The organism is Streptococcus timonensis (assembly GCF_047460355.1).
Lineage (GTDB): Bacteria > Bacillota > Bacilli > Lactobacillales > Streptococcaceae > Streptococcus > Streptococcus timonensis_A.
Window position 1 is genome coordinate 288,358 of record NZ_JASHGL010000001.1, and the last position, 115,343, is coordinate 403,700.

Sequence of the window (115,343 nt, forward strand, 5' to 3'; positions counted from 1 at the left end):
TAAATCAGTTGGAGATGCTGTTATTGGGTCAACTATCAATAATAGTGGTACGATCATCTTTAGAGCTGAAAAAGTGGGTTCTGAGACTATGTTGGCTCAGATTGTGGACTTTGTGAAGAAAGCGCAAACGAGTCGTGCTCCTATTCAAGATTTGACAGACAAGATTTCTGGGATTTTTGTACCAGCTGTTGTCATTTTAGGACTTCTTACTTTTTGGATCTGGTTTGTTTTCCTAGGAGAAAGCTTTGTGACTTCACTTCTCTACGGAGTTGCTGTTTTGATTATTGCTTGCCCTTGTGCACTAGGACTCGCGACGCCGACAGCACTCATGGTTGGAACAGGACGAAGTGCCAAGATGGGGATTCTTCTCAAAAATGGTACAGTTCTACAGGAAATCCAAAAAGTCCAAACGGTTGTTTTTGATAAGACAGGAACCTTGACCGAAGGGAAGCCAGTAGTGACAGATGTTATTGGTGATGAAAGAGAAGTGCTAAGTTTGGCTGCTTCATTGGAAGATGTATCTCAACACCCGCTAGCTCAAGCTATTGTTAATCGTGCATCTGAACTAGGAATTAGCCTTTACCCAGTGGAAAACTTCCAAGCCTTGCATGGAAAAGGTGTGACTGGGATTATTAATAGTAAACAAGTCTTGCTTGGGAATGCCAAACTCTTAGATGATCTTGCTATTCCACATGATTACCAAGAACGATTTGATTTACTTGAAAAAGAAGCAAAAACAGTAGTCTTCCTATCCGTGGATGGTGAGTTAAAAGGCTTAATTGCCTTGCAGGATGTCCCTAAGGAAAATGCCAAAGAAGCTATTGCCAAATTGAAAAAACGTGGCCTTAGAACTGTTATGCTTACCGGAGATAATGCTGGAGTAGCCCATGCGATTGCAGAGCAAATTGGGATAGAAGAAGTGATTGCAAATGTCTTGCCAGAGGAAAAGGCACATGAAATTCACAAGCTTCAAAAGAATGGCAAATTGGCCTTTGTTGGAGATGGTATCAATGATGCGCCGGCCCTCAGTGTAGCGGATGTCGGAATTGCCATGGGCTCTGGAACAGATATTGCTATTGAATCCGCAGACCTTGTCCTTACAACCAACAATTTACTAGGATTGGCACGTGCTTTTGATATGAGTAAGAAGACCTTTAATCGTATTCTACTCAATCTTTTCTGGGCTTCTATCTATAACCTCATTGGTATTCCGATTGCAGCAGGAGTGTTTTCTGGTCTTGGTTTGGTACTCAATCCAGAACTTGCAGGATTGGCCATGGCCTTTAGTTCAGTCTCTGTTTTGATTAGCTCTCTTATGCTTAATTTTACTAAAGTCGATTAATACTCTTCGAAAATCAAATTCAAACCACGTCAGCTTCACCTTGCCGTACTCAAGTACAGCCTGCGGCTAGCTTCCTAGTTTGCTCTTTGATTTTCATTGAGTATAAAAAGGCGGTATTAACCGCTTTTTTGCTATACTAATACAGATCACCTAAAACGTTTTCAGACTGTTCTGTAATAGAGAATGGGGTATTCTGAGCATATACTTAGAAATCTAAAATCAATTGTGTTAAATTAGGATTGTAAATTTACAGAATCGTTTTCAATTACTATATAAAAACGTTTTTCGTAAATATATGAAATTATTTTGAAGGAGAGTTATCATTATGACTCAAGGGAAAATTACTGCATCTGCAGCAATGCTCAACGTATTGAAAACATGGGGCGTAGACACTATCTACGGTATCCCATCAGGAACACTCAGCTCACTTATGGATGCTTTGGCTGAAGACAAAGATATCCGTTTCTTGCAAGTTCGCCACGAAGAAACAGGTGCTCTTGCAGCGGTTATGCAAGCTAAATTTGGCGGATCTATCGGTGTTGCAGTTGGTTCAGGTGGACCTGGTGCAACTCACTTGATCAACGGTGTTTACGATGCAGCTATGGATAACACTCCATTCCTTGCTATCCTTGGTTCACGTCCAGTTAACGAATTGAACATGGATGCCTTCCAAGAATTGAACCAAAACCCAATGTACAACGGTATCGCTGTATACAACAAACGTGTAGCTTACGCTGAGCAATTGCCAAAAGTTATTGACGAAGCTTGCCGTGCTGCAGTTTCTAAAAAAGGTCCAGCTGTTGTTGAAATCCCAGTAAACTTCGGTTTCCAAGAAATCGACGAAAACTCATACTACGGATCAGGTTCTTACGAGCGTTCATTCATCGCTCCTGCTTTGAACGAAGTTGAAATCGACAAAGCGGTTGAAATCTTGAACAATGCTGAACGTCCAGTTATCTACGCTGGTTACGGTGGTGTTAAAGCTGGTGAAGTAATCACTGAATTGTCACGTAAAATCAAAGCACCAATCATTACAACTGGTAAAAACTTCGAAGCTTTCGAATGGAACTACGAAGGTTTGACAGGTTCTGCTTACCGTGTTGGTTGGAAACCAGCTAACGAAGTTGTATTTGAAGCAGACACAGTTCTTTTCCTTGGTTCAAACTTCCCATTTGCTGAAGTATACGAAGCATTCAAAAACACTGAAAAATTCATCCAAGTGGATATTGACCCATACAAACTTGGTAAACGTCACGCCCTTGACGCTTCAATCCTTGGTGATGCAGGTCAAGCAGCTAAAGCTATCCTTGATAAAGTAAACCCAGTTGAGTCTACTCCATGGTGGCGTGCAAACGTGAAGAACAACCAAAACTGGCGCGATTACATGAACAAACTCGAAGGTAAAACTGAGGGTGAATTGCAATTGTATCAAGTTTACAATGCAATCAACAAACATGCTGATCAAGACGCTATCTACTCAATCGACGTAGGTGACACTACTCAAACATCTACTCGTCACCTTCACATGACACCTAAGAACATGTGGCGTACATCTCCACTCTTTGCGACAATGGGTATTGCCCTTCCTGGTGGTATCGCTGCTAAGAAAGACAATCCAGATCGCCAAGTATGGAACATCATGGGTGACGGTGCATTCAACATGTGCTACCCAGACGTTATCACCAACGTTCAATACAACCTTCCAGTTATTAACGTGGTCTTCTCAAATGGTAAATATGCCTTCATCAAGGACAAATACGAAGACACAAACAAACACTTGTTTGGTTGTGACTTCCCTAATGCTGACTATGCGAAAATCGCTGAAGCGCAAGGTGCTGTAGGGTTCACTGTAAACCGTATCGAAGACATCGATGCAGTTGTTGCAGAAGCTGTTAAATTGAACAAAGAAGGTAAAACTGTTGTTATCGATGCTCACATTACTCCACATCGTCCACTTCCAGTAGAAGTACTTGAGTTGGATCCAAAACAACACTCAGAAGAAGCAATCAAAGCATTTAAGGAAAAATACGAAGCAGAAGAACTCGTACCATTCCGCCTCTTCTTGGAAGAAGAAGGATTGCAATCACGCGCAATTAAATAATTCCTCTCGTCGAAAATCAAACGTAAATATTTTAGATTTTATGCTTTGATTTTCATAGAGTGAAACTTGAAAAGATCGGAGTAATCCGGTCTTTTTGTTTTAAAAGTTGCATATAAATATTTGACAGCGTTTTCTGAAAATCTTATAATAAAAATGTAATAATAGAAAGTGTGACAGATACGGAAAGAAGAATTATTTTTTAAATAGTTGTAGTAAGTGGGCTTTCTTATTTCATTAAAAATAAAGAATGATTATAACATTCAGTTCATTACTCTTCTTTATGGCTCTGAGAAACCTCATAATAGTCACATAATGGTCAATGAAACTTGAGATTAAATGTATCTCAATGAGTAGATATTAGGAGGAAAGATATGGAAAAAAAGGATATTTAGCTAATCTGTATTACCATGATTATCTGTTCAATTATTCTAGGATTGATTATAGGAAGTTTTATTTTTCATGGTCTTGAAGTTATTGCTCAAATAATTTCTAACGGCTTATTTACCATCAATCAATCGATTCATTGATAAGGAGTATTCGTTTTCTAATATTTTTACAGAGGAGAGTACATGGATTTAAATCAAATTGATATTATTGTTTCAAATGTTTCCCAAGTCTGTGCTGACTTGGAGCATCTTTTGGATAAGAAGGCTGATTATGCTGATGATGCTTTTGCTCAGTTTACGATTGGCAGTCACTGTCTTATGTTGTCTCAACATCATTTGATTCCTTTGGAAGATTTTCAGTCAGGAATCATTCTTCACATTGAGGTTGAGGATCTAAATCAGAATTACCAACGTTTAAAAGAGATTGATGTCGAGATTTTACACGGTCCTTGTGAAACGGATTGGGGAACAGAATCCTTATTAGTTAGAGGACCTGCTGGTTTAGTGATTGATTTTTATAAAATGAAATAAGTGCATAGTAGAGTTTGATCGCCAACAAAAGTTATATCATATTATGGGATTTATTCACTATTTTTATAAAATCTTCTCTCTACTTTATAAGATATGAAAAAGAGTTCAACTAGAACTCTTTTTTTGCTATAATGAAGGGAGAAAAATCAGACAGGAGATCAAGATGTCAGAACCGTTATTTTTAAATTCTGTAATGCAAGAAAAAATCTGGGGAGGGACTAAACTACGTGATGAGTTTGGCTACGACATTCCAAATGAAAAAATCGGAGAATACTGGGCAATCTCAGCTCACCCAAATGGAGTTTCTAAGGTAGCTAATGGTCGCTTTGAGGGAACAGACCTAGCTACTTTGTATGCGGAACACCGTGAATTATTTGGCAATCGTCCAGAACCTGTATTTCCACTCTTGACCAAAATTCTTGATGCCAATGACTGGCTCAGTGTTCAAGTTCACCCAGATGATGCTTATGGACTAGAGCATGAAGGCGAACTTGGAAAAACAGAGTGCTGGTACATCATCGCTGCAGATGAAGGCTCAGAGATTATCTATGGTCACAATGCCAAATCAAAAGAAGAACTTCGCCAGCAAATCGAAGATAAGAACTGGGATGCCTTGCTGACAAAAGTGCCTGTTAAGGCTGGAGATTTCTTCTATGTCCCAAGTGGGACCATGCACGCTATCGGTTCAGGTATCTTGATCCTTGAAACGCAACAGTCTAGTGATACAACTTATCGTGTCTATGACTTTGACCGCAAGGATGATAATGGCAACTTGCGAGAGCTTCATCTTGAAAAATCCATCGATGTTTTAAATATTGGTGAGCCTGCTAACAGCCGACCTGTGACTGTCAAAGCAGATAACCTGCGTTCAACTCTTCTTGTGTCTAATGATTTCTTCGCAGTTTACAAGTGGGAAATCACTGGGAAAGTGGACTTTGAAAAGACAGCTGACTACAGCTTGTTCAGTGTCTTGGCTGGTCAAGGTCAACTAACTGTTGATGGAAAGAACTATCCAATCCAAAAAGGTAGTCACTTTATCCTACCAAGCGATGTTGAAGCATGGACTTTGGAAGGTCAAGGTCTAGAATTGATTGTTAGTCATCCATAAAAAGAAAAGAGGCTGGGACAAAAGTCCTAGCCTCTCAATTGTCTTTGGATTGTCGAGCGAGACGCAGTGGTTGAGTGGGCTCTACTACGCTGATTTCATCAGCTTTTACAGCCCTACTCAACTGTGCGGAGGTGGGACGACGAAATCGAATTCTAACGAATTACCGATTTCTGTCCCACTCTCCTTTTTTGTATTTACATAAATTGGGCGATAAAGACCACGATGATGATAATTGGGATGATGTAACGAAGAAGGAAAAGCCAGACTTGGAAAAGTCCTTGTTTCCACGGTGTTTCATCAAGATGGAGTTCCTCCATTGCCAGTGTTTTCTTGAAAATATAGCCTGTAAAAAGAGACAAGCAGAGAGCACCGAAAGGCATGAGGAGGTTGGAAACCAAGAAATCCATGGCGTCAAAGAAGGTCTTTCCAAAGATATGGACATCAGCCATCACACCATAGGATAGGGCCGAAGGGATACCAAAGACAAAAGTCAAAATCCCTAAAATCTTACTCCACTTAGCACGCTTACGGTTGTCTTGGTTGGTGATGTTACCAACATTGATTTCAAGCATAACGACTGAGGAAGTTATCGTCGCAAAGAGGAAAAGCAAGAGAGAGAGAATATAGAAAATAGTACCAAAAGGCATCTTGTCAAAGAGTTGCGGCAAAACAATAAAGAGGAGACTTGGTCCACCTTCAGATTGGATATTAAAGGCTGACATAGCAGGGAAAATCGCAAGTCCCGCCATGATAGAAACTGAGATGTTCAAGGCTACGATGAACATTCCTGATTGGACCAGATTGCTTTTCTTATCTAGGTAAGAAGCGTAGGTCAGCATGGCTGTCACCCCTAGTGAGAGGGCAAAGAAAGATTGTCCCAGTGCATAGAGAAGTCCAGCACTTGTTAGTTTTGAAAAGTCATGTTTGAGGAAGTAAACGACGCCTTCCATGGCATTTTGCAAACTGAGAGAGCGCCCGATAATAACAACAAAGATAATAAAGAGCAGAGGCATCATAACCTTAGAAGCTCTTTCAATTCCTCTTTGAACACCGTGTGAAACAATGAAAATGTTCAAGAAGATAAAGGCTGCTTGGGCTCCTAAAGCAATAACTGGATTAGAAATGATGGAAGAGAATTGCTGGGCATAATCTCCATTTCCGATTAGGTGGAATAATCTTCCAATCTCGATACCAAGGTATACCAGAATCCAACCCCCAATGACACTATAAAATGAGAGAAGGATAAAAAGAGCAAAGGCACCTATCCAACCAATAAAGTTGTACTTTTGATTGTTTCCAAGTTTGCCAAAGGTTTTGATTGCTGACACGCCAGCGCTTCGACCAAGAGCAAACTCAGCCAAGAGGAGAGGAAAATCAATCAATAGTGTCGAGATAAGAAAGACCAGTAAGAAACCTCCCCCACCATTGGCAGCGGTCATATAAGGGAACTTCCAAACAGCCCCAAGACCAATAGCAGAACCAGCAGATGCAAGGATGAAGCCCAGTTTTGAGCCCCATTGCGATTTTTCAGACATCGTTAAAACTCCAATCTATTTTTAAAATAAGAAAAGGCTACTTGAGTTGTCAAATAGCCCTCTCTCAATTGCTCTTTAAGAGCCTTTCATTTGATTGATAGACTTGATTATCCTATCATGATTTTTCAAGTCTGTCAAGAAAGCGATTTTCATGTTTTCATAAAAAATATGATAAAATACTTGACTCTACCCTAAGGTAAGGGGATATACTATTCATGTGAGGAGGAAATCATGTACCATATCAAAGAAGCTGCGCAACTTTCAGGTGTCTCCGTCAAGACCCTCTACCATTATGATAAGATTGGACTCTTGGTTCCGTTAAAGTCAGAAAATGGCTATCGAACTTACAGTCAAGAGGATTTAGAACGACTTCAGGTTATCCTCTATTACAAGTATCTAGGCTTTTCTTTAGAAAAAATAGCAGAGCTATTGAAGGAAGAAAAGACGGACTTGTTACCACATTTGGCAAGACAGTTGGATTACCTAACTCGAGAAAGGCAACATCTAGACACCTTGATTTTAACCTTACAAAAAACCATTCAAGAACAAAAAGGAGAAATAAAAATGACCATTCAAGAAAAATTCACTGGATTTAGCTACCAAGATCATCAAAAATACCACCAAGAGGCGGTAGAGAGATATGGTCAAGAAGTCATGGGAGAAGCTCTCGAGCGCCAAAAAGGCCGCGAAGATGAGGCTACGGCTGCCTTTAACCAAGTTTTTCAAGCTTTGGCTCATAACCATAAAAATGGGCTAGCTGCAACAGCGGTCGAAAACCAAGAAGAAGCATCCAAACTCTTGCAAGCCATTCGAACTTATGGATTTGACTGCTCTATCGAGGTCTTTGGTCATATCGGAAAAGGCTATGTCTATAATCCAGAGTTTAAGGAAAACATTGACAAGTTTGGACCTGGAACAGCTCAATACACATCAGATGTCATTGCTGCTTACGTTCAGACAATGCAGAATAAATAGGCTAGGAATTTCCTAGCCTATTTTTTACTTCAAATCATAAAGCCAGTCGTCACCGTCTTTATAGTAGAAGAACTCACTGAGATCATCTTCCAAAAAAACACGAAGCATATCAGACATATCCTTAGTTGCGAGTTTTAGACGAGAAAGATTTTCAAAATCCTCCCACCATACCTTTCCTTCGTCTGAAGACTGGAGTTCACCAGTAAAGTGTTCTGTCTTGTAAAAAAGGACAACATAACGATAATCCTCATCATCATACCAGTCTTTAATACCGCAGAGTTGGGGTTTGGAAATAGTTAGTCCAGTTTCTTCTCTCACCTCACGAATGACAGCATCGACAAAGGATTCGCCACGTTCAATATGACCACCAGGAAAAGTAATGCCAGGCCAGTCAGGATTAACTCGATCTTGAACCAGAACCTTGTCTCCGTTTTGAATCATACACATATTGACAAATTCGACTGACTCTCTTTTATTCATTTTTTACAACCTTTAATCTTTAATCATAATGCAGACTTCCTGCCACCCAACCGGTGCAGAGGGCAGAAGTGATGTTAAAGCCACCCGTGTGGGCATTGATATCCAGTACCTCGCCAGCAAAGTGAAGTCCAGGAACCAGTTTGCTTTCCAGCGTTTTAGGATTGATTTCCTTGAGACTAACGCCACCTTTGGTAACAAAGGATTTAGCCAAGGACATTTTTCCTGTCACAGGAATCTTGAGGGACTTGATAGACTGGATAAGTTGGTCCCGTTCTTTTTCAGTTAGCTGTTTAACTTTTTCAGGGTATCCTTGGACAAAGAATTCTGCCAAGCGTTCTGGCAACAAAGATTTCAAGGTATTTTTTAAGGATTTTTCACGGTTTTCTTCTAGAAAATTTATTAAGTCGCCTTCAGAAAGTTGTGGCAAGACATCTAAAGATAGGATTTCGCCACCCTTGACAAAGCTTGACATACGCAGAGCAGCGGGACCAGATAAACCAAAGTGGGTAAAAAGCAGATCATGAGTAATGACGTGCTTGCCATAACTGAGAGTCACATCGTCTAGCGAAATTCCCTGCAAGGCCTTGTGCGGAAAATCTGTCAATAAGGGACTTTCAGCAGCCTCAAGTTCGGTAATGGTGTGTTTGAAATGACGGGCAATCTCGTGACCAAAACCAGTCGAACCAGTCGAAGGATAAGACTTACCACCTGTTGTGACGATGAGTTTATTACAAGTGAAGGTCTGGTCTGCGGACTTAAGGACAAACTGGTCGTCTATCTTTTTAACCGAAACAATCTCTGTTTGAGTGGCAATTTGCCCGCCTAGTTCCGTAATTTTCTTCTCCAGAGCCTCGATTATGGTTCGCGATTTATCGCTGACTGGGAAGACACGTCCGTGGTCTTCAACCTTGAGTTTAACACCATTTTCCGTGAAAAAATTAATGATATCATGGTTATCAAACTGTGAGAAGACACTGTATAGGAATCGCCCATTTCCAGGGATGCCAGCGAGTAGATCGTCTAGAGTTCCGTTGTTAGTCACGTTACAGCGACCACCGCCAGTTCCAGCTAATTTTTTCCCAAGTTTTCGATTTTTTTCGATGAGTAGAGTTTTCTGACCATAAAAACTACTGGAAATCGTAGCCATCATACCAGCAGGGCCACCCCCGATTACAATAGTATCAAAATGTTTCATATCTGTATTGTACCATAAAAAAGAGATGGCTAGCCATCTCTTGAATCTAATCAATTAGTTAATTTCATATCCCATGAGAAGTCCACCATCTTCAGCATAAAAGCTACACAAACCAGATGTTGGGACTATAGAAATAGCTGCTTGAGGGTATTTCTCACGTACAAGTTCTGAAAGTTGTTGACAGAATTTTTCATTGCTACGGTGTGCCATAACGATACGACCACCAGCATAACCACCTTTTAGTAATTCTTCAAAGGCTGCTTGAAGGGATTTTTTTGGTCCACGAGCTTTTTGAAGTAGTTCAAGCGTACCAGTTGCACTGGCTTCCCCAACCATACGAATATTGAGAAGTCCAACAACGGCTCCAATTAGCTTGCTTAAGCGACCATTTTTTACTAGGTTATCAACCTTGGCAAGAACGAAGAGAAGTTTTGTTTTTGTTTGGTAATCCGTAATGGCTTTAACAACTTCATCATATGAAAGGCCTTGGTCAATCAACTCATTGAGCTTTTCTACCAATAAATCAACTTCTCCACCAGCTGATAAACTGTCGATGACATGAATCTGAGTATCAGGGTGTTCTTCGAGATATATATTCTTAGCTAATTGAGCGCTATTGTGGCTACCAGAGAGAGTTCCAGTGATAGTCACTACAAAAATATGTTTTGCACCTTCGAATGCTCGTAAGTAATCATCAGGACTAGGGCAGGCTGATTTTGAAGCTTCAGAAGTCGCATACATAGTTTCCATCATCTTATCGATATCAAGATTAGCATCGTCAACAAAGACCTGATTTGCTACTTGAATCTTTAAGGGAACACTGACAAATTCAGTATCAAAAGCTGGGTTTTCCAGTTGGCGATAATCACAACCAGAGTCAGCTACAATCTTCCAAGTCATAGAAATTCTCCATCTTTATCACTTATACATTGACAAAGGTTCTGTCTTTTTTTACAATTATATCATGAAAGTTCTTGAAACAAAAGTAATACCACTCTGTTGTTACAAGTATAAAGGAAGTGTTATGGCTGAACGTAAAATATCTGAAAAATCGCTTGAAAACCTAAGAAAATCAAATCAAGAATCTAATTTGCTAACCAGAGAAGCAATTGAAACAGCCCTCCTGCAACTTTTAGAAAAAAAAGAGTTGGCAAAAATCAGTATTTCTGAGTTAGTCCAAAGAGCTGGCGTATCAAGAGCAGCCTTTTATAGAAATTATGAGTCCAAAGAAGCCATTCTTGAAAGTGTCTTTAAACGTAGTGTTCAGAATATTATGGAGCAGCTAGGCAACTATGATGTCAAAAATGACCTTCGTCTAATATGGGTACATCTCTTTCATGAAGCTAAAAAGGAAGCCAAAGTTATTCAATTGGCTTTGGACTACCATTTAGAAAAGATCTTGATTCAGGCTATGCAAGACTTTTTAGAAAAATATCACGGCAAAACTAAGGGAGTAAGCTCCTATCTACATTCATTTTGGAGCTCGGCCATTGTATCAGTTCTCTTGAAATGGATCAAGGAGGGAATGAAGGTGCCCGCCGAAAAAATTGCAGATTTACGCCTACCATTTTTTAAAAAATAGACGATTAGGAGAGAAATGATGTCAGATAAAAGACTTGCCTGGGACGAATATTTTGCAGCACAAGCCCTATTGATTGCCAATCGATCAACCTGTAAGCGAGCTAAAGTTGGAGTTGTTCTTGTTAAGGATAATAAAGTGATTTCAACTGGTTACAATGGATCTGTTTCAGGGACAGAACATTGTATCGACCACGAGTGTCTGGTTATCGAGGGCCACTGTGTTCGAACTCTTCATGCTGAGATCAATGCTATCTTGCAAGGAGCTGAACGAGGTGTGCCAAAGGGATTTACTGCCTATGTTACGCATTTTCCTTGTCTTAACTGTACAAAACAGCTGCTTCAAGTAGGTTGTCAACGTGTTGTTTATATCAACCAATACCGTATGGATGATTATGCCCAATACCTTTATCAAGAAAAAAAGACGGAATTAACCCATCTACCACTTGAAACAGTTCAGTCAGCCATTAGGGAAGTAAATTTGATTTAGAATCAAAAAAAAGAATGGTTTCAAAAGCTTTTTGAACCATTTTTTGATATAATTAGAAGAATAAATTGAAAGAAGGAACTCACAAATGGGAAAAATTGAAGTTATCAATCATCCACTGATTCAACACAAATTGTCAATCTTGCGTCGTACTGACACTTCTACAAAGGCTTTTCGTGAGCTCGTAGATGAGATTGCAATGTTGATGGGATATGAAGTACTTCGTGATCTTCCGCTTGAAGATGTGGAAATTGAAACACCAATTACTAAAACAGTTCAAAAACAATTGGCTGGTAAAAAATTGGCAATTGTGCCAATCTTGCGTGCAGGTATTGGTATGGTTGACGGACTATTGAGCCTAGTTCCTGCTGCAAAAGTTGGGCACATCGGTATGTACCGTGATGAAGAAACACTTCAACCAGTTGAATACTTGGTTAAATTACCTGAAGATATCGACCAACGCCAAATCTTCGTAGTCGACCCAATGTTGGCAACAGGTGGTTCAGCTATCTTGGCAGTGGATTCCCTTAAAAAACGTGGTGCTTCAAACATCAAGTTTGTCTGTCTTGTAGCTGCTCCAGAAGGAGTAAAAGCTCTTCAAGCAGCACACCCTGATGTAGAAATTTTTACTGCAGCTTTGGATGAACGTTTGAATGAACATGGTTACATTGTTCCTGGACTTGGTGACGCTGGAGACCGTTTGTTCGGAACTAAATAAAATCCCTTTCATCCTATCTAGGATGAAACAAATCAAAAAATTGACCTTTTTTGACCAACGAGGTATAATAACCTCATTGTCAGTAGACAACTACTAAATTTAAAAGATCAAAAGGAGAAATGAATGATTCCTGTAGTTATTGAACAAACAAGTCGTGGAGAACGTTCGTATGACATTTACTCACGTCTTCTTAAGGACCGCATTATCATGTTGACTGGACCAGTCGAAGACAATATGGCAAACTCAGTCATTGCTCAATTGCTCTTCTTGGATGCTCAAGATAGTACAAAAGATATTTACCTTTATGTGAACACTCCTGGAGGTTCTGTATCAGCTGGTTTGGCGATTGTTGACACGATGAACTTTATCAAGGCTGATGTCCAAACTATTGTCATGGGGATGGCAGCGTCAATGGGAACTATCATTGCATCTAGTGGTGCTAAAGGTAAACGTTTCATGCTTCCAAATGCAGAGTATATGATTCACCAGCCAATGGGTGGAACTGGTGGCGGTACTCAGCAGACTGATATGGCTATTGCTGCTGAGCACTTGCTTAAAACTCGTAAGACTTTAGAGCAAATTCTTGCAGACAATTCTGGTAAATCTGTTGAGCAAATTCATAGAGATGCTGAACGTGATTACTGGATGAGCGCTCAAGAAACACTGGAATATGGTTTCATTGATGAAATCATGGCCAACAATTCTTTAAGCTAACAAAGCTAAAAGCAAACTCGACTGAGTTTGCTTTTTTTGGTATAATAAAGGAAGATTTTTAAAAGGAAGCTATATTATGTTTGAAAAAGAAAATCGCAAAGGTCTGATTATCTATCTTTACTATAATCGTGATGCCAAAAAGCTCCAAAGTCTTGGAGATATCTGCTATCATTCGAAAAAGCATCGCTATTTGCAATTATATGTTCCAACAGCAGAAGTAGAAGATTTGGTTAGTCGCTTAGAGAAAGAGAAATTTATCAAGAAAATTAGACCTTGTCACATTCAAGAATTGGAAACTCCTTTCGTTGGAAACCTTTATCGAAAGGAAGAAAACGTTATCATTTAAAAAATATAAAAAAAGTATTGACAATTTTCTGATAATTCGGTATATTCTTAACATGTCATTTAAAATATGAATTTAAGAAGGAGACCATTATGAAGAAAAAATTCGCATTATCTCTTGTAGCCCTAGCTAGTACAGCACTTCTGGTTGCATGTGGAGAGGTTAAATCAGGACCAGCAAACGCAACTGGGAACCCAGTAGATGAAAAAGTAATCAAGATTGGTTTCAACTTTGAGGAAACTGGAGCAGTAGCTGCTTACGGTACATCTGAACAAAAGGGTGCTCAACTTGCAGTTGATCAAATCAATGCTGCTGGTGGTGTTGATGGAAAACAAATCGAAGTTGTAGATAAAGATAACAAATCTGAAACTGCTGAAGCGGCTTCTGTTTCTACGAACCTTGTTACTCAATCAAAAGTAGCAGCTATCGTAGGTCCTGCGACTTCTGGAGCAACTGCTGCTGCAGTGGCGAATGCTACTCAAGCTGGTGTACCATTGATCTCGCCAAGCGCTACTCAAGATGGTTTGACAAAAGGACAAGACTTCCTATTTATTGGAACATTCCAAGATAGCTACCAAGGAAAAATTATCTCAAACTATGTAGCTAATAAATTGAATGCTAAGAAAGTTGTTTTGTATACTGATAACTCAAGTGACTATGCTAAAGGTATCGCAAAAGCTTTCCGTGAATCATTTAAAGGTGAAATCGTAGCTGATGAAACATTTGTATCAGGAGATACAGACTTCCAAGCAGCTCTTACAAAAATCAAAGATAAAGAATTTGATGCAATCGTATTACCAGGTTACTACACTGAAGCAGGTAAAATTGTAAACCAAGCTCGTGGTATGGGTATTGACAAACCAATCATCGGTGGTGATGGATTTAATGGTGAAGAGTTTGTTCAACAAGCAACAGCAGAAAGAGCATCAAACATTTACTTCATCTCTGGTTTCTCATCAACAGTTGATGTTTCTGATAAGGCAAAAGCCTTCCTGGAAGCTTACCGTGCTAAATACAATGAAGAGCCTTCAACTTTTGCAGCTCTTGCATATGACTCAGTTTACCTTGTAGCAAATGCAGCAAAAGGTGCAAAAACTTCAGTTGATATCAAGAACAATCTTGCTAAAACACAAAACTTTGAAGGTGTTACAGGTCAAACAAGCTTCGATGCAGATCACAACACTGTTAAAACTGCATTCATGATGACTATGAATAATGGTAAAGTTGAAGCGGCAGAAGTCGTACAACCATAAATTAAAGATAACGAGAATGGGGAATGAGCTTTTTACTCACTCCCTGTTTCGGTATTTTAGAAGCAATGTATATCCAAAAAATTATTATTAGAAAGAGTGAACTACATGCTCCAACAACTTGTTAATGGTTTAATCTTGGGTAGTGTTTATGCATTATTAGCCCTTGGTTATACTATGGTTTATGGAATTATCAAGCTCATCAACTTCGCCCACGGCGATATTTATATGATGGGGGCTTTTATGGGCTATTTCTTGATTAATTCCTTACAATTAAATTTTTTTGTTGCCTTAATTTTATCGATGGCTGGTACTGCAATTCTGGGTGTTATCATTGAGTTTTTGGCTTATCGTCCTCTACGTAATTCAACACGTATCTCTGTCTTAATCACAGCAATTGGTGTATCCTTCTTACTCGAGTATGGAATGGTTTATTTAGTGGGTGCCAATACACGTGCCTTCCCGCAAGCCATTCAAACAGTTCGTTATGACTTGGGCCCAATCAGTCTAACTAACATTCAATTGTTGATTCTGGGTGTTTCTCTAATATTGATGGTTCTTTTGCAATTGATTGTCAAAAAAACTAAGATGGGGAAGGCTATGCGTGCAGTTTCTGTTGACAGTGATGCTGCTCAGTTGATGGGAATTAATGTCAATCGAACAATCAGCTTTACCTTTGCTTTAGGTTCTGCCTTGGCAGGTGCAGCAGGTGTCTTAATTGCTCTCTACTATAACTCTTTAGAGCCTTTGATGGGGGTAACTCCAGGTCTTAAATCTTTCGTAGCGGCTGTTCTAGGTGGTATCGGTATTATTCCGGGTGCAGCTCTGGGTGGATTTGTTATCGGTCTTCTGGAGACTTTTGCAACAGCCTTGGGAATGTCAGATTTTCGTGATGCTATTGTATATGGAATCTTGCTCTTAATCTTGATTGTTCGTCCAGCAGGTATTCTTGGTAAGAATTTGAAAGAGAAGGTGTAAACAATGAAAGAAAATTTAAAAGTTAATATTCTATGGTTATTCCTTCTGTTAGCAGGATACGGCTTGATTAGCGTATTGGTTTCTGCTGGTGTGTTGAATCTTTTCTATATTCAAATTCTCCAGCAAATCGGTATTAACATTATCCTAGCAGTGGGACTTAACCTGATTGTTGGTTTCTCTGGGCAATTTTCACTGGGACATGCTGGTTTCATGGCTATTGGGGCCTATGCAGCAGCTATTATCGGTTCTAAATCTCCAACCTATGGAGCCTTCTTTGGAGCGATGCTACTTGGAGCACTTATCTCAGGATTAGTGGCTTTAGTCGTTGGAATTCCAACTCTTCGCTTGAAGGGAGACTATCTAGCAGTTGCAACACTCGGTGTTGCTGAAATCATTCGTATCTTTATTGTTAATGGTGGTGACCTTACAAACGGTGCAGCAGGTATTCTAGGGATTCCAAACTTTACCAACTGGCAGATGGTATACTTCTTTGTAGTCGTGACGACCATCGCAACCTTAAACTTCCTACGTAGTCCTATTGGACGTTCAACCTTAGCAGTTCGGGAAGATGAAATTGCTGCCGAATCTGTCGGAGTTAATACCACTAAGATGAAAATCATTGCTTTTGTCTTTGGTGCCATGACTGCAAGTATTGCAGGATCACTTCAGGCAGGATTTATCGGTTCTGTAGTACCTAAAGATTACACATTCATCAATTCCATCAACGTGTTAATTATCGTTGTATTTGGTGGTTTGGGATCAATTACAGGTGCAATTGTTTCAGCTATCGTGTTGGGAATTTTAAACATGTTATTACAAGATGTGGCCAGCGTGCGTATGATTATTTACGCTTTAGCCCTCGTATTAGTCATGATTTTCAGACCAGGTGGTCTCTTAGGAACTTGGGAATTGAGTCTATCTCGTCTCTTTAAAAAAACTAAGAAGGAGGAGCAAAACTAATGGCATTACTTGAAGTAAAACAGTTAACCAAGCATTTTGGTGGTCTAACAGCTGTTGGAGATGTAACTCTTGAATTGAATGAAGGTGAACTTGTTGGATTAATCGGGCCAAATGGTGCAGGAAAAACAACACTCTTCAACCTCTTGACTGGTGTATATGAACCAAGTGAAGGAACAGTCACCTTGGATGGCCATTTGTTAAATGGAAAACAACCTTATAAAATCGCTTCTCTTGGTCTAGGTCGTACTTTCCAAAACATTCGTCTGTTTAAAGATTTAACCGTTTTAGATAATGTTCTTATCGCATTTGGTAATCATCATAAAAAGCATGTTTTTGCAAGTTTCTTACGCTTGCCAGCCTTTTATAAAAATGAAAAGGAATTAAAAGCTAAAGCTTTAGAATTGTTAAAAATCTTTGAATTAGATGGAGATGCGAATACTTTAGCAAAGAATCTAGCTTATGGTCAACAACGTCGCTTAGAAATTGTTCGTGCCCTTGCGACTGAACCTAAGATTCTGTTTTTGGATGAGCCTGCAGCGGGTATGAATCCTCAGGAAACAGCAGAGTTGACAGACCTTATTCGTCGTATCAAAGAAGAATTTAACATTACAATTATGCTGATTGAGCATGACATGAGTTTGGTCATGGAAGTTACTGAGCGTATCTATGTCCTTGAGTACGGTCGTTTGATTGCTCATGGGACACCAGATGAAATTAAGAATAATAAACGTGTTATCGAAGCTTATCTTGGAGGTGAAGCCTAATGTCTATGTTAAAAGTTGAAAACCTCTCAGTACACTATGGTATGATTCAAGCTGTACGTGATGTAAGCTTTGAAGTTAATGAAGGGGAAGTTGTTTCTCTTATCGGTGCCAACGGTGCTGGTAAAACTACTATTCTTCGAACATTATCAGGACTTGTTCGTCCGAGTTCAGGTAGAATTGAGTTTTTAGGTCAAGAGATTCAAAAAACACCTGCACAAAAGATTGTGGCAGCAGGGCTATCTCAAGTACCTGAAGGCCGTCATGTTTTTTCAGGTTTGACAGTTTTGGAAAACTTGGAGATGGGGGCTTTCTTAAAGAAAAATCGAGAAGAGAATCAAGCTAACCTGAAGAAGGTCTTCTCTCGTTTCCCTCGTCTTGAAGAACGTAAAAACCAAGATGCGGCAACACTATCTGGTGGTGAACAGCAGATGTTAGCCATGGGACGTGCACTCATGTCAACACCAAAACTCCTTCTTTTAGATGAACCATCAATGGGACTTGCACCTATCTTTATTCAAGAAATTTTTGATATCATACAAGATATCCAGAAGCAAGGAACAACAGTTCTCTTGATTGAGCAGAATGCTAATAAAGCACTTGCTATTGCAGATAGAGGATATGTACTGGAAACAGGTAAAATCGTTCTTTCAGGAACAGGTAAAGAACTCGCAGCATCAGACGAAGTCAGAAAAGCATATCTAGGTGGCTAAAACAATCCAGTGGATTGTTTTAGTCGGCAGATAAAGATTGCGCCAGCAATCCACATTAGTCCGGGGGACCTTTTTAGTCGGAAGATAAAGATTGCAAAGCAATCATCAAATCCAGTAGATTTTTTTAGTCGGCGGATAGAGATTGTGTAAGCAAATTACCTATAAAGAGTTCCTATATGGGCTCTTTTTTAATAAGCTAATCAGATTTTTCTGAATCTTGAAAAAGAATTGAAAGCGTTTGATTGCTTTCTTTAAAAGGTGTATAATAAAACTATAAATATAAAGGAGAAGTCCTATGGCAGTTAAAGATTTTATGACACGTAAGGTAGTCTATATCAGTCCAGATACAACGATTGCTCATGCTGCAGATTTGATGCGTGACCAAGGTTTGCACCGTCTACCAGTTATCGAGAATGATAAATTAGTGGGCTTGGTAACTGAAGGAACTATCGCAGAAGCAAGTCCCTCAAAAGCAACCAGTCTATCCATCTATGAAATGAATTACTTGCTAAATAAAACTAAGGTAAAAGATGTCATGATTCGTGACGTGGTTACTGTTTCTGGCTATGCAAGTTTAGAAGATGCTACCTATCTTATGTTGAAGAACAAGATTGGGATTTTACCCGTTATTGACAATGGCCAATTATATGGTGTCATAACTGATCGAGACGTATTTAGGGCCTTTCTTGAGGTGGCTGGTTATGGTGAAGAGGGAATTCGTATCCGTTTTGTAACAGAAAATGAAGTCGGTGTTCTTGGTAAAATTGTTTCGCTCATTGTTGATGAAAATCTAAATATTTCACACACCATCAACATCCCACGTAAGGATGGAAAGATTATCATTGAAGTGCAAATTGATGGTAAGATTGAGCTTGCATCTCTTAAGGAAAAATTTGAATCTGAGAATATTCAAGTCGAAGAGATTACTCGAACCACTGCTAAAAAGCTTTAAAAATATAAAATATAACTAGTTTTTCTCTTGCCAAAAAAAAGCTTTTCTAGTATAATAGTTTATTGTGAGCAAACCTCACTTACCCCTTGCAATGTCTTGGGGTCATTAGACCAAAAGGAGGAACATATCAATGGCTAAATACGAAATTCTTTATATCATTCGTCCAAACATTGAAGAAGAAGCGAAAAACGCTTTGGTAGCACGTTTTGACTCTATCTTGACTGACAACGGTGCAACTGTTGTTGAATCAAAATCATGGGAAAAACGTCGTCTTGCATACGAAATCCAAGATTTCCGTGAAGGACTTTACCACATCGTTAACGTTGAAGCAAATGACGACGCAGCTCTTAAAGAGTTTGACCGTCTTTCAAAAATCAACGCTGACATTCTTCGTCACATGATCGTCAAACTTGACGCGTAAGAAGGTAGAATATGATTAACAATGTTGTACTTGTAGGGCGTATGACACGTGACGCTGAGTTACGTTATACCCCATCAAATGTCGCAGTTGCGACTTTTACTCTTGCAGTAAACCGTACTTTCAAGAGTCAAAATGGCGAACGTGAGGCTGATTTTATTAATGTCGTTATGTGGCGCCAACAGGCTGAAAATCTTGTCAACTGGGCTAAAAAAGGCTCTCTTGTTGGAATCACAGGCCGTATTCAGACTCGTAGTTACGATAACCAGCAAGGACAACGTGTATACGTAACAGAGGTCGTAGCTGAGAATTTCCAAATGTTGGAAAGCCGTAGTGCTCGTGAAGGACAAACAGGTGGAGCTTATTCTGCACCAAGTGCTAGTCATGCAGCACCTACAAATTCAGTACCAGACTTTTCACGTAATGAGAATCCATTTGGAGCAACCAATCCTTTGGATATTTCAGATGATGATTTACCATTCTAATGGACAATTAATACTATAAAGGAGAAATAACATGGCTCAACAACGTCGTGGCGGATTTAAACGCCGTAAAAAAGTTGATTACATCGCAGCAAACAAAATTGAATATGTTGATTACAAAGATACTGAGCTTCTTAGCCGTTTCGTTTCAGAACGTGGGAAAATCCTTCCTCGTCGTGTAACAGGAACTTCAGCTAAAAACCAACGTAAAGTAACAACAGCTATCAAACGCGCTCGCGTAATGGCTTTGATGCCTTTCGTAAACGAAGATTAAAGAAAAGACCCTTACGGGTCTTTTTTTCATGAGCCTTGAAATGAGAGAGCGAGTTGGGGTCCGGGTGGACCTCTTTTTCATGAGATTGAAAACAAGAAAGCGAATTAAGACCCCAACGGGTCTTTTTTTCACGAGCATTGAAATGAAATAGCGAGTTGGGGTCCGGGTGGACCTCTTTTTCATGAGCTCGGAAATAAGAAAGCGAGTCAAGAGCCGGGTGGTTTTTTTTCTTTCTCTAAAACGTGCTATAATGATAGTAGTAATTTTAAAGGAGTATCTTATGGAGGGAAACGCTATTATTAGAAAAATGATTGAATCGGATATCAAACACCTATCCCAAGGTTTTATCAATCAGGGTTGGCCTGGTAGAGAGGAAATTTTGGCTAGATATTTTCTGGAACAGGAAAGTGGGGAGAGAGAAGTCTTAGTTGCAGAGATTGAAGGTGTTGTAGCGGGCTACGTTACCATTTTGCCCTCTGCTAAACATGGTCCTTTTGCAGAAGTCTATCCAGAATTATCAGATTTTAATGTGTTTGAGCCTTTTCGAAATCAAGGGATTGGGAATCAACTGCTAGAAGAAGCAGAAAAACGAGTCAAGTTTGTTTCGAGTAAGGTCACTCTTGGTGTAGGTTTGCACTTAGGCTATGGTCCTGCCCAGAGATTGTATATCAGACGGGGCTACATTCCGGATGGGACAGGTGTCTGGTATCGAAATCAACCCTTGGAAATGAATGCAACTAGCCAAAATAATGATGATTTGGTTTTGTATCTAGTAAAGGAATTCGGATAAGAGACAAGGATTTTATTGGGGATGTGGGATTTCTCTATTTTATGGTATAATGGAAAGAGTGAATTGAAGGAGGTATTGTAATGGATGCCAAGTTAAGATACAAGGCTAAGAAGATTAAAATTATCTTTTTTGATATAGATGATACTTTACGAAATTCAAAGACAGGTTTTGTTCCAAGTACTATTCCAACGATTTTTAAACAATTACGCGAAAAAGGAATCTTGACAGGAATTGCGACTGGTCGTGGGATTTTCGGTGTCGTGCCAGAGATTCGCGAACTTAAACCTGACTTTTTTGTTACTCTGAATGGTGCCTATATTGAGGATAAAAAAGGCAATGTGATTGATAGTAACAAAATTTCTAAAGACAAGGTTGAAAGCTATATTGCTTGGACCAAGGAAGTTGGGATTGACTATGGTTTAGTTGGTAGTCATGCTGCTAAACTCTCTACTAGAACTGAGTTGATTAGTGAGGCGATTGACCCGATTTATCCTGATTTAGATATCGATCCAGATTTCTATGAAAAAGAAGACATCTATCAGATGTGGACGTTTGAGGATCAGGGAGATGACCTGACTTTGCCTGAAAGTTTAGCATCGACTTTGCGTATGGTACGCTGGCATGAACATTCGTCAGATGTGGTACCAATTTCAGGTTCAAAAGCAGCTGGTGTAGCAAAAGTTGTAGAACATTTAAGTCTTAAACCTGAGAACGTGATGGTCTTTGGGGATGAACTCAATGACTTGGAACTTTTTGATTATGCAGAAATTAGTGTCGCTATGGCAATTTCTCACGATAAAATCAAAAAAAAAGCAGATTATATTACAAAAACATTAGAAGAAGATGGCATTTTTGATGCATTAGAAAGATTTGGTATGGTAGAAAAAGAATTACATTTGCCACAAGTAGACATTGAAACAACAGAAGGTCCGATTGCGACTATTAAAACAAATCATGGAGATTTGCGTATTAAGCTATTTCCAGAGCAGGCACCAAAAACAGTTGCCAACTTTATTGCTCTGTCAAAAGATGGATACTATGATGGTGTGATTTTCCACCGTATTATTAAAGATTTTATGATTCAAGGTGGAGACCCAACTGGTACTGGTATGGGTGGTGAATCTATCTATGGTGAGTCATTTGAGGATGAGTTTTCAGAAGAACTTTACAATGTCCGTGGAGCCCTTTCTATGGCTAATGCTGGGCCAAATACAAATGGTAGCCAGTTCTTTATCGTGCAGAATCAACACTTGCCATATTCTAAGAAAGAAATTGCTCGTGGTGGTTGGCCAGAGCCAATTGCGGAGATTTATGCAGAACAAGGTGGAACTCCTCACCTAGACCGTCGTCATACTGTATTCGGTCAACTTGCGGATGAAGCTTCTTATGAAGTTCTGGATGCAATTGCAGGTGTCGAAACAGGTGCCATGGACAAGCCAGTTGAAGACGTCGTAATTGAAACTATTGAAATTGAGGACTAAGATGAAAATAGGTGATAAGCTATCTGGGCGAATTACAGGGATTCAGTCTTATGGAGCTTTTGTAGAATTGGAAACAGGTGTTACAGGCTTAATCCACATTTCTGAGATAAGAACTGGATTTATTGAAAATATTTATGATGTCTTGAAGATTGGTGAAGAAGTTCAGGTACAGGTAGTTGATTTGGATGAGTATTCAGGTAAGGCTAGTCTTTCTATTCGGACCTTGGAAGAAGAAAAACACCAGCTACCAAGACGGAGACGCTTTTCAAGTGATCGTGTCAAATATGGCTTTGCTCCTTTGGCTCGCATGATGCCTATCTGGACCAAGGAAGCCATTTCCAATCTGAAAAAAAAGAACTCGTAAACTAATTCTCTCAGTTTTTTTGAAATGTTAATATGTTTTGCTATAATATAAAGTATGGAAGAAGAATTATTAAAATCAGGAGAGCGCATCAATCAGCTCTTTTCAACAGATATTAAAATTATTCAGAATAAAGAGGTTTTTAGCTATTCGGTCGATAGTGTCCTCTTGTCACGCTTTCCACGCTTTCCTAAAAGTGGTTTAATTGTGGATTTTTGTGCTGGGAATGGAGCTGTTGGACTGTTTGCCAGTAGTCGGACCAAGGCTAAAATTCTCTCTGTTGAAATCCAAGAACGCTTGGCAGATATGGCTGAAAGATCTGTTCGTTTAAATGGGCTGGACGGACAGATGCAGGTCATCTGTGATGATTTGAAGAATATGCCTACTTATATTCAGGGGAGCAAGGTTGATTTGATTTTATGCAATCCGCCTTATTTTAAAGTGGATCCAAATTCTAATCTGAACGAAAGTGAGCATTACCTTTTAGCTCGGCATGAAATTACAACCAATCTTAAGGAAATCTGTCGTAGTGCCCAGAGTATTCTCAAATCAAATGGGCGTTTGGCTATGGTTCATCGTCCTGATCGATTATTAGATATCTTAGCTACGCTCCAACAGCATAATCTGGCTCCAAAACGTCTGCAATTTGTTTATCCTAAACGGGAGAAGGAAGCTAATATGCTTTTGATTGAAGCTATCAAGGACGGCTCCACTAGTGGCTTTAAGGTTTTACCACCACTCATTGTTCATAATAGTGATGGTACTTATACACCAGAAATTCAAGAGATTTACTATGGATCATAAGGCTTATATGTATGTGGTTGAGTGTCGGGATAGTTCCTACTATACTGGCTATACAACGGATGTCAAAAAAAGAATCGCTGTTCACAATAGCGGTAAAGGAGCCAAATATACACGAACTCGCTTGCCAGTAAAACTCATCTTTGCGGAAGGTTTTGACAGCAAGGAAGAGGCCATGTCTGCTGAAGCTCTTTTCAAGCGCAAGACACGCATGCAAAAAGAACATTATCTCAAAGAGAGACAAAATAAGAATTTAGTCGATACTTTTGATATGTAACGAGGAGTCCTTTGACTCCTCTTACTTTTGTCAAAAATTGAAAAAAATGCTACAATAAAGAGAATAAAGAAACGAGGTATTATCATGTCTAAGATTCTAGTATTTGGTCACCAAAATCCAGATTCAGATGCCATTGGGTCATCTGTAGCTTTTGCTTATCTTGCAAAAGAAGCATACGGTTTGGACACAGAAGCGGTGGCTCTTGGAACTCCAAATGAAGAAACAGCTTTCGTCTTGAACTATTTTGGTGTAGACGCACCGCGCGTGATCACATCTGCTAAAGCAGAAGGTGCAGAACAAGTCATCTTAACGGACCACAATGAATTCCAACAATCAGTTTCAGATATTGCTGAAGTTGAAGTTTATGGTGTTGTGGACCACCACCGTGTGGCTAACTTTGAAACTGCCAGCCCACTTTACATGCGTTTGGAACCAGTTGGATCAGCATCATCTATCGTTTACCGCATGTTCAAAGAACATGGCGTAGTTGTGCCAAAAGAAATCGCAGGTTTGATGCTATCAGGTTTGATTTCAGATACTCTTCTTTTGAAATCTCCAACCACTCACCCATCAGATAAAGTCATTGCTCTTGAATTGGCTGAATTGGCTGGTGTGAACATGGAAGAATACGGTCTTGCCATGCTCAAGGCTGGTACAAACTTGGCAAACAAATCTGCTGAAGAATTGATTGATATCGATGCCAAGACATTTGAACTCAACGGAAACAATGTCCGTGTGGCTCAAGTGAATACAGTTGATATTGTTGAAGTATTGGAACGCCAAGCTGAAATCGAAGCAGCCATCCAAGCAGCAAATGCAGCTAACGGCTACTCTGACTTTGTCTTGATGATTACAGACATCGTCAACTCAAACTCAGAAATTTTAGCTCTTGGTGCTAATATGGACAAGGTAGAAGCAGCGTTCAACTTCAAACTTGAAAACAACCACGCTTTCCTTCCAGGTGCTGTTTCACGTAAGAAACAAGTTGTACCACAATTGACTGAAAGCTTTAATGCATAATCATAGATGGGAAAGCCCATTGTTAAAAAGGAGTTTCGGCTCCTTTTTTGCTAGGAGAGAAAGATGTTAGAAAATGGTGACTTGATTTTTGTGAAAGATGATTCGGATATAGGACAGGCCATCCAGGAATCTACTGGTAACTACAGTCACGTTGCTATCTTTTTGGACGGACAGGTCTATCATGCTACGGTGGAAGGTGGCGTCCTTGCCCAGGCTTCTGAGGACTTCTTTGAAGCTGAGAAAGTCTATGACCTTTATCACTGTGAGCAGATTGATTGTACAGAGGTCAAAAAGCGAGCAGAGAGTCTTTTAGGGGCTCCCTACAATGCTTCCTTTTATCCAGATGGAGATGGTTTCTATTGTTCCCAGTTTGTAGCAGAAATTCTCCCTATTTTTGAGACCATTCCCATGAAGTTTGGGGATGGGGAAGAGGAGATTAGTGATTTTTGGAGAAACTATTATAGAGAGTTAGGCCTTCCTGTACCACTGAATCAGCCGGGGACCAATCCCAGTCAATTAGCAGCCTCTCCACTCTTAGTATGTAAAGAAAGGAATCTTCATGATTCAGATTTTTAATCCATCTCGCTTGACGCGACAACCATTCTTTAGAGATTTGGTAGACTATCTTGATCAGCATGATGATGTTATCCTCCGTGAAATCAAGGCTCAGTTTCCAGAGATACCAGTTGATAAGTTTTTGGAGGAATACATTAAGGCGGGATTGATTTTGAGAGAAAATAAACGCTATTATCTCAATCTTCCCTTTCTAGAATCTACAGAATCTCTTGAACTGGACCAAGAAGTCTTTGTGAGAGATGATAGCCCCATCTATCAAGAAATCCTGGAGAAACATTTTCAGACCGAATTGCGCAATCAAACCAATGCAGCAATCTTAAAAGAATATACCGATTTTGCAAGAGAAAAGATGACACTGTCTAATTATTTTTATAAGGTCAAGCATCAGTATCCTTTGACGGAAGAACAGCAGGCGCTCTATGGAATTTTAGGAGATGTCAACCCTGAGTATGCCCTTAAGTATATGACTACTTTTTTGCTCAAGTTTCTTAAAAAAGATCAACTCATGCAGAAACGACCTGATATCTTTGTCGATAGTTTAGTATTATTAGGCTACATCGTTCAAAATGAAGATGGAAAATATGAGTTGACTGTAGAATTTGATAAAGAAAGACTCATCTTTATAAAATAATAGAAGAGAGAGTGGGACAGAAATCGGTAATTCGTTAGAATTCGATTTCGTCGTCCCACCTCCGCACAGTTGAGTAGGGCTGTAAAAGCTGATGAAATCAGCGTAGTAGAGCCCACTCAACCACTGCGTCTTGCTCGACAATCCAAATACAATTGAGAGGCTAGGACTTTTGTCCCAGCCTCTTTTTAAATATACTATAGATAACGTTCTGCAACAGCAGCATCACCTGGGTAGGTTTCTTTCTTACCTTGGATGATTTGGTAGCAATCAGCACCTTTACCAGCGATAATGACAGCATCCAGTTCTTGACTTGTAACAGACATAGCAGCCTTGATGGCTTGCTCACGGTCTGCAATCTTTTCAACAGGATGATGGATATAACTACTGATTTCATCTGCAATGGCCATTGGATCTTCATAGTTTGGATCGTCAGCCGTAAGGAATACTTGAATTTCAGGATGTTGATCGAGGAGAAGTCCAAAGTCCTTACGACGGCTTTCTCCCTTGTTTCCTGTTGATCCGAGCACTAAAGCAATCTTTCCAGTCTGATGTGTTTCAACGACTGAGATCAATTTCTTCAAGCTATCACCATTATGGGCGTAGTCGATGAAAACTTTTGCGCCATTTTTCTGAGTGAGGACTTCCATGCGGCCAGGGACACGAGTAGTAGCAATCCCTTTTTTAATGTCATCCAGACTAGCACCTAAACGAAGGCAGGAAAGTCCAGCTGCGACAGCATTTTCTTGGTTAAAATGTCCAATCAACTGGATATCATAATCGCCAGCTAATTTACCAGTAGCTGAGAAACTAAAGGCTTTGGAATTTTCGATTTGGTTAACAGATTGGCTACCGTAGAAGTCATGTTCTTGATGTTCTACTTGTTCTTTCAAGATTGAAAAATGGTCCATATCACTATTAATGACAACTGCTCGGCTATTTTTCATCAAGAGGCGCTTGTGGTAGAAGTAGTCTTCAAAGGTTGGATGCTCGATAGGTCCGATATGGTCTGGGGTGATGTTTAGAAAAACTCCCACGTCGAAAGTTAAACCATACACTCGATTTACCAGATAGGCTTGGCTGGAAACTTCCATTACCAGATGGGTTCTACCATTCTTAACCGCTTGAGCCATCATATCAAAGAGATCAATATTTTCAGGTGTTGAGAAGGAAGATTTAAAGAAAGTCTTGCCGTCTAAAGTTGTATTCATTGTCGACAAGAGGGCTGTTGGGTAGCGTTGAGACAAGATATGATAGGCAAAGTAAGCCGCTGTTGTTTTTCCCTTGGTTCCTGTAAAGGCTAGAATTTTAAGTTTATCCTGCGGATTACCATAAAATTCCATGGCAAGCAAACTCATGGCCTTTTTGATATTGTTAACAACAATAACAGGAATACCAACTTCATAATCCTGCTCAGCCACGTACCAACCAAGCCCTTGTGCGATAGCTGAAAATAGATATTCTTTTTTAAAGGCAACTCCTTTTGCAAAAAATAGAGTATTTTCTTTGGTTGTTCGGCTATCGTAACTGATGTTGTCAAAAATAACATCGTTGTAGTTGTAGTGGTAATGTCCTTGGTTGATAATCTCACGGAAGAGACCATCTTTCTTTAAAATATCTAATATAGTTTCAATCTTTATCATACTTTCTATTGTAAACCGAAAGTCTGAATTTTACAAGTAACAAGGAAAAGTTTATAATGGAAGTTAAGGAACTTTTTCTACTTGTTAAGAATGAATGAGGAATCTATGTCTAATGAAAATAATCACCAGCAGGCCCAGATGTTACGAGGGACTGCTTGGTTAACAGCTAGTAATTTTATCAGCCGCCTGCTCGGGGCTATTTACATCATCCCTTGGTATATTTGGATGGGAACTTATGCAGCCAAGGCAAATGGACTTTTCACCATGGGTTATAATATCTATGCTTGGTTCTTGCTGATTTCAACAGCAGGGATACCTGTGGCTGTGGCCAAGCAAGTTGCTAAATATAATACCATGCATGAGGAAGAACATAGTTTTGCCCTGATTCGGAGTTTCCTAGGCTTTATGACAGGGCTTGGTGTGGTCTTTGCTTTAATCTTGTATCTCTTTGCTCCTTGGTTGGCAGATTTATCGGGTGTAGGAAGTGAACTTATCCCAATCATGCAAAGTTTGGCTTGGGCAGTATTGATTTTCCCATCCATGAGTGTAATTCGTGGATTTTTCCAAGGGATGAATAATCTCAAACCTTATGCCATGAGTCAAATTGCTGAGCAGGTTATCCGTGTGATTTGGATGCTCTTAGCAACCTTTATCATCATGAAGCTCGGTTCAAAAGATTACCTAGCAGCAGTTACCCAGTCTACCTTTGCAGCTTTTGTGGGAATGGTTGCTAGTTTTGCAGTCTTGATTTATTTCCTTTACAAAGAAGGCTTGCTTCAAAAAGTTTTTGAAACACGAGATAAGATTGATAGTAAGAGTCTTTTGGTTGATACCATTAAGGAAGCTATTCCTTTTATCTTGACTGGTTCGGCTATTCAACTTTTCCAAATCTTGGACCAAAATACCTTTATCAATAGCATGAAGTGGTTTACCAATTATAGTAATGAAGACTTAATTGTCATGTTTTCTTATTTCTCTGCCAATCCTAATAAGATCACCATGATTCTCATATCGGTTGGGGTTTCGATTGGTAGTGTGGGCTTACCACTTCTGACAGAAAACTATGTCAAGGGTGATTTGCAGGCAGCTGCTCGTTTGGTGCAAGATAGTATCACCATGCTTTTCCTATTCTTATTTCCTGCAACAGTTGGAGTGGTGATGGTAGGAGAGCCCCTTTATACAGTTTTTTATGGTAAACCAGATAGTTTAGCAATGGGCTTGTTTGTCTTCGCTGTCTTACAGTCGACTATTCTTGGTTTGTATATGGTCTTGTCACCAATGCTACAGGCAATGTTCCGTAACCGCAAGGCAGTCTTGTATTTTGTTTATGGCTCAATTGCTAAGATTGTTTTACAATTACCATCGATAGCTATTTTCCATAGTTATGGTCCTTTAATTTCAACGACTATTGGTCTTATAATTCCAAATATCTTGATGTATCGAGACATTTGTCAAGTTACCGGACTTCAACGTAAATTAGTTCTGAAACGAACAGTCTTAATATCTATTTTGACAGTAGTTATGTTTGTTGTAGTTGCTCTGGTACAGTGGGGAATTGGCTTTTTCTTCCAGCCAAGTGGGCGTTTATGGAGTTTCCTCTATGTGTTGTTAATCGGTGCTTTGGGTGGAGGACTTTATATGGTAATGAGTCTTTGTACCCGACTCCTTGATAAGGTTATCGGAAAAGCAAAAGCAGATCAACTACGTGCTCGTTTAAAATTAACCTAATATTTTATAAATAAAATGAATGATTTGAATTTTTATCTATAAAAATGTTCAAATCGTTCATTTTTTATTAAAAAAATAGGATAAAATATAAAATTTGTTGAAAAAAATCTATAATTTGGTAAAAATTAGATAAAATTGCTTGACTAAAAAAAACATTAGCTGTATAATGATACAAATATTTAAATTTGGAGGTTCTGTTTATGAAAAAGTCTAAGGCAAAATACCTGACGTTAGCAGGCGTCGTCTTAAGTGCTGGTTTGCTTCTGGGAGCTTGTGGTAATTCGACTAGCTCTTCTAAAGTATACAACTATGTATACGCAAGCGATCCTTCTAGTTTGAACTATCTCATAGAAAACCGTGCAACTACTGGTGATGTTGCTACAAACTTAGTGGATGGTTTGATGGAAAATGACCAGTATGGAAATTATATTCCTTCATTGGCAGAAGATTGGACTGTATCCCAAGACGGTTTGACATATACTTATAAACTTCGTAAGGATGCTAAATGGTATACCTCTGAAGGTGAAGAGTATGCTCCTGTTACTGCACAAGATTTTGTGACAGGATTGAAATATGCTGCGGATAAAAAATCTGAAGCTTTGTACCTCGTACAAGATTCTGTTGCTGGTTTAGATGATTATATCAACGGAAAAACAACAGACTTTTCAACAGTTGGAGTTAAGGCTATTGATGACCAAACAGTTCAATATACCTTGACAAAACCAGAACCTTATTGGAACTCAAAAACAACTGCGACCATTCTATTCCCAGTTAATGCTGATTTCTTGAATTCCAAAGGGGATGATTTTGGTAAAGTGGATCCAGCAAATCTTTTGTACAACGGTCCATTTATTCTCAAATCATTCACCTCTAAATCTGTCATGGAATACAAGAAAAATCCAAATTACTGGGATGCAAAAAATGTATTTGTAGATGAAGTTAAATTGACCTACTATGATGGTAGTGATCAAGATGCCTTGGCACGTAACTTCATGGAAGGGGTTTACAGTTACGCTCGACTCTATCCGAATAGTTCGAGCTTCGAAGGGATTAAGGAAAAGAACAAAGATAATATTATCTACAGCATGCAAAATGCCACTTCTTTCTACTTTAACTTTAACCTAGATAGACAATCTTATAACCATACTTCAAAAACAAGTGATGCGGAAAAGACAGCTCAACAGGAAGCAGTCTTGAATAAATCTTTCCGTCAAGCCATTAACTTTGCCTATGACCGTACTGCTTATGGTGCCCAATCTCAAGGGGAAGATGGAGCAACTAAGATTGTCAGAAACTTGCTCGTTCCACCAACATTTGTAACTCTTGAAGGAAAAGACTTTGGTGATGTGGTTGCTTCTAAGATGGTTAACTACGGTCAAGTATGGGAAAATATGAATTTTGATGATGCCCAAGATGCTTACTACAATGCCGATAAGGCCAAAGAAGTCTTTGCTCAAGCCAAGAAAGAATTGGAAGCCAAAGGTGTTCAATTCCCAATTCACCTGGATTTACCGGTTGACCAAACCTTTAAGAAGGGTGTGTTAGAGGCAAGTTCTTTCAAACAATCGATTGAATCTGTCCTAGGTGCAGAAAATGTGGTCATTGATATTCAAATGTTGACTACTGATGAAATGGATAGTATTGGTTATCTAGCCAATACAGCTGCTCAAAAGGACTATGACCTCTACAACGGTGGTTGGGGACCTGACTATCAAGATCCATCAACATACCTTGATACCCTTAGCTTAACAAGTGGTGGCTCACTACAAAACCTCGGTTTGGAACCAGGAGAAACCAATGCCAAAGCAACTGCTGTTGGTTTGGATGTCTACACTAAGATGTTAGCAGAAGCCAATGCTGAACAAGATTTGACAAAACGTTATGACAAATATGCAGAAGCTCAAGCTTGGTTGGTGGATAGCTCTCTTGCAATTCCAAATGTATCTCAAGGTGGAACACCTACATTGAGAAGAACTGTACCATTCTCATCTGCTTTCTCTCAAGCAGGAAACAAGGGTGTTGAATCATACAAATACGTTAAATTGCAAGATAAGGTTGTCACAACGGCTGAGTATGAAGAAGCTAGACAAAAATGGCTGAAAGAAAAAGAAGAATCTAATAAAAAAGCCCAAGAAGAATTAGCTAAACACGTTAAATAATCAGTCTATTCAACAGGAAAAACGATAGTTTCTCAGGAAGCTATCGTTTTTATATAGTTTGAAACTATAACTAGCTCTTGAAAACAAGAAAACGAAGGATCCAAAATAAGTGGTACAATAGTTACTATAGATTTGGAGGTAAAGTATGAGCAAATCATTTCACATCAACACAATTTTAGCACAAGCAGGTATTAAGTCTGATAAGGCAACAGGTGCTTTGGTTACACCTATTCACTTTTCAACGACCTATCAACATCCAGAATTTGGTCAATCAACTGGATTTGACTATACACGCACCAAAAACCCAACTCGTAGCAAGGCAGAGGAAGTTTTGGCAGCTATTGAATCAGCCAAGTATGCTTTGGCGACTAGTTCAGGTATGGCAGCTATTGTCTTGGCCTTTAGTATCTTTCCAGTAGGAAGTAAAGTTTTGGCAGTCCGTGACCTTTATGGTGGTTCTTTCCGCTGGTTCAATCAAGTGGAGCAAGAAGGACGTTTCCACTTTACCTTTGCCAATACAGAAGAAGAGTTGATTGCTGAGCTAGAAAAGGATGTAGATGTACTCTATATCGAAACGCCAACCAACCCTTTGATGTTAGAATTTGATATTAAAAAATTGGCTCAATTGGCTCATGCTAAAGGGGCGATAGTTGTGGTGGATAATACTTTCTACACTCCGATTTATCAACGTCCGATAGAAGAAGGAGCTGATATTGTCCTTCATTCAGCTACCAAATACCTTGCAGGACATAATGATGTCTTGGCAGGTGTAGTTGTGACTAATAGTTTAGAACTATATGAGAAACTTTTCTACAATCTCAATACGACAGGGGCTGTCTTGTCACCATTTGATAGTTATCAATTGATTCGTGGTCTAAAAACCTTGTCGCTTCGCATGGAACGTTCTACCGCTAATGCGCGTGAAATTGTATCCTACCTAAAGCAATCACCTGCAGTCAAAGAAGTCTTGTATACAGGTCGCGGGGGAATGATTTCCTTTAAAGTAGCAGATGAGAAGCGTATCCCTCATATCTTAAACACTTTGAAAGTATTCTCTTTTGCTGAAAGTCTGGGTGGTGTTGAAAGTCTGATTACCTACCCAACCACTCAAACCCATGCAGACATTCCTGCAGAGGTTCGTCATTCTTATGGATTAACAGATGACCTTTTGCGCTTGTCTATTGGTATTGAGGATGCAAGGGACTTGATTGAAGATTTGCATCAAGCTTTGGAAGGATAAGACTATGGGAAAATATGATTTTACGACTTTGCCCAATCGTTTTGGACATCATACCTATAAATGGAAAGAAGCAGAGAGTGACCGTCAAGTATTGCCGGCCTGGATTGCTGATATGGACTTTGAAGTCTTACCTGAGATTCGTCAGACTGTACATGACTATGCTGAGCAATTAGTCTATGGCTATACCTATGCTAGTGATGGCTTGATTGAAGCAGTTCAAAACTGGGAGGAAAAACACCATGGTTATCGCTTTGATAAGGATGCCCTAGTCTTTATCGAGGGAGTGGTACCAGCCATTTCAACAGCTATACAAGCTTTTACCAAAGAAGGGGATGCAGTTTTGATTAATACACCTGTTTACCCACCTTTTGCTCGTAGTATCAAACTCAATCATCGCAAATTAGTTAATAACTCTTTGGTGGAGAAGGATGGTCTTTTCGAGATTGACTTTGACCAACTGGAGAAAGACTTTGTAGAAGAAGATGTGAAACTCTACATTCTCTGTAATCCTCATAATCCTGGTGGACGGGTTTGGGAGAAAGAAGTTTTGGAAAAGATTGGACAACTGTGTCAAAAACATGGTGTCTTGCTAATATCTGATGAGATTCACCAAGATTTAGCCTTATTTGGAAATAAGCACCAGTCATTCAATACTGTAAATGAAGATTTTAAAGAATTTTCACTGATTTTAAGCAGTGCTACCAAGACCTTTAACATTGCTGGGACCAAAAATTCTTATGCCATCATTGAAAACCCAAAATTGAGAGCAACATTCCAAAAACGTCAGCTTGCTAATAACCAACATGAAATCTCTGGTTTGGGTTATTTGGCCACAGAAGCAGCTTACCGTTATGGTCAGGACTGGTTGATTGAACTGAGAGAAGTGCTTGAAGACCATATCAATTATGTAGTGGATTTGTTTGCTAAAGAAACCAAGATCAAGGTTATGAAACCGCAAGGAACTTATCTGATTTGGCTCGATTTTTCAGCTTATGATCTAACTGATAAGGGCTTGCAGGAGCTTCTAAAAGAGGAAGCCAAAGTTATCCTCAACAGAGGCTTGGACTTTGGTGAAGAAGGAGCCCACCATGCCCGTTTAAATGTTGCTATGCCTAAGTCAGTATTAGCAGAAGTCTGTCAACGAATAGTTACATGCTTCTCAAAACTTTAAGAAAAAGCCTTCTAGTAGAAAAGTCTTCCTAGAAGGCTATTTTGATGGGGAGAAATGTGGTATAATTAAGGGATAAAGTAAAGGGGAAACTATGGCAAAATTGATTCCAGGAAAGATTCGTATTGAGGGAGTTGAACTCTATGAATCTGGCAAAATTGAAATCATTAAAGAAAAAAACAATCGCCTCTATGCGCGTGTGGCAGAAGAAGAAATTCGTTATAGTCTAAATGATGAGCTAGTCTTTTGCGCTTGTGATTTTTTCCAGGAACGAAACTACTGTGTTCATTTGGCGGCCCTAGAACATTATCTAAAAAATGATAGTAAAGGCAAAGAAATTTTAAGAAGTTTGGAATCTGGGCAGGAGGAGTTAGAAGAAGTTGAAACTCAGGTGAGTTTAGGAGGTCAGTTCTTAAAAGCTATACAAAGTCCTAACTTTTTAAAGACCTATCAACTCTCTGCTCAAGGTCAGGTTGAGATTGGAACAAATCGGATTATCTGGACTCTAAAAATTGCAGAAGCTCCCTTTGATAAATTTTACGTCATTCGCGATATTCCTCTTTTCTTGAAGATTGTGGTCAAAAGTAAGCCTTATACAATTGGGAAACATTATGAATCGTCTCTAAATTTTTCTCAGTTTGATAAAAGTAGTCAAAGTCTTTTGCATTTCTTACTAGGAACTCTTGAGGAACAGACAGAAAATAGTCTCTTTTTCCCAAATCAGGGGCGACACCTCTACTTTCCATTGTCATTTGTTGAACAAGGCCTATCCTTGTTGATGGACTTGGATGAATTTGAATTTGAACATCAGATAAGGACTTACCGCCATCTTATCTTTCAGGATTTCACTGCTGAAGCAGGTCTCTTTTCTTTTTCTATTCAAGAGAAAACTACTTACTATGAGATGGAAATTCTTGAACAAGAGCGGATTAATTTCTTCTATCAAGGCCAGGTTTTGTTTTCAAAAGGGACTTTTTATCTCTTAACAAAAAACCAAGCAGCTTTATTGGCGAAACTTAAGAAACTGCCTTTAGATACAAAAGGTAGAAAGATCCTACAGTTCGATACCAGTGATCGGGATCTATTAGCTTCTTGTCTGGGACAGTTTAAAGATCTAGGGGAAGTTCTAGCTCCAGAAAGTCTGCAGATTAAAACTTTCCGCCCTTCCTTTCGTTTTACTAGAGAAGAAGATGGTACACTCTGTTTAGAGATGGAGTTTGATTACGACTCTTGTCTAGTAACTAATCGTAAGGAATTGGAGAACTTGCCCTTTGCAAGCGACATCCAACTTGAAAAGAAAATTTTCCAACTAGCCTTGTCTGCTGGATTTGAGGCAGATTTTAAATCTTGGCGTCAAAATCTCAAGGTGGAAGCAGTTTATTCATTCTTTCATAGGATTCTTCCAGCGTTTGAAGCACTTGGAGACGTAGAGATTTCTGAAAGTCTTCAAGACATCTATCAAGTCCAAAGGCCCCAGATTCAGATTTCTTCCATAGGTAACCTTCTCGACATCCGCTTTGATTTTCAAGATATTTCGCAAGAAGATATTGATCTGGCTATGAAAGCTCTGGCTTCTCATCAAGATTTTTATATCAGTTCATCTGAACAGATATACTTTTTTGACGAGGAGACCAAAAAGATTCGTCGAGATTTAGAAGACTTGGGAATCGAAGAAAGTGGGAGTGGTTCTTTTCGAGCTCGTAAATCTCTGGCCTATACATTAGCTCAGCTGTTTGACAATCAAGATCAGATATCTCTGACCGAGGAATTTGTACACTTGGCGCGTAATTTGACTCATCCAGAGGAATTTCCTTTGCAACAGGTCCATATTCAAGCAGATTTGAGGGATTATCAGAAAAAAGGAATCCAGTGGTTGCAAATGCTTCATCACTACGGTTTCGGAGGGGTCTTAGCAGATGATATGGGGCTAGGAAAAACCTTACAAAGTATTGCCTTTTTAAGTAGTCAACTTACGGAGGATAGTAGGGTCCTCATTCTTGCTCCGTCTGGTTTGATTTATAACTGGGCTGAAGAATTTAAAAAATTTGCTCCTCAGCTAGATGTTGTTGTCGTTCACGGCTTAAAAACTCATCGAGAATCAATCCTATCTGAAGAACATCAGATTTATGTCACCAGTTATGCCACTTTTCGCCAAGATAGCGAAATTTACCAGCAAATGACTTTTAGTTTTCTCTTTTTAGATGAAGCACAAGTCATGAAAAATGCTCAAACCAAGATTGCTCAGACCTTGAGACAGTTCGTTGTTCCATCAGTTTTTGCCCTCTCAGGAACTCCTATTGAAAATCATCTAGGAGAGCTATGGTCGATTTTTCAGATTGTGTTGCCAGGGCTCTTACCATCCAAGAAAGAATTTATGAAACTGTCCGCCGAACAAGTGGCGCAATTTATCAAGCCTTTTGTCATGAGACGAAAGAAAGAAGAGGTTCTGACAGAGTTACCTGACTTAATTGAGGTTGTATACAAAAATGAACTAGAGGACCAACAAAAAGCAATCTACCTCGGTCAGTTGCAACAGATGCAACAACGCTTGTCGCAAGTTACATATTCTGAATTTCAGGGAAATCGAGTGGAGATTTTAACAGGCCTCATGCGCTTGCGTCAGATTTGCGATACACCGGCCTTGTTTATGGAAAATTATGAGGGCACTAGCGGGAAACTGGATAGTTTGCGTGACCTGCTGACTCAGATTGCAGAAAGTGGTCATCGTGTTTTGATCTTTTCTCAGTTTCGAGGCATGTTGGATCTCATCGAAGAAGAATTGCCAAAACTGGGCCTCAGTTCTTTTAAGATTACAGGTTCGACACCTTCAAAAGAAAGACAGGAGATGACTAAATCATTTAACGACGGTTTGCGACATGTCTTTTTAATCTCTCTGAAAGCAGGAGGAGTTGGTCTCAATCTTACGGGTGCAGACACGGTTATTCTAGTTGACTTATGGTGGAATCCAGCAGTAGAATCTCAAGCAATTGGCCGTGCTCATAGAATGGGTCAAGAACAAAAGGTTGAAGTTTATCGACTTGTAACTCGGGGAACCATTGAGGAGAAAATTCAGGAATTACAGGAACAGAAAAAAAATCTGGTTACAGAAGTTTTAGATGGAACAGAGTCTCGTGCCAGTCTAAGCTTGGATGAAATTCGAGAAATTTTAGGAATTTCATGAGCCAAGACTTGAAAAATCAAGACATTACGCTATAATGGAGTATTGAAAGGGAATAAAAATGATGCAAAAGAGATTTCCAATAGTGTCAGATGACGAAATCATGCTGACAGAAATGCCAGTTATGGATTTATATGATGAGTCAGATTTTATCAGCAATATCAAAGGTGATTATCAAGATAAAAATTACATGGAATGGTCACCTATTGCTGTAGAAAAGAAGTCTTCTTCTCAAGTGGGGGGAGTAGTAACTGAAGCAAAAGAAAAGTCTTATGCTGAACTCGCTCGCGAGCAAGCTCGTGCTGATTTGAAAAGAAAACGCTCAGCAACTTACTTGACTCAGGATATCAGCCATAACAGACGTCATAAAACTTCTACTGTGGCGAAATCAGCAACTAATCCTACAGCTCCTTTCCAAAAGGAAAATCCTGGAGAGTTTACTAAGTTCAGTAAAAAACTAACTCAAAACCACTATATCTTAGCTGAAACGACAAGTCAGAAACAAACAATTATGGAAACAGAAAATCCTGTTCCAAAGAAAAATAATTATGATTTTTTGAAGAAAAGTCAAATTTACAATAAAAACGAGAAGCAAACAGAAAAAGAACGCAAAGTTGCTCAAGAACTTAACTTGACAAAAATGACTGAATAAAGGGGAATAAGATGGCAAAAACCTATCATTTTATCGGAATCAAAGGATCAGGTATGAGTGCCTTGGCCTTAATGTTGCACCAAATGGGACATAAGGTCCAAGGATCTGACGTAGAAAAATACTACTTTACACAACGTGGACTTGAACAAGCAGGAATTCCTATTCTTCCTTTTGATGAAAAGAATTTGCAAGGTGAATTAGAAATTATCGCTGGTAATGCCTTTCGTCCCGATAATAACGTTGAAATTGCTTATGCAGACCAGAACTCTATAAGTTATAAACGTTACCATGAATTCCTTGGTAGCTTTATGCGTGACTTTGTTAGTATGGGTGTGGCCGGTGCCCATGGTAAGACTTCTACAACTGGAATCTTGTCACATGTGTTATCCCATATCACTGATACTAGTTTCTTGATTGGTGATGGAACTGGTCGTGGATCTGAAAATGCCAAGTATTTTGTCTTTGAATCAGACGAATACGAACGCCATTTTATGCCATATCATCCAGAGTATTCTATCATTACTAACATTGACTTTGATCACCCGGACTACTTTACCAGTCTAGAGGATGTCTTTAACGCCTTCAATGATTATGCCAAACAAATTACAAAAGGATTATTCGTTTATGGTGAAGATAAGGAGTTGCGTAAAATTACTGCAAAAGCTCCGATTTACTATTATGGTTTTGAAGAGAAGAATAATGACTTTGTAGCTAGCGACCTACTTCGCTCTACAACTGGTTCAACCTTCACAGTTTCTTTCCGTGGAGAGAACTTGGGACAATTCCATATTCCAACCTTTGGTCGTCATAATATCATGAATGCGACAGCGGTAATTGGTTTGCTTTATACAGCTGGATTTGACTTGGACTTGATCCGTGAACACTTGAAGACATTCTCAGGAGTAAAACGTCGTTTTACTGAGAAGGTTGTTAACGACACGGTTATTATTGATGATTTTGCTCACCATCCAACTGAAATCATAGCAACTTTGGATGCTGCTCGCCAGAAATATCCAAGTAAGGAAATCGTAGCTATTTTCCAACCGCATACCTTCACTCGTACAATTGCCTTGTTAGACGATTTTGCTCAAGCCTTAAACCAGGCTGACGCAGTTTACCTAGCGAAAATCTATGGGTCAGCTCGTGAAGTAGATCATGGTGATGTTAAGGTTGAAGATTTAGCTAATAAAATCAATAAGAAAAACCAAGTCATTACTGTAGAAAATGTATCTCCACTTCTGGACCACGACAATGCTGTCTATGTCTTTATGGGAGCTGGTGATATCCAAACTTATGAATACTCATTTGAGCGTCTCTTGTCTAATTTAACAAGCAATGTTCAATAATGAATAAGATGGAATTTCCAATATCAATTCGGGAGGTTGAAAAGACAGATTTAAACCAAATCTGTTTGATACGAGAAAGTAATTCACTTCCCAACGAAAAAAATCATCTAGAAATTGTAGAAGAACGTATCCGTAATTATATGGATACGTTTCTCTTAGTTTGTCTTGATGAGCAGGTAATTGGTTACCTCTGTGGCGCAGTAGCAACAGAGGTAACCAATCAGGAAGAACAGAGCAAAACCAAAGCAAACTCACCCTTAACAATTTTAGAGCTGGCAATTTTAGCAGACTATCATTGTCAAGGTTTTGGTACTCTTTTACTAGCTGCTTTCAAAGAAAAGAGTTACGAGCAAAATCGACCTGGGATTTCAAGCCTTTGTCCAGATAAATTGATTTCTTATTTTGAAATGAATGGATTTATTGAGGAAGGAATGGAAGAAGATGAAACCTCAAGTCAAATGAGCTTTCGAATGTTTTGGTCAAATCCCTACTACCAGGAGGAAGTATGATTATTAGACAAGCAAGGGTTAGTGATCTGGACCGGATTTTAGAGATTGAGTTGGAAAATTTTTCCATCGAAGAAGCCATTACTCGTTCTGTATTTGAAGCTCACCTGAGAGAAATCAAGACCAGTTTTTTAGTGGCTGAAAAAGAGGGGAAAATCTTAGGCTATATTGAAGGACCAGTGGTACCCCATCGTTATTTACAAGACTTATCATTTACAGAAGAAATCAAAGACCACAGTCATCGAGAAGGGGGCTATATTTCTGTAACCTGCCTTTCTATAGCTAAGGAAGCCCAAGCTTTAGGCTTGGGACGTAAATTGCTGACCGCATTAAAAGAGGTAGCCCTAGAACATGAACGAGAAGGGATCAATCTAACTTGTCATGATTATCTGGTTCAATACTACGAAAAGCATGGATTTATTAATGAAGGGGTATCCAAATCTCAGTTTGCTGGTGAAATATGGTTTGATATGGTTTGGGAAAATAAGAAAAAAGCATAAGAATGGCTTCTAAGGTTGCTTTTCTTTGATTTTTAAGATATAATATTATGGATTATCAAGAAGGAGGTAAAACCTTTGAGCGACAAATCAAGAGAAGAAGAAAAGCTAAGTTTTAAAGAGCAAATATTGCGAGATTTAGAACAAGCAAAAACCGATGAAAAAACCGATGAAAAAACATCTGGAGAAATTAACGAACTTTTTTCAACATTAATGAATCCTTCTGATTTAGATTCAGAGAAAAAACAATTTGAAAATTCTGCACAGGAGTTGATTGCGGACTCAGTTTCAACAGTTGACCAATTAATTGCTAATGCACCTACAGTACCACCGCGTCCTTCTAATTTAAAAGAAGATATTGAAGAATCTAATAAAGTTTCTGAGACAAATAATACTTCTAAAATGATAAAGCCAAATGATGGAGAATCCACTTCTAGTCCTACGAAAGTTCAAGTATCGTATCGTACGCAAGGTGGAAAATCAAGTGTTCCAAAACCTAAAAAAGAAGTAAAGATTGAAACTAAAAGTCAAGAAGTTCCTGTTAAAGTTAATTTTAAACCTACAACAAAAGCAACAGAAATAACAGGCACCACAGAGACAACAGAATTACCTAAAAGAAGACGTAGAGAGTCGGAAAAACCAGCTAAGAAAAAGAAAAAATCACATGTAAAAGGCTTTTTCGTGACATTATTAGTTTTAATCGTTCTACTTGGAGCGGGGGGGTACTTTGGTCTTCAATATGCTGAATCAGCATTGCAACCTGTAGATCCAAACTCTAAGCAGTATGTGAGTGTTCAGATTCCTGATGGTGCTAATATACAAGAAATTGCCTCAACTCTAGAGAATTCTGGTTTGATAAAAAATAGTTTGGTATTTACTCTCTATGTTAAGTATAAAAACTACTCAGAATTTAAATCAGGTCACTATAACTTGCAAAAGAGCATGAGCACAGATGATTTGATTAAAGAATTGCAAAAAGGTGGAACACCTGAACCTCAAGAGGTTACACATGCAAGCTTAACCATTCCAGAAGGATATACACTTGAACAAATTGCTCAGACGGTAGGTCAATTACAAGGTGACTTTAAAGAAGCTCTGACAGCAGAAGCCTTTATGACAAAAGTTCAAGATGAAGCCTTTATTGCTCAAGCGGTAGCAAAATATCCAACTCTTCTTGAAAGCTTACCAGCTAAAGATAGTGGTGTTCGTTACCGTCTAGAGGGCTATCTATTCCCTGCAACTTATGCAATCAAAGAAAGTACAACTGTAGAGAGTTTAATTGATGAAATGTTAGCAGCGATGGATAAAAACTTATCCGCCTATTATGCTACTATCAAAGAAAAGAACTTGACAGTGAATGAGCTCTTAACCATTGCTTCTCTTGTAGAGAAGGAAGGTGCAAAAACAGAAGATCGTAAGTTGATTGCTGGGGTCTTCTATAACCGTTTGAATATTGGTATGCCACTTCAAAGTAATATTGCTATCCTTTATGCTGAAGGTAAACTTGGTCAAAACATCAGTTTGGCTGATGATGTTGCTATTGATACAGCTATTGATTCACCATATAATGTTTATACAAATCTTGGCCTTATGCCTGGACCAGTAGACAGCCCAAGTTTGGATGCAATCGAATCAAGTATCAATCAGACTAAGAGTGAAAATCTTTACTTTGTTGCTAATGTTCAAGATGGTAAAGTTTACTTTGCTGCAACGCAAGAAGAACATGATCGTAACGTTGAGGAACATATCAATAGTAAACTGAAACAATCAAATAACTCTAACTAAAATTATGTGGTTTTCCACATAATTTTGCTTTCAGGCAAATAATATTTTATAGAATTAAAAGAAAGTTGAGAAAAATGGTAGAAAAAACTTATCCAATGACCATTGAAGAAAAAGAAAAACTCGAAAAAGAATTAGAAGAGCTAAAACTAGTTCGTCGTCCAGAAGTTGTTGAACGTATCAAAATCGCGCGTTCATATGGTGACTTGTCAGAAAACAGTGAATACGAAGCAGCAAAAGATGAGCAAGCCTTCGTTGAAGGACAAATTTCAAGCTTGGAAACAAAAATTCGCTATGCTGAAATTGTCAACAGTGATGCCGTTGCTCGTAATGAGGTTGCTATCGGACGTACTGTAACTATCCAAGAAATTGGCGAAAAGGAAAAAGAAGTATACATCATCGTAGGTTCAGCTGGGGCAGATGCCTTTGCAGGTAAAGTTTCAAATGAAAGCCCAATTGGTCAGGCCTTAATTGGTAAGAAAAAAGGTGATATTGCTACTATTAACACACCAGCAGGTAGCTATGATGTAAAAATCTTAAAGGTTGAAAAAACAGTTTAAGTAGAAATTTATGAAATGAAGAAAAGCTCATCAATTACCTTGATGAGCTTTTCTAGTTTGACAGACTATCTAAATAAGGTTATAATCAAGCTATAGGTGTCTTTAGGAGGTTTGTATGCAGGTAAGATTGGAAAATACAGGGTCTCAGAAATCGCAAGTAATAGGAGACTTGATTCGCTCCTATAATCGTTCCAAAAGAGAAGTTGCTGAAAGCGAGCCACTTAATCTGTATATTGAAGATGAACATGGTGAGATCATGGCTGGATTAGTAGCAGAGACTTTCGGGAATTGGTTAGAAATTGAGTATTTGTTTGTGAAGGAGGACATACGAGGACAAGGAATCGGATCCCAACTATTGCACCAAGCAGAAAGTGAAGCTAAAAAGAGAAACTGTCGCTTTGCTTTTGTGAATACCTATCAGTTTCAAGCGCCAGCCTTTTATCAAAAGCAGGGCTACAAGGAAGTCTTTACCTTAAAAGACTATCCCTACACTGGACAAAGGCACTATTATCAAAAAGATTTGTAAACAGAGAACTCTCTATCATGTAAGTGGTAGAGAGTTTTTTTGTAAAAAAAATCTCACAAAATGATAGATATATATTGCATAATGTAAAATATATGATATAATAAAGTTGAAAAAAGAAGCGCGACTTTTAAAATTAAGGAGGAGGTAACAAGTGGCTAAGAATTTAAAATTAAAGTTAGCTCGAGTGGAGCTTGATATGACACAAGGTGATTTGGCAGAAGCTGTGGGTGTCACTAGGCAGACTATCGGTTTGATAGAAGCTGGAAAGTACAATCCTTCGCTTTCACTTTGTCAATCCATTTGTAGATGCTTAGGGAAAACGTTGGATCAATTATTTTGGGAGGAAGAAGATGAAAAATAGATTTTTTTATTATCAATTACTAGACGAAAGAGAAGAACAACTGATGAATAAAGCGGGGGCTGAAAGTTTCTATATCTCTATAGCTTTCTTGCTTTTATCTTATATGATTGCAGTATTAGCACCAAGTCTTTTTAATCCGAGAATGATTCTCATCATTATCATTATTGGAACTTTTTACTTTTTCAACCGTGCTCGAAGTCTAGGTGTAACCTATTATAGTCGTTTCCATTTTACAATTTTAGGATGCCTATTATTAACTCTAGTGATTACAGCTAGCTTGATGCTACAAAACTATCAGTTCAATATCGAAATTTACCAGCACAACCCTTTACATTTTAAATACATTTATGCTTGGGTATTTACTTATGTCTTTTATCTCCCTTGGGTATTTATTGGCAACTTAGGTTTGAAAAGTTATGGTGAATGGGCCCAGAAAAAGTTTGAGCAGGATATGGATGAACTTGAGAGTATGGAATAGCTTGTTAGCTTTTTCTCCATCTTGGTAAAATGTGTTATAATAGTACTAATTTATGAGAAAAGAAGAAATATTTTCTTCTTTTTACAAATAAGGAAGAAGGACAGTATATGTACCCAGATGACAGTTTAACATTGCACACAGATTTGTATCAGATTAACATGATGCAGGTCTACTTTGACCAAGGTATTCATAATAAGAAAGCTGTTTTTGAGGTTTATTTCCGCCAACAACCGTTTAATAACGGCTATGCTGTTTTTGCAGGGTTAGAGAGGATAGTAAAATACCTAGAAAACTTACGCTTCTCAGACAGTGATATTGATTATCTAGAATCACTTGGTTACCATGGTGCATTTTTAGACCATCTCCGTAATCTCAAATTGGAGTTGACGGTTCGTTCTGCTCGGGAAGGTGATTTGGTTTTTGCTAATGAACCAATCGTTCAGGTAGAAGGTCCTCTGGCTCAGTGTCAATTGGTTGAAACAGCCCTTTTGAATATCGTTAACTTTCAAACTTTGATAGCAACTAAGGCAGCACGCATTCGTTCTGTCATTGATGATGAACCTTTGATGGAGTTCGGAACACGTCGTGCGCAAGAAATGGATGCGGCTATCTGGGGAACACGTGCGGCTGTAATTGGTGGTGCTAATGGAACTAGTAATGTCCGTGCAGGGAAACTCTTTGGCATCCCTGTTTTAGGAACACATGCTCATTCCTTGGTACAGGTCTATGGGAATGACTATCAGGCTTTCAAAGCTTATGCCTCGACCCATCGTGACTGTGTCTTTCTAGTAGATACTTATGATACCCTTCGTATCGGTGTACCTGCAGCTATTCAGGTTGCTCGTGAACTTGGAGATAAGATTAACTTTAAAGGTGTTCGTATCGATTCAGGAGATATTGCTTACATTTCTAAGAAAGTTCGACATCAGTTGGATGAAGCTGGTTTCCCAGATGCCAAAATTTATGCATCCAATGATCTAGATGAAAATACTATCCTTAACCTCAAGATGCAAAAGGCTAAGATTGACGTATGGGGTGTGGGTACTAAACTTATCACTGCCTATGACCAACCTGCTCTTGGTGCAGTTTATAAAATTGTGGCTATTGAAGATGAAAATGGTCAGATGCGCAACACCATCAAACTCTCTAGCAATGCTGAAAAAGTTTCAACTCCAGGTAAGAAACAAGTTTGGCGCATTACTAGTCGTGAAAAAGGAAAATCTGAAGGTGATTATATTACCTATGATGGCGTTGATGTGTCAAATATGACTGAACTCAAGATGTTCCACCCAACCTATACTTACATCAAGAAAACTGTCCGCAATTTTGATGCAGTTCCTCTCTTGGTGGATATTTTCAAGGATGGAAAACTAATCTATGATTTACCGAGTCTTCCTGAAATTCAAGCTTATGCTCGCAAGGAATTTGATAAGCTTTGGGATGAATACAAACGTGTTCTGAATCCACAACATTATCCAGTAGACTTAGCGCATGATATTTGGCAAGATAAGATGGACTTGATTGACAAGATGCGCAAGGCAGCTCTAGGTGAAGGAGAATAAGAATGAGTTTACAAGAGACCATTATCCAGCAATTAGGGGTTAAACCTGCCATCGATCCTCAAGAAGAAATCCGTCGTTCTATTGACTTTCTAAAAAGATATTTGAAGAAACATCCCTTCCTTAAAAGTTTTGTATTAGGAATTTCTGGTGGTCAAGACTCGACTTTAGCTGGTCGCCTTGCCCAATTAGCTATGGAAGAAATGCGAGCTGAAACCGGTGATGATTCTTATAAATTTATAGCGGTTCGCCTGCCTTATGGCATTCAAGCTGATGAGGATGATGCCCAAAAAGCCCTAGCTTTTATCCAGCCAGATGTGAGTTTGGTGGTCAATATCAAGGATTCTGTAGATGCAATGGCAGTGGCAGTAGAGGCTACTGGTAGTCCAATGTCAGACTTTAATAAAGGGAATATCAAGGCTAGAAACCGGATGATTGCCCAATATGCACTCGCAGGAGCTCAGAGTGGAGCAGTTATTGGTACTGACCATGCTGCAGAAAATGTCACAGGTTTCTTTACCAAGTTCGGTGACGGCGGTGCAGATATTCTACCTCTCTATCGTCTCAACAAACGTCAAGGAAAACAACTATTGAAGGTGCTTGGAGCTGATTCTGCTCTCTATGAAAAAGTACCGATTGCCGATCTAGAAGAAGAGAAACCAGGCTTGGCAGATGAAGTTGCACTCGGTGTAACTTATGCAGAGATTGATGACTACCTGGAAGGTAAACAAATCAGCCAAGAAGCACAAGCAACCATTGAAAAATGGTGGCACAAAGGCCAACACAAACGCCACCTACCAATCACAGTGTTTGATACGTTTTGGGAGTGAGACAGAAATCGGTAACTCGAAGAGTTCGATTTCGTAGTCTCACCCCCGCAAGGATGACTAGGCTTGAAAAAGCTTGATAAAGCGTATTTCAAGCCAGACAGCTACTGCGTCATGAAATTAGAGGAAATTGTTGTTTTCTCAATGTTCATGAGTATAGTGTTTTTACCCCGAGCCTGAAAATAGAAAAGCGAGGTAGAATTATGAAATCCATAGGTACAAAGACATTACATACTGAACGGTTGCTATTGCGACGCTTTTGTGAAACTGATGCTCAAGCCATGTTTGAAAATTGGGCTTCTAGTCTAGATAATCTAACCTATGTTACTTGGGATCCTCATCCAAATGTTGATTTTACAAAGAACTCAATAAGAACTTGGGTAGCATCCTATGACAATCCAAATTACTACAAATGGGCCATTAGTCTCAAAGAAAACCCAGAATATGTCATTGGAGATATTAGTCTGGTCAGTGTGGATGAAGAAAACTCTAGCTGTGAAGTCGGATATATCTTAGGGATGGACTACTGGGGACGAGGACTCATGACAGAAGCCTTGAAGGCTGTTTTATCATACTGTCTAGATGAGATTGGATTTGAAGAGGTTGATGCTTGCTATGCAAGTTTAAATCCCGCCTCTGGTCGTGTGATGGAAAAGGCGGGTATGACTTTTTGGAAGACAATTCCAAATGCAGTTGAACGAAAAGGTTATATAGCTGATAAAATTTATTATCAAATCAAAAAGGCGGTGAGACAGAAATCGGTAGACGAAGTTACGATTTCGTAGTCTCACCCCCGCAAGGCTGACTAGGCTTGAAAAAGCTTGATAAAGCGTATTTCAAGCCAGACAGCTACTGCGTCAAAGTGTTATACTCAATGAAAATCAAAGAGCAAACTAGGAAGCGAGTCGTAGACTGTACTTGAGTACGGCAAGGTGAAGCTGACGTGGTTTGAATTTGATTTTCGAAGAGTATTAATGTCAGAAAAGGACGAGATTTTACATCCCGTCCTTTTTTATATTTGATATAATTCAGCTTAATCAAAATAAAGCAAGTCTTTGCTGGTACTTGTAAAGAGGTCGAAGCCATCCTTCGTAACAACACCGCAGTCCTCGATACGAACACCGACTTTACCAGGGATATAGATACCAGGTTCAACAGAGAAGCACATGCCTTCTTCGATAACCATGTCGTTTCCTTCCATGATAGATGGGAATTCGTGGACATCCATACCGATACCATGACCGAGACGGTGATTGAAGTACTCACCATAGCCAGCTTTTTCGATCACTTCACGAGCTGCACGGTCAACCTCATGAGCTGTTACACCAGGTTTGATAAAGTCAAGGGCAGCCTGTTGAGCTTCTAGAGTCAAGTTGTAAATATCTTTCTTGAACTGGTCAGGTTTACCAACAGCGACTGTACGAGTCATATCTGATGCATAACCATTGACCATCACACCGAGGTCAAAGAGGAGAAGGGCATTGTTTTCAACCTTGTTAGCTCCAGGAATACCATGTGGATTCGCAGCATTATCACCAGTCAAGACCATGGTATCAAAGCTCATTTCATAGCCTTCACGTTTCATAGCAAAGTCAATCTGAGCAATGATATCAGTTTCCGTATTATCAAGAGAGATATTATCAAAACCAACTTTAACAGACTTGTCGGCGTAAATACCCGATACCATCATCTTTTGCACTTCGTCTGCAGATTTGATTAAGCGCATGCGTTGGATCAATGGAGTTAAGTTGTCAAACTCAGCACTTTCAAAGACTGTTTTCAAGCCATGATATTTGGTCAAGATGAGATTATCAAACTCAACTGCTACACGTTTGAAATCAAGCTGTGGCAAGGCATTTTGGATTTTCTTCCATGGGTTTTCAGAGTCCACGTAGCCAACTACCAGGAAAGAGACAGTGCTAGTCGCACGTTCAACCTCAAGGGCTGGAACGAAGAGAAGCGGTTCCTGATCTGCAAGGACAAAAAGGAACATTTGGCGTTCGTGTGGATCACTGTAAAAGCCAGTTAGGTAATTAATTGTGACGGGGTCAGATACGACAGCGACGTCTAGCTTTTCTGATTCAAGATAAGTTAAGATTTGTTGTAATTTAGACATATGCTACCTTCTTTCTACCCCTCTATTTTGGCAAAAAATAGGAGAAAAAGCAAGGGAGAAGGAGAAAAGGATACAAAAAAATTCCAACAGCTAATAGCATGTTGGAATCTAAGTATTAATTGAAGTCTGCCTTGCTTTTAACATCGCTGTATTCTTCAGCAACTTCTTGGCTAAGAATATCCTCGTAAGTTGGTAAAACAATGTCCTGACCGTATTTTTTCTTGAGGGCAGTAGTGACCAAACGATAGGCTAGATTGGCATTACGAGAAAGGATTGGACCGTGGAAATATGAACCAAAAACGTTTTTATAGTGAACACCTTCACCGATTTTTTCTTCATTATTTCCATTTCCATAAACAACCTGACCGAGTGGTTTTTGGTCATCTGAGAGGAAGGTGCGGCCTTGGTGATTTTCAAATCCATAGTAGGTTTCATCGAATTCTTCATTGTGAATCTTAATATCACCGATGAAGCGGTTATTGGTTTGGTTGAGTGTGTAGTGTCCCATAACACCCAATCCTTCAATACGCTTGCCAGAAGCTTCAATATAGTATTGGCCTAATAGCTGGAAGCCACCACAGATAGCAAGGACAACACCGTCATTTTGGATAAAGTTGTCGATACTTTCTTTTTTAGCAGGTAAGTCACCAGCAATGATGCTTTGTTCAAAGTCTTGACCACCACCAAAGAAGGCAATATCATAGTAGTTCTCATCAAAATCATCATGGAGAGAAACGATGTCAACTGTAACATGGGCACCAAGCTTTTCAGCTACATACTTGAGCATGAGGATATTTCCATTATCTCCGTATGTATTCATAAGGTTTCCATAGAGATGGGCTATATTTAGCTGGTATGGATAGTTGCCGTCTGTTGATGAAAGTGAAGTATAAACCATTAGTTCATCTCCTTTCTAACAATCTGACGATTAGCTAGTAATTCTCGGAATTCTAGCATAGCCGTATAAGTCGCAAGGATATAGGCATGCTTGCAGTCTTGAGCTTCGATTGTTTTGAGAACTTGTTCCAGGCTACTTGTTTCAGTGATTTTATCAGCTGGATAGCCAGTAACACGTAGACGACGAGCAATTTCAGAATGACGAACGCCACCCGCATTGATCTCAGGAATGTCCATACCAGTAATTTGCTCAAAGTCAGCATCCCAAATCCAGCTGGTATCAATCCCGTCTGCATAATTTGCATTGAGGAGAACAGATAGACTAAATGGGTAAGGAGCTAGTTTGATCATTTCGATGGCCTGGGTAGCACCAACAGGATTTTTAATAAGAACCAGTGTGCATTCCTTGTCACCGATATGGAAAGTTTCTTGGCGACCGAAAACAGCTCGACTCTTGTCAAATCCTTGTTTAATCAGTTGAGAATCAGCGCCTAGGTAACGAGCGATAGCAACTGCAGCCAGAGCATTGTAGATATTGTAGAGGCCACCGATTTGAATACCGTATTCTTGGCCGTCGATAACAAATCGAGAGCGATTGTTGGTCAATTCAACCAGTTCAGTCAGACGATAATTCAGCTCAGGACGTTTACATCCACAATTTTCACAGATATAAGCTCCCAAGTTGGCATATGTATTTAGCTCATATTTTAAAATACTTTGACATTCAGGGCAGAGAATACCTTCAGTATTGTAGTGAGCAAGTTGCGCTGGACCTTTTTCCAGATCAAAACCAAAATACTGAACAGGATTTGAAATTGCAGGCTTGTAGAAAAGCGGACTATCACCGTTCAGCAGAACAGTAGCAGTAGGAACTTTTCGAATAGCGTCCAAAATCATGTTGTAGGTCGTATAGATCTCACCGTATCGGTCCATCTGATCGCGGAAGATATTAGTGATAACGAAAAGACTAGGCTGGATATAGTCACAGATATGTGAGAGACTAGCTTCGTCGATTTCAAGTACTGCTATATTTTTTCCAGTTTTTGAAGATTTTGCAGTCAAGAAAGTAGTCGTAATCCCTGTGATCATGTTGGCACCACTTGGATTGGTTAACACTTGACCATAAATTTCCTTTAGGATACCGACAGTGAGAGCGGTTGTCAAGGTTTTTCCATTGGTACCAGTTACCACAACAATTTCGTAGTTTTTCGCTAAATTTTGTAGAATATCTTTATCAAATTGAAGGGCGAGTTTTCCAGGCAGCGTACTTCCACGGCCAAGACGGCTCAAAATAAAGTGAGAAGAACGCCCAGCAAGAAGGCCCAAAGTAGTTTTTAATTTCATGTTTCTATTATATCATAAATGCTGAAAAAGACAGATTTGAGATTTTGTATAAGAAAAACAGCCCGCTATCGGACTGCTTTCTATAATTAAATCGCAAACAAGTCATTCAAGTTTTCAGCCAATGTTGGGTGAGTGAAGATTTGTTTTGTGAAGTAAGTGTATGGGATTTTGTTGTCCATAGCAACAGTAATAATGTTGATGATTTCTTGTGATCCTTCTGAAAAGATAGTTGCACCTAGAATTTCTTTAGTTTCAGTGTTGACAACAGCTTTGAAGGCTCCACGAAGGTCACCATTTACATGACCACGAGGCATAGCAGCAACAGGGATTTCCTTAACAGCGTATGGAAGTTTCAAATCAGCTGCTTGGCTTTCAGTCAAACCAACTTGTGAAAGTGCTGGTGTGATAAACATAGTGTTTGGAACATTAAGACGGTCTTCAAGTGTGTAACTGCCATCACCAGCAAGGTAGCTGTAAACAACACGGAAGTCATCTAGTGAAATGTAGGTAAATTGAAGTCCACCGTTGACATCTCCAACTGCAAAGACACCAGGAACGTTTGTTTGACAATGTTTGTCCACCTTGATAGCGCCACGTTCAGTTAGTTCAATATCCGTATTTTCAAGTTGAAGTGGCTCTACATTTGGTTTACGTCCAGTTGCGTAGAGAAGGGCATCGAAACGGTAGGTTTCTTTTTCAGTCACAACAAGAACTTGATCACCATCGTTTTTGATTTCAGTAGTGTGGATATTTTGAAGTAGTTCAATGCCGTCTTCTTCCATGTATTGTTTAGCAAGAGCAGCAATAGAAGGTTCTGCGCGAGGTAGGAAAGTATCTAGAGCATCTAGTACTGTTACCTTGCTTCCAAGTTTATTGTAGAGACCAGCAAACTCAAGACCGATATTTCCACCACCAAGGATTCCAAGCTTTTCTGGCAATTTGTCCAAGTTTTGGATGCCTGTTGAGTCAAAGACGTTCTTACTTGTAGCAAGACCTGGGATTGGTAATACATTTGAAACAGCACCAGTGTTGATGACGATAGTTTCAGCAGTTAGTTCTTGTTTTTCATCTCCAGCTTGAATTTCGATGACTTTGTTTGAAACAAAGTGGGCTTCGGCATCAATGATATCAACTCCAGTACCAGCGATAGTCGCATAGTTTTTACCATTGAGGCGGCTCGTAATGGTATTTTTTGTTGCCATAACCTCGTCAAATGACAAGTCCTTTTCTGCAGCAACTAACAAGGTTTTGGTTGGAATACAACCAATGTTGATACAAGTTCCTCCGTACATAGCCTTGTTTCGCTCGATAAGAGCTACTTTTTTTCCAGCTGAAGCTAGTTTCCCAGCAAGCGTCTTACCTGCCTTACCAAATCCAATGACAATTAAATCGTATGTTAACATTTTTAAATCCTCCTGTTTGATTTCATTCTAGCACAAGAAAAAAATTTTTTCACAATTCTGCTACGCTAAAATAAAGGGATTACATTTTTTTAAAACAATCGACGATGATTTTTTAAGAACTATTTAGTGAAGAGAAGAAGAGTTTGGTAAAAAAATCGTTTACATGATTTAATCAGAGGGTTTGACTATCTTTTAACCCCTTCTTGTGTTATACTAGATAAGTTGCAAAGAAAGCAGTACTTTTCTTTAGTGGAAAAGAAGCAACACGATCTTTCATATTAAGATATGAAAATACGTCATGAAAAGAAAAGTATAAACTAAGCGCTATAGGGTGGCTTCGCACCACCTTTAGAAAGAAGAATAACGTGAAATTTAATGAATTTAACTTGTCTGCTGACCTTTTAGCAGAAGTTGATAAAGCAGGATTTGTAGAAGCAAGTCCTATCCAAGAGCAAACCATTCCTTTGGCTCTTGAGGGAAAAGATGTTATCGGTCAAGCACAGACTGGTACAGGGAAAACAGCGGCCTTTGGCTTGCCAACCCTTGAAAAAATTCGGACAGAAGAAGCGACAATCCAAGCTTTGGTGATTGCGCCAACTCGTGAACTTGCAGTTCAAAGCCAAGAAGAGCTTTTCCGCTTTGGTAGAAGCAAGGGTGTAAAAGTTCGTTCAGTCTATGGTGGTTCAAGCATTGAAAAACAAATCAAGGCTCTTAAATCAGGTGCTCATATCGTAGTAGGAACACCAGGGCGTCTTTTGGACTTGATTAAACGCAAGGCTTTGAAATTACATGATATTGAAACCTTGATTTTAGATGAAGCAGATGAAATGCTGAACATGGGATTCCTTGAAGATATTGAAGATATCATCTCTCGTGTACCGGAAAATCGTCAAACCTTGCTCTTTTCAGCGACTATGCCAGATGCCATCAAACGTATTGGTGTTCAGTTCATGAAAGAACCTGAGCATGTCAAGATTGCTGCTAAAGAATTAACAACAGAACTGGTAGACCAGTACTATATCCGTGTTAAAGAACAAGAAAAATTTGACACCATGACTCGTCTCATGGATGTTGATCAACCTGAGTTGTCTATTGTCTTCGGTCGTACCAAACGTCGTGTGGATGAATTGACTCGTGGGCTTAAAATCCGTGGTTTCCGCGCAGAAGGGATTCATGGAGATTTGGACCAAAATAAACGTCTTCGTGTCCTTCGTGATTTTAAAAATGGCAACCTTGATGTTCTCGTTGCAACAGACGTGGCTGCTCGTGGTTTGGATATTTCAGGTGTGACTCATGTCTACAACTACGATATCCCACAAGACCCTGAGAGTTATGTTCACCGTATTGGTCGTACAGGACGTGCAGGTAAGTCAGGTCAGTCTATTACCTTCGTTTCACCTAATGAAATGGGTTATCTCCAAATCATTGAGAACTTGACTAAGAAACGTATGAAAGGTCTCAAGCCTGCAAGTGCAGAAGAAGCCTTTCAAGCTAAGAAGCAAGTAGCTCTTAAGAAAATTGAACGTGATTTTGCGAATGAGGAGATTCGTAGCAACTTTGAAAAGTTTGGCAAGGATGCTCGTCAATTGGCCTCAAAATTCAGCCCAGAAGAATTGGCCATGTATGTTCTCAGCTTAACTGTTCAAGACCCAGACAGTCTTCCTGAGGTTGAGATTGCACGTGAAAAACCGTTACCATTTAAACCATCTAGTGGTGGCTTCGGTGGCAAAGGCAAGGGTGGTCGAGGAGGCCGTCGTGGTGACGACCGTAGAGAACGTGAACGCCGTGGCAATGGACGTCGTGATGACTATCGTAAAGGTGGACGTTCAAAGGATCGCTTTGATAAAGAAAAGCGTTACCGCAAGGACACTAAAAAACCACGCACCACATCAAGCGAGAAGAAAACAGGCTTTGTTATTCGTAACAAGGGTGATAAATAAGAAAAAGCGGTTCATTTTGTGAATCGCTTTTTATATATAAGGAGACCTAAATTAAAGTAGAAAAAATTATACTTGAAATTGTATTTATATATTTATTATCTTGTAATATTATATTATCAAAAAAATAAATGGATGTCAATTATAAATGTTAAAAAAACAGCAAAAAATTGCGAATATAAAAGAATTGTGATGCAATAAGCAATTTTCAGATAATTATTGTAATAAAGACTTTTCTATGTTATAATGGAAGCGATTATATGCGAGGTAAAAAATGGCACATTTATTAGAAAAAACAAGAAAAATCACATCAATTTTAAAGCGTTCGGAGGAGCAATTACAAGATGAGCTTCCTTATAATGCCATTACACGTCAATTAGCAGATATTATTGACTGTAACGCTTGTATTGTGAATAGCAAGGGTCGTTTGTTGGGCTACTTTATGCGCTACAAAACTAATAATGACCGAGTAGAGCAATTCTTCCAATCAAAGACTTTCCCAGAAGATTATGTGCAAGGTGCAAACATGATCTACGATACGGAGGCCAATCTTCCAGTAGAGCATGATTTGACAATTTTCCCAACTGAGAGTCGCTCTGATTTCCCAGATGGTTTGACAACGATTGCTCCAATCCATGTCTCAGGGATTCGCTTGGGTTCATTGATTATATGGCGTAATGATAAAAAGTTCGAAGATGAAGATTTAATTCTTGTTGAAATTGCCAGCACAGTAGTAGGAATTCAACTCTTAAACTTCCAACGTGAAGAAGATGAGAAAAATATTCGTCGTCGTACGGCTGTAACTATGGCGGTCAATACACTTTCTTACTCTGAACTTAGAGCAGTATCGGCTATTCTAGCTGAATTAAATGGTAATGAAGGTCAATTAACAGCTTCAGTCATTGCAGACCGTATCGGTATCACTCGTTCTGTAATTGTTAATGCCCTTCGTAAACTCGAATCTGCAGGGATTATTGAGAGTCGTTCTCTTGGTATGAAAGGAACCTATCTCAAAGTTCTAATTCCAGATATTTTTGAAGAAGTGAAAAAGAGGGACTATTAATGGCTAAGGCTTTAATTTCTATTGACTATACAGAAGATTTTGTAGCGGATCATGGGAAACTAACTGCGGGTGCTCCAGCTCAAGCAATATCTGATGATATATATCAGGTGACCCAAAAGGCTTTTGAACGTGGAGATTATATCTTTTTCACCATCGATGCCCATGAAGAAAATGATGTCTTTCATCCTGAAAGTAAACTATTCCCACCACATAATATTATTGGGACTAGTGGACGCAATCTGTATGGCAAGTTAGCAGACTTTTATCAGGAGCATGCTGGAGATAGTCGTGTTTTCTGGATGGACAAACGTCACTATTCGGCTTTTTCTGGAACAGATTTGGATATCCGTCTCAGAGAGCGTAGAGTAGATACAGTCATTTTGACAGGAGTTCTTACTGACATTTGTGTCTTGCATACGGCGATTGATGCCTATAATCTTGGTTATCAGATAGAAGTGGTCAAACCAGCAGTTGCATCCATTTGGCCTGAAAACCATACTTTTGCTCTAGGACATTTCAAAAATACTCTTGGAGCTAAGTTGGTAGATGAAAAACTGAATGAAATTTCTGAATAAGAACGATGAAAAACTGAAAAAATCTGAAAAAAGTCTTGACAAAGAATTTTAAAGTTGATATACTAGTAAAGTAATCGACGCGGGGATGGCGGAATTGGCAGACGCGCAGGACTAAGGATCCTGTGACCGCTTTAGGTCGTGAGGGTTCAAGTCCCTCTCTCCGCATAATAGTGAGCTAGCTTTGGCTAGCTTTTTATTTTTTATAAAAAAGAGCAAAAATATTTTTGCTCTTTTTTTGTTATTTCATAAACATTTCATATTTGAATATTATAATGGTTTTACAAATATGGAGGTGCTATATGAATCCCACTCAAAGAGCTTGGGCTTACGTCAGCAGAAAACGACTGAGAAGTCTCATATTATTCCTGATTCTATTTGTCTTATTGGCTGGAATATCGGCTTGTTTGACGCTTATGAAGTCCAACAAAACAGTAGAAAATAATCTCTATCGCTCATTGAATACGTCTTTTTCGATTAAAAGAATTGAGCCAGATCAGACTTTTCAATTGTCTCAACTAGATGACCTTAAAAAAATACAGGGGCTGGACGAGATTTCTCCAGAGCTTGAGACAATAGCTAAGTTGACTGACAAAGAAGTCGTTACTGGAGAACAAAGTATCCAAAGGGATGATTTGACAGAGGCTGAAAAAAATCTCATCAGTTTGATAGCTTTAGAAGATTCCTCTAAGGATGTCTCCTTCACTAGCTCTGCCTTTACCCTTAAAGAAGGAAGACATATCGAAAAAGGGGACAGTAAAAAAATCTTAATCCACGAAGATTTAGCAAATAAAAACAATCTAAAAGTAGGAGATAAGATCAACTTAAGTCCTGGACAAGTAGAAGCTAGTTCTGGACAAAGTCTAGACTATGAAATCGTAGGTATTTTCTCAGGTAAGAAGCAAGAAAAATTCACTGGTCTATCATCAGATTTTAGTGAAAACACGGTCTATACAGACTACGAAAGTAGCCAAACTCTTCTTGGAAATAAGGAAGCTCAAGTTAGCGCTGCTCGTTTCTATCTAGAAAATCCAAAAGATATGGATAGTATCATTCAAGAGGTTGAAAAGTTATCTCTGGAAACTAAAGGTTACCAAGTCGAAAAGGAAAATAAGGCTTTTGAACAAATCAAGGATTCAGTTTCGACCTTCCAAACCTTCTTACAAATTTTCCTCTATGGCATTATGATTGCTGGTGTAGGAGCGCTAATCTTGGTCTTATCTCTTTGGTTACGAGAGCGAGTCTACGAGGTTGGTATTTTATTGGCACTAGGGAAAGGAAAAATTGCAATCTTTAGCCAATTCTGCCTAGAAGTCATCTTGGTTTCGTTGGCATCTATTCTGCCTGCATTTGTGGCTGGGAATGCCATTACTTCCTATCTCTTGAAGACTGTACTAGCAAGTGGCGACCAAGTTGCACTACAAGATACTCTATCAAAAGCAACGAATCTTTCAACAAGTCTTCTATCATTTGGAGAATCTTATATCTTCCTACTTATAATCAGCTGCTTGTCAGTTGCACTTTGTTTTATCTTTTTATTTAGAAAATCACCGAAAGAAATTTTATCATCCATTAGTTAATGAAGGAGAAATCATGACTTTACTACAATTACAAGATCTTACTTATCGTTACAAAAACACTGCAGAAGCAGTATTATATAAAATCAATTACGATTTTGAACCTGGCAAGTTTTATAGTATTATCGGAGAATCGGGAGCTGGGAAGTCAACACTCTTATCTCTATTAGCAGGACTTGATAGCCCAGTCGAAGGTGCTATCCTATTCGAAGGCAAGGACATTCGTGAACAAGGTTACTCTTATCATCGGATGCACCATATCTCTCTAGTTTTCCAAAATTATAACCTGATTGATTATCTTTCTCCATTGGAAAATATTCGCTTGGTCAATAAAAAAGCTAGCAAGGATACCCTTCTTGAACTTGGTTTAGATGAAAGTCAAATCAAGCGGAATGTTCTCCAATTATCAGGTGGACAGCAACAACGGGTTGCCATTGCTCGTAGCCTTGTATCGGAAGCACCAGTGATTTTAGCAGATGAACCAACAGGAAACTTGGATCCTAAGACTGCTGGGGATATCATCGATTTGCTCAAATCTCTCGCTGAGAAAACAGGCAAGTGTGTGATCGTTGTGACCCACAGCAAGGAAGTAGCACAAGCATCAGATATTACACTTGAATTGAAGGATAAGAAATTGACTGAAACAAGGAAAAATAGTAACTAAAACTTTTAAACATATTAAAAACTGAAGTAAATCTAGAAAGGAATCTTATGTTACACAACGCATTTGCCTATGTCACAAGAAAATTTTTCAAGTCTATTGTGATCTTTCTTATCATTCTCTTGATGGCTAGTTTGAGTTTGGTCGGCTTATCAATCAAGGGAGCAACAGCCAAGGCTTCTCAAGAAACCTTTAAAAATATCACCAATAGTTTCTCCATGCAAATCAATCGTAGGGTCAATCAAGGTACTCCACGTGGTGCTGGAAATATCAAGGGTGAAGATATCAAAAAAATTACTGAGAATAAGGCCATTGAATCCTATATCAAACGGATTAATGCTATCGGTGATCTGACAGGCTATGAACTGATTGAAACGCCTGAAACCAAAAAAAATCTAACTCCAGATCGAGCTCAACGTTTTGGAAGTAGCTTGATGATAACAGGGGTTAATGACTCTTCTAAAGAAGACAAGTTTGTGTCAGGCTCTTACAAACTGGTCGAAGGTGAGCATTTAACCAAGGACGACAAATACCAGATTCTCATGCACAAAGACTTAGCTGCTAAACATGGCTGGAAGGTAGGGGACAAGGTCAAACTGAACTCTAATATCTACGATGCAGATAATGAAAAAGGAGCCAAGGAAACAGTAGAAGTAACGATCAAAGGACTTTTTGATGGACATAACAAATCTGCTGTAACCTACTCACAAGAACTTTATGAGAATACAGCTATCACAGATATTCACACAGCAGCTCAACTCTATGGTTATACAGAAGATACAGCTATTTATGGAGATGCTACCTTCTTTGTAGCTGGAGATAAGAATCTAGATACTGTTATGCAAGAATTAGGAGCGATCAACGGTATCAACTGGAAGATGTATAGCTTGATTAAGAGTTCATCTAACTATCCTGCCCTCGAACAATCTATCTCAGGCATGTACAAGATGGCTAATCTTCTCTTCTGGGGTAGCTTGAGCTTCTCTGTTCTTCTACTGGCTCTCTTACTGACACTATGGATTAACGCCCGTCGTAAAGAGGTTGGAATTCTCCTTTCAATTGGTCTAAAACAAGCAAGTATTCTAGGACAATTTATCACAGAAGCAGTTATGATTGCAATTCCAGCACTAATTTCAGCTTACTTCTTAGCTAACTATACTGCTCATGCCATTGGAAATACTATTCTTGCAAATGTCACATCAGATGTGGCTAAACAGGCAAGTAAGGCAGCCCAAGCCTCTAATCTTGGTGGTGGTGCAGAAGTTGATGGCTTTAGCAAGACTCTTTCAAGTTTGGATATTTCCATTCAACCTTCTGACTTTGCCATCATCTTTGTACTTGGCTTAGTTCTAGTGGTACTAGTTATGGCACTTGCTTCAAGCAATCTCCTCTTTAAACAACCAAAAGAACTCTTGTTGGATAGTGAATAAAAAACCTGCTACCTATTCTCACTCAAATGAGATATAATATAGGTAGCATTTTTGATAGAAAAGGATTTATATGAAAATTCTAATTGTAGAAGATGAAGACATGATTCGCGAGGGAATTAGTGATTATTTGACGGATTGTGGCTATGAAACGATTCAGGCAGCAGATGGCCTTGAGGCCTTAGAACAATTTTCCAATCACCAAGTTGCTCTGATTCTCCTAGATATTCAAATGCCGAAACTTAATGGTTTAGAGGTTTTGTCAGAAATCCGAAAAAGTAGTCAAGTTCCGGTCTTGATGTTGACAGCCTTTCAGGACGAAGAATATAAGATGAGTGCCTTTGCTGCATTAGCAGATGGTTATTTGGAAAAGCCTTTTTCTCTATCGTTGTTAAAAGTACGAGTGGATGCCATCTTTAAACGTTATTATGATACTGGTCGTCTTTTTACCTATAGAGACACCGAGGTAGACTTTGACAGCTATAGCGCCAAAGTGGCTGGTCAAGAAGTTGCAGTGAATGCAAAAGAACTGGAAATTTTAGACTATCTGGTAAAAAATGAAGGTCGAGCCTTAACACGGTCGCAGATTATCGATGCTGTATGGAAGATTTCAGATGAGGTTCCTTTTGACAGAGTGATCGATGTCTATATCAAGGAACTACGGAAAAAATTGGATTTAGACTGTATTCTTACCGTGCGTAATGTTGGTTATAAATTGGAGAGAAAATGAGACGTTCAGGTTTATTTAAAAAAATTTTTATCTATACCTTCTCGGTATTTTCTACCTTGGTCATTTGTTTGCATTTGGCCATCTATTTTCTCTTTCCTCCGACCTATCTCAGTCACCGTCAGGAAAGCATCGGACTCAAGGCTACAGAAATTGCCCAGTCCCTCCAAGGAAAGGATAGTCAAGCTATTCAGGAAGTCCTTGAACTTTATTCTCAAAGCAGTGATATCAAGGGAGCTGTTAAGGGAGAGATGACCGAAGATAAGTTGGAGGTCAATGACAATCTTCCTCTGGATAGACAACGTCAAACAGCCTCCTTGGTTATTGAGGAAAGAGAAGTTCAAACTAAGGATGGTCAGACGATGACCTTACAGTTTTTGGCTTCAATGGATTTGCAGAAAGAAGCAGAAGACATCAGTCTGCAATTTTTGCCTTATACGCTATTAGCGTCTTTTATCATTTCGCTCCTCATCGCCTTTATCTATGCTAGAACCATTGTTGCTCCTATTTTGGAAATCAAACGAGTGACTCGACGGATGATGGATTTGGATGCAGAAGTGAGGTTGCGCGTGGATTCTAAGGATGAAATTGGCGATCTTAAAGAACAAATCAACAGCCTTTATCAGCATCTCTTGACGGTCATTGCAGACTTGCATGAAAAGAACGAGGCTATCCTCCAGCTGGAAAAGATGAAGGTTGAATTTTTGCGAGGTGCTTCCCACGAACTGAAAACACCTCTAGCTAGTCTAAAGATTCTTCTGGAAAATATGAAAGCCAATATTGGACGCTATAAAGATCGTGACCATTATCTGGGAGTTTCTTTGGGTATCGTGGATGATTTGAGTCACCATGTCCAGCAAATCTTATCTCTTTCTTCAGTGCAGGAGTTGCGAGATAAGAAGGAAGTAATCAACCTTCTTGAAATGACAGATTTTGTCTTAAAGGATTATGATTTATTAGCCAAAGAGAGGGAAATCTCAGTTGTGAATCAACTGATTGACCAACAAACTTATCTAAATCCTTCGGTACTCAAGCTCATTCTTTCAAATCTTATCAGTAATGCGGTGAAACACTCTGTCCAAGGTGGTTTCCTAAAAATTGGAGAAAAAGATGGTTGGATGTTTATTGAGAACACCTGTACACCTGAGGAGCAGGATAAATTTGAACAATCCTTTACGTCATCAAGTCGACAAAGCAAGGGAGCTGGTTTGGGACTCTTCGTCGTCAAAAGTTTATTAGAAAACGAAGAAATTGATTATCGATTTGAAAGATATGAAGATCACTTGGTATTTTATATGAACCTGCCTGAGAACAAGGATTAGACAAAGTGGGAAAAGGTTTACATATCTGAGAGTAGAAGAAATTAAATCGAAACTACGGGAAAAACTAGCTTTTTTTCTTAAAATGTGATAAAATGAACAATGTAAATGGGATATCCCAAAAAATATACAGGAGGCCTGATAATATGGCAATCGTTTCAGCAGAAAAATTTGTCCAAGCAGCTCGTGACAACGGTTATGCAGTTGGTGGATTTAACACAAACAACCTTGAGTGGACTCAAGCTATCTTGCGCGCAGCAGAAGCTAAAAAAGCTCCAGTTTTGATCCAAACTTCAATGGGTGCTGCTAAATACATGGGTGGTTACAAAGTTGCTCGCAACTTGATCGCTAACCTTGTTGAATCAATGGGTATCACTGTACCAGTAGCTATCCACCTTGACCACGGTCACTACGAAGATGCACTTGAGTGTATCGAAGTTGGTTACACTTCAATCATGTTTGACGGTTCACACCTTCCAGTTGAAGAAAACCTTAAATTGGCTAAAGACGTTGTTGAAAAAGCACACGCTAAAGGTATCTCAGTAGAAGCTGAAGTTGGTACTATCGGTGGTGAAGAAGACGGAATCATCGGTAAAGGTGAATTGGCTCCAATCGAAGACGCTAAAGCAATGGTTGCAACTGGTATCGACTTCTTGGCAGCTGGTATCGGTAACATCCACGGTCCTTACCCAGCAAACTGGGAAGGTCTTGACCTTGACCACTTGCAAAAATTGACAGAAGCTCTTCCAGGCTTCCCAATCGTATTGCACGGTGGATCAGGTATTCCTGATGAGCAAATCCAAGCAGCTATCAAACTTGGTGTTGCTAAGGTTAACGTTAACACTGAATGCCAAATCGCATTCGCTAACGCAACTCGTAAATTTGCTCGTGACTACGAAGAAAACGAAGCAGAATACGACAAGAAAAAACTCTTCGACCCACGTAAATTCTTGGCTGACGGTGTAAAAGCTATCCAAGCATCAGTTGAAGAACGTATCGACGTATTCGGTTCAGAAGGTAAAGCTTAATCTAGCTGAACTATACAAAACAGAAGCCTGCCCATGAGGGTGGGTTTTTTGTTTCTGGATATATACAGATTATACTGGAAAATTCTTTAACTTAAGTTGCTAAAAGAGTCTAATTTTTGTACAATAATGCTATGAAAATACTGAAAAAATCAGCCCTTGTCCTTCTTAGTTTCCTTATCTTCTTTTTAGTAGGGACATTTATCTTTCATCGTATCAGCTTAGAAAAGGAACAAGCCTCTCTAACTCCTATGGGCAAAACTGTTCTCGTTAATGGGCACAAAATCAATGTTTACGTTGAGGGGGATGGTCCAGAGACAATAGTGTTTCTATCAGGTGCTGGAATTGCTTCCCCGATCTTGGACTTTAAGAATGTGTCGGATTCCTTATCAAAAAAATATAAGGTAGTCATCGTGGAGCGGGCTGGCTATGGTTATAGCGAGGATAGTAATCAATCAAGAGATGTGATGGAAGTTTTGTCTGAGACTCGTCAAGCTCTTTCTCAAGCTAATATATCAGGGCCTTTTATCATTCTGTCTCATTCCATGGCTAGTCTTGAAAGTCTGGTTTGGCAGGAAAAATATCCTGATGAAGTGAAAGCCTTGATTGGTCTGGATTGGGCACTACCATCAAGTTATGAGGATTTAAAGGATAATCAGGTCTTGCTTACTGTGGCCTATTGGAGTAGCAAGATTGGCTTATTACGCTACTTCCCTGACTCCTTTTATATAAAAAATCCAACTCTGACAGAAAGTGAACGACAACAGTATAAACTCCTAGCTTATAAACAGTTGATGTCGCAAGCCATGCTAAATGAATCCAATTTGGTAAAGGAGAATGCTAAGAAAGTAGGAAATTCAATTAATCCTAAAATTCCTGCCTTACTACTGGTTTCTAACGGTCAAGGCACTAGCTTTAGTCAATTAGAGTGGAAGAACTATGCAGAGAGATTTGCTAGTGGACACTCCAATGTGAAAGTCGTCTATATGGATGCGCCTCACGAACTTTATAATTATCAAAGCGATACTATTGTTTCTCACATTAAAGAATTTTTAGAGAATAATTGAGGCCTTAAAAATCTATTAAGACTGATGATAATAATTGAAAGGAATGACTTATGAATAATTCTTATATTTTACTTAGACATGCTCATTCAAGATTTTCAAGTGATGATTTTAATAGAACTTTGTCAGAAAAAGGGTTTTCATCTCTTGACCAGTTAGAGTTTTTGAATTCTTTTAATATTGATTATTATTTTTCTAGTCCTTATAAACGAGCATTTGAAACGATTAATAGCTCGCCAATTCAATTTGATAAAATAGTTCTTGATAATCGGTTACGAGAGCGAAAATTATCTTCAACCTTTATAAAAGATTCTGAGTTTGAAGACAGTATTAAATATTTATGGCAAAATCCCAGTGAATGTCTTTCAGAAGGGGAATCAAATCAAGATGCACTAGCTAGAGTACTAAATTTTTTAATGGAATTGGAAGAGAGATACTCAGAAAAAACGATTTTACTTAGTTCACACGGGAATTTGATAGGAATACTACTACATCACTTTGATTCCAGTTTTGATTATGAAAAATGGGAGCAGATGACCTTTCCAGATTGTTTTCTAATTGATAGAAATGGGATTGTGAAAAGAATTATGAAAGATTAGTTCTTTAATTAAATAGTGATTCATATTGATCAAAACAGTTTGCCTTTTTACAATTCGTAGCCTGCCCATTGGGCAGGTTTTTTGGTGTTTTAAGGAAACTATTAAACCAGAATTTCTGACTCAAAAGCAATATTTTAAGAGAGAAATCTCTAATTTCATAATCTATAAGCAAACGCTTGCATTCCTTTTTTTATTGGATTATAATAGGTTGGTATAAATCCTTCTGTAATAATATTAAGAAGGTGTAGAAAGTAAGGATTTAGAATATTTGTAGTCAAAAATACAATGTTGTTTCTTACGATAAGGAGATAGATATGGCAATGATAGAAGTGCAACATCTTCAGAAAAATTTTGTGAAGACTGTTAAGGAACCGGGCTTGAAGGGAGCTTTGCGCTCCTTTATTCATCCTGAAAAACAGACCTTTGAAGCGGTCAAAGATTTAACTTTTGAAGTTCCAAAAGGGCAGATTTTAGGATTTATCGGGGCAAATGGTGCTGGGAAGTCGACAACCATCAAAATGTTGACAGGGATTTTGAAACCGACGTCTGGTTTTTGTCGGATTAACGGCAAGATTCCACAGGACAATCGCCAAGATTATGTCAAGGATATTGGAGTCGTTTTCGGACAACGTACCCAGCTATGGTGGGATTTGGCACTGCAAGAGACCTACACGGTTTTGAAGGAGATTTACGATGTGCCAGACTCGCTTTTCCATAAGCGCATGGACTTTTTGAATGAAGTTTTGGATTTGAAGGAATTTATCAAGGATCCTGTGAGGACTCTTTCACTTGGTCAACGGATGCGGGCGGATATTGCGGCTTCCTTGCTTCACAATCCCAAGGTTCTCTTTTTAGATGAGCCGACTATTGGTTTGGATGTGTCGGTCAAGGATAACATTCGACGTGCTATCACCCAGATTAATCAGGAGGAAGAGACAACTATTCTCTTGACTACTCATGATTTGAGTGATATTGAGCAACTCTGTGATCGGATTTTTATGATTGATAAGGGGCAAGAGATTTTTGATGGAACGGTGAGTCAGCTCAAGGAAACCTTTGGCAAGATGAAGACTCTTTCCTTTGAACTGCTACCAGGTCAAAGTCATCTCCTTTCTCACTATGAAGGCCTACCTGATATGACCATTGATAGACAAGGAAATAACCTGACTATTGAATTCGATAGTACCCGCTACCAGTCGGCCGATATTATCAAGCAAACCTTATCTGATTTTGAGGTCCGCGATTTGAAGATGGTGGATACGGATATTGAGGATATTATCCGTCGCTTCTATCGAAAGGAGCTCTAAGATGGTCAAATTGTGGAGACGTTATAAACCTTTTATCAATGCAGGGATTCAGGAGTTGATTAGCTATCGAGTCAACTTTATTCTCTATCGGATTGGTGATGTCATGGGGGCTTTTGTGGCCTTTTATCTCTGGAAGGCAGTCTTTGACTCCTCGCAGGAGTCTTTGATTCAGGGCTTTAGTATGGCAGATATCACCCTCTACATCATCATGAGTTTTGTGACCAATCTTTTGACCAGGTCTGATAGCTCCTTTATGATTGGTGATGAGGTAAAAGATGGCTCTATTATCATGCGCTTATTAAGACCAGTCCATTTTTCGACCTCTTATCTTTTCACCGAACTTGGCTCCAAGTGGTTGATTTTTATCTCTGTTGGACTGCCATTTTTAAGTATCATTGTTTTGATGAAAATCTTATCTGGGCAAGGTATTGTAGAAGTGCTGGGATTAACTGTCCTTTATCTCTTTAGCTTAACTCTGGCTTATCTGATTAACTTTTTCTTTAATATCTGCTTTGGATTTTCAGCCTTTGTATTTAAAAATTTATGGGGTTCCAATCTACTCAAGACTTCAATAGTGGCCTTTATGTCTGGCAGTTTGATTCCCTTGGCTTTCTTTCCAAAGGTGGTTTCAGATATTCTGTCCTTCTTGCCTTTCTCATCCTTAATTTACACTCCAGTCATGATTATTGTTGGGAAATACGATGCCAGTCAGATTCTTCAAGCACTTTTGCTTCAGTTTTTCTGGCTTATAGTGATGGTGGGCTTGTCTCAGTTGATTTGGAAACGAGTCCAGTCATTTATCACCATTCAGGGAGGTTAGGATGAAAAAATATCAACGCATGCATCTGATTTTTATCAGACAATACATCAAGCAAATCATGGAATACAAGGTTGATTTTGTGGTTGGTGTCTTGGGAGTCTTTCTGACTCAAGGCTTGAACCTCTTGTTTCTCAATGTCATCTTTCAACACATTCCCTCGCTAGAAGGTTGGACCTTTCAAGAGATTGCCTTTATCTATGGATTTTCCTTAATTCCAAAGGGATTAGATCATCTCTTTTTTGACAATCTCTGGGCTTTAGGTCAACGACTAGTTCGAAAAGGGGAGTTTGACAAGTATCTTACTCGTCCTATCAATCCTCTCTTTCACATCCTCGTTGAGACCTTTCAGATTGATGCCTTGGGTGAACTCTTGGTCGGTGGAATATTACTAGCGACAACGGCGACTAGCATTGCTTGGACTCTTCCAAAATTCCTGATTTTTCTAGTTTGTATTCCTTTTGCGACTTTGATTTATACTTCCTTGAAAATTGCGACAGCCAGCATCGCTTTTTGGACCAAACAGTCAGGAGCCATGATTTACATTTTTTATATGTTTAATGACTTTGCCAAGTATCCGATTTCCATTTACAATTCGCTCCTTCGTTGGTTGATTAGCTTTATCGTGCCTTTTGCCTTTACGGCCTACTATCCTGCCAGCTATTTCTTGCAGGACAAGGATGGAGTCTTTAATATCGGTGGTTTGATTCTGATTTCCCTTGTTTTCTTTGTCATTTCCCTTAAACTTTGGGACAGGGGATTGGATGCCTACGAAAGTGCGGGATCCTAAGAGGAATAATCTCAAAGCCTTGTCTCAGGACAGGCTTCTTTTTTCCTTTTTATAAAATTCTGACCACATAATCTGCCAAATCTACCAGATAGGCAAAACCTATTGTTTGCGATTTTTATTTCTGTTATAGTAGTAATTGTCAAGGGGAGATTAAGCTTCCTAACAAAATAAAAAATGAGGTTATATCATGAAAAAAGTAGTAGGTATCGGATTTTTAGTCCTTGCAGCAGCAGTTTTGTATTTTGGTTTAGTTGGATGGCCAAGTTTGGATGTTAACATCTGGGCACTCTTTCCAGTAGGTTTATTCTTATTCTTTACTCTTGAGAATTTGGCTAAAAAAGATTATAAGGCCAGTCTCATGAGCTTGATTATTGCCTTTATCATTGCAAACGCTATTTTTGACATCTTGCCACTTTCAAGTGGTTTAGTTATCGGTGCAGGGGTGCTGGCTTGCGTGGGAATTGGATTTCTATTTCCTGACGCTAATAAGAAAGAAGCATAATACAAAAAAGCCTCGAGATTTCTCGAGACTTTTTCTTTATTGCCCTGCGTAATATTTTTGAATACCTTTGACAATACCTGCAACTAATCTATTTTGGTAAGCATCACTACGAACTTGTTGGTTTTCGTTGAAATTGTCAATGTAACCAAGCTCCAATAGAACTGCTGGTTTATCAGTTTCTCGAAGGACAGCAAAGCTACTTTTGAGAAGGCCTGCATCCTTAGCACCAGTTTCAGCTAGAAGAGAAGAGTGGATATCAGCAGCAAGGCGATTGCTTTCACTGATACGATCAGGATGGTTATGCCAGTAAGGATTGATCTTAGAAGGATAGTCATCAGCTTCTTCATAAGAATATGTCTGAATTCCAACTCTATTTGAAGCTGGATTTCCAGTAGCATTGAAGTGAATGCTAATAAAAATATCTGAATCAGTCTTATTTACCATTTTCGAACGTTCAGTTACAAAATCCACATAAACATCGCTATCTCGAGAAGTGAGAACGGTATAACCAAGTCCTTCGAGTTCCTTGCGAAGTTTCTTGTAAACTTGCATAGTGAGGTCTTTTTCATTCGTGTTATAATAAACAGCACCTGGATCTTTACCGCCGTGTCCTGGATCTAAGAAAACAGTCTTCGTGTATTTTCCTTTTTCAAATCCGCGACTTATTGGAACTTCACCAATCCATTTTCCATTACTTTGGAACTGCTGAGCTTTCCCATCGATTTTACGTGTTCCTGTGACATAGATACCATTTTCATCCACATAGTAACGGGCATTGTAGTAGCTATCGTTAATCCATTCACTCTTAGCCATGTAACCACCTGACTTGAGGTAGTATGAGCCAACCCACTCACGAGCAGCATAGGAACCATCGGATTTAAGATAAAACCAACTATTATAATTTTTGTCAAAAACCCATTCTTTTTGAGCCATAGCACCACTAGATTTAAGATAGTAGTTACCTTGCCATTGGTTGCTTACCATAGTAGCATCTTTATTAAAATAGTACCAAGAACTTCCAACTTTTTCCCATTTATCTCGTGAAGGACGACCAGATGCTTGGGCGAAATACCATTTGTCTTTAAGCTGAACCCATGAGTTTTCGGCCATAGCCCCACTGTTTGAGAAAAGATAGCCATTGAAAATGGTGTTGCTGAGCATGATACCGTCTTTATCAAAGTAGTACCAAGCTCCTCCGATTTTCTCCCATTTTTGTTGAGAGATTTTACCAGCAGCATTAGCATAGAACCATTTATCTTCAATTTTAGTCCAACCTTGGTTTACCAGAGAACCACCTTTTGAGAATAGATAACCATCAAAAATGGTACTGCTAAGCATAGCTCCATCCTTGTCAAAGTAGTACCAATGATCACTAATCTTTTCCCATTTTTGTTGAGAGATTTTACCGGATGAATTGGCATAATACCATGTATCTCCTAGTTGACTCCAACCGCTACTAGCCATTACTCCGTCTTTGTTAAAGAGGTAGCCTTCAAAAACAGTATTGCTAAGGCGGTTTCCTTTTTGATCAAAGTAGTACCACTTGTCTTGGATTTTTTTCCAATTGACAACGGCTTTATTATTTTCATAGTAACGCCATTGATTTTCTTCTTGAACCCAGCCCTCTTTTTTGATTTCAGGTTTCTTCACCTGTTCAGTAGCTTTTGAAGAAGACTCTGTACTTGTGGTGGAAGTAGTTGGATTAGAAACTTCTTCTGTAGAAACTAAAGCATTTTTCTCTTTAGGCTCGGTCACAGCAGTAATTACTGTTTTTTCGACAGTAGTGGTAGATGGTAAAATCTGATTTTCTTCAGCGTACGTTGTGTTTGCTGAAACTCCTAAAATTGAAAGCGTGATGGCACTTGCCACGAGTGTCTTTTTCACGTGAAAATTCTCCTTTATATTTCTTTTTATAATAATTCCTAATTTTAAAATGCCATTAGAAAAACACCTCGAATATCATGTTGAGTTTACCAACTGATGAGGTGCTGGCACATATATTTTCTATTTCATCATAAAGACTTGGACAATCATGATGATGTAAATGAGCAAAGTTAGAAGAAAACCAGCTCTCCAAAAGAACTTGATGAACTTTGGATAATAAAAACTACGTTTTGTATTTAGAAAATAAAAAACTAAAATAATTGCAAGGAGTGATAATACGATTCCTAATACTGGAAGGTAATTATGACTGAAGACCTTGGCTGTAATCAAATAATATTCAAATATTAAGAAAGGAAAGGCTAAATCAGCAAAATTTATTCCTTTTTTCTTTAATTTAAAGAATCTGCTTATGATAATAGCTAGAGCTAAGGTTAATACCAAAAGCAAAATCGAAGCAAGTTTTATTAAAATCATATGCTTATTGTATCATAAAGTCTGCATAAAAGGAAAGCAAATCCTTTGATTTATCAATGTTTTATAAAATTATTCAACTAAAAATCCCTGTTTATTTATAAATAGGGAAAAATGTTGACTTATATTTATTGGATTCTTAGTCTCGGGTCCTTAAGACTTTGCACACTCGCATTGATGATAGCTCCGATAATAAGGATCTGAGCTATCAAAATAAACCAGAACATGATGACAACAACGATAATGGAACTGAAGAAACGGACGTCGACTAGGTGATTGACATAATTATTGATATAGGCTGCAAAGATATTTAATAGTAAGGTAATAGTCAGCAGGACAAAGACACTTCCAGGTAAAATATAACGAAAACGAGTGACTTTAACATTTGGAAGGAAATAGTAGAGCATGACCAAACTAGCAAAGAGGAGCAGATAGACCAGAGGACCTGTAAAATCCTCTAGATAGGAGAAGATAGGGTTGTCTGCTTTCCACAAGCTTTTTAGGAGGTTAAGCAACATACGGCCAAACATACTCAAGAAGAGAGCTAAAGCAAAGAGAACCTGTAAACCAAAGCTAACCAAAAGGCTCATCAGCTGGTGAGAGATAATTCCTCTACTTTTGGGAACGCCATAAGCTTTATTAAAGGCTTTTTGAAGATAATCCATGGATTTTGAAAAGGTCCAGAGAGCTGATAAAAGAGCGAAACTCAGTAAGCCAGTTGACGGTTGGGTCAGGACTTCTCGGACGATTTTTTCAACGACTCCATAGATAGCATCAGGTAAAAATTCTTTAATCTTTATCAAAAAATTGGAAATGGGAATCTTAAAGTAAGGCAAGATATTGACGATGATCATGGCCAAGGGAAAGATTGAAATCAACCAGTAATAGGCAACAGCCACGCTGGTTAATTCAATGTCTGACTCTTGATAGAAATGTAAAAAAGATTTTATTAAAGGTCTATCAGTCAGCTGTTTCCATAACTTTTTCATATCTCTCTCCTTCGTAGTGATTTTTCTAGTTTATTAAAAGCTTAATTTCTTCTTACCAATTCCAGCATATCATATGGTAAAGTATTGGCTGATTCCTTGAGGGAATAGCTTTCTAGATTGTTGACATTTTGTCGTAATTTTTTAGCATACTGGGCAGAAATGAGTTTTTTTGCCTCAAATTCAAAAATGCACTTGCGTTCAAGATAGTAACCTCTGAGCATTTCATCGATGTTATTGGGTTTGATACGATTGATAACACGTTCGACAAAGGCGCCACTAGTAATGTGGCTGGTTTCCCGTAGACGAGACTCCTGCATAAAGCTAATCAAGCTACTCTTGTATATTCCCTTAAGATTTTCCAGACTTTCGATGATGATTTCTGTATTGGCTAAGTAAAGCTCTGCAATCTGGTCATAATCAATCGCTTGAAGTCTTTGTAGTTCCTTGCCTTTCCATGACCGGAGGGTCTTACCGAATGTTAAGAGCTCATGAATAAGGAAACGAAGAATTCTCAGAGAAACTAGGAAGTAGTATGTTAGGCGAGACGCAAAATTGCGGTTGATTCCCCTTTCGATATTTTTCAAATACCTCTGATAAACACGGTAACCTCTCTCTCCAATTTTACCTTCTTCGTAGGCCTGTTCCAAAGCGTCACTTTCGATACTAAGGATAAGCAGTTTGAGAGCTTCCCAGTCTTCTTGGATTTCTTTGTTCTCTAAACTCAAAATAAGGTTTTCTATTCGACCATGATAGTTATCAATAGCAGCGTAGAGTGGAACCTTGTTTTTGGTATTTTCCAGATCCTTTTCTAACTCTACTGCTACAGCATTTAAAATAGCGATATGCACCAACTTATCAGAAGAAGGTTTTTCTTCTTCAGAAAGGTAGGGGAGTATCAGTAAGCCTGTTAAAAAGCTTAAGAGTGTAACGCCTGCAACTAGAAAGAGAAGAAGAGGATATTCCTGCCCTAGATTGGATGGTATTAGCAAAATAGTTGCAATGGATACAGTTCCTTTTACCCCAGAAAAGGTTAGGAGCAGCATGTCCTTGACATAATTGTGCAAGCTTTTTTGGAGTTTTTTGATTCGAACAGCATAGAAACCGTAAATCATAAGGAAACGAATTGCAAAGAGTAGGATCGTTAAGAGGAAGATACTGAGGAAAAGGAGTAGGGTGTTATAAAATGAAATCTTTAGAAAAGGTTCGGCAATTAACTCAAGTTCCATTCCAAGAATCACGAAGACGGAACCATTCAACATAAAGGTTACAGTATGCCAGACGGTTTCAGTGACAGTATCGACTTGGGCTTCGAGCAGATTAATTTTTTTGAAACGACTGGCTTTTAAAATACCTGCGACGACCACGGCAATGATTCCTGATACATGAATTTCTTCTGCTATGAAAAATGTTAAGAGTGGTAGACTCAGTTCCAACAAGAGCTCACTAGCGATGTCAGTAGCTCGAACGCTGAGTAGAAAAGTATGGAGGAAACGGTTAACCATGGCTGTTAAAAAGCCAACTACAAACCCGCCAATGATGGAAATAGCTAAGGAACTTCCTGCTTGAGTCAAGGAAAAAGTTCCAGTTGTCCAAGCAATCAAAGCCATACGAAAGGCAACTAATCCAGAAGCATCATTAAGCAAACCTTCCCCTTTTAAGATATTGGAGATTCTTTTGGGGAAGCTGAAGCGTTCGGATAGAGAAGCAAAGGCTACTAAGTCTGTAGGCCCCAAGGCAGCACCAACAGCCACACAGGCCGCTAAGGGTAAACTGGCCCAAAGGATATGGGCCATTCCTCCAATACTCAAGGCTGAGATAAAGATTACTGGGAAAATCAAGAAGAGGACAATCCGCCAGTGTTTTAGGATGGATGTAATGTCTGATTCTTGAGCTTCACGAAAGAGAAGGGGACCAATGACCAAGGCTAGAAATAGCTCTGTGTCGAGATGGTATTGGTTGTTGGGTAAAAAGAGACCAATGCCAACTCCCAGAAGAATCTGGATCAGGGGCATGGGCATGAAAGGAAGGAGTTTATTGGTCGTGCTAGAAACAATCAGGACTAGCAAGAAAACCAAGAGATAAAAAAGTAAATCCATTTCTCCCTCCTATCTTTGTGTACGGCAGGCTTCGAAAAGTTCCTTTTGTTCTTGGATTTTTTGATTAATCCTTGTGGAATCCTTGTGTTCGATTATCTTTTGACACCGTTCCATTTCAAGGCTAATCAGTTTTTTCTTGATTTTGAGCATTTTTTTGCTCATTTTGTCCTCGTCTAATGTTCCAACTGCTCGTTCATGCTGGGTAGATTCAACGAATTTGTGGCGCATGGCCTCGATTTTATCCTTCAGGTATTGTTTATCCATGGCGATACCTTTCTAATTTTTCAATCATGACTAAAAATGGTGGATTGTTAATCTGGTTTAGGGTGCGATAGATAGTCGCAGTATATTCTTGTTGGGGTAACTGACTGACAAAATCCAAGACTGCATCCCTTTCTACATCTCCACCTTCATGACCATAGTAAATCATGATGGCAATGCGACCACCTTTGGCAAGCAATTGGCAAAGCTTTTCCAGTGCTTCTATGGTGGTCTGTGGTTGGGTGATTACAGACTTATCGGCTGAAGGCAAATAGCCTAGATTGAAAATGGCTGCTTTGACTTCGCTGACATACTGATCTACAGTTTCGTGCCCTTGTAGAATTAAGCTAGCGTTTTCTAAACCAGCTTGATGTAAACGCTCTTGGGTTTTTTCTAAAGCTTGTTCCTGAATATCAAAAGCAAAGACTTGTTTGGCTAACTTGGCTAGAAATAGTGTGTCGTGGCCATTCCCCATAGTAGCATCAACAACAATATCTTCTTTTGTGACGATCTCAGCTAAAAAATCATGGGCCATTTCAAGTGGTCTTTTCATTCATAAACTCCTGTTTTACAGCCTTGCATCCTTGAACACTACCTCGACGTCTCATTTCAGCCTCAATGCTATTTAGAACTTCCCATTTATTGAGACTCCACATAGGACCAATCAGCATATCTCTAGGCGCATCACCCGTAATCCGATGGATAACGATATGTTTGGGAATGATTTCTAGCTGATCACAGATGACCTTGACATATTCATCCTGACTCATGAGCTGCAAACGACCTTCATGATAATCACGTTGCATCCGAGTATTTGTCATGAGGTGAAGCAAGTGCAGCTTAATACCTTGAATATCATTATCTGTGACACAGCGACGAACATTTTCCACCATCATTTCGTGGGTTTCCCCAGGCAAGCCATTGATCAGATGAGCTACAATTTCAATTTTAGGGGATTTTCTCAATCGTTGGACCGTCTCTACATATAATTCATAAGAATGAGCACGATTGATTAAGTCAGAAGTTTCTTCAAAAGTAGTCTGTAAACCCAATTCAACAGTCACATGCATTCGCTCTGCTAGTTCTGCCAAATATTCGATAGTTTCATATGGTAGACAGTCTGGGCGAGTACCGATGTTGATCCCTACAACCCCAGGTTCATTGATAGCTTGTTCATAACGTTCACGAATAACTTCCAATTTTTCGTGAGTATTGGTAAAGTTTTGAAAATACACCAGATATTTTTGTACATCTGGCCATTTTCGGTGCATAAAGTCAATTTCCTTATAAAACTGCTCACGGATAGGAGCGTCAGGAGCAACGATAGCATCACCTGATCCTGATACCGTACAAAAAGTACAGCCTCCATGAGCTACTGTACCATCACGGTTTGGACAATCAAATCCAGCATCAATAGGAACTTTAAAGGTTTTTTCTCCAAATAAGTTTCGATAATAATCATTCAGGGTATTATAGGATTTCATAGCTAATATTATAACAAAAAATGGCAGTAAACTCAAAAATGGTCAGTAAGAGATAGCCTGCCCAGAAAGTGAAGTGAAAGAAAAAGTAAAATTTTTTGTATAAATCCTTTACAAAAAATTAAAAAGTGGTATAATAGAGTTATAAACAAGTGCAAACGTTTTCGTAAAACGTTTGCGTAAATAAAATATAAGGAGATTTGGATGATGAAAGATACATTCAAAAATGTCTTGTCTTTCGAATTTTGGCAAAAATTCGGTAAGGCTCTAATGGTGGTTATCGCTGTTATGCCAGCGGCTGGATTGATGATTTCAATCGGTAAGTCGCTCGTGATGATTAACCCTAACTTTGCACCACTTGTTGTTACTGGTGGTGTTCTTGAGCAAATTGGTTGGGGGGTTATTGGTAACCTTCATATTTTATTCGCTCTAGCTATTGGAGGAAGCTGGGCTAAAGAACGTGCTGGTGGTGCTTTTGCTGCCGGTCTAGCATTTATCTTAATCAACCGTATCACTGGTACAATCTTTGGTGTATCAGGAGACATGCTGAAAGATCCAAATGCTATGGTTTCAACACTATTTGGTGGATCAATCAAAGTTTCTGATTACTTTATTAGTGTTATGGAAGCTCCAGCACTTAACATGGGTGTCTTCGTAGGGATTATTTCTGGTTTTGTAGGGGCAACTGCCTTTAACAAATACTACAACTTCCGTAAACTTCCAGATGCACTTTCATTCTTTAACGGAAAACGTTTTGTACCGTTTGTAGTTATTCTTCGTTCAGCAATTGCTGCAATTCTTCTTTCAATTTTCTGGCCACTTGTTCAAACAGGTATTAACAGCTTTGGTATCTGGATTGCCAACTCTCAAGAAACAGCTCCAGTTCTAGCACCATTCTTGTATGGTACTTTGGAACGCTTACTCTTGCCATTTGGACTTCACCACATGTTGACTATCCCAATGAACTATACAGCTCTTGGTGGTACTTATGATGTCTTAACGGGTGCAGCAAAAGGTACTCAAGTATTTGGTCAAGATCCACTTTGGCTTGCATGGGTAACTGACCTTGTAAACCTTAAAGGTACTGACGCAAGTCAATACCAACACTTGTTAGATACAGTACATCCAGCTCGTTTCAAAGTTGGACAAATGATTGGTTCGTTTGGTATCTTGATGGGTATCATTGTGGCTATCTACCGTAACGTTGACCCAGATAAGAAACACCAATACAAAGGTATGATGATTGCAACAGCTCTTGCAACATTCTTGACAGGGGTAACTGAACCAATTGAGTACATGTTCATGTTCATCGCAACACCTCTTTACATTGTTTACGCACTTGTTCAAGGTGCTGCATTTGCAATGGCTGATATTGTGAACCTTCGTGTGCACTCATTCGGTTCAATCGAATTCTTAACTCGTACTCCACTGGCTGTTAACGCAGGTCTTGGAATGGATATCATTAACTTTGTTTGGGTAACTGTCCTCTTTGCAGTTATCATGTACTTCATTGCTAACTTCATGATTCAAAAATTCAACTATGCTACTCCAGGACGTAATGGAAATTACGAAACAGCTGAAGGTGCTACTGAAGAAGGATCTAACGGAGAAGGGCAAGTTGCTGCAGCTTCTCAAGCTGTAAATATTATTAATCTTCTTGGTGGACGTGCTAATATCGTCGATGTTGACGCTTGTATGACTCGTCTACGTGTTACAGTAAAAGATGCTGAAAAAGTTGGTTCTGAAGCACAATGGAAAGCAGAAGGAGCTATGGGGCTTGTCATGAAAGGACAAGGAGTTCAAGCTATCTACGGACCAAAAGCTGACGTTCTTAAATCAGATATCCAAGATATTCTTGATTCAGGTCAAGTTATTCCAGAAACACTTCCACACCAAATGACTGAAGTTCAAAAAGCTGAAGTAGAATTCAAGGGTGTGACAGAAGAAGTATACTCTGTTGCTGATGGTCAAGTAATTGAATTAGAACAAGTTAAGGATCCTGTTTTCTCTCAAAAAATGATGGGTGACGGATTCGCAGTTGAACCATCTAATGGACATATCCTTTCTCCAGTAGCTGGTACTGTTTCAAGTGTTTTCCCAACTAAACACGCTCTTGGTATTACGACTAAATCTGGTCTTGAAGTTCTTGTTCACATCGGTCTTGATACTGTTAGCCTTGAAGGTAAACCATTTGAAGTAAAAGTTTCAGAAGGTCAAACAGTTGCTGCTGGAGACCTCTTGGTTGAAGCAGATCTAAATGCGATTCGTGAAGCTGGTCGTGAAACATCTACAATCGTTGTATTTACAAATGCAGATGCTATCAAGTCAGTTAAACTAGAACAAACAGGTTCACTTGCAGCTAAAACAGTAGTTGCCAAAGTTGAATTGTAATATGACAGGGGTTGGAAATATTTTTCCAACCTCTTGTTTATAGGAGAAAAGTATGAAATTTTTAACACTAAATACACATAGTTGGATGGAAAAAGATCCCCAAGAAAAATTCCGACTTTTACTTCAAGACATCCTTGAACAAGACTACGATCTGGTTTGTCTTCAAGAGATTAACCAAGAAATAAGTTCAAGTCTTGCCGAAACAGATGAACTTTATTATCCCCTAGCATCAGCTGAGCCAATTCATCAAGATCATTATATCTATCTTTTGGTCCAAGAGTTGAAGAAAGCTGGTAGAAAATACTATTGGACTTGGGCCTACAACCATATTGGCTATGATCGATATCATGAAGGTGTCGGAATTCTTTCTAAAAACCCAATCCAAGCACGGGAAATTTTAGTTTCAGATGTCGATGATCCTACAGACTATCATACTCGTAGAGTAGCCTTAGTAGAAACGATGGTAGATGGACAAGAACTTGCAGTTGCAAGTGTGCACCTGTCATGGTGGGATAAAGGCTTTCAAGAGGAATGGGCTCGATTTGAATCAGTATTAAATGATTTAAATAAACCACTTTTACTAGCAGGAGATTTTAATAATCCGGCTGGTCAAGAAGGTTATCAGGTTATTCTTGCAAGTCCCTTATCACTACAAGATGCCTATGAAGCTGCTCAAGAAAGAAGTGGTAGCTATACAGTCCCACCTGAAATCGATGGCTGGAAAGGGAACTCAGAACCTCTCCGTATAGATTATATTTTCACAACCAAGGATATTCAGATAGATAGTTTGCAAGTCATTTTTGATGGGAAAAATAGTCCACAAGTTAGTGATCATTATGGACTTACGGCGGGACTTTTCTGGAAAAAATAAAGCTTGTATGTTTACTAAAAATAGAACAGCTCCCTACTGACACAGTGGGGAGTTTCTTTGTGAAACAAGTTAATATAGTTAAAGTTTTTGGATGAATAACTTGTAAAATAAAACAAAATCTTATAAAATAAAATGTGTTGGAGGAATTTATGAATGTAAATCAAACTGTGCGTATTATCCCAACGCTAAAAGTAAATAATCGAAATATAAATGAAGTGTTTTATGTAAAGACTTTAGGGATGAAACCTTTATTGGAAGAATCAGCTTTCCTATCGTTAGGGGACCAATCAGGTCTTGAAAAACTTGTTTTAGAAGAATCGCCAAGTATGAGAACCCGTAAGGTTGAAGGGATCAAAAAATTAGCTAGATTGATTGTAAAAGTAGCGAATCCATCCGAGGTTGAAGCACTGCTAGCTAGAATGGAAAAACTTCCTCAACTCTATAAAGGAAACAAGGGATATGCTTTTGAAATCCTATCACCAGAAGGGGATCTTGTCCTAATCCATGCGGAAGATGACATCAAAGATTTGAGAGAGTTTGATGAAACTGTTACTTTCCCAAAAGATGAGAAAGTGAAATATTTGACAGAATTTGAAATTTCAACAGAAATTCACTTGCCAAACCAAATTAAAAGTTTACTAGAAGATGTAGAAGCTGATAAGAAATTGATATTTAAACAAGGTCAAGGTGAGGATTTATTGGTTGAAAATTCTCTTACTTGGGATTTGTCTATGTTGAAGTTTCAAGTAGAAAAATTCGATATTCCAAGTCTTTGTCAGAAATTTAAGTCAGTAGGATACTTTGTTCCCAAGTCTGAGAAGTTCTTTTTGACAACAGACACTAACAATATCGAATTGTGGTTTGAAGAAGTATGAAACAAGAAATCATTCAAAAAATAGAGCAACAAATTGAGGCAGGGATTTATCCTGGTGCCTCTTTTGCGTATTATCGGGATGGTGAATGGTCTGATTGCTACCTCGGAGAAGCAAATCCAGAAATTGGAGAGCAGACTTGTCAAGGTTTAGTCTATGATTTGGCAAGTGTGAGCAAGGTCGTCGGAGTGGGCACTGTCTTAACCTTCTTGTGGAAGCAAGGCAAGATTGAACTCGATCAATCCATAAAGACCTATCTTCCAGAGGCGGATTATCCAGATATCACTATTCGTCAACTCCTCACACATTCTACGGACTTGGACCCGTTTATTATCAATAGAGACCGGTTGAATGCAGAAGAATTGAAAGAAGCTATGTTTCATTTGAATCGACGAGAGAAGAGGGCTTTTCTATACTCGGATGTGCACTTTCTCTTACTCGGTTTTCTCTTAGAGAACTACTTTGAAAAAGACTTAGATCAGATTTTACAAGAGCAAGTTTTCGATCCATGGAAGATGAAGGAAACTCAGTTTGGACCAGTTAGCAGTGCAGTTCCTACAGTTCGGGGACAGAAGGCAGGAGTGGTACATGATCCCAAAGCTCGTTTATTAGGTAGACATGCTGGGAGTGCAGGCTTGTTTTCAACTGTGAAGGATTTAAAAATCTTCCTTGAGCATTATTTACAGGATGATTTTGCTGACGGATTAAGCCAGAATTTTTCAGATTTGAGTGATAAGGAACGCTCTTTGGCCTGGAATCTTGAAGGCGATTGGCTAGACCATACAGGCTATACTGGAACCTTTATCATGTGGAATCGTAAGAAGCAGGAAGCTGCGATCTTCTTGTCCAATAGAACCTACGAAAAAGACCAGCGTGCGCAGTGGATCATAGACCGTAATCAGGTTATGGACCTAATTCGTGAAGTAGACTAGGGAGGAAGTATGTCAAAAGCTCTTAAAGGAACTCTTTTTACAGTGATTGCTGGTATTGCTTGGGGCTTGTCTGGGACCAGTGGTCAGTACCTAATGGTTCATGGGATATCGGCTCTAGTCCTAACCAATATCCGTTTGATTGTTGCTGGTTTGCTCTTAGTTCTTTTATCATATATAAAGTCTAAGGAACAATTTTTGGCTTTTCTAAAAGATAAATCAAGTCTGTTTTCTCTCTTGCTTTTTTCTTTATTTGGTCTCTTTCTAAATCAATTGGCTTATTTATCGGCTATTCAGGAGACAAATGCAGGTACAGCGACGGTGCTTCAGTATGTCTGTCCCGTTGGAATCTTGGCTTACACTTGTATCAAGGATAAGGTAGCACCTACTATAGCCGAAATCGTTTCTATGATTTTAGCAATAGGTGGAACCTTTTTAATTGCGACTCATGGTCAGTTGGATCAGCTCTCTATGACACCAGCAGGTCTTTTTTGGGGCTTGTTCTCTGCTTTAACCTATGCTCTTTATATCATTTTACCCATTAAACTCATTCAAAAATGGGGGAGCATTCTGGTTATTGGTGTCGGTATGACCATCTCAGGTTTTGTAGCAGTGCCATTTACTGGGATTATCGGTGCAAGCATTCCTATGTCTTTTGATATCTTCTTAGCATTTACTGGAATTATTCTCATCGGGACTGTATTTGCTTACACGGCCTTTCTTAAGGGGGCAAGTATGGTTGGGCCAGTCAAATCTAGTCTCTTGGCCTCTATTGAGCCAATATCTGCTGTCTTCTTTGCTTTCATGATAATGGGAGATATTTTCTATCCTATTGATTTTGTTGGAATGGCAATGATTTTATTAGCGGTAACTATTATTTCATTGAAAGATTTAATTCTAGAAAAGAGAAAGAAATCAGCGTAGATGTTATGTTACCTTATTAAAAAGTTAGTATTGAATATAAAAAATCCACTCAAGAGAGTGGATTTTATTTTTTTACATTAGTCTTTATTTTCGTATGGCAAGATCAAGTTCAAAAGGATACCTGTCATTGCTGATAGGGCAGTACCTGAAAGTGTAACTGGACCAAGTTTAAGGATTGCTCCACCAAGTCCAAGCACGAGCATTGCACTAGCGATGATAAGGTTACGCATTTGACCAAAGTCTACACGTTCCTTGATCAAAACTTTCAAACCGTTGCTGGCGATAACCCCATAAAGAAGGATTGACATACCACCAAGTACGGCGCTAGGGATTGTAGAAATCAAGGCAGTGAATTTTCCAAGGAAGCTAAGGGCAATTGCGATAAAGGCTGCGTTACGGATAACTGAGACAGAAGCGATACGAGTCATACCGATCACCCCTGTATTTTCACCGTAGGTAGTATTAGCAGGACCACCAAGGAAGGCAGATACTGATGTTGCGATACCGTCACCAAGAAGGGTACGGTGAAGACCTGGTTCTTTCAAGAATTGACGGCCACAGATTTGGCTCAAGACCGTGTGGTCTCCAATGTGTTCTGAGATTGTTACGATCGCGATTGGTAAGATTGCGATTGTCTCTGGACCGAAGTAAAGGTTGTATTCTTTGAAGGCACCACCTGTGCTAAATGGTAGGTAGAAGCCTGGAATTTCGAACCAGTTAGCTTGAAGAACAGGTGTGAAGTCTACTAGACCAAGAAAGACTGCAAAGATATATCCACCAATAATGGCAAATAAGAAAGGAATGATACGAAGGAACCCTTTTCCTTTTGTATTGATAAAGGCAGCGATGAGGAAGGTAACCACGGCTACAAGAGCATTTTTCCAGTTGCCATCAGCAACAAGACCAGCATTTGTTACAGCTGAACCTGCAAGACCAAGACCAATTACGATAATCATAGGTCCGATAACGATTGGTGGTAAAAGTTTGTCAATCCATTTTGTACCAGCAAAGCGGATGCTAGTTGAAACAAGAACGTAGATTAAACCAGTTAAGATAACCCCTGTTTGAGCGGCAGAAACATCGCCACCCATTTCCTTCATTGCAAGAGACATTGCAGTGATGAAGGCAAAAGAAGAACCGAGATAAACCGGAACTTTAAAGCCAGTACATACCATGTAAATCAGTGTTCCGACACCTGATGCAAACAGGGCAACAGATACAGGCATTCCCAAAATCAGTGGCACCAAGATGGTAGCACCAAACATGGCAAACACGTGCTGGAAGCTGAGTAGAATTCCCTTACCAAAAGAAGGACGTTGGTCAACGTCGAGTAACAATTCAACAGTTGATTCTTGTTTCATAAATACCTCACTTTTTGGGCATCAAAAAAGAGCCCATTATTTTACAGCAATAGGCTCTCAGAGTAAGACATCTTTAAAACATGGTTATCCCAATATTTTAAAAATGTCATATATATCTGCGTCTTCGTCACCTCACGGGATGACATTAAAAACCTTTGCTTGTGATAGTATAGCAGAAAAAAATGATTTTGTAAATCATTTTTTCCCGAGCCAAGAAACAAAGAAGCGAGGTGTGATTTTGTAAATCATTTTTCCCGAGCCAAGAAACAAAGACACGAAGTTGATGCTGACTCAGTTTAAATAAAACAATTAAAGTGGGCGTTTATTTGGCATGCCAGCCTTACGTGGATATTTGTTTGGAGTTTCTTTTTTCTTTTCTACAATGGTGATGTAGCGAGGGTCTCCATTAGGAAGTGTGTAGCTAAGGTTGTCCTCAACTTTGCTGAAGAGAAGATTGAGAGCATTTTTAGCTTCTGTTAATTCTTCAGGGGCATTACTTGCCTTAAGGGCCAAAAGTTTTCCACCAACTTTAAGGTAGGGAATGGTTAACTCAGAGAGAACCTGCAAGCGGGCAACTGCACGAGCTGTCACTATGTCAAACTGGGCACGGAAATTCTTGTCTTGGGCAAAGTCTTCTGCGCGTCCATGGTAGAAGTAGACTCCTTCTAAGCCAAGCTCCTCAGACAAAAGCTGGAGGAAGTTAATGCGTTTGTTCAGAGAATCAATAATAGTGACTTCTAGCTGAGGAAAGAGAATTTTCATGGGAAGGCTAGGAAAACCTGCCCCAGCTCCAATATCCAAAAGTTTGATAGCTTGATTACTAATCAAGCCCTGTAGAATAGGAGCGATAGAATCATAAAAATGTTTGAGATAAACTTCTTCTTTATCAGTGATAGCTGTCAGGTTGATTTTTTGGTTCCATTCAACAAGAAGTTCAAAATAACGTTCAAATTGAAGTTTTTGCTGGTCAGTAAGAATAATATTTTGTTGGTCAAGTAATGTGTAAAATGTTTCTGGTTTCATAGTTCTGTCCTTCTTTTATGTCATCTTATTTTACCACAAAAATATGGAAATTTGATATACTGGTACTAATCTTAAATGAGAAAGGAATCCTACTATGTCTTGGATTATTTTTGGAATTTCTACTCTTCTTGTTTTCTTTGTGGTTATTAGTTATAACAGCCTAGTTAGAGGACGTATGCAAACCAAGGAAGCTTGGAGTCAGATTGATGTTCAGTTGAAGCGTCGAAATGATCTTTTGCCTAACTTGATTGAAACGGTTAAAGGTTATGCGAAATATGAAAGTTCTACACTTGAAAAAGTGACTCAACTTCGAACACAAGTAGCAGCAGCAACTACACCTGCAGAAGCCATGAAGGCTAGTGATGCATTGACTCGTCAGGTATCAGGTATCTTTGCGGTTGCTGAGAATTACCCCGACTTGAAAGCTAGTAGCAACTTTGCTAAATTACAAGAAGAATTGACTAATACAGAAAATAAAATATCCTACTCTCGTCAACTTTATAACAGTGTCGTTAGCAACTACAATGTTAAATTAGAAACCTTTCCTAGTAATTTGGTTGCTCTGATTTTTGGGTTTAAAGCTTCTGACTTTCTTCAAACACCTGAAGAAGAAAAAGCGGTTCCTAAGGTTGATTTTAGTAGTCTAGGTGAGTAAGATGCTGTATCAACAAATCGCAAGTAACAAACGTAAAACAGTGGTTCTACTAACTGTTTTCTTCCTTCTATTAGCTTTATTAGGTTATGCAGTAGGCTATTTATTTATGAACTCCGGTTTGATGGGAATAATTTTAGCTATTCTTATCGGTCTAGTCTATGCAGTATCTATGATTTTCCAATCAACAGAGATTGTCATGAGCATGAATGGTGCGCGTGAAGTTGACAGGAATGAAGAACCTGTTCTCTATCATGTTGTTGAGGATATGGCAATGGTGGCGCAGATTCCTATGCCACGAGTTTATGTCATTGATGATGCTGGCTTAAATGCTTTTGCTACGGGTTCGAATCCTCAAAATGCTGCTGTAGCAGCAACTTCAGGACTGTTAGATATCATGAATCGTGAGGAGTTAGAAGCTGTAATCGGTCATGAAGTTAGTCACATACGTAATTACGATATTCGTATTTCAACCATTGCTGTTGCTCTGGCTAGTGCAATTACGCTATTATCAAGTATGGCTGGTCGTATGATGTGGTGGGGAGGTGCTGGTCATAGTCGTAGAAGTAATGATCGAGATAGTGGGGGACTTGAAGTGATTATGTTAGTTATTTCTCTCCTAGCCATTGTTCTAGCACCTCTTGCAGCAACTTTAGTACAATTAGCTATTTCTCGCCAACGAGAATTTTTGGCAGATGCTTCAAGCGTAGAACTAACTCGTAATCCTCAAGGAATGATCAATGCTTTACAAAAATTAGACAATAGTCAACCCATGAGTCATCATGTGGATGATGCTAGTAGTGCACTTTATATTAACGATCCTCAAAAAAGAGGGTTCTTAAAAAAACTATTTTATACGCATCCACCTATTTCAGAACGGATTGAGCGTTTGAAACATATGTAAAAAACATCCAGAGGTTTTCCTCTGGATGTTTTATTTCCAAAAGTTAAAGATCTTGTAAATCAACTACTTCCAAACCATGCTCTGTCAGACTATAGATGCTCGTACAGACTTCTTTTAAAAAACGTCGATCATGCGAAACAGTGACAAGACCACCAGAATAATTGGCAAAGAGTTTTCTGATTTCTGGTTGAGATGTTGGAGAAAAGTTTCGTGTGGGCTCATCCAGAAGGAGAAAGTTTGGTTTACGTAGAACTAAATTCAAAAGAAGGAGTTTGCCTTGTTGACCACCAGATAAGGAGTTGATTTGGTGGTGCATCTCTGGATAGCTAAAATTAAGACTGGCTAAGTGAGATTGGATTTTCTGTATTTCCTCTTTGTGTCCAGTTTGGCTGAGAAATTCTACTGTGGATAGATCAAATTGCAGTGTTTCTTGGTAATCTTGTGGCATAAAACCAAGCGAAATCTCTCTTTTGCCGCTTAGTAGTTGATGTAACTTTGCTAAAAGAGTGGATTTGCCAACGCCATTGGGACCGATAATGCCGATTTTATCTTGACCACGGACAGTGAATTGTAGCCCTTGGGACAGAATTCCTTGGCCAATGGATAAAGTCTCATTTTCTAGTCGAACTAAGACTTTTGAAGCCACTAATGGCTCTATATCTGAAAAGAAAAGTTGGATTTGTTCCTCTTCAAGTGGCTTTTGGGTCATGGACTGAGCTGCTTTTTCGTAGCGTTTTTCTTGAGAAAGAACATTTTTCATCTTTTTAGCTAATAGGCGCCCAGCAACATCATTTTTAGTATTTCTCAAGGCAGTTTCGACATTTTGCTTAACTCGGCGATGCTTTTCCATGGTTTTGTCATGGGCTCTCTGGTCGTTAGCAGCTTGCTGGCTTTGTCTGGCAAAATTAGCCTTTCTCTGATCACTATAGCTATCGTAATCTAAATGCTCTACTAGCGTTTCCGCTTCTTTCCGGTGCTTGATTAGTCGCAAGTGGATAATGGTGTCTGCCGTTTGAGAGAGAAAATCTTCATCATGAGAAATGAAAATAACGGTTTGCCTCATCTTTTGAATCTGTTTTTTTAGCCAATCAACCATCTCTATATCCAGGTCATTTGAAGGTTCATCTAAAAATAGAATCTCAAAAGGTTTTGCTAACTCGTGGATGAGCTGAATTTTCAAAGCTTCACCACCCGAGAGGCTGGCAATTTCTTGGTCACTTGCAAAACGGTCGCTATCAAAGTGCAACTCCTCAGCCAAACGATAGAGAATGCTGTAGTCCAAATCTGTAGACTCTAAAAAGAAGTAGTCCTGTAGAGATTTTTTCTTCAGTTCTTCAGGGAGATGTTGGGGAATGTAGGCCAGGGACTGAAGGTCAGATTGGATTTCTCCCCTGATAGAGAAATCAGCTAATTTTTCTCCCATTAAAGTTCGAAGTAAGGTTGATTTTCCATTTCCTTCTTCGCCTATAATAGCGACCTTTTCTCCGTCTTGGATGGTAATGTTTAAATCGGAAACAAGGTCTCTTAAATCTTTGTTTTGTGTGATGGTCAGATGATTAATTTTTATCATATTATTTCCCTTTCTAGAATGTCCATATTGCATAACAAAAAGCTCTACTTTACCTAGTAGAGCCAATCGTCTATGTCAAAAAAACTCTTTTAAAAGGGATGAAAATCCAGCAGAAAAGAGCACGCAAAAAAGAGACAGAAACAAGATCTACTAAATAAAGGTTCTTTATTTGATAGACTTAGTTGTTCATGTCTCCCTTACCTCCGAGTATTGTTGCAATCATCATACTCTTTTTGAGAAAATTTGTCAAGATTAAGCCAGAAAATCCTCTATTTTTAAAGACCAAAAACAGGTCCATAGAGTGTCAACGTATGTTTAACGTGATCGTAGTGGAACTTGTCATAGTTTCTCCAAGCAGTGCGAGCCTGGTCGTTTAATTTCAGTGAACCAAGTCCAATCAAAAGACTAGTACGTTGGTAAAAAGACTCCAGTTCAATTAAGATGGCGTTGTCTAGTTTGTCAGCTTTTTTAAGTGCTCTGAGAATTTCATCTATATTTTGCTGTAAGCGTAGATCATCAGGTAATCCCTGTTTACAGCTTTGTATTGTTTGGTTTAATTTTGAAACGAGTTGATAGGCTTCTGTTAAAAGAGCTTTGTCTTCCATATGAGCGTCCTCCTTTGCTCATCTATTGATGCCTATAGTATAGCACAAAAAATAAATTTATCATAATAAATATATCAAAAAAATACAGAAAGATGTTTTAAAAGTTTAGAGGCTTTACTTGACCTCCTTTCATGGTATAATCAAGTGAGTAAATCTTTATGGAGGAAGTATGAAATTAAATATTCAAGAAGTTCGTAAGCAGCCTGAGGGTTTGTATTTTGAGCAAACTCTAGACTTGTCAGCTGACTTACGTGAGCGTAACCCAGAAATTTTAGACGTAAAAGATATTGTCGCAGTTGGGAAGGTTCAGTATGAAGACCGTATGTTTTTCCTAGATTACCAACTGTCTTATATCATCGTTCTTGCTTCTAGTCGTAGTATGGAACCTGTTGAGTTAGCAGAGTCTTATCCAGTGACAGAAGTCTTTATGGAAGGTGCTACCAATCAACTGGACCAAGAAGTTCTAGATGATGACTTGGTTTTACCTATCGAAAATGGTGAAATCGACCTGGCTGAGAGTGTTTCAGATAATATTTTGCTCAATATTCCAATCAAGGTCTTAACGGCAGAAGAAGAAGCAGGTCAGGGATTTATTTCTGGAAATGACTGGCAAATCATGACTGAGGAAGAGTACCAAGCTCAACAAACAGTCAAGAAAGAAGAAAATAGTCCTTTTGCTGGCTTGCAAGGATTATTTGACGGAGATGAATAATGGTCTTGTCCAAAAAACGAGCACGCAAGGTGCTAGAAGAAATCATAGCTCTTTTTCCAGATGCAAAACCTAGTCTAGATTTTCACAATCATTTTGAACTCTTAGTTGCAGTTATGTTGTCTGCTCAGACGACAGATGCAGCAGTGAACAAAGCGACTCCAGCTCTTTTTGAAGCCTTCCCTACACCTCAAGCCATGGCAGATGCCAGTGAGAGTGAAATTGCAAAACATATTTCTCGTTTAGGTCTGTATCGAAATAAAGCAAAATTTCTTAAAAAATGTGCCCAACAGTTATTAGAAGATTTTGATGGTCAAGTTCCTCAGACTAGAGAAGAATTAGAAAGTTTGGCGGGAGTTGGGCGTAAAACAGCTAATGTAGTCATGAGTGTAGGATTCGGGATTCCAGCTTTTGCAGTGGATACTCATGTGGAGCGCATTTGCAAACACCATGATATTGTTAAAAAATCAGCTACCCCATTAGAAGTTGAAAAACGTGTCATGGATGTCTTGCCACCAGAAAAGTGGTTGGCGGCGCATCAAGCTATGATTTACTTTGGTCGTGCTATCTGTCATCCGAAAAATCCAGAATGCGAACACTATCCACAATTGTATGATTTTAGTTCATTATAAGGTCAGACATTGAATGTTTTTACTTGCTTTGAACTGGGCTTTGTGATATAGTAAGAACAATAAAATATTCCTTTAAACCTGTCCCGTGAGGCAGGCAAGGAGCTCGATAAAGTAGAAAGGTAAGTCTATACTGTTTCCAGTATGGCTTGCTTAATGATACATTCTCAAGTCTCCTTGTCTAAGGAGACTTTTCTTTTTGGAGGTTTGTCATGAAGACAAAAGAAGTTGTAGACGAATTAACCGTCAAGCGAGCAATTACGCGTATCACTTATGAAATTATCGAACGCAACAAAGATTTAAATAAAATCGTTTTAGCAGGTATTAAAACTAGAGGTGTGTTTATTGCTCGCCGTATTCAAGAACGCTTGGAACAATTGGAAAATCTATCAGTTCCTGTTGTAGAATTAGATACTAAGCCCTACCGAGATGATGTTAAAAGCGGTGAAGATACTTCCTTGATTTCTGTAGATGTGACAGATCGAGAAGTTGTTTTGGTTGATGATGTTCTCTACACTGGTCGTACCATTCGTGCTGCTATTGATAATATTGTTAGCAAGGGTCGCCCTGCTCGTGTAAGCTTAGCTGTGCTGGTCGACCGTGGCCACCGAGAGCTACCAATCCGTCCAGACTATGTAGGGAAAAATATCCCAACCAGTCGTTCTGAAGAAATCATTGTTGAGATGACAGAACTCGATGGTCAAGACAGAGTTCTGATTACTGAGGAAGCTTAAGAAGCTGAAGGAGTAGCCATGTCGGAAAATCAACAAGCCTTGCAACATGTAGTATCGATGGAAGATTTGACGGTTGATCAAGTCATGAAACTCATTAAGAGAGGAATAGAGTTTAAAAATGGTGCTAGTAAGTCCTATATAGATAGACCTATAGTTGCCAATCTCTTTTTTGAAAGTTCAACTCGGACTCACAAATCTTTTGAAGTGGCAGAGATTAAACTTGGTCTAAATCTCTTGGATTTTGATGTAAAGACCAGTTCAGTTAACAAGGGTGAGACACTCTATGATACCATTTTGACACTGTCTGCCCTTGGTGTAGATGCCTGTGTTATTCGTCATCCAGAGGTAGACTATTATAGAGAATTAATCGCGAGTCAAACTATCAAGACTTCTATTATCAATGGTGGGGATGGTTCGGGTCAACATCCGAGTCAGAGTTTACTCGATCTAATGACGATATATGAAGAGTTTGGGAACTTTCAAGGACTTAAAGTTGCCATTGCTGGTGATTTAGATCATTCACGCGTAGCTAAGTCTAATATGCAAATTTTAAAACGTTTAGGTGCAGAACTGTATTTTGCAGGCCCTGAAGAATGGCGAAGCCAAGAATTTGCTGATTATGGTAAGTTTGTAACCATTGACGAAATTATTGATCAAGTAGATGTGATGATGCTGTTACGTGTTCAGCACGAGCGCCATGAAAGTGGAGTAGTTTTTTCAAAAGAGAACTATCATTCTCAGCATGGTTTAAATCAAGCCCGTTATGAACGATTGAAAGAAAAAGCTATTATTATGCATCCTGCACCTGTTAATCGTGATGTAGAAATTGCTGACCATTTGGTTGAAGCACCAAAATCACGTATTGTTCAGCAGATGACCAACGGTGTATTTGTAAGAATGGCTATTTTAGAATCCGTATTGACAAGTAGAAATATTAACTAACACAAGACGTTAAAAGACGCCTGAGAGCGTCCACGAGAGGTGAATGATGACAAAAAGACTTCTAGTATTAGAAGATGGAACAATCTTTGAAGGTAAAGGCTTTGGAGCAGATATCGATGTGACTGGTGAAATTGTCTTCAATACAGGGATGACAGGTTACCAAGAATCTATCACTGACCAGTCCTACAATGGACAGATTTTAACTTTCACTTATCCTTTGGTAGGAAATTATGGAATCAACCGTGATGATTATGAATCCATTAGTCCAACCTGTAAAGGAGTAGTGGTATTTGAAGAAGCTCGTAGAGCTAGTAACTGGCGCAACCAGATGACCCTTGACGAATTTTTGAAATCTAAAAAGATTCCTGGTATTTCTGGTATTGATACACGCGCCCTTACAAAAATTATCCGTAAGCATGGAACCATGCGAGCTACCATCACGCATGTGGGAGATAGTATTGACCATATTTCAGATCAACTTCAGGCTACGGTATTACCAGTTGATAATATCAAGCAAGTATCTACAAAAACGGCCTACCCAGCTCCTGGTGTAGGACTTAGTGTAGTCTTAGTTGACTTTGGTTTGAAGCATTCTATTTTGAGAGAATTATCCAAGAGGGACTGTAACGTGACTGTTGTCCCTTATACAACAACAGCTGAGGAAATCCTCCACCTTAATCCTGATGGGGTTATGTTGTCGAACGGACCAGGTAACCCTGAAGATGTTCCAGAAGCGCTTGAGATGATTCGTGGAATTCAAGGGAAAATTCCAATCTTTGGGATCTGTATGGGCCACCAACTCTTTGCCATGGCAAATGGAGCTAAGACCTACAAGATGAAGTTTGGCCACCGTGGCTTTAACCATGCTGTGCGAGAAATTGCAACTGGGCGCGTGGACTTTACCAGCCAAAACCATGGATATGCCGTTAGTCGTGAAGATTTGCCAGACCATTTGATTATTACCCACGAAGAAATCAATGACAAGTCTGTTGAAGGGGTTCGCCATCGTTATCAACCAGGATTTTCAGTCCAATACCATCCAGACGCTGCTCCTGGGCCACACGATGCCAGCTATCTCTTTGATGAATTTATCGAGATGATGGAAGCTTTTAAAATGAATAACCACTAAAATGTTCAAGTTCCTAGATAAGATTTTTTATCGATAATGATCGTTTCGCTAAAAAATCGTCGGAGAATTTATGGAATTGAACACGGACGGAAAGCTCGGAATTTAGATAAACCAACAAGGATAGAAACCCTTCTAGGGTTTCCTAAAATTCAGTCGCTTTCTTATCGTCCTTTGTATCTTATTTAATGGCAATCAGAGAGTTGCCGAATAGAAAGGAGAAGATACATTGTTCGCGGAAGTGAACACGCCCTAAGAACTGTGTGAAAAAGATAAACATTGATTTGACGCTGAAGGCGTCTGCACCAAGTTTCCTATTTTCACCGTGTTCTTGACGGGCTTTGTATCATAAACTATGCCTAAACGTACTGATATTCAAAAAATTATGGTGATTGGTTCTGGTCCGATTATTATTGGTCAGGCTGCTGAGTTTGACTATGCTGGAACCCAGGCCTGCTTGTCTTTGAAAGAAGAAGGCTATGAGGTTGTCTTGGTAAACTCAAACCCTGCAACCATCATGACGGATAAAGAGATTGCAGACAAGGTCTACATCGAACCGATTACACTTGAGTTTGTGACTCGTATTCTCCGTAAGGAACGTCCAGATGCTTTGCTTCCAACTCTTGGAGGTCAAACGGGGCTTAATATGGCCATGGAATTGTCTAAAAATGGTATCTTAGATGAGCTCGGAGTAGAACTTCTCGGGACTAAACTGTCTGCTATTGACCAAGCGGAGGACCGAGATCTCTTTAAACAATTGATGGAAGAACTCAAGCAACCAATTCCAGAATCTGAAATTGTCAACACAGTCGAGGGAGCAGTTGTCTTTGCAGCAACTATTGGCTATCCAGTTATCGTCCGCCCAGCCTTTACTCTAGGTGGTACTGGTGGTGGTATGTGTGCCAATGAGGAAGAATTGCGTGAAATTGCTGAAAATGGTTTGAAGTTATCACCAGTTACCCAGTGTTTGATTGAACGTTCTATTGCCGGTTTCAAGGAAATTGAGTATGAGGTCATGCGTGACTCAGCTGATAATGCCCTTGTTGTTTGTAACATGGAAAACTTTGACCCTGTCGGGATTCACACAGGGGACTCTATCGTATTTGCCCCTGCGCAAACCATGTCCGACTATGAAAACCAAATGCTTCGTGATGCTAGTTTGAGCATTATCCGCGCTCTCAAGATTGAAGGCGGATGTAATGTTCAGCTTGCTCTTGATCCACACAGCTTTAAGTACTATGTCATCGAAGTAAACCCTCGTGTATCTCGTTCCTCAGCTCTTGCTTCTAAGGCAACAGGTTATCCAATCGCTAAATTGGCTGCTAAGATTGCAGTCGGTTTGACCTTAGATGAGGTCATCAACCCAGTTACAGGTTCAACTTATGCCATGTTTGAACCAGCCCTTGACTATGTGGTGGCTAAGATTCCACGTTTCCCATTTGACAAGTTTGAAAAAGGGGAACGTCGTCTTGGTACCCAGATGAAGGCAACTGGAGAAGTTATGGCCATCGGTCGGAACATCGAGGAATCTCTCCTTAAAGCTTGTCGCTCTCTAGAAATTGGTGTCCATCACAATGAAATACCTGAGCTTGCAGATGTTTCAGATGATGCCTTGATTGAAAAAGTTGTCAAGGCTCAAGATGACCGTCTCTTCTACGTATCAGAAGCTATTCGTCGTGGTTATACACCAGAAGAGATTGCTGACTTGACTAAGATTGATATCTTTTATCTGGATAAACTCTTGCATATCTTTGAGATTGAGCAAGAATTGGGCGCACATCCTCAGGATGTCGATGTCCTGAAAACAGCAAAACTCAATGGTTTCTCAGATCGTAAAATCGCAGAACTTTGGGGAACTACAGCTGATCAAGTTCGCCAACTTCGTTTAGAAAACAAGATTGTCCCAGTTTACAAGATGGTAGATACTTGTGCCGCAGAATTTGAATCAGAAACTCCGTACTTCTACTCAACATATGGATGGGAAAATGAGTCTATCAAGTCTGATAAGGAATCTGTACTTGTCCTAGGTTCTGGTCCAATCCGTATCGGTCAAGGGGTTGAGTTTGACTATGCAACTGTTCACTCAGTAAAAGCAATCCAAGCTGCTGGATACGAAGCCATCATTATGAACTCAAACCCAGAGACAGTTTCAACAGACTTCTCTGTGTCTGACAAACTTTACTTTGAGCCATTGACTTTTGAAGATGTGATGAATGTCATTGACCTAGAGCAACCAAAAGGCGTTATCGTTCAGTTTGGTGGTCAAACAGCTATCAATCTAGCTGAGCCATTAGCAAAAGCTGGTGTGACTATCCTTGGTACTCAAGTTGCTGACTTGGACCGTGCAGAAGACCGTGACCTCTTCGAACAAGCCCTCAAAGACTTGGATATTCCACAACCTCCTGGGCAGACTGCAACCAATGAAGAAGAAGCAGTACTTGCTGCACGTAAAATTGGTTTCCCAGTTCTCGTTCGCCCTTCATATGTTTTGGGTGGACGTGCTATGGAAATCGTTGAGAATGAAGATGATCTTCGTTCTTACATGCGTACTGCGGTTAAGGCAAGTCCAGACCACCCTGTTCTTGTTGACTCTTATATCGTCGGACAAGAGTGTGAAGTCGATGCCATTTCAGACGGGAAAATTGTCCTCATTCCAGGGATCATGGAGCATATTGAGCGTGCAGGAGTCCACTCAGGAGACTCTATGGCAGTTTATCCTCCGCAAACCTTGTCTCAAAAGGTCCAAGAAACCATCGCTGACTACACCAAACGCTTAGCGATTGGCCTCAACTGCCTCGGTATGATGAATATTCAGTTTGTCATCAAGGATGAAAAAGTTTATGTTATCGAGGTCAATCCTCGTGCCAGCCGTACGGTTCCTTTCCTATCAAAAGTAACCAATATCCCGATGGCGCAAGTAGCAACCAAGCTGATTTTAGGTCAAAACTTGGAAAAACTTGGTTACCAAGATGGACTTTACCCTGAAAGTACACGAGTTCATATCAAGGCACCAGTCTTCTCCTTTACGAAGTTAGCCAAAGTTGATAGCCTGCTTGGCCCTGAAATGAAGTCAACAGGTGAAGTTATGGGTTCTGATACTACCCTTGAAAAAGCTCTTTACAAGGCCTTCGAAGCTTCTTATCTTCACTTGCCAACCTTTGGTAATGTTGTATTTACTATTGCCGATGATGCAAAAGAAGAAGCCTTGGATTTAGCTCGTCGTTTCCAAAACATCGGTTACGGTATCTTAGCGACAGATGGTACAGCAGCCTTCTTTGCAAGTCAGGGTCTCAAAGCCGAGGCTGTTGGTAAGATTGGTGATGATGAGAAAGATATTCCTAGCTTTGTCCGCAAAGGAAAAATTCAAGCAATTGTTAATACAGTTGGTACTAAACGGACAGCTGATGAAGATGGTGAACAAATCAGACGTTCAGCAATTGAACATGGAGTTCCTCTCTTTACAGCTCTAGACACAGCAGATGCGATGCTCAAGGTACTTGAAAGTCGTAGTTTTGTAACAGAAGCAATCTAATAAACAAAAAACGATTCTCGTAGATATGGGAGTCGTTTTTCCATCGATAAGTTTAGAATCAGGGTTTTAGCTAAGTTCTTGATTTTTAAAAAATTAACCGTTTTCACTTGACAAAAATTGGTCTATACCATATAATAAAATAAAGAAAACGGAGGAATAATAATGAAAGTTATTAAAGTTGAAAATCCAATTGAAGGTGGAAAAGTTGCATTTGACATCTTGAAGGAAAAGTTAGAAAATGGTGCTCAAACATTGGGTCTTGCTACAGGGAGTAGCCCGCTTGAGTTTTACCAAGAAGTCGTAGCTAGCGATCTTGATTTTTCAAATCTTACAAGTGTCAACTTGGATGAGTATGTAGGACTTGATGGTGATAATCCACAATCATACCGTTACTTTATGCAAGAGAATCTTTTTGACAAAAAACCATTCAAAGAAAGCTTCTTGCCACGTGGCGATAAAGACCATGCTGAAGAAGAAGTGGAACGCTACAATCAAATTTTAGCTGACCATCCAGTTGACCTACAAATCTTGGGAATTGGTCGTAACGGCCACATTGGATTTAACGAGCCAGGAACTCCATTTGATAGCCAAACACATCTTGTAGATCTTGACCAGTCTACTATCGAAGCTAACGCACGTTTCTTTGATAAGATTGAAGATGTTCCGACTCAAGCAATCTCTATGGGGATTAAAAATATCTTGGATGCCGAGTCTATTCTTCTCTTTGCTTATGGTGAATCTAAAGCAGAAGCTATCGCTGGAACTGTTGAGGGTCCAGTAACTGAAAGCCTTCCAGCAAGTAGCTTGCAAAACCACCCAGATGTAACCATCATCGCAGACGCAGCTGCTCTTAGCTTGTTAAAAAAATAAAATTAGAAACCATTTGCTCTTTGGAGTGAGTGGTTTTTTATAGTTTTCATGAGTCAATAGAAAGAAGTGGTATAATAGAATGGTAGAACAACTAGACCTAGTTAGGTTCAATTTTTACCATTTGATGATATACAGGGAGAGAATGAAAATATGCTATTAGAAAATAATTTGATAAAAGACAATATACGAGCGGATAACCAAAGTTTTCTCTATTATTTACACGAAGAAAACGTATTTGATAAGCAGTCTCTAGCTGATTTGTGTCATTATATAGAGAAGTTGGTTTCTATAAGTATAGACTTATTAAGGGATCTTCATTTTATTGAACAGCAAATCCTTCGTCACCTTGTTTACCATTTTGATAGCAATGACTTGAGTAAGATTTTGAATCTTCCTGATGAATATTGGGAATATATTGAACCTTTTGAACAAGCAGTAACAAAGTTGTATGATTTGATAAAGTATAGGTAAGAAAGTAATTAATAAACTGGAAAATGGGAATAAATGTAGGTTTCCTCTTGACATTTATTCATTTTGCATGTAGAATAGAATAGATCTTGAACTTGAAGGGAGTGAAAAAAATGTCTAAAACAGTAGTACGTAAGAATGAATCTCTTGACGATGCACTTCGTCGTTTCAAACGTGCGGTTACTAAAGCTGGTACTCTTCAAGAAACACGCAAACGTGAATTCTATGAAAAACCTTCTGTAAAACGTAAACGTAAATCAGAAGCAGCTCGTAAACGTAAAAAATTCTAATTTGAAATGAAAGGCTAGACTTGTCTAGTCTTTTTTCTTTTTCAAATAAATGGCTTAAATACTGTTAAAATCGGAAACTTATGACGACAATTTGATATAATAGTAGGGAGAACTCGATTTAAGGAGGAAATTATGTCGGTTTTAGTAAGAGAAGTAATTGAAAAGCTCAGACTAGACATTGTCTACGGTGAAGGTGAATTGCTTGAAAAAGAAATCATTACTGCGGACATTACGAGACCTGGTCTTGAAATGACAGGCTATTTTGATTACTATACTCCAGAACGAATTCAACTTTTGGGAATGAAGGAGTGGTCCTATCTGATCACTATGCCTTCCAAAAACCGTTATCAGGTTTTAAAGAAGATGTTTCTACCAGAAACACCTGCTGTCATCGTTGCTCGTGGTTTGGTAGTTCCTGAAGAAATGTTAAAGGCTGCTAGAGAATGTGAAGTGGCAATTTTAACCAGTCGGACTTCAACCAGCCGTCTGTCAGGACAACTATCTAGTTATCTAGATTCAAGACTGGCTGAGAGAACAAGTGTACATGGCGTCTTAATGGATATCTATGGTATGGGAGTACTCATCCAAGGAGATAGCGGTATCGGTAAAAGTGAAACTGGTTTAGAGTTGGTTAAGAGGGGACATCGATTAGTTGCTGATGACCGTGTTGATATCTATGCCAAAGATGAGATGACACTTTGGGGGGAACCAGCTGAAATTCTTAAACACTTATTGGAGATCCGAGGAGTTGGTATTATTGATATCATGAGTCTATACGGCGCTAGTGCAGTTAAAGATTCTTCTCAAGTTCAGCTTGCGGTCTATCTGGAAAACTATGATACACAAAAAACCTTTGACCGTTTAGGGAACAATGCTGAAGAGTTGGAAGTTTCGGGTGTGTCAATTCCACGTATTCGTATTCCAGTTAAAACAGGACGTAACATCTCAGTAGTTATTGAGTCTGCAGCTATGAACTATCGTGCTAAGGAAATGGGCTTTGATGCAACTCGTCTTTTTGAAGAACGTTTAACAAATCTAATTGCTCAAAATGAGGTGAGAAATGATTGATCCAATAGCTTTTCAAATCGGTCCATTTGCCGTTAGATGGTATGCACTCTGCATTGTGTCTGGTCTTCTTTTAGCTGTAGTTCTGGCCATGAGAGAAGCTCCTAAGAAAAATATTATACCAGACGATATTATCGATTTTATCTTGATTGCTTTCCCTCTAGCTATTATTGGGGCTAGGCTCTATTATGTCATCTTTAAGTTTGACTATTATAGTCAACATTTAGGAGAAATCTTTGCAATCTGGAATGGTGGTTTGGCTATCTATGGCGGTCTAATCACGGGTGCCATTGTACTTTATATCTTTGCGGATCGTAAGTTTATTAATAACTGGGACTTCCTAGATATTGCAGCACCAAGTGTCTTGATTGCCCAGAGTCTTGGACGTTGGGGCAACTTTTTTAACCAAGAGGCCTATGGGGCCACTGTAGAGAGTCTTGACTACTTGCCTAGTTTCATTAAGAATCAGATGTATATTGATGGCTCATATCGACAACCAACCTTCCTGTACGAATCTATCTGGAACCTGATTGGTTTTGCTTTAATTATTATTTTTAGACGCCGATTAAATGGTATTCGTCGTGGTCATATCACAGCTTTTTACTTAATTTGGTATGGATTTGGGCGTATGATTATTGAAGGAATGCGCACAGATAGCCTCATGTTCTTTGGACTTCGAGTATCTCAGTGGTTGTCTGTTCTATTAATTGGACTTGGTATTTATATTATCGTTTATCAAAATCGGAAAAAAGCACCATTTTATAATGTAAAAAAGGAGAATTAAAATGTTAGAAGTTGCTTATATTATTGTGGCTATTGCCTTGATTGTATTTATTGTTTATTTGATTATTACCCTTCAAAAAGTTGGACGTGTAATCGATGAAACTGAAAATACTGTTAAAACGCTAACTTCAGATGTAAATGTTACTCTACATCACACAAATGAACTTCTTGCAAAAGTTAATGTCCTTGCAGATGATGTCAATGTCAAAATTGCCACTATTGATCCACTTTTTACTGCAGTAGCTGATTTATCAGTATCTGTATCGGATTTAAACGAACAGGCACGTGTCTTAAGTAAAAAAGCTTCATCAGCTGGTTCAAAAACTTTAAAGACTAGCGCTGGCTTATCTGCTATTCGTGTCGCAAGTAAGTTTTTCAAAAAATAATAAAGGAGTAAGCTCATGGGAAAATTATCATCAATCCTTTTAGGAACTGTTTCTGGTGTTGCAGTTGCCTTGTTTCTAACAAGTGAAAAAGGGAAACGTGTTACTAGTCAGGCACAAGACTTTATTGAAGATCTGAGAGAAGATCCAGAATATGCTAAGGAACAAGCTCTTGAAAAATTGACAGAAGTCAAAGAACAAACTAGAGATTTTGTTCTAAAAACAAAAGAACAAGTAGAATCAGGAGAAATTACCTTTGATTCAGTTCTTGAAAAATCAAAATCTTTAGCTCAACAAGCGACTGAAGCTTCAAAAGAGACTTTGAACAATCTCAAAGAACAATTGGAAGAAAAAGTAGTTGTTGAAGACCAAGAAGACGGTCAAGAAATTGTCATCGAAATCGAAGAAGATTAAAATAGAAATCACCATTTTTGATTCCCTTAGAGTCGGAGATGGTGATTTTTTTCTTGAGTGAAGTCTTTATGGTATAATAAATATTATGCAGAAAAAACCAACATCAGCTTATGTGCACATTCCATTTTGTACACAAATCTGTTATTATTGTGACTTTTCAAAGGTCTTTATTAAAAATCAACCAGTAGATAGTTATCTAGAGCATTTATTGGGAGAGTATCGTTCCTATGATATTCATAAGTTGCGAACTCTTTATATTGGAGGAGGAACCCCTACAGCCTTGTCAGCCCAGCAATTGGAGACTTTATTGGATGGTCTAACTAGAGAATTAGACTTATCAGTTTTAGAGGAGCTGACCATTGAGGCCAATCCTGGTGATTTGGATGAGGATAAGATTGCAGTTTTAAAGAACTCAGCTGTCAATCGTGTTTCATTGGGTGTGCAAACATTTGATGATAAAATGCTGAAAAAAATTGGTCGAAGCCACTTGGAGAAGGATATCTATGAAAACATTGATCGTCTTAAGTTAGCAGGGTTTGATAATATTTCCATTGACCTGATTTACGCTCTTCCCGGTCAAACCATGGAACAAGTGAAGGATAATGTTGCCAAGGCCATTGCTTTGGATATTCCCCACATGAGTCTTTATAGCTTGATTTTGGAAAATCATACGGTCTTTATGAATCGTATGCGTCGTGGGAAATTACCACTTCCTAGAGAAGAAGTAGAAGCTGAAATGTTTGAATATATCATTGCTGAATTAGAGAGAGCTGGTTTTGAGCATTATGAAATTTCAAATTTTTCAAAACCTGGCTTTGAAAGTCGTCACAATCTTATGTACTGGGATAATGCTGAGTATTATGGTATAGGTGCAGGTGCGTCTGGCTATGTAAATGGTGTTCGCTATAAAAATCATGGCCCTATCCGCCATTATCTCAATGCTGTTGAAGCCGGTAATGCTCGCATTAACGAAGAACATTTGACTAAGCGAGAACAGATGGAAGAAGAGATGTTTTTGGGCCTTCGTAAAAAATCAGGTGTTTCCATGACTCGATTTGAAGAAAAATTTGGCACGTCTTTTCAAGAGTTGTATGGACAAGTAGTCAGAGATTTGTGCCAACAAAGGCTTTTACAAGTAGAAGGTCAGCAAATACGAATGACAAAGAAAGGTCTCTTTTTAGGAGATACAGTAGCAGAAAGATTTATATTGGAGTAATATTATGGGCTTAACTTATCAAATGAAAACTAAAATCCCTTTTGATATGTCAGACATGAATGGACATATCAAATTGCCAGATATTATCTTGCTGTCTTTGCAAGTATCTGGAAGCCAGTCAGTTCAACTAGGTGTCAGTGATAAGGAAATCCTTGAGCGTTATAATTTGGTCTGGATTATTACGGAGTATGATATTGACGTGATTAGACTTCCTCGTTTTGCAGAGGAAATTACCATTGAGACAGAAGCCTTGAGTTACAATAGACTCTTTTGCTACCGTCGTTTTACTATCTACGATGAATCTGGTCAAGCAATTATTCAAATGCTGGCTACTTTTGCTCTTATGGACCGAGACAGTCGGAAGGTACATAATGTAGAAGCAGAGATGGTCGCTCCATATCAATCCGAGTTTTCGAAAAAAATTATCCGTGGACCTAAATATATGGATTTGGAAAATCCATCATGTAAGGATTATCATGTTCGCTTTTATGATTTAGATATGAATGGGCATGTCAATAACAGTAAGTACTTGGACTGGATTTTTGAAGTGATGGGTTCTGAATTTTTGATGAAACATATCCCTAAAAAAATCAATCTAAAGTATGTCAAGGAAGTTCGACCAGGTGGTATGATTACTTCTAGTTACGAATTGAATCAACTAGAAAGCAATCACCAAGTCAAAAGTGATGGCGATATCAATGCTCAGGCAAAGATAACTTGGCAAAAAATTAACAAAGATTAGAAAGAAATGTATGACTTATAAAGGTTATTTAATCGATTTAGACGGAACGATTTACAAGGGTAAAGACCGCATCCCTGAAGGAGAAGATTTTGTTCATGACTTGCAAAAGCGTGGTATTCCCTACCTTTTTGTAACTAACAATACAACTCGTACACCTGAAAGTGTCCAGGAAATGTTGGCCAAGCAGTTTGATATTGATACTCCTGTATCAACTATCTATACCGCAACACTTGCAACCATTGACTATATGAATGACCTTGGTCTTGAAAAGACTGTCTATGTCATCGGTGAAGCAGGGCTCAAGGAAGCCATTCAAGCAGCAGGGTATGTCGAAGATAAAGAAAATCCAGCCTATGTGGTTGTTGGTTTGGACTGGCAAGTAGACTACGAAAAGCTTGCTACTGCAACACTTGCCATTCAAAAAGGTGCTCACTTTATTGGTACAAACCCTGATTTGAACATTCCAACCGAGCGAGGACTATTACCTGGCGCTGGTTCAATCATTACTTTGCTAGAAGCAGCGACTCGAGTTAAGCCTGTTTATATTGGAAAACCAAATGCAATTATTATGGAAAAAGCAGTTGAGCATTTAGGACTTGCACGTGAAGATTTGGTCATGGTAGGGGATAATTATCTTACAGATATTCGAGCTGGTATTGATAATGGAATTCCAACTTTGTTAGTAACTACTGGTTTTACAAAACCTGAAGAAGTACCAAATCTTCCTATTGCACCGACTCATGTTCTATCAAGCTTAGCGGAGTGGAATTTCGATGAGAACTAAACTAACTTTTGGAGCAAGCCTGCTTTTTCTATTGTCACTTGCTATCTTAGTAACCATTTACCTTGCTTGGATTTTATACCCTTTTGAGATTTCTTGGTTAAATCTAACAAGTCGAGTTCATTTGAAATCAGACATTATTCAGTATAATTTTCATATTCTAATGGATTATTTAACAAATCCTTTCAATCCAGTATTGGAAATGCCAGATTTCCCTTCGTCTGAATCAGGTTTACATCATTTTGCTGTTGTAAAAGGTCTCTTTCATCTAACTCAAGGAGTAGCTCTTGTTACATTACCCTTTTTCTACATTTTCTGGAACCAGGTTGTCAGAAAAGGAATTCTGTCTCTTTATCGAAAAACCTTAGTATTTATGGTTGGACTTCCGGTGGGACTTGGTTTATTTGGAGTCTTCATAGGTTTTGAACGCTTCTTTACCCTATTTCATCAATTTCTTTTTGTGGGAGACGATACCTGGTTATTTGACCCAGCTAAGGATCCTGTTATTCTCATCCTTCCAGAGAACTTTTTCCTCCATTGTTTTATACTCTTTTTTGGTATTTATGAACTGATTTTTGCTTTCTTTTATATGAAAAGTAGAAATGGCCAGTGACGATAATCATATTTGTATAAGTGCCTTATTGTTCATTAAAATACATTGGTTTTCAGAAAATATGAACAATATTTATGAAAATATATCAAATTATCTCTAAAAGCTTAATTTTTTTATAAAAATTTGCTTTTTTTAGGAAAGAACTAGTCAAGCGCTTAATTTTTTTGTATAATAGAATAAGAAAAGTATGCAAAGAAGAGAAAAGCATGATTACACTATTTTTATCACCGAGTTGTACATCATGTCGTAAGGCAAAGGCTTGGCTTCATAATCATAAAGTGCCTTTCCAAGAGCACAATATTATGACCAGTCCTTTAACGAGAAAAGAATTACAACATATTCTTTCCTTGACCGAAAACGGTACTGATGACATCATTTCAACTCGTTCAAAAATCTTCCAAAAATTGGATATTGATGTAGATAGTATTTCAGTATCGGAGTTACTTCGCTTAATCGAGCAGTACCCGAGTCTTTTGCGTCGTCCAATTATTATTGATGATAAACGGATGCAAATAGGCTTTAATGAAGATGAAATTCGAGCTTTTCTTTCAAGAAGCTATCGAAAACAAGAACTGAAGGAAGCTACCTTGAGAGCTGGTATAAATTAGATGAATAAACAATATAGTTACCCACTAGATTTTTCGTGGAGCACTGAAGAACTTGCTTCAGTGCTTTCTTTTTTTAATGATGTTGAAGTTGCTTATGAAGAAAAGATAGAAGCAAAAAAATTATTAGATTCTTATAAAGAATTTAAGATAGTAGTTCCAAGTAAGAGTGAAGAAAAACGTTTGGGACGGGAATTTGAAATAGTCAGTGGCTATTCTTTCTATCGAGCAGTTCAAATGGCTAAAGAAAAAGGGGAAGGGATGATTTCACTTGGAAAATAAATTTGCCTTTGCCAAAGAGATTGTTAGAGAGGCTGCGAGCTATATCCGAAAACATATGAAAGACGACCTTCATATAGAGAGAAAATCTTCTCCGACTGATTTGGTGACCAAGTTGGACAAGGAAGTGCAGACTCTCCTGATTGATAAGATTCGCTCGCGCTATCCAAATGATTTGTTCTGTGCAGAAGAAGGAGATTTTAAATCTCCTGTTGATCAAGGTTCTGTTTGGGTCATTGATCCTATTGATGGAACCAATAATTTTGTTGCCCAAGCTGAAGATTTCGCTATCATGGTAGCTTATTTCGAAAATGGTCAAGGACAATTCGGTATTATTTACGATGTCATGAAAGATGTTTGTTACCATGGTGGAGGAGTATTTCCAGCTTATTGTAATAATGAACTCTTGCCTTCTTTTAAAACCAAACCTTTGAGTGATTTTTTAGTGGCCATTAATGCTGGAATGTTAGAAACAAATGCTTGGGGTGTGGCCGATTTAGGGAATGCTTCACTTGGAGTACGAGTTTATGGAAGTGCCGCTATCAGTTTCTCGAAAATCTTATCTGGTCAGCTATTGACCTATATTACCTATCTGAAACCTTGGGATTACGCAGCTGCAAGTATCTTGGGGGAAAATCTCGGGTATCAAGTTATAACTCTCTCTGGAGATGAACCAGATTTTCAGACTTGCCAACCTGTCATGATGATTCCAAGAGAAATGTTACCAGACATTCAATCCTATATTTACGAAAGGAAACCATAGATGAACTTTCCGGAAGGATTTGTAAAAAAATATGAAGAAATACTTGGAGATGAGGCAAGAGCTTTTCTTGCCTCTTTTGATGATGATGCCATTTCCGCCTTTCGCAGCAATCCCTTAAAAGAAGCTCAAGGCACTTTCTCTGACCCTATTCCTAACACACCTTGGGGCTACTATGGCAAGGTTTCTGGAAAATCACCTGAGCATGTGACGGGCTTGGTTTATTCTCAAGAACCAGCTGCTCAAATGGTAGCTCAGGTAGCCCAGCCAAGTCCTGGAATGAAAGTATTAGATCTGGCAGCAGCGCCGGGAGGCAAATCAACTCAATTAGCTGCTTACTTAGCAGGTGAGGGTATTTTAGTTTCTAACGAAATTTCAAACAAGCGTGCCAAAATCTTAGTGGAAAATATGGAACGCTTTGGTGCGACTAATATCGTTGTGACCAATGAATCTGCAGAACGTTTAGCCAAGGTCTTTAAAGGTTATTTTGACCTGATTGTTCTGGATGCTCCTTGCTCGGGTGAAGGAATGTTTCGTAAACAGCCCGATGCTATGGATTATTGGAGTGAGAATTATCCTAGTCAATGCGCTAATCTACAACGTGAGATTTTAGAAGATGCTGTTACCATGTTGGCTGATGGCGGTCGACTTGTCTATTCCACTTGTACTTGGGCTCCAGAAGAAAACGAAGAAATCATTAACTGGCTCATAGATACCTACGATTTTGAATTGATTCCAATCGAACATATTAATGGTATGTCACAAGGAATCAACCAACCTGAAACAGCTCGTATGTACCCTCATCTCTTTAAGGGAGAAGGTCAGTTTGTTGCCCATCTGCAGTTTAAAGAACAAAACAAGACTGGGAAGTTCAAGCATTCGAAGACGAATCTCAGCCGTGAACAGTTGAGTTTGTGGCAAGATTTTGAGAAGAAGTATTTAAGAGAAAAACTGCTAGGAGTCCTACAAGTTTTTGGCGACCAACTTTATCTCTTACCAGGAGTCCTACCAGACATTGGCCAACTTAAGATAGCTCGTAATGGTCTTCATCTTGGAACCTTTAAGAAAAAACGTTTTGAACCCAGCTTTGCACTTGGTTTAGCCTTAAAACCGAGTCAAGTTAAACAAAGTCTTGAAATTAGTCAAGAAGATTTTGCTAAATACGTAGCAGGTGAAACGGTTCAATTAGAGCAAAACTATAGTAATGGATGGTATCAAGTCTTGGTTGGAGGAAATGGTTTGGGTTTCGCCAAAGTAACCGGGAATACCCTAAAAAACTATTTCCCTAAGGGCCTGCGATTCAGGTAAAAAACTAGTCAAAGCCTCTATTCTATGTTATAGTGGAAGTATGGATGATTTTGTAAAATACATGAAAATATTCAAATCTTCTAATCTATTCACCATTATTTTCAAGGAGACAAATAGTGAAAAAAAGAAAAAAGCTTGCCCTATCTCTTGCAACTCTTTTGCTTGCTGGGTCGCTAGCGGGATGCGCTAGTTGGATTGATCGTGGGGAGTCTATGACTGCTGTTGGGTCAACTGCCCTCCAACCTTTAGTGGAGGCCGCGGCAGATGAGTTTGCATCTGCTAACATTGGCAAAACTGTAAATGTTCAAGGTGGTGGTTCTGGTACAGGTCTGTCTCAAGTTCAATCAGGAGCAGTAGATGTTGGTAACTCTGATGTTTTTGCGGAAGAGAAAGATGGTATTGATGCAACAGCCTTAGTTGACCACAAGGTAGCTGTTGCGGGGATAGCTGTTATCATCAACAAAGAAGTAGGTGTTGATAATCTTACGACAGAACAACTTCGCAAAATTTTTACAGGTGAAATTACCAACTGGAAAGAAGTTGGAGGTAAAGATTTAGCGATCTCTATTATCAACCGAGCTGCTAGCTCAGGTTCTCGTGCTACCTTTGACAGCGTGATTATGGATGGAAAATCAGCAATACAAAGTCAGGAACAGGATTCAAACGGTATGGTTAAATCAATTGTTTCTCAAACACCTGGTGCCATTTCCTACTTAGCCTTTGCCTATGTTGATGACTCAGTAGCGACTATCAAACTCAATGGTTATAAGCCAATCTCAGAAAACGTTACAACCAACAATTGGCCTTTGTGGTCTTATGAACACATGTATACCCTTGGTGAGCCAAATGAATTGGTTGGAGAATTTTTAAACTTTGTCCTTTCAGACGAAGCTCAGAATGGAATCGTTAAAGGAATGGGTTATATTTCTGTTAAGGAAATGAAGGTTGAAAAAGATGCTGCAGGTACTGTGACAGTGCTAGAAGGGAGTCAATAATGAATCAAGAAGAATTATCTAAAAAATTGCTCTCTCCGTCAAAGAACTCTCGTCTTGAGAAATTAGGAAAAGGACTAACCTTTGCCTGCCTTTCTTTGATTGTCATCATCGTTGCTATGATTTTGATTTTCGTAGCCCAGAAAGGCTTATCGACCTTCTTTGTCAATGGAGTCAACATTTTTGATTTTCTATTTGGACAGACTTGGAATCCATCTGGGAAACAATTTGGTGCCCTACCAATGATTTTAGGTTCCTTTATTGTTACCATCTTATCGGCTCTGATCGCGACACCATTTGCCATTGGTGCTGCAGTTTTTATGACTGAGGTGTCACCAAAAGGAGCCAAAATTTTGCAACCAGCTATTGAACTTCTAGTTGGGATTCCTTCAGTCGTGTATGGATTTATCGGTTTGCAGGTCGTAGTTCCCTTTGTCCGTAGTGTCTTTGGTGGAACTGGTTTTGGGATTTTGTCAGGGATTTTCGTTCTCTTTGTCATGATTTTACCAACTGTTACCTTCATGACCACAGATAGCCTACGTGCAGTGCCTCGTCACTACCGTGAAGCTAGTTTAGCTATGGGAGCAACCCGCTGGCAAACTATCTGGCGCGTAACCTTGAAGGCAGCCCGTTCTGGTATTTTTACGGCAGTAGTCTTCGGGATGGCGCGTGCCTTTGGTGAGGCCCTTGCGATTCAGATGGTTGTTGGTAACTCAGCAGTTATCCCAACTTCATTGACGACTCCAGCAGCGACTTTGACTTCCGTTTTGACTATGGGAATCGGAAATACTGTCATGGGAACTGTTGATAATAATGTTCTTTGGTCACTGGCTCTAGTATTGCTCTTGATGAGTTTGGCCTTTAACAGTGTGATTAAATTGATTACGAAAGAGAGAGGAAAGAAAAACTATGCACGCTAAGAAATTAGATAAACTTGCTACAGCTGTCCTCTACACCATCGCAGGAATCATTGTGACCATTCTTGCTTCCTTGATTCTTTATATCTTGGTTCGAGGTTTGCCACATGTTTCTTGGGCCTTCTTGACAGGAAAATCATCCTCTTATCAAGCAGGTGGTGGTATTGGAATTCAGCTTTATAATTCCTTTTTCCTTTTAGTGATTACCTTATTTATCTCTGTGCCTCTATCAATGGGTGCTGGAATTTTCCTAGCAGAGTATGCTAAAAAAGGTCGTGTGACTAATTTTATCCGTACCTGTATTGAAATCTTGTCATCTTTACCATCAGTCGTTGTGGGACTCTTTGGTTACCTCATCTTTGTAGTCCAGTTTGAGTATGGATTTTCCATTATTTCTGGTGCCTTGGCTTTAACGGTCTTCAATCTTCCACAGATGACTCGTAACGTTGAAGACAGTTTGAAACACGTTCACCATACGCAACGTGAAGCTGGTTTGGCACTTGGACTCTCTCGTTGGGAAACAGTTCTTCATGTCGTGATTCCTGAAGCTCTTCCCGGCATTGTGACTGGAATTGTGCTTGCATCAGGTCGTATCTTTGGTGAAGCTGCTGCTCTTATCTATACAGCAGGTCAATCTGCACCAGCTCTTGATTGGTCTAACTGGAATGTTCTCAGTGTAACCAGTCCAATCTCAATCTTCCGTCAAGCAGAAACCTTGGCTGTACATATCTGGAAAGTCAACAGTGAAGGAACCATTCCTGATGGAACTCTAGTTTCAGCGGGTTCTGCAGCAGTGCTCCTCATCTTTATCTTGATCTTTAACTTTGGAGCACGTAAACTCGGAAGCTATCTACATAAGAAATTAACTGCAGCCTAAAGGAGAAGCCATGTCAAAATATAATTGGGATGAAAGGCATATCATTACTTTTCCAGAAGAAAAAGTGGCCCTCTCTACGAAGGATTTACATGTTTACTACGGTAAGAATGAATCCATCAAGGGCGTGGATATGCAATTTGAAAAAAATAAAATCACGGCCTTGATTGGCCCGTCAGGTTCTGGGAAATCAACTTATCTACGCAGTCTCAACCGTATGAATGATACTATTGATATTGCTAAGGTAACTGGACAAATTCTTTATCAAGGAATTGACGTCAACCGTCCTGAGATTAATGTCTATGAAATGCGTAAACATATCGGAATGGTTTTCCAACGTCCAAATCCATTTGCTAAATCAATCTACCGCAACATCACCTTTGCACACGAACGTGCAGGTGTTAAGGACAAGCAGGTTCTTGATGAAATTGTAGAAACCTCTCTTCGCCAGGCTGCTCTCTGGGATCAGGTCAAAGATGACCTTCATAAGTCAGCCTTGACGCTTTCGGGTGGTCAGCAGCAACGTCTCTGTATCGCTCGTGCTATCTCTGTAAAACCAGACATCCTCTTGATGGATGAGCCTGCCTCAGCCTTGGATCCGATTGCGACAGCCCAGCTTGAAGAAACCATGCTGGAGTTGAAGAAGGACTTTACCATTATCATTGTAACCCACAGCATGCAACAGGCTGCGCGTGCAAGTGATTATACAGGATTCTTCTATCTGGGTGACTTGATTGAGTATGATAAAACTGCAAATATTTTCCAAAATGCTAAGCTACAGTCAACAAATGACTATGTAACTGGACACTTTGGTTAGAGAGGAAATAGTATGACAGAACCGATTTTACAGGTTTCAGACCTGTCAGTCTATTACAATAAAAAAAAGGCCTTGAATAGTGTTTCCTTATCCTTCCAACCCAAGGAAATTACAGCCCTTATCGGTCCGTCTGGATCTGGGAAATCAACACTTCTAAAGGCTATTAACCGAATGGGTGACCTTAATCCTGAAGTGACGACAACTGGATCAGTGGTTTATAACGGTCACAATATTTATAGTCCACGTACAGATACGGTTGAATTACGTAAGGAAATCGGGATGGTTTTCCAACAACCGAATCCTTTCCCAATGTCCATTTATGAAAATGTTGTTTATGGTCTCCGAATTAATGGAGAGAAAGATAAGAACGTTTTGGATGAAGCTGTAGAAAAAGCTTTACAGCGTGCTTCAATCTGGGATGAGGTCAAGGATCGCTTGCATGATTCTGCTATTGGTCTTTCTGGAGGACAGCAGCAACGTGTTTGTGTGGCACGTGTATTGGCAACTAGCCCTAAAATTATCCTCTTGGATGAACCAACTTCAGCCTTGGACCCTATTTCTGCTGGGAAGATTGAGGAAACCTTGTATGGTCTAAAAGACAAGTACACCATGCTCTTGGTCACTCGTTCTATGCAGCAAGCATCTCGAATCTCTGATAAGACAGGATTTTTCCTCAATGGAGATTTGATTGAATTTAACGATACCAAGGAAATGTTCCTCTATCCGCAACATAAGGAAACAGAGGACTACATTTCAGGTAAATTTGGATAAGGAGTGAGAAGATGTTACGATCTCAATTTGAAGAAGATTTAGAGAAATTGCATAATCAGTTTTATGCTATGGGACAAGAAGTTCTTTCCCAAATCAATCGTACCGTACGTGCTTTTGTAACGCATGACCGTGACATGGCTAAAGAAGTCATCGAGGAAGATGCAGAAGTAAACGAATACGAAGTGAAACTTGAAAAGAAATCATTTGAAATGATTGCGCTACAACAGCCAGTTTCGCAAGATTTACGTACAGTATTAACAGTTCTAAAAGCTGTGTCAGACTTAGAACGTATGGGAGACCATGCAGTTTCTATCGCAAAGGCAACTATTCGTATGAAGGGTGAGCAACGCATCCCTGCAGTTGAAGAAGAAATTAAAAAAATGGGTCGCGAAGTAAAAAACTTTGTTGAAGCCGCTTTAGAACTTTATTTGAATGGTTCTGTGGATCAAGCCTATGAAGTTGCAACCATGGATGAAAATATCAACCATTACTTTGATAATATTCGTGATCTTGCAACTGAAGAAATTAGAAAGAACCCAGAAGCTATCGTCACAGGTCGTGATTACTTCCAAGTCATTTCATACTTGGAGCGTATCGGAGACTATGCTAAAAATATCTGTGAATGGGTTGTTTACTTTGAAACAGGTAAGATTGTTGAATTATAAAGTATTCAAATGATAAAATTATTGTGAAAGCTTACTTTTTACTAGAGTAAGCTTTCATTGTATAGATAATTTACTTTGTCAGAGGTGAATAATGAACTACATACAGAATATAAGAAAAAAAGTTGGAAAAGATAAAATTATTTTAAATTTCACATGTGGAATATTAAGTCAATCAGGAAAAATATTATTACAAAAACGAGCAGATAAAGGAACTTGGGGATTACCAGGCGGAGCTATTGAATTAGGCGAATCGGCTGTAGAAGCGTTAGTTCGAGAGTTTTACGAAGAAACTGGACTGAAAGTGACAGTGAAAAAACTTTTAAATGTTTATACAAAATATTCAGATAGTTATCCAAATGGTGATGAGGCTCAAGTTCTTACAATTTTGTATTTAGTTGCATCTGAAACTTCTATCTCTACAAATGTTTTTACGAGTGACGAAACTTTAGAATTAGGATTTTTTGAACATAGGGACATACAAAATATCACAATTGTAAACCAGCAACATCGAGATATGATAAATGATTTTTTTGAAAATAAGTTCCCAATAGATAGATAAACTAACCACTGAATTTCTATATTTTTTAATTATATTTTATGAAAATGCAAGAAAAACTTGACAAGTATTTCTGAATAAGTTATAATTATACAAAATTAACAGAGAGGTTGTTTATTTATGAATTTTAAAAAATGGATATTTGTCTTATGTAGTTTTCTTGCAAGCTTCTTTTTAGTAGCTTGCCAATCGTCTAGCTCAAGCTCACAGTCTGCAGTGGAGGCCATCAAGCAAAAAGGAAAATTAGTAGTTGCAACTAGCCCAGACTATGCTCCCTTTGAGTTTCAAGCACTTGTAGATGGTAAGAACCAAGTCGTAGGTGCTGATATTGACATGGCGCAAGCAATCGCTGATGAACTTGGAGTGAAATTGGAAGTTTCAAGCATGAGTTTTGATAATGTCTTGACTAGTCTTCAGACAGGAAAAGCAGACCTAGCAATTGCGGGAATCAGTGCAACTGAAGAAAGACAAGAAGTCTTTGATTTCTCAATTCCTTACTATGAAAATAAAATTAGCTTCCTTATCAGAAAGTCTGATCTTGAAAAATACAAGGATTTGGATTCTCTAGCAAGTGCTAATATTGCAGCTCAAAAAGGAACTGTTCCTGAATCTATGGTTAAAGAGCAACTTCCAAAGGCACAGTTGACTTCTTTGACAAACATGGGCGAAGCAGTCAATGAGCTTCAATCAGGTAAGGTTGATGCTGTTCATATGGATGAACCAGTAGCACTTAGTTATGCTACAAAAAATTCAGACTTACAAGTAGCAAGTGTTTCTTTAACCATGAATGAGGGGGAGTCCAATGCAGTAGCCATAAGGAAAGGGAATGAAGACTTGAAAGAGGTAGTCGATAAGGTCATCCAAAAACTAAAAGATGAGGGAACCTATCAAACTTATCTTGAAAAAGCTGCTAAATTAACAGAAGTAGAACAATAAAAAGAAAGCAGAATTGGATTTATTCCAATTCTGCTTTTATGTAGCTTAGGACTTTTTCTAAATCCTCTAAAGAAACTTTTACAAACTGATAGGGACATGGACCTAGATAGGCTTCCTCGAAGAAATCCAAATTAAGATGACTGTGCTTTAAACTTGCAATCTTGGGGAATTGACGGAGATCCAAGAGGAGACCATTATGGAGTCGGAAAGCGGGGAGTGGACAGGATGATTTCTTAAGTACGTGATCAATCTGAACTTGATACCTGTCTTGTATTGCCAGTCTGGCAAGACGGTTTTTTTCAAATAATTGACTATCGATATATAAGGATAGAGCCTTTTGCATGATAAGATTACTATCGTAGTCCAAGACATTTTTGTAGGATACAAAGGCTTCTTTGATAGCATTTGGGAGGATAAGAGCGGTAATACGAAGGGCTGGAAAGAGGCTAGTTGAGAAGGATTTAATGTAAATAACCCGGTCCTCAGTATCCAGATAGTGAAAGGTCTGTCCTTTCTTTGGATCCAAGTCTCCTAGGTAATCATCTTCAACAATGTAAACACCGTACTGATTCGCAAGAGCAAGAATTTCTCGTTTCTCTTCTTCAGTGTAGGAGTGCCCCAGAGGATAGTGAAAACGAGGAATAGTGTAGAAAAATTTGATAGTACCAGTTTTAAAGTGTCTTTCTAATTCTTCAAGGTTAATACCGTCAATTCGTCGTTCAATGGTTTGATAGGGAAGGTTTTGAGCTAGCAACAGCTGATTCATTCGATGGTAGGTAGGTTGCTCAATAAGGATTTCCTCCGCCTTATTAGGGAAATCAATCTGAGAAAGGATAAAAAGGGCTTGTTGGGTACCAGATGTCAAAACTAGTTGGTCAGGCTTGCAATAAAGGGCTTGCTCAAAAAGGAGTTTATGAACAGATTTTCTAAGGTCGTCAAGTCCTTCCTGATTGTCATAATAGTTAAAGAGGTAGTTTTCTCGGCCAATCAAGGTCTCATTGACACAAAGGCGAAAGTCATCATAAGCACTGGCGTGCTCATCTGTAACTTCGATTTCTAGGTCTTGATGCTGTCCTTGTTCTAAGACATAATAGCCACTCTGGGGTTTAGCGTATAGATATTGAGCATGCTTCAAGTCAAGTAAAGCTCGTTGAATGGTGTCTTTGCTACATTGGAAGTCTTGACTAAGTTGACGGATAGATGGGAGGCGACTACCAGTTGGGAATTTCCCAGTCTCGATACCAACCTTGAGATAAGCTACTACTTCTTGATATTTGCTCAACTTTCTCATATGAGACCTCCTATAATTTTTTTCATTGTACCCTTTTTTTCTACGTTTGGCAATGCTAAAAGCCAATCTCCCATTCAAATCTAAGAAAATTTATGATATACTTAGAAAGTAAAAACATTGGAAAGAATGGGATACTAAGGTGCGTGAACCAGTAAAATTATTTCAATACAATACTTTAGGAGCACTGATGGCTGGACTTTATGGAGGAAGTCTGACAGTAGGTGAATTACTTCAACATGGTGATTTAGGAATAGGTACTCTTGACTCTATAGATGGCGAGCTGATTGTCTTGGATGGAAAGGCTTATCAAGCCAAGGGGTCAGGGGAAAAACCAGAGATTGTTGAAGTCTCTCCTGATGCCTTGATTCCTTATGCGGCAGTTGTTCCCCATCAGGCTGAAGTTATTTTCCGCCAGCGCTTTGAAATGACTGACCAGGAATTAGAAGAAAGAATTGAGTCCTATTATGATGGGGAAAATCTATTTCGTTCCATCAAGATTCATGGGGATTTCAAGCATATGCATGTACGTATGATTCCCAAGTCAACATCTGAAAGAAAGTTTGCAGAGGTTGCGACTCATCAACCAGAGTATCGTCGTGAAAATGTGTCTGGAACTATTGTTGGCTTCTGGACCCCAGAAATTTTTCATGGGGTTAGTGTCGCAGGTTACCATTTGCACTTCATTTCCGATGACCTAACATTTGGTGGTCATGTGATGAACTTTGTCATCGAGGAAGGGATTGTAGAATTAGGAGCTGTTGATCAATTAGATCAACGTTTCCCAGTTCAAGATCGTAAGTATCTTTTTGCAAAGTTCGATGTAGATGAGATGAAAAGAGATATTGAACAGTCAGAGTAAAGGAAGAGGAAGAGAAATATGAATGGACATATTATAGCAACGATGATTGCTTTAATCATTTTTCTGATTGCAGCTATTTGGTTTGCGAGAAAGAAATATAAGATTAATCTATCAGTTTTAGGATTAGGAGCGATTGCCTTTTTCGTATCGGCACAGGTCTTGGAGAAGATTGTTCATCTTCTTGTTCTTCGCCCGCAAAGGGATGGAACAATTGCTCTAATGACAGAGCATCCGATTATCTATGTAATTTATGGAATTGCAATGGCTGCTCTATTTGAAGAAACAGCTCGCTTTATCTTCTTTAAATGGTTGGAGAAGAAAAGAAAATTAGAAGTTTCGGATGCCCTTGCCTATGGTCTTGGTCACGGTGGATTAGAATTACTTTATGTTGGAATTGCTAGCCTAATAAATCTCTTTATCCTATTTTCAGCTGTCCAATCTCAAAACCCTAAGGTTTTAGAACTCTTGACACAGAATATGCTGGAAACCATTCGGACCCTAGCTCCTTGGCAAGTTTACCTCTTGGGACTTGAGAGAATCCTCGCTATGATGATCCAAGTTTGTTTGACTGTTTGGGTTTATCAAGCTGTTCGTCAAAAGAAATGGATTTATCTACTAGCAGCCTACGCTTTACATGCTTTATTTGATTTGGCTCCTGCCCTATCGCAAGTTGGCTGGATTTCTAATCCACTTTTTGTAGAAGGATTGCTGGCAGTAGAAGTTGTGGGCTTTATCTTCCTAACAAAATCAATCTTTTGCAAAAAACAATAGTGTCAAAGAGGCCTAGCCTCTTTTTTCTGTGAGCTTTTTAAAAAGATAAACTAATCATCGAAAAATGCTCCTAAAAATGGTATAATAGAATGTATTTTATAAAAGGAAGAGCAAAATGATTGTATTAGATAAAATAAATGAAACCTTAGAAGGAATCGATATTCGTTTCGATGAACCCTTAAAATCTTATGCTTATACAAGAGTAGGTGGAAAGGCAGACTATTTGGTTTTTCCACGAAATCGCTACGAGATGGCTCGAGTGGTTAAGTTTGCCAATCAAGAAAATATTCCTTGGATGGTACTGGGAAATGCTAGCAACATTATCGTTCGGGATGGTGGTATCCGTGGATTTGTTATCTTGTGTGACAAACTCAACAATGTTTCTGTAGATGGTTATACCATTGAAGCAGAAGCAGGTGCTAACCTGATTGAGACCACTCGTATAGCTCTTCGACATAGCTTGACTGGTTTTGAGTTTGCCTGTGGCATTCCCGGAAGCATCGGTGGTGCTGTATTTATGAATGCTGGCGCCTATGGTGGAGAGATTTCTAATATTTTGCAGTCTTGCAAAGTATTGACCAAAGATGGGGAAATTGAAACCTTATCAGCTAAGGATCTAGCCTTTGGTTATCGTCATTCAGCTATTCAAGATTCTGGAGCAGTAGTCTTATCAGCTAAATTTGCACTATCTCCAGGGAATTATGAGACTATTAATCAAGAAATGGAACGTTTGACCCACCTTCGAGAACTCAAACAACCTTTGGAATATCCATCATGTGGTTCTGTCTT

The 115,343-nt window shown here is 39.0% G+C and carries 119 protein-coding genes and 1 tRNA gene (2 of these 120 only partly in view); 99 read left to right on the plus strand and 21 right to left on the minus strand.

The genetic code is table 11. From position 1 onward, the window contains the following. The 4 genes from QM941_RS01355 to manA all read left to right on the plus strand — a co-directional run. Positions 1-1,342, plus strand: the 3' portion of a protein-coding gene (locus tag QM941_RS01355) for a heavy metal translocating P-type ATPase (protein WP_414338010.1). Its footprint begins 881 nt before the window's first position; the window shows 1,342 of its 2,223 coding nt (coding positions 882-2,223); the start codon falls outside the window, past its left edge; its stop codon occupies positions 1,340-1,342. A 325-nt stretch (positions 1,343-1,667) separates the two neighbouring features. After that, positions 1,668-3,443: a pyruvate oxidase gene (gene spxB, locus QM941_RS01360; protein ID WP_414338012.1), complete on the plus strand. Its 1,776-nt coding sequence runs from the start codon at positions 1,668-1,670 to the stop codon at positions 3,441-3,443. A 569-nt stretch (positions 3,444-4,012) separates the two neighbouring features. Beyond that, entirely contained in the window at positions 4,013-4,360 is a 348-nt protein-coding gene (locus QM941_RS01365) for a VOC family protein (RefSeq protein ID WP_414338014.1), read from the plus strand. 163 nt (positions 4,361-4,523) lie between these two features. After that, entirely contained in the window at positions 4,524-5,468 is a 945-nt protein-coding gene (gene manA, locus QM941_RS01370) for a mannose-6-phosphate isomerase, class I (RefSeq protein ID WP_414338017.1), read from the plus strand. Between the two features lie 194 nt (positions 5,469-5,662). Here the strand turns inward: manA and QM941_RS01375 are convergent, their stop codons facing one another. Then, complete coding sequence (locus QM941_RS01375) at positions 5,663-7,003, minus strand: sodium-dependent transporter (protein WP_414338020.1); 1,341 nt, start codon at positions 7,001-7,003, stop codon at positions 5,663-5,665. A 231-nt stretch (positions 7,004-7,234) separates the two neighbouring features. On the opposite strand from QM941_RS01375, the gene QM941_RS01380 reads away from it, so the two are divergent. Then, on the plus strand, positions 7,235-7,978 hold the full coding sequence (locus QM941_RS01380) for a MerR family transcriptional regulator (RefSeq protein WP_414338022.1): 744 nt from the start codon (positions 7,235-7,237) through the stop codon (positions 7,976-7,978). A gap of 24 nt (positions 7,979-8,002) precedes the next feature. On the opposite strand, the gene QM941_RS01385 is transcribed toward QM941_RS01380, so the two are convergent. The 3 genes from QM941_RS01385 to QM941_RS01395 are packed head-to-tail and all read right to left on the minus strand — an operon-like array spanning position 8,003 to position 10,553. Continuing rightward, on the minus strand, positions 8,003-8,458 hold the full coding sequence (locus QM941_RS01385; RefSeq protein ID WP_414338024.1) for an 8-oxo-dGTP diphosphatase: 456 nt from the start codon (positions 8,456-8,458) through the stop codon (positions 8,003-8,005). 19 nt (positions 8,459-8,477) lie between these two features. Further along, positions 8,478-9,653 (minus strand): NAD(P)/FAD-dependent oxidoreductase, encoded by a 1,176-nt coding sequence (locus tag QM941_RS01390; RefSeq protein ID WP_254724391.1) that lies wholly within the window; start codon positions 9,651-9,653, stop codon positions 8,478-8,480. Between the two features lie 54 nt (positions 9,654-9,707). Then, complete coding sequence (locus QM941_RS01395) at positions 9,708-10,553, minus strand: DegV family protein (RefSeq protein WP_414338027.1); 846 nt, start codon at positions 10,551-10,553, stop codon at positions 9,708-9,710. A gap of 124 nt (positions 10,554-10,677) precedes the next feature. Here QM941_RS01395 and QM941_RS01400 point away from each other — a divergent pair, with 124 nt between their 5' ends. From QM941_RS01400 to QM941_RS01505, 22 genes are all read left to right on the plus strand, one after another. After that, positions 10,678-11,235 carry a TetR/AcrR family transcriptional regulator gene (locus QM941_RS01400; RefSeq protein WP_414338028.1) on the plus strand — a complete coding sequence of 186 codons (558 nt, stop codon included), beginning with the start codon at positions 10,678-10,680 and terminating at the stop codon, positions 11,233-11,235. 18 nt (positions 11,236-11,253) lie between these two features. Next, the gene (locus tag QM941_RS01405; RefSeq protein ID WP_414338031.1) at positions 11,254-11,721 is read left to right on the plus strand and encodes a deoxycytidylate deaminase; all 468 of its coding nucleotides are present in this window, start codon (positions 11,254-11,256) and stop codon (positions 11,719-11,721) included. Between the two features lie 85 nt (positions 11,722-11,806). Further along, a complete protein-coding gene (upp, locus tag QM941_RS01410) occupies positions 11,807-12,436 on the plus strand; it encodes a uracil phosphoribosyltransferase (RefSeq protein ID WP_414338034.1) in 630 nt (209 codons plus the stop codon). 123 nt (positions 12,437-12,559) lie between these two features. Further along, positions 12,560-13,150, plus strand: coding sequence for an ATP-dependent Clp protease proteolytic subunit ClpP (gene clpP / locus QM941_RS01415; RefSeq protein ID WP_414338037.1), 591 nt, complete (start codon positions 12,560-12,562; stop codon positions 13,148-13,150). 76 nt (positions 13,151-13,226) lie between these two features. Beyond that, positions 13,227-13,496, plus strand: a complete 270-nt coding sequence (locus QM941_RS01420) for a YlbG family protein (protein ID WP_414338040.1) — start codon at positions 13,227-13,229, stop codon at positions 13,494-13,496. Between the two features lie 89 nt (positions 13,497-13,585). Beyond that, positions 13,586-14,746, plus strand: a complete 1,161-nt coding sequence (locus QM941_RS01425; RefSeq protein ID WP_414338042.1) for an ABC transporter substrate-binding protein — start codon at positions 13,586-13,588, stop codon at positions 14,744-14,746. Between the two features lie 105 nt (positions 14,747-14,851). Continuing rightward, complete coding sequence (locus QM941_RS01430; RefSeq protein WP_414338045.1) at positions 14,852-15,721, plus strand: branched-chain amino acid ABC transporter permease; 870 nt, start codon at positions 14,852-14,854, stop codon at positions 15,719-15,721. Between the two features lie 3 nt (positions 15,722-15,724). Then, the gene (locus QM941_RS01435; RefSeq protein ID WP_414338048.1) at positions 15,725-16,681 is read left to right on the plus strand and encodes a branched-chain amino acid ABC transporter permease; all 957 of its coding nucleotides are present in this window, start codon (positions 15,725-15,727) and stop codon (positions 16,679-16,681) included. Continuing rightward, complete coding sequence (locus QM941_RS01440) at positions 16,681-17,445, plus strand: ABC transporter ATP-binding protein (protein WP_414338051.1); 765 nt, start codon at positions 16,681-16,683, stop codon at positions 17,443-17,445. Before QM941_RS01435 ends, QM941_RS01440 begins: the two co-directional genes overlap by 1 nt. Next, a complete protein-coding gene (locus QM941_RS01445) occupies positions 17,445-18,155 on the plus strand; it encodes an ABC transporter ATP-binding protein (RefSeq protein WP_414338054.1) in 711 nt (236 codons plus the stop codon). Before QM941_RS01440 ends, QM941_RS01445 begins: the two co-directional genes overlap by 1 nt. A gap of 295 nt (positions 18,156-18,450) precedes the next feature. Continuing rightward, complete coding sequence (locus tag QM941_RS01450; protein ID WP_414338056.1) at positions 18,451-19,107, plus strand: CBS domain-containing protein; 657 nt, start codon at positions 18,451-18,453, stop codon at positions 19,105-19,107. 130 nt (positions 19,108-19,237) lie between these two features. Next, the gene (gene rpsF, locus QM941_RS01455) at positions 19,238-19,528 is read left to right on the plus strand and encodes a 30S ribosomal protein S6 (RefSeq protein WP_001151782.1); all 291 of its coding nucleotides are present in this window, start codon (positions 19,238-19,240) and stop codon (positions 19,526-19,528) included. A gap of 11 nt (positions 19,529-19,539) precedes the next feature. Next, on the plus strand, positions 19,540-20,010 hold the full coding sequence (ssbA, locus tag QM941_RS01460; protein WP_414338058.1) for a single-stranded DNA-binding protein SsbA: 471 nt from the start codon (positions 19,540-19,542) through the stop codon (positions 20,008-20,010). A 31-nt stretch (positions 20,011-20,041) separates the two neighbouring features. After that, on the plus strand, positions 20,042-20,281 hold the full coding sequence (gene rpsR, locus QM941_RS01465) for a 30S ribosomal protein S18 (RefSeq protein WP_000068664.1): 240 nt from the start codon (positions 20,042-20,044) through the stop codon (positions 20,279-20,281). 280 nt (positions 20,282-20,561) lie between these two features. Next, positions 20,562-21,071: a GNAT family N-acetyltransferase gene (locus QM941_RS01470; RefSeq protein ID WP_414338060.1), complete on the plus strand. Its 510-nt coding sequence runs from the start codon at positions 20,562-20,564 to the stop codon at positions 21,069-21,071. Positions 21,072-21,151: 80 nt separating this feature from the next. Next, positions 21,152-22,552: a Cof-type HAD-IIB family hydrolase gene (locus tag QM941_RS01475; protein ID WP_414338061.1), complete on the plus strand. Its 1,401-nt coding sequence runs from the start codon at positions 21,152-21,154 to the stop codon at positions 22,550-22,552. 1 nt (position 22,553) lies between these two features. Then, positions 22,554-22,916, plus strand: coding sequence for a S1 RNA-binding domain-containing protein (locus QM941_RS01480; RefSeq protein WP_414338063.1), 363 nt, complete (start codon positions 22,554-22,556; stop codon positions 22,914-22,916). Positions 22,917-22,970: 54 nt separating this feature from the next. Further along, positions 22,971-23,717 carry a tRNA1(Val) (adenine(37)-N6)-methyltransferase gene (locus QM941_RS01485; RefSeq protein WP_414338065.1) on the plus strand — a complete coding sequence of 249 codons (747 nt, stop codon included), beginning with the start codon at positions 22,971-22,973 and terminating at the stop codon, positions 23,715-23,717. Next, complete coding sequence (locus tag QM941_RS01490; RefSeq protein WP_414338066.1) at positions 23,707-23,991, plus strand: GIY-YIG nuclease family protein; 285 nt, start codon at positions 23,707-23,709, stop codon at positions 23,989-23,991. Before QM941_RS01485 ends, QM941_RS01490 begins: the two co-directional genes overlap by 11 nt. Before the next feature lie 84 nt (positions 23,992-24,075). Next, the gene (locus tag QM941_RS01495) at positions 24,076-25,011 is read left to right on the plus strand and encodes a manganese-dependent inorganic pyrophosphatase (RefSeq protein WP_414338069.1); all 936 of its coding nucleotides are present in this window, start codon (positions 24,076-24,078) and stop codon (positions 25,009-25,011) included. Positions 25,012-25,074: 63 nt separating this feature from the next. Beyond that, positions 25,075-25,587 carry a YiiX/YebB-like N1pC/P60 family cysteine hydrolase gene (locus QM941_RS01500; RefSeq protein ID WP_414338072.1) on the plus strand — a complete coding sequence of 171 codons (513 nt, stop codon included), beginning with the start codon at positions 25,075-25,077 and terminating at the stop codon, positions 25,585-25,587. Then, positions 25,571-26,218 (plus strand): DUF1803 domain-containing protein, encoded by a 648-nt coding sequence (locus QM941_RS01505; protein WP_414338074.1) that lies wholly within the window; start codon positions 25,571-25,573, stop codon positions 26,216-26,218. The genes QM941_RS01500 and QM941_RS01505 overlap by 17 nt, the downstream gene beginning before the upstream one ends. Positions 26,219-26,412: 194 nt before the next feature. On the opposite strand, the gene QM941_RS01510 is transcribed toward QM941_RS01505, so the two are convergent. Then, positions 26,413-27,858 carry a UDP-N-acetylmuramoyl-L-alanyl-D-glutamate--L-lysine ligase gene (locus tag QM941_RS01510; protein ID WP_414338076.1) on the minus strand — a complete coding sequence of 482 codons (1,446 nt, stop codon included), beginning with the start codon at positions 27,856-27,858 and terminating at the stop codon, positions 26,413-26,415. A gap of 105 nt (positions 27,859-27,963) precedes the next feature. Between QM941_RS01510 and QM941_RS01515 the strand changes: the two genes are divergently transcribed. The 17 genes from QM941_RS01515 (at position 27,964) to QM941_RS01595 (ending at position 47,210) form a co-directional block, all read left to right on the plus strand. Beyond that, positions 27,964-29,586 (plus strand): putative polysaccharide biosynthesis protein, encoded by a 1,623-nt coding sequence (locus tag QM941_RS01515; protein ID WP_414338079.1) that lies wholly within the window; start codon positions 27,964-27,966, stop codon positions 29,584-29,586. 200 nt (positions 29,587-29,786) lie between these two features. Beyond that, complete coding sequence (locus QM941_RS01520; RefSeq protein WP_414338082.1) at positions 29,787-31,745, plus strand: peptide ABC transporter substrate-binding protein; 1,959 nt, start codon at positions 29,787-29,789, stop codon at positions 31,743-31,745. A gap of 145 nt (positions 31,746-31,890) precedes the next feature. Beyond that, entirely contained in the window at positions 31,891-32,985 is a 1,095-nt protein-coding gene (locus QM941_RS01525) for a cystathionine gamma-synthase (RefSeq protein ID WP_414338084.1), read from the plus strand. Between the two features lie 4 nt (positions 32,986-32,989). Then, entirely contained in the window at positions 32,990-34,156 is a 1,167-nt protein-coding gene (locus tag QM941_RS01530; protein WP_414338087.1) for a MalY/PatB family protein, read from the plus strand. A 91-nt stretch (positions 34,157-34,247) separates the two neighbouring features. After that, positions 34,248-37,334: a DEAD/DEAH box helicase gene (locus tag QM941_RS01535; RefSeq protein WP_414338088.1), complete on the plus strand. Its 3,087-nt coding sequence runs from the start codon at positions 34,248-34,250 to the stop codon at positions 37,332-37,334. A 58-nt stretch (positions 37,335-37,392) separates the two neighbouring features. Next, positions 37,393-37,983 carry a cystathionine gamma-synthase gene (locus QM941_RS01540; protein ID WP_414338090.1) on the plus strand — a complete coding sequence of 197 codons (591 nt, stop codon included), beginning with the start codon at positions 37,393-37,395 and terminating at the stop codon, positions 37,981-37,983. An 11-nt stretch (positions 37,984-37,994) separates the two neighbouring features. Next, positions 37,995-39,329, plus strand: a complete 1,335-nt coding sequence (murC, locus tag QM941_RS01545; RefSeq protein WP_414338092.1) for a UDP-N-acetylmuramate--L-alanine ligase — start codon at positions 37,995-37,997, stop codon at positions 39,327-39,329. An 8-nt stretch (positions 39,330-39,337) separates the two neighbouring features. Further along, complete coding sequence (locus tag QM941_RS01550; protein WP_414338094.1) at positions 39,338-39,838, plus strand: GNAT family N-acetyltransferase; 501 nt, start codon at positions 39,338-39,340, stop codon at positions 39,836-39,838. Then, positions 39,835-40,335, plus strand: a complete 501-nt coding sequence (locus QM941_RS01555) for a GNAT family N-acetyltransferase (protein ID WP_414338096.1) — start codon at positions 39,835-39,837, stop codon at positions 40,333-40,335. Before QM941_RS01550 ends, QM941_RS01555 begins: the two co-directional genes overlap by 4 nt. Before the next feature lie 75 nt (positions 40,336-40,410). Then, positions 40,411-42,117, plus strand: coding sequence for an endolytic transglycosylase MltG (mltG, locus tag QM941_RS01560; protein WP_414338099.1), 1,707 nt, complete (start codon positions 40,411-40,413; stop codon positions 42,115-42,117). Positions 42,118-42,191: 74 nt separating this feature from the next. Continuing rightward, positions 42,192-42,674, plus strand: coding sequence for a transcription elongation factor GreA (greA, locus tag QM941_RS01565; RefSeq protein ID WP_414338102.1), 483 nt, complete (start codon positions 42,192-42,194; stop codon positions 42,672-42,674). Positions 42,675-42,789: 115 nt separating this feature from the next. Next, on the plus strand, positions 42,790-43,200 hold the full coding sequence (locus QM941_RS01570; protein ID WP_414338105.1) for a GNAT family N-acetyltransferase: 411 nt from the start codon (positions 42,790-42,792) through the stop codon (positions 43,198-43,200). Positions 43,201-43,351: 151 nt separating this feature from the next. Continuing rightward, positions 43,352-43,561, plus strand: a complete 210-nt coding sequence (locus QM941_RS01575; RefSeq protein WP_001107501.1) for a helix-turn-helix transcriptional regulator — start codon at positions 43,352-43,354, stop codon at positions 43,559-43,561. Continuing rightward, positions 43,551-44,039, plus strand: a complete 489-nt coding sequence (locus QM941_RS01580) for a DUF6773 family protein (RefSeq protein ID WP_414338108.1) — start codon at positions 43,551-43,553, stop codon at positions 44,037-44,039. The genes QM941_RS01575 and QM941_RS01580 overlap by 11 nt, the downstream gene beginning before the upstream one ends. A gap of 107 nt (positions 44,040-44,146) precedes the next feature. Beyond that, complete coding sequence (locus QM941_RS01585; RefSeq protein ID WP_414338111.1) at positions 44,147-45,601, plus strand: nicotinate phosphoribosyltransferase; 1,455 nt, start codon at positions 44,147-44,149, stop codon at positions 45,599-45,601. 2 nt (positions 45,602-45,603) lie between these two features. Continuing rightward, entirely contained in the window at positions 45,604-46,428 is an 825-nt protein-coding gene (gene nadE / locus QM941_RS01590) for an ammonia-dependent NAD(+) synthetase (RefSeq protein WP_414338113.1), read from the plus strand. 200 nt (positions 46,429-46,628) lie between these two features. Further along, the gene (locus tag QM941_RS01595) at positions 46,629-47,210 is read left to right on the plus strand and encodes a GNAT family N-acetyltransferase (RefSeq protein ID WP_414338116.1); all 582 of its coding nucleotides are present in this window, start codon (positions 46,629-46,631) and stop codon (positions 47,208-47,210) included. A 248-nt stretch (positions 47,211-47,458) separates the two neighbouring features. On the opposite strand, the gene QM941_RS01600 is transcribed toward QM941_RS01595, so the two are convergent. The 4 genes from QM941_RS01600 to QM941_RS01615 form a co-directional block, all read right to left on the minus strand. Further along, entirely contained in the window at positions 47,459-48,541 is a 1,083-nt protein-coding gene (locus QM941_RS01600) for a M24 family metallopeptidase (RefSeq protein ID WP_414338117.1), read from the minus strand. Positions 48,542-48,656: 115 nt separating this feature from the next. Further along, the gene (gene gatD, locus QM941_RS01605) at positions 48,657-49,439 is read right to left on the minus strand and encodes a lipid II isoglutaminyl synthase subunit GatD (RefSeq protein WP_414338120.1); all 783 of its coding nucleotides are present in this window, start codon (positions 49,437-49,439) and stop codon (positions 48,657-48,659) included. Beyond that, positions 49,439-50,782, minus strand: a complete 1,344-nt coding sequence (gene murT / locus QM941_RS01610; RefSeq protein ID WP_414338121.1) for a lipid II isoglutaminyl synthase subunit MurT — start codon at positions 50,780-50,782, stop codon at positions 49,439-49,441. The genes gatD and murT overlap by 1 nt, the downstream gene beginning before the upstream one ends. Before the next feature lie 86 nt (positions 50,783-50,868). Continuing rightward, positions 50,869-52,185 (minus strand): FAD-containing oxidoreductase, encoded by a 1,317-nt coding sequence (locus tag QM941_RS01615; protein ID WP_414338123.1) that lies wholly within the window; start codon positions 52,183-52,185, stop codon positions 50,869-50,871. Between the two features lie 365 nt (positions 52,186-52,550). Between QM941_RS01615 and QM941_RS01620 the strand changes: the two genes are divergently transcribed. The 16 genes from QM941_RS01620 (at position 52,551) to QM941_RS01695 (ending at position 67,572) form a co-directional block, all read left to right on the plus strand. Further along, complete coding sequence (locus QM941_RS01620; RefSeq protein ID WP_414338125.1) at positions 52,551-54,125, plus strand: DEAD/DEAH box helicase; 1,575 nt, start codon at positions 52,551-52,553, stop codon at positions 54,123-54,125. Positions 54,126-54,396: 271 nt separating this feature from the next. After that, a complete protein-coding gene (gene codY / locus QM941_RS01625) occupies positions 54,397-55,185 on the plus strand; it encodes a GTP-sensing pleiotropic transcriptional regulator CodY (RefSeq protein WP_006150201.1) in 789 nt (262 codons plus the stop codon). Further along, positions 55,185-55,760 (plus strand): cysteine hydrolase family protein, encoded by a 576-nt coding sequence (locus QM941_RS01630; RefSeq protein ID WP_414338126.1) that lies wholly within the window; start codon positions 55,185-55,187, stop codon positions 55,758-55,760. The genes codY and QM941_RS01630 overlap by 1 nt, the downstream gene beginning before the upstream one ends. 79 nt (positions 55,761-55,839) lie before the next feature. Then, positions 55,840-55,925: transfer RNA gene (locus tag QM941_RS01635), tRNA-Leu, on the plus strand. 134 nt (positions 55,926-56,059) lie between these two features. After that, positions 56,060-57,337, plus strand: a complete 1,278-nt coding sequence (locus tag QM941_RS01640) for an ABC transporter permease (RefSeq protein ID WP_414338129.1) — start codon at positions 56,060-56,062, stop codon at positions 57,335-57,337. Positions 57,338-57,350: 13 nt separating this feature from the next. Beyond that, positions 57,351-57,998, plus strand: coding sequence for an ABC transporter ATP-binding subunit Vex2 (vex2, locus tag QM941_RS01645; protein WP_004252438.1), 648 nt, complete (start codon positions 57,351-57,353; stop codon positions 57,996-57,998). A 47-nt stretch (positions 57,999-58,045) separates the two neighbouring features. Next, a complete protein-coding gene (gene vex3 / locus QM941_RS01650) occupies positions 58,046-59,425 on the plus strand; it encodes an ABC transporter permease subunit Vex3 (RefSeq protein ID WP_414338130.1) in 1,380 nt (459 codons plus the stop codon). A gap of 70 nt (positions 59,426-59,495) precedes the next feature. Continuing rightward, on the plus strand, positions 59,496-60,152 hold the full coding sequence (locus QM941_RS01655) for a response regulator transcription factor (protein WP_414338132.1): 657 nt from the start codon (positions 59,496-59,498) through the stop codon (positions 60,150-60,152). Continuing rightward, positions 60,149-61,471, plus strand: a complete 1,323-nt coding sequence (gene vncS / locus QM941_RS01660; protein WP_414338133.1) for a sensor histidine kinase VncS — start codon at positions 60,149-60,151, stop codon at positions 61,469-61,471. Before QM941_RS01655 ends, vncS begins: the two co-directional genes overlap by 4 nt. Before the next feature lie 143 nt (positions 61,472-61,614). After that, complete coding sequence (locus QM941_RS01665) at positions 61,615-62,496, plus strand: class II fructose-bisphosphate aldolase (RefSeq protein ID WP_414338136.1); 882 nt, start codon at positions 61,615-61,617, stop codon at positions 62,494-62,496. Positions 62,497-62,627: 131 nt separating this feature from the next. Continuing rightward, positions 62,628-63,560 carry an alpha/beta hydrolase gene (locus tag QM941_RS01670; protein ID WP_414338138.1) on the plus strand — a complete coding sequence of 311 codons (933 nt, stop codon included), beginning with the start codon at positions 62,628-62,630 and terminating at the stop codon, positions 63,558-63,560. 50 nt (positions 63,561-63,610) lie between these two features. Continuing rightward, positions 63,611-64,156, plus strand: coding sequence for a histidine phosphatase family protein (locus QM941_RS01675; RefSeq protein ID WP_414338140.1), 546 nt, complete (start codon positions 63,611-63,613; stop codon positions 64,154-64,156). 314 nt (positions 64,157-64,470) lie between these two features. Beyond that, positions 64,471-65,463 carry an ABC transporter ATP-binding protein gene (locus QM941_RS01680; RefSeq protein WP_414338141.1) on the plus strand — a complete coding sequence of 331 codons (993 nt, stop codon included), beginning with the start codon at positions 64,471-64,473 and terminating at the stop codon, positions 65,461-65,463. A gap of 1 nt (position 65,464) precedes the next feature. Continuing rightward, the gene (locus tag QM941_RS01685; RefSeq protein ID WP_414338143.1) at positions 65,465-66,283 is read left to right on the plus strand and encodes an ABC transporter permease; all 819 of its coding nucleotides are present in this window, start codon (positions 65,465-65,467) and stop codon (positions 66,281-66,283) included. 1 nt (position 66,284) lies between these two features. After that, positions 66,285-67,070, plus strand: a complete 786-nt coding sequence (locus QM941_RS01690; RefSeq protein WP_414338145.1) for an ABC transporter permease — start codon at positions 66,285-66,287, stop codon at positions 67,068-67,070. A 187-nt stretch (positions 67,071-67,257) separates the two neighbouring features. Continuing rightward, positions 67,258-67,572 carry a hypothetical protein gene (locus tag QM941_RS01695; RefSeq protein WP_414338148.1) on the plus strand — a complete coding sequence of 105 codons (315 nt, stop codon included), beginning with the start codon at positions 67,258-67,260 and terminating at the stop codon, positions 67,570-67,572. A 36-nt stretch (positions 67,573-67,608) separates the two neighbouring features. Here the strand turns inward: QM941_RS01695 and QM941_RS01700 are convergent, their stop codons facing one another. From QM941_RS01700 to QM941_RS01730, 7 genes are all read right to left on the minus strand, one after another. Beyond that, positions 67,609-69,456 (minus strand): N-acetylmuramoyl-L-alanine amidase, encoded by a 1,848-nt coding sequence (locus tag QM941_RS01700; RefSeq protein WP_414338151.1) that lies wholly within the window; start codon positions 69,454-69,456, stop codon positions 67,609-67,611. 120 nt (positions 69,457-69,576) lie between these two features. Beyond that, positions 69,577-69,930: a DUF3397 domain-containing protein gene (locus QM941_RS01705; RefSeq protein ID WP_414338154.1), complete on the minus strand. Its 354-nt coding sequence runs from the start codon at positions 69,928-69,930 to the stop codon at positions 69,577-69,579. Positions 69,931-70,055: 125 nt separating this feature from the next. After that, entirely contained in the window at positions 70,056-70,916 is an 861-nt protein-coding gene (locus tag QM941_RS01710) for a YihY/virulence factor BrkB family protein (protein ID WP_414338156.1), read from the minus strand. Positions 70,917-70,957: 41 nt separating this feature from the next. Then, a complete protein-coding gene (locus QM941_RS01715; RefSeq protein ID WP_414338159.1) occupies positions 70,958-73,012 on the minus strand; it encodes a cation:proton antiporter in 2,055 nt (684 codons plus the stop codon). Positions 73,013-73,021: 9 nt separating this feature from the next. Continuing rightward, positions 73,022-73,276, minus strand: coding sequence for a hypothetical protein (locus QM941_RS01720; protein ID WP_414338162.1), 255 nt, complete (start codon positions 73,274-73,276; stop codon positions 73,022-73,024). Next, positions 73,269-73,826: a class I SAM-dependent methyltransferase gene (locus QM941_RS01725; RefSeq protein WP_414338164.1), complete on the minus strand. Its 558-nt coding sequence runs from the start codon at positions 73,824-73,826 to the stop codon at positions 73,269-73,271. The genes QM941_RS01720 and QM941_RS01725 overlap by 8 nt, the downstream gene beginning before the upstream one ends. Beyond that, on the minus strand, positions 73,810-74,757 hold the full coding sequence (locus tag QM941_RS01730; RefSeq protein ID WP_414338167.1) for a TIGR01212 family radical SAM protein: 948 nt from the start codon (positions 74,755-74,757) through the stop codon (positions 73,810-73,812). Before QM941_RS01730 ends, QM941_RS01725 begins: the two co-directional genes overlap by 17 nt. A gap of 201 nt (positions 74,758-74,958) precedes the next feature. On the opposite strand from QM941_RS01730, the gene QM941_RS01735 reads away from it, so the two are divergent. The 5 genes from QM941_RS01735 to QM941_RS01755 all read left to right on the plus strand — a co-directional run bounded on the left by QM941_RS01735 (position 74,959) and on the right by QM941_RS01755 (position 80,741). Further along, on the plus strand, positions 74,959-77,145 hold the full coding sequence (locus QM941_RS01735; RefSeq protein WP_414338170.1) for a PTS transporter subunit IIBC: 2,187 nt from the start codon (positions 74,959-74,961) through the stop codon (positions 77,143-77,145). Positions 77,146-77,197: 52 nt separating this feature from the next. Beyond that, a complete protein-coding gene (locus QM941_RS01740) occupies positions 77,198-78,016 on the plus strand; it encodes an endonuclease/exonuclease/phosphatase family protein (RefSeq protein ID WP_414338173.1) in 819 nt (272 codons plus the stop codon). Between the two features lie 149 nt (positions 78,017-78,165). Then, positions 78,166-78,891: a CppA N-terminal domain-containing protein gene (locus QM941_RS01745; RefSeq protein WP_414338176.1), complete on the plus strand. Its 726-nt coding sequence runs from the start codon at positions 78,166-78,168 to the stop codon at positions 78,889-78,891. Next, positions 78,888-79,820 (plus strand): serine hydrolase domain-containing protein, encoded by a 933-nt coding sequence (locus tag QM941_RS01750; RefSeq protein ID WP_414338179.1) that lies wholly within the window; start codon positions 78,888-78,890, stop codon positions 79,818-79,820. The genes QM941_RS01745 and QM941_RS01750 overlap by 4 nt, the downstream gene beginning before the upstream one ends. A 9-nt stretch (positions 79,821-79,829) precedes the next feature. After that, a complete protein-coding gene (locus QM941_RS01755) occupies positions 79,830-80,741 on the plus strand; it encodes a DMT family transporter (RefSeq protein ID WP_414338183.1) in 912 nt (303 codons plus the stop codon). A gap of 77 nt (positions 80,742-80,818) precedes the next feature. Here the strand turns inward: QM941_RS01755 and QM941_RS01760 are convergent, their stop codons facing one another. Next, entirely contained in the window at positions 80,819-82,102 is a 1,284-nt protein-coding gene (locus QM941_RS01760; RefSeq protein WP_414338186.1) for a uracil-xanthine permease family protein, read from the minus strand. Positions 82,103-82,411: 309 nt separating this feature from the next. Continuing rightward, positions 82,412-83,125: a 16S rRNA (guanine(527)-N(7))-methyltransferase RsmG gene (gene rsmG, locus QM941_RS01765; RefSeq protein WP_414338189.1), complete on the minus strand. Its 714-nt coding sequence runs from the start codon at positions 83,123-83,125 to the stop codon at positions 82,412-82,414. 94 nt (positions 83,126-83,219) lie between these two features. Here rsmG and QM941_RS01770 point away from each other — a divergent pair, with 94 nt between their 5' ends. Further along, positions 83,220-83,780: a LemA family protein gene (locus QM941_RS01770; RefSeq protein ID WP_414338192.1), complete on the plus strand. Its 561-nt coding sequence runs from the start codon at positions 83,220-83,222 to the stop codon at positions 83,778-83,780. 1 nt (position 83,781) lies between these two features. Beyond that, positions 83,782-84,681: a zinc metalloprotease HtpX gene (gene htpX, locus QM941_RS01775; RefSeq protein WP_414338195.1), complete on the plus strand. Its 900-nt coding sequence runs from the start codon at positions 83,782-83,784 to the stop codon at positions 84,679-84,681. Positions 84,682-84,724: 43 nt separating this feature from the next. Here htpX and QM941_RS01780 read toward each other — a convergent pair whose 3' ends face one another. Beyond that, on the minus strand, positions 84,725-86,284 hold the full coding sequence (locus QM941_RS01780) for an ATP-binding cassette domain-containing protein (RefSeq protein WP_414338198.1): 1,560 nt from the start codon (positions 86,282-86,284) through the stop codon (positions 84,725-84,727). Between the two features lie 242 nt (positions 86,285-86,526). Continuing rightward, entirely contained in the window at positions 86,527-86,856 is a 330-nt protein-coding gene (locus QM941_RS01785) for a helicase BlpT (RefSeq protein WP_414338199.1), read from the minus strand. 169 nt (positions 86,857-87,025) lie between these two features. Between QM941_RS01785 and QM941_RS01790 the strand changes: the two genes are divergently transcribed. From QM941_RS01790 to QM941_RS01930, 29 genes are all read left to right on the plus strand, one after another. Continuing rightward, complete coding sequence (locus QM941_RS01790; protein WP_414338202.1) at positions 87,026-87,568, plus strand: YceD family protein; 543 nt, start codon at positions 87,026-87,028, stop codon at positions 87,566-87,568. Then, complete coding sequence (nth, locus tag QM941_RS01795; protein ID WP_414338204.1) at positions 87,568-88,197, plus strand: endonuclease III; 630 nt, start codon at positions 87,568-87,570, stop codon at positions 88,195-88,197. Before QM941_RS01790 ends, nth begins: the two co-directional genes overlap by 1 nt. A 209-nt stretch (positions 88,198-88,406) precedes the next feature. Further along, positions 88,407-88,928, plus strand: a complete 522-nt coding sequence (pyrR, locus tag QM941_RS01800; protein WP_142557742.1) for a bifunctional pyr operon transcriptional regulator/uracil phosphoribosyltransferase PyrR — start codon at positions 88,407-88,409, stop codon at positions 88,926-88,928. 18 nt (positions 88,929-88,946) lie between these two features. Next, entirely contained in the window at positions 88,947-89,870 is a 924-nt protein-coding gene (locus tag QM941_RS01805; RefSeq protein ID WP_414338207.1) for an aspartate carbamoyltransferase catalytic subunit, read from the plus strand. Between the two features lie 46 nt (positions 89,871-89,916). Further along, on the plus strand, positions 89,917-90,999 hold the full coding sequence (locus QM941_RS01810) for a carbamoyl phosphate synthase small subunit (protein WP_414338869.1): 1,083 nt from the start codon (positions 89,917-89,919) through the stop codon (positions 90,997-90,999). A 352-nt stretch (positions 91,000-91,351) separates the two neighbouring features. Beyond that, on the plus strand, positions 91,352-94,528 hold the full coding sequence (gene carB, locus QM941_RS01815) for a carbamoyl-phosphate synthase large subunit (RefSeq protein ID WP_414338208.1): 3,177 nt from the start codon (positions 91,352-91,354) through the stop codon (positions 94,526-94,528). A 162-nt stretch (positions 94,529-94,690) separates the two neighbouring features. Continuing rightward, the gene (locus QM941_RS01820; protein ID WP_414338210.1) at positions 94,691-95,398 is read left to right on the plus strand and encodes a glucosamine-6-phosphate deaminase; all 708 of its coding nucleotides are present in this window, start codon (positions 94,691-94,693) and stop codon (positions 95,396-95,398) included. 150 nt (positions 95,399-95,548) lie between these two features. Then, positions 95,549-95,869 carry a hypothetical protein gene (locus tag QM941_RS01825; protein ID WP_414338213.1) on the plus strand — a complete coding sequence of 107 codons (321 nt, stop codon included), beginning with the start codon at positions 95,549-95,551 and terminating at the stop codon, positions 95,867-95,869. A gap of 110 nt (positions 95,870-95,979) precedes the next feature. Continuing rightward, on the plus strand, positions 95,980-96,156 hold the full coding sequence (rpsU, locus tag QM941_RS01830; protein WP_000048054.1) for a 30S ribosomal protein S21: 177 nt from the start codon (positions 95,980-95,982) through the stop codon (positions 96,154-96,156). A gap of 132 nt (positions 96,157-96,288) precedes the next feature. Further along, complete coding sequence (gene hprK / locus QM941_RS01835; protein ID WP_414338216.1) at positions 96,289-97,224, plus strand: HPr(Ser) kinase/phosphatase; 936 nt, start codon at positions 96,289-96,291, stop codon at positions 97,222-97,224. Further along, positions 97,217-98,005, plus strand: a complete 789-nt coding sequence (gene lgt, locus QM941_RS01840; protein WP_414338218.1) for a prolipoprotein diacylglyceryl transferase — start codon at positions 97,217-97,219, stop codon at positions 98,003-98,005. The genes hprK and lgt overlap by 8 nt, the downstream gene beginning before the upstream one ends. A gap of 1 nt (position 98,006) precedes the next feature. Next, the gene (locus QM941_RS01845) at positions 98,007-98,390 is read left to right on the plus strand and encodes a DUF948 domain-containing protein (protein WP_414338221.1); all 384 of its coding nucleotides are present in this window, start codon (positions 98,007-98,009) and stop codon (positions 98,388-98,390) included. A gap of 15 nt (positions 98,391-98,405) precedes the next feature. Further along, positions 98,406-98,801: a YtxH domain-containing protein gene (locus QM941_RS01850; RefSeq protein WP_414338224.1), complete on the plus strand. Its 396-nt coding sequence runs from the start codon at positions 98,406-98,408 to the stop codon at positions 98,799-98,801. Positions 98,802-98,886: 85 nt separating this feature from the next. Then, complete coding sequence (gene hemW, locus QM941_RS01855; protein WP_414338226.1) at positions 98,887-100,017, plus strand: radical SAM family heme chaperone HemW; 1,131 nt, start codon at positions 98,887-98,889, stop codon at positions 100,015-100,017. Between the two features lie 4 nt (positions 100,018-100,021). Continuing rightward, positions 100,022-100,759, plus strand: a complete 738-nt coding sequence (locus QM941_RS01860) for an acyl-ACP thioesterase domain-containing protein (protein ID WP_414338229.1) — start codon at positions 100,022-100,024, stop codon at positions 100,757-100,759. 10 nt (positions 100,760-100,769) lie between these two features. Beyond that, on the plus strand, positions 100,770-101,543 hold the full coding sequence (locus QM941_RS01865) for a TIGR01457 family HAD-type hydrolase (protein WP_414338232.1): 774 nt from the start codon (positions 100,770-100,772) through the stop codon (positions 101,541-101,543). After that, positions 101,533-102,153 (plus strand): TIGR01906 family membrane protein, encoded by a 621-nt coding sequence (locus tag QM941_RS01870; RefSeq protein WP_414338235.1) that lies wholly within the window; start codon positions 101,533-101,535, stop codon positions 102,151-102,153. The genes QM941_RS01865 and QM941_RS01870 overlap by 11 nt, the downstream gene beginning before the upstream one ends. Before the next feature lie 206 nt (positions 102,154-102,359). Continuing rightward, positions 102,360-102,761 carry a Spx/MgsR family RNA polymerase-binding regulatory protein gene (locus tag QM941_RS01875; RefSeq protein WP_414338238.1) on the plus strand — a complete coding sequence of 134 codons (402 nt, stop codon included), beginning with the start codon at positions 102,360-102,362 and terminating at the stop codon, positions 102,759-102,761. Then, complete coding sequence (locus tag QM941_RS01880) at positions 102,762-103,040, plus strand: UPF0223 family protein (RefSeq protein ID WP_414338241.1); 279 nt, start codon at positions 102,762-102,764, stop codon at positions 103,038-103,040. It abuts the gene before it with no gap. Further along, positions 103,030-103,800 (plus strand): inositol monophosphatase family protein, encoded by a 771-nt coding sequence (locus QM941_RS01885; protein ID WP_414338243.1) that lies wholly within the window; start codon positions 103,030-103,032, stop codon positions 103,798-103,800. The genes QM941_RS01880 and QM941_RS01885 overlap by 11 nt, the downstream gene beginning before the upstream one ends. After that, a complete protein-coding gene (locus tag QM941_RS01890; RefSeq protein WP_414338246.1) occupies positions 103,801-105,105 on the plus strand; it encodes an RsmF rRNA methyltransferase first C-terminal domain-containing protein in 1,305 nt (434 codons plus the stop codon). A 116-nt stretch (positions 105,106-105,221) separates the two neighbouring features. Next, positions 105,222-106,100, plus strand: coding sequence for a phosphate ABC transporter substrate-binding protein PstS family protein (locus QM941_RS01895; protein ID WP_414338248.1), 879 nt, complete (start codon positions 105,222-105,224; stop codon positions 106,098-106,100). Next, on the plus strand, positions 106,100-107,017 hold the full coding sequence (gene pstC, locus QM941_RS01900; RefSeq protein ID WP_414338250.1) for a phosphate ABC transporter permease subunit PstC: 918 nt from the start codon (positions 106,100-106,102) through the stop codon (positions 107,015-107,017). The genes QM941_RS01895 and pstC overlap by 1 nt, the downstream gene beginning before the upstream one ends. Next, entirely contained in the window at positions 107,007-107,891 is an 885-nt protein-coding gene (gene pstA, locus QM941_RS01905; RefSeq protein ID WP_414338253.1) for a phosphate ABC transporter permease PstA, read from the plus strand. The genes pstC and pstA overlap by 11 nt, the downstream gene beginning before the upstream one ends. Positions 107,892-107,901: 10 nt before the next feature. Next, entirely contained in the window at positions 107,902-108,705 is an 804-nt protein-coding gene (gene pstB, locus QM941_RS01910; RefSeq protein ID WP_414338255.1) for a phosphate ABC transporter ATP-binding protein PstB, read from the plus strand. Between the two features lie 12 nt (positions 108,706-108,717). Then, complete coding sequence (pstB, locus tag QM941_RS01915) at positions 108,718-109,476, plus strand: phosphate ABC transporter ATP-binding protein PstB (RefSeq protein WP_263393743.1); 759 nt, start codon at positions 108,718-108,720, stop codon at positions 109,474-109,476. A gap of 11 nt (positions 109,477-109,487) precedes the next feature. Continuing rightward, positions 109,488-110,141, plus strand: coding sequence for a phosphate signaling complex protein PhoU (gene phoU / locus QM941_RS01920; protein ID WP_049509822.1), 654 nt, complete (start codon positions 109,488-109,490; stop codon positions 110,139-110,141). A 91-nt stretch (positions 110,142-110,232) separates the two neighbouring features. Further along, the gene (locus QM941_RS01925) at positions 110,233-110,700 is read left to right on the plus strand and encodes an NUDIX hydrolase (protein ID WP_049548248.1); all 468 of its coding nucleotides are present in this window, start codon (positions 110,233-110,235) and stop codon (positions 110,698-110,700) included. A gap of 117 nt (positions 110,701-110,817) precedes the next feature. Next, the gene (locus QM941_RS01930) at positions 110,818-111,633 is read left to right on the plus strand and encodes an ABC transporter substrate-binding protein (RefSeq protein WP_414338260.1); all 816 of its coding nucleotides are present in this window, start codon (positions 110,818-110,820) and stop codon (positions 111,631-111,633) included. 19 nt (positions 111,634-111,652) lie between these two features. Here QM941_RS01930 and QM941_RS01935 read toward each other — a convergent pair whose 3' ends face one another. After that, positions 111,653-112,924, minus strand: a complete 1,272-nt coding sequence (locus tag QM941_RS01935; RefSeq protein WP_414338263.1) for a PLP-dependent aminotransferase family protein — start codon at positions 112,922-112,924, stop codon at positions 111,653-111,655. Between the two features lie 139 nt (positions 112,925-113,063). Here QM941_RS01935 and budA point away from each other — a divergent pair, with 139 nt between their 5' ends. From budA to murB, 3 genes are all read left to right on the plus strand, one after another. Continuing rightward, the gene (gene budA, locus QM941_RS01940; RefSeq protein WP_414338265.1) at positions 113,064-113,783 is read left to right on the plus strand and encodes an acetolactate decarboxylase; all 720 of its coding nucleotides are present in this window, start codon (positions 113,064-113,066) and stop codon (positions 113,781-113,783) included. Positions 113,784-113,801: 18 nt separating this feature from the next. Next, on the plus strand, positions 113,802-114,554 hold the full coding sequence (locus tag QM941_RS01945; protein WP_414338267.1) for a YhfC family glutamic-type intramembrane protease: 753 nt from the start codon (positions 113,802-113,804) through the stop codon (positions 114,552-114,554). 115 nt (positions 114,555-114,669) lie between these two features. Beyond that, positions 114,670-115,343, plus strand: the 5' portion of a protein-coding gene (gene murB / locus QM941_RS01950) for a UDP-N-acetylmuramate dehydrogenase (protein ID WP_414338269.1). The gene runs 232 nt beyond the window's last position; only the first 674 of its 906 coding nucleotides appear in the window; the start codon lies at positions 114,670-114,672; the stop codon falls past the right edge of the window.

Excerpts from the sequence above, each read along its gene's own strand:
- spxB (WP_414338012.1), top strand. The coding sequence starts at position 1,668 with ATGACTCAAGGGAAAATTACTGCATCTGCAGCAATGCTCAACGTATTG.
- QM941_RS01365 (WP_414338014.1), top strand. The coding sequence starts at position 4,013 with ATGGATTTAAATCAAATTGATATTATTGTTTCAAATGTTTCCCAAGTC.
- manA (WP_414338017.1), top strand. The coding sequence starts at position 4,524 with ATGTCAGAACCGTTATTTTTAAATTCTGTAATGCAAGAAAAAATCTGG.
- QM941_RS01375 (WP_414338020.1), bottom strand. The coding sequence starts at position 7,003 with ATGTCTGAAAAATCGCAATGGGGCTCAAAACTGGGCTTCATCCTTGCA.
- QM941_RS01380 (WP_414338022.1), top strand. The coding sequence starts at position 7,235 with ATGTACCATATCAAAGAAGCTGCGCAACTTTCAGGTGTCTCCGTCAAG.
- QM941_RS01385 (WP_414338024.1), bottom strand. The coding sequence starts at position 8,458 with ATGAATAAAAGAGAGTCAGTCGAATTTGTCAATATGTGTATGATTCAA.
- QM941_RS01390 (WP_254724391.1), bottom strand. The coding sequence starts at position 9,653 with ATGAAACATTTTGATACTATTGTAATCGGGGGTGGCCCTGCTGGTATG.
- QM941_RS01395 (WP_414338027.1), bottom strand. The coding sequence starts at position 10,553 with ATGACTTGGAAGATTGTAGCTGACTCTGGTTGTGATTATCGCCAACTG.
- QM941_RS01400 (WP_414338028.1), top strand. The coding sequence starts at position 10,678 with ATGGCTGAACGTAAAATATCTGAAAAATCGCTTGAAAACCTAAGAAAA.
- QM941_RS01405 (WP_414338031.1), top strand. The coding sequence starts at position 11,254 with ATGTCAGATAAAAGACTTGCCTGGGACGAATATTTTGCAGCACAAGCC.
- upp (WP_414338034.1), top strand. The coding sequence starts at position 11,807 with ATGGGAAAAATTGAAGTTATCAATCATCCACTGATTCAACACAAATTG.
- clpP (WP_414338037.1), top strand. The coding sequence starts at position 12,560 with ATGATTCCTGTAGTTATTGAACAAACAAGTCGTGGAGAACGTTCGTAT.
- QM941_RS01420 (WP_414338040.1), top strand. The coding sequence starts at position 13,227 with ATGTTTGAAAAAGAAAATCGCAAAGGTCTGATTATCTATCTTTACTAT.
- QM941_RS01425 (WP_414338042.1), top strand. The coding sequence starts at position 13,586 with ATGAAGAAAAAATTCGCATTATCTCTTGTAGCCCTAGCTAGTACAGCA.
- QM941_RS01430 (WP_414338045.1), top strand. The coding sequence starts at position 14,852 with ATGCTCCAACAACTTGTTAATGGTTTAATCTTGGGTAGTGTTTATGCA.
- QM941_RS01435 (WP_414338048.1), top strand. The coding sequence starts at position 15,725 with ATGAAAGAAAATTTAAAAGTTAATATTCTATGGTTATTCCTTCTGTTA.
- QM941_RS01440 (WP_414338051.1), top strand. The coding sequence starts at position 16,681 with ATGGCATTACTTGAAGTAAAACAGTTAACCAAGCATTTTGGTGGTCTA.
- QM941_RS01445 (WP_414338054.1), top strand. The coding sequence starts at position 17,445 with ATGTCTATGTTAAAAGTTGAAAACCTCTCAGTACACTATGGTATGATT.
- QM941_RS01450 (WP_414338056.1), top strand. The coding sequence starts at position 18,451 with ATGGCAGTTAAAGATTTTATGACACGTAAGGTAGTCTATATCAGTCCA.
- rpsF (WP_001151782.1), top strand. The coding sequence starts at position 19,238 with ATGGCTAAATACGAAATTCTTTATATCATTCGTCCAAACATTGAAGAA.
- ssbA (WP_414338058.1), top strand. The coding sequence starts at position 19,540 with ATGATTAACAATGTTGTACTTGTAGGGCGTATGACACGTGACGCTGAG.
- rpsR (WP_000068664.1), top strand. The coding sequence starts at position 20,042 with ATGGCTCAACAACGTCGTGGCGGATTTAAACGCCGTAAAAAAGTTGAT.
- QM941_RS01470 (WP_414338060.1), top strand. The coding sequence starts at position 20,562 with ATGGAGGGAAACGCTATTATTAGAAAAATGATTGAATCGGATATCAAA.
- QM941_RS01475 (WP_414338061.1), top strand. The coding sequence starts at position 21,152 with ATGGATGCCAAGTTAAGATACAAGGCTAAGAAGATTAAAATTATCTTT.
- QM941_RS01480 (WP_414338063.1), top strand. The coding sequence starts at position 22,554 with ATGAAAATAGGTGATAAGCTATCTGGGCGAATTACAGGGATTCAGTCT.
- QM941_RS01485 (WP_414338065.1), top strand. The coding sequence starts at position 22,971 with ATGGAAGAAGAATTATTAAAATCAGGAGAGCGCATCAATCAGCTCTTT.
- QM941_RS01490 (WP_414338066.1), top strand. The coding sequence starts at position 23,707 with ATGGATCATAAGGCTTATATGTATGTGGTTGAGTGTCGGGATAGTTCC.
- QM941_RS01495 (WP_414338069.1), top strand. The coding sequence starts at position 24,076 with ATGTCTAAGATTCTAGTATTTGGTCACCAAAATCCAGATTCAGATGCC.
- QM941_RS01500 (WP_414338072.1), top strand. The coding sequence starts at position 25,075 with ATGTTAGAAAATGGTGACTTGATTTTTGTGAAAGATGATTCGGATATA.
- QM941_RS01505 (WP_414338074.1), top strand. The coding sequence starts at position 25,571 with ATGATTCAGATTTTTAATCCATCTCGCTTGACGCGACAACCATTCTTT.
- QM941_RS01510 (WP_414338076.1), bottom strand. The coding sequence starts at position 27,858 with ATGATAAAGATTGAAACTATATTAGATATTTTAAAGAAAGATGGTCTC.
- QM941_RS01515 (WP_414338079.1), top strand. The coding sequence starts at position 27,964 with ATGTCTAATGAAAATAATCACCAGCAGGCCCAGATGTTACGAGGGACT.
- QM941_RS01520 (WP_414338082.1), top strand. The coding sequence starts at position 29,787 with ATGAAAAAGTCTAAGGCAAAATACCTGACGTTAGCAGGCGTCGTCTTA.
- QM941_RS01525 (WP_414338084.1), top strand. The coding sequence starts at position 31,891 with ATGAGCAAATCATTTCACATCAACACAATTTTAGCACAAGCAGGTATT.
- QM941_RS01530 (WP_414338087.1), top strand. The coding sequence starts at position 32,990 with ATGGGAAAATATGATTTTACGACTTTGCCCAATCGTTTTGGACATCAT.
- QM941_RS01535 (WP_414338088.1), top strand. The coding sequence starts at position 34,248 with ATGGCAAAATTGATTCCAGGAAAGATTCGTATTGAGGGAGTTGAACTC.
- QM941_RS01540 (WP_414338090.1), top strand. The coding sequence starts at position 37,393 with ATGATGCAAAAGAGATTTCCAATAGTGTCAGATGACGAAATCATGCTG.
- murC (WP_414338092.1), top strand. The coding sequence starts at position 37,995 with ATGGCAAAAACCTATCATTTTATCGGAATCAAAGGATCAGGTATGAGT.
- QM941_RS01550 (WP_414338094.1), top strand. The coding sequence starts at position 39,338 with ATGGAATTTCCAATATCAATTCGGGAGGTTGAAAAGACAGATTTAAAC.
- QM941_RS01555 (WP_414338096.1), top strand. The coding sequence starts at position 39,835 with ATGATTATTAGACAAGCAAGGGTTAGTGATCTGGACCGGATTTTAGAG.
- greA (WP_414338102.1), top strand. The coding sequence starts at position 42,192 with ATGGTAGAAAAAACTTATCCAATGACCATTGAAGAAAAAGAAAAACTC.
- QM941_RS01570 (WP_414338105.1), top strand. The coding sequence starts at position 42,790 with ATGCAGGTAAGATTGGAAAATACAGGGTCTCAGAAATCGCAAGTAATA.
- QM941_RS01580 (WP_414338108.1), top strand. The coding sequence starts at position 43,551 with ATGAAAAATAGATTTTTTTATTATCAATTACTAGACGAAAGAGAAGAA.
- QM941_RS01585 (WP_414338111.1), top strand. The coding sequence starts at position 44,147 with ATGTACCCAGATGACAGTTTAACATTGCACACAGATTTGTATCAGATT.
- nadE (WP_414338113.1), top strand. The coding sequence starts at position 45,604 with ATGAGTTTACAAGAGACCATTATCCAGCAATTAGGGGTTAAACCTGCC.
- QM941_RS01595 (WP_414338116.1), top strand. The coding sequence starts at position 46,629 with ATGAAATCCATAGGTACAAAGACATTACATACTGAACGGTTGCTATTG.
- QM941_RS01600 (WP_414338117.1), bottom strand. The coding sequence starts at position 48,541 with ATGTCTAAATTACAACAAATCTTAACTTATCTTGAATCAGAAAAGCTA.
- gatD (WP_414338120.1), bottom strand. The coding sequence starts at position 49,439 with ATGGTTTATACTTCACTTTCATCAACAGACGGCAACTATCCATACCAG.
- murT (WP_414338121.1), bottom strand. The coding sequence starts at position 50,782 with ATGAAATTAAAAACTACTTTGGGCCTTCTTGCTGGGCGTTCTTCTCAC.
- QM941_RS01615 (WP_414338123.1), bottom strand. The coding sequence starts at position 52,185 with ATGTTAACATACGATTTAATTGTCATTGGATTTGGTAAGGCAGGTAAG.
- codY (WP_006150201.1), top strand. The coding sequence starts at position 54,397 with ATGGCACATTTATTAGAAAAAACAAGAAAAATCACATCAATTTTAAAG.
- QM941_RS01630 (WP_414338126.1), top strand. The coding sequence starts at position 55,185 with ATGGCTAAGGCTTTAATTTCTATTGACTATACAGAAGATTTTGTAGCG.
- QM941_RS01640 (WP_414338129.1), top strand. The coding sequence starts at position 56,060 with ATGAATCCCACTCAAAGAGCTTGGGCTTACGTCAGCAGAAAACGACTG.
- vex2 (WP_004252438.1), top strand. The coding sequence starts at position 57,351 with ATGACTTTACTACAATTACAAGATCTTACTTATCGTTACAAAAACACT.
- vex3 (WP_414338130.1), top strand. The coding sequence starts at position 58,046 with ATGTTACACAACGCATTTGCCTATGTCACAAGAAAATTTTTCAAGTCT.
- QM941_RS01655 (WP_414338132.1), top strand. The coding sequence starts at position 59,496 with ATGAAAATTCTAATTGTAGAAGATGAAGACATGATTCGCGAGGGAATT.
- vncS (WP_414338133.1), top strand. The coding sequence starts at position 60,149 with ATGAGACGTTCAGGTTTATTTAAAAAAATTTTTATCTATACCTTCTCG.
- QM941_RS01665 (WP_414338136.1), top strand. The coding sequence starts at position 61,615 with ATGGCAATCGTTTCAGCAGAAAAATTTGTCCAAGCAGCTCGTGACAAC.
- QM941_RS01670 (WP_414338138.1), top strand. The coding sequence starts at position 62,628 with ATGAAAATACTGAAAAAATCAGCCCTTGTCCTTCTTAGTTTCCTTATC.
- QM941_RS01675 (WP_414338140.1), top strand. The coding sequence starts at position 63,611 with ATGAATAATTCTTATATTTTACTTAGACATGCTCATTCAAGATTTTCA.
- QM941_RS01680 (WP_414338141.1), top strand. The coding sequence starts at position 64,471 with ATGGCAATGATAGAAGTGCAACATCTTCAGAAAAATTTTGTGAAGACT.
- QM941_RS01685 (WP_414338143.1), top strand. The coding sequence starts at position 65,465 with ATGGTCAAATTGTGGAGACGTTATAAACCTTTTATCAATGCAGGGATT.
- QM941_RS01690 (WP_414338145.1), top strand. The coding sequence starts at position 66,285 with ATGAAAAAATATCAACGCATGCATCTGATTTTTATCAGACAATACATC.
- QM941_RS01695 (WP_414338148.1), top strand. The coding sequence starts at position 67,258 with ATGAAAAAAGTAGTAGGTATCGGATTTTTAGTCCTTGCAGCAGCAGTT.
- QM941_RS01705 (WP_414338154.1), bottom strand. The coding sequence starts at position 69,930 with ATGATTTTAATAAAACTTGCTTCGATTTTGCTTTTGGTATTAACCTTA.
- QM941_RS01710 (WP_414338156.1), bottom strand. The coding sequence starts at position 70,916 with ATGAAAAAGTTATGGAAACAGCTGACTGATAGACCTTTAATAAAATCT.
- QM941_RS01715 (WP_414338159.1), bottom strand. The coding sequence starts at position 73,012 with ATGGATTTACTTTTTTATCTCTTGGTTTTCTTGCTAGTCCTGATTGTT.
- QM941_RS01720 (WP_414338162.1), bottom strand. The coding sequence starts at position 73,276 with ATGGATAAACAATACCTGAAGGATAAAATCGAGGCCATGCGCCACAAA.
- QM941_RS01725 (WP_414338164.1), bottom strand. The coding sequence starts at position 73,826 with ATGAAAAGACCACTTGAAATGGCCCATGATTTTTTAGCTGAGATCGTC.
- QM941_RS01730 (WP_414338167.1), bottom strand. The coding sequence starts at position 74,757 with ATGAAATCCTATAATACCCTGAATGATTATTATCGAAACTTATTTGGA.
- QM941_RS01735 (WP_414338170.1), top strand. The coding sequence starts at position 74,959 with ATGATGAAAGATACATTCAAAAATGTCTTGTCTTTCGAATTTTGGCAA.
- QM941_RS01740 (WP_414338173.1), top strand. The coding sequence starts at position 77,198 with ATGAAATTTTTAACACTAAATACACATAGTTGGATGGAAAAAGATCCC.
- QM941_RS01745 (WP_414338176.1), top strand. The coding sequence starts at position 78,166 with ATGAATGTAAATCAAACTGTGCGTATTATCCCAACGCTAAAAGTAAAT.
- QM941_RS01750 (WP_414338179.1), top strand. The coding sequence starts at position 78,888 with ATGAAACAAGAAATCATTCAAAAAATAGAGCAACAAATTGAGGCAGGG.
- QM941_RS01755 (WP_414338183.1), top strand. The coding sequence starts at position 79,830 with ATGTCAAAAGCTCTTAAAGGAACTCTTTTTACAGTGATTGCTGGTATT.
- QM941_RS01760 (WP_414338186.1), bottom strand. The coding sequence starts at position 82,102 with ATGAAACAAGAATCAACTGTTGAATTGTTACTCGACGTTGACCAACGT.
- rsmG (WP_414338189.1), bottom strand. The coding sequence starts at position 83,125 with ATGAAACCAGAAACATTTTACACATTACTTGACCAACAAAATATTATT.
- QM941_RS01770 (WP_414338192.1), top strand. The coding sequence starts at position 83,220 with ATGTCTTGGATTATTTTTGGAATTTCTACTCTTCTTGTTTTCTTTGTG.
- htpX (WP_414338195.1), top strand. The coding sequence starts at position 83,782 with ATGCTGTATCAACAAATCGCAAGTAACAAACGTAAAACAGTGGTTCTA.
- QM941_RS01780 (WP_414338198.1), bottom strand. The coding sequence starts at position 86,284 with ATGCAATATGGACATTCTAGAAAGGGAAATAATATGATAAAAATTAAT.
- QM941_RS01785 (WP_414338199.1), bottom strand. The coding sequence starts at position 86,856 with ATGGAAGACAAAGCTCTTTTAACAGAAGCCTATCAACTCGTTTCAAAA.
- QM941_RS01790 (WP_414338202.1), top strand. The coding sequence starts at position 87,026 with ATGAAATTAAATATTCAAGAAGTTCGTAAGCAGCCTGAGGGTTTGTAT.
- nth (WP_414338204.1), top strand. The coding sequence starts at position 87,568 with ATGGTCTTGTCCAAAAAACGAGCACGCAAGGTGCTAGAAGAAATCATA.
- pyrR (WP_142557742.1), top strand. The coding sequence starts at position 88,407 with ATGAAGACAAAAGAAGTTGTAGACGAATTAACCGTCAAGCGAGCAATT.
- QM941_RS01805 (WP_414338207.1), top strand. The coding sequence starts at position 88,947 with ATGTCGGAAAATCAACAAGCCTTGCAACATGTAGTATCGATGGAAGAT.
- QM941_RS01810 (WP_414338869.1), top strand. The coding sequence starts at position 89,917 with ATGACAAAAAGACTTCTAGTATTAGAAGATGGAACAATCTTTGAAGGT.
- carB (WP_414338208.1), top strand. The coding sequence starts at position 91,352 with ATGCCTAAACGTACTGATATTCAAAAAATTATGGTGATTGGTTCTGGT.
- QM941_RS01820 (WP_414338210.1), top strand. The coding sequence starts at position 94,691 with ATGAAAGTTATTAAAGTTGAAAATCCAATTGAAGGTGGAAAAGTTGCA.
- QM941_RS01825 (WP_414338213.1), top strand. The coding sequence starts at position 95,549 with ATGCTATTAGAAAATAATTTGATAAAAGACAATATACGAGCGGATAAC.
- rpsU (WP_000048054.1), top strand. The coding sequence starts at position 95,980 with ATGTCTAAAACAGTAGTACGTAAGAATGAATCTCTTGACGATGCACTT.
- hprK (WP_414338216.1), top strand. The coding sequence starts at position 96,289 with ATGTCGGTTTTAGTAAGAGAAGTAATTGAAAAGCTCAGACTAGACATT.
- lgt (WP_414338218.1), top strand. The coding sequence starts at position 97,217 with ATGATTGATCCAATAGCTTTTCAAATCGGTCCATTTGCCGTTAGATGG.
- QM941_RS01845 (WP_414338221.1), top strand. The coding sequence starts at position 98,007 with ATGTTAGAAGTTGCTTATATTATTGTGGCTATTGCCTTGATTGTATTT.
- QM941_RS01850 (WP_414338224.1), top strand. The coding sequence starts at position 98,406 with ATGGGAAAATTATCATCAATCCTTTTAGGAACTGTTTCTGGTGTTGCA.
- hemW (WP_414338226.1), top strand. The coding sequence starts at position 98,887 with ATGCAGAAAAAACCAACATCAGCTTATGTGCACATTCCATTTTGTACA.
- QM941_RS01860 (WP_414338229.1), top strand. The coding sequence starts at position 100,022 with ATGGGCTTAACTTATCAAATGAAAACTAAAATCCCTTTTGATATGTCA.
- QM941_RS01865 (WP_414338232.1), top strand. The coding sequence starts at position 100,770 with ATGACTTATAAAGGTTATTTAATCGATTTAGACGGAACGATTTACAAG.
- QM941_RS01870 (WP_414338235.1), top strand. The coding sequence starts at position 101,533 with ATGAGAACTAAACTAACTTTTGGAGCAAGCCTGCTTTTTCTATTGTCA.
- QM941_RS01875 (WP_414338238.1), top strand. The coding sequence starts at position 102,360 with ATGATTACACTATTTTTATCACCGAGTTGTACATCATGTCGTAAGGCA.
- QM941_RS01880 (WP_414338241.1), top strand. The coding sequence starts at position 102,762 with ATGAATAAACAATATAGTTACCCACTAGATTTTTCGTGGAGCACTGAA.
- QM941_RS01890 (WP_414338246.1), top strand. The coding sequence starts at position 103,801 with ATGAACTTTCCGGAAGGATTTGTAAAAAAATATGAAGAAATACTTGGA.
- pstC (WP_414338250.1), top strand. The coding sequence starts at position 106,100 with ATGAATCAAGAAGAATTATCTAAAAAATTGCTCTCTCCGTCAAAGAAC.
- pstA (WP_414338253.1), top strand. The coding sequence starts at position 107,007 with ATGCACGCTAAGAAATTAGATAAACTTGCTACAGCTGTCCTCTACACC.
- pstB (WP_414338255.1), top strand. The coding sequence starts at position 107,902 with ATGTCAAAATATAATTGGGATGAAAGGCATATCATTACTTTTCCAGAA.
- pstB (WP_263393743.1), top strand. The coding sequence starts at position 108,718 with ATGACAGAACCGATTTTACAGGTTTCAGACCTGTCAGTCTATTACAAT.
- phoU (WP_049509822.1), top strand. The coding sequence starts at position 109,488 with ATGTTACGATCTCAATTTGAAGAAGATTTAGAGAAATTGCATAATCAG.
- QM941_RS01925 (WP_049548248.1), top strand. The coding sequence starts at position 110,233 with ATGAACTACATACAGAATATAAGAAAAAAAGTTGGAAAAGATAAAATT.
- QM941_RS01930 (WP_414338260.1), top strand. The coding sequence starts at position 110,818 with ATGAATTTTAAAAAATGGATATTTGTCTTATGTAGTTTTCTTGCAAGC.
- QM941_RS01935 (WP_414338263.1), bottom strand. The coding sequence starts at position 112,924 with ATGAGAAAGTTGAGCAAATATCAAGAAGTAGTAGCTTATCTCAAGGTT.
- QM941_RS01945 (WP_414338267.1), top strand. The coding sequence starts at position 113,802 with ATGAATGGACATATTATAGCAACGATGATTGCTTTAATCATTTTTCTG.